The organism is Chitinophaga sp. 05T412, assembly GCF_056396465.1.
On sequence record NZ_JBFTLN010000020.1, the window covers coordinates 57,672 to 146,798 of the forward strand.

Here is an 89,127-nt window from a genome sequence, read left to right on the forward strand (position 1 = left end):
AAAAATAGAGAAAACCGTAGCGCCATAATTTCTTTCAGACCGATAATAGGAATAGTCCTGGAACTTACGGTGTTGTGTATGTTCTACGATCAGCCATCCTTCCGGATTCAGCAGCCCCTTTTCAAATACCAGCAATGGCAGCTGGTCCAGGGTTTCCATCATATAAGGCGGATCGGCAAAGATCAGGTCAAATTTCTCTGTACAATGTTCCAGGTACTTAAAAACGTCCATTTTTACCGTTTTCAGGGTGGTAATCCCCAAACCCTCGGCGGTTTTACTGATGAACGCCGCCATGGTAGGATCTTTTTCTACGACGGTCATATCTGTTGCACCCCTGGATGCCAGCTCATAGCTGATGCTTCCGGTACCCCCAAAAATATCCAGTGTTTTTAAAGATGGAATGTCGAGATTGTTCTCAATGATATTAAACAACCCTCCCTTTGCTAAATCTGTAGTAGGGCGGGTATGCGGCATTTTTGCAGGTGGTTGTATTTTTCGTCCTCCACTAGCTCCTCCGATTATACGCATAACGCTAACGCATATAAATTATGAAAATAATAACCCGGTATTTCCTGCATTTTAGTAATGTATTGGAAACCCGGTAATCTTTGTATCCATTCCAGGTGTGGAATGAATTTGTACATTTCCTGGTATACACCCGCATCTGTAGCTACAATTCCGCCCAGTTTTACCTTCACCAGTTGCTCATCCAGTCCCAGTTGACGCAATATATTCACTACGCCATATACTACATCCAACCCCGTCTGGTAGTCGGCCTCCTGTTGTATCAGCAGTTTCCCGCCGGCATATACTGTCACGGTGAAAGTATGTTGCTCTACCTCCACAAATGCAACGCCGTTGGCCGCATGAAAGTCGAAGTCCATTGGATAGGATTGCAGCAGGGCCGAATTAGCATGAATCACCAGGTCAGTAGAAAATTCTTTCCGTAAAAATCCCAACAGGTCTTTATCCACGCTGTATACATTGACCATAGGCAATTGCGGCAATAAATCAGACAAGATGGCTTCCTGCACTTTCTCCGGCATAGCCAGGTGCAGGTAATCCTTTTTCATGGAGGGCATATAGTACATATGCGGCACCAATACGCCGTTGCCGGTATTAAAGGCCAGTAAGATAGATTTGAATGCTGTAAACAGCAGTTTGTCGGTATCAAATACCTGTTCTATCATTTCCAGATCTGCCAGGGCCATTTTCCGGGGAGTAAAATGATAGGACTTTAAGGCCAGAAACTTCTTCGCCACCGGATCATATACGACATAACTAAACGTGCCGTTCCCTACCAGTACCAATAAATAACAGGCAGTGAGATCAGTTTCCAGCAGGGTTTCATCGTCTACTGTAAATGCAGGATGGATGTTGTAAGCCACGGGCATATGTTACCTTTCAAATGAATTACAATAATAACCATTTTAGTTAATTGGTGAGGGCGTTTTGTTGTTTTATATAAGGCAGATGATCAACATATAGCCATATCTTTGTTTTTATACCCACAATTCAGCAAAAGATTCATGCAACTGGAAGCTACTACGCGGCAGATCATAAAAATAGCAGGACCTATATGCCTGGCCCTTATTATCCCGCAGATCAATCATATTACCAATACCGCCTTCCTGGGACGCCTGGGAGAATTTGAGCTGGCAGCCAACGGTATTGCCGGTATTTATTACCTGGTGATGTATATGATAGCCTATGGACTCAACAACGGCATGCAGGTATTAATTGCCCGCCGGGCGGGACAAGGCCAGTATGCTGGTATCGGACAGCTCTTTTCCAACGGGCTGCAGGTGGGCATTTGCTTCTCCCTATTGGCTATTTTACTGACATTGCTGGCAGCTCCCTGGTTCTTTTCCAAAAGTTTGCATGACCACCATATATTTACGGCGGCAGTTTCGTTTATCCGTATCCGTATCTGGGGCCTACCTTTCCTGATGCTGCTGAGCATGGCCAATGCCTTTTATATAGGTAGTGGTCATTCCAAAGTACTGATTATCACTTCTCTGTTCCAGGAAATAATCAACATCTTCTTCGACTATACCCTCATTTTTGGTAAGCTGGGCTTTGTGGCCATGGGATTGAACGGCGCCGCCACGGCTTCTGTTATTGCAGAGGTAACGGGCTTTGAGGTTGCTTTTAGTATCTTATTCATCCGGCGGTACCACCTGGAATACAGCTTGTTCCGTTACCTGCGATTGAACTGGGAAGTGGTGAAAAATATCCTGAATGTATCCGCACCTTTGATTGTACAGTTTCTTTTCAGCATTGGCAGTTGGTTTGTTTTCTTCATTTTCATTGAGCACCTGGGAGAACGTCCGCTGGCGGTGTCTAATATGCTGCGCAGTATTTTTGGGTTGTTCGGCATATTTACCTGGGCGCTGGCAGCAGCCTGTAATACCATGGTAAGTAACATTATTGGTCAGGGGCGACCAGAGCTGGTATTCACGGTTATCCGGAAAATTGTGGTGCTCAGTTTGGCTTGTGCTGCCACGGTGTGTATCCTGATTAACCTCTTCCCTTATACGCTATTACATATTTACACGACCAATGCCGACCTGATTGCGGCGGCGATTCCTTCTATACGCATTATTACGCTGAGTACCATACTGATGGCGGTGGCTGCGGTGGTCATGAGTGGGGTGATCGGTACCGGCAATACCCGTATTAACCTGATGACAGAAATTGCTGCTGTTATCGGCTACCTGTTGTATTGTGATATTGTGATTGAAAGAATGCGCAGTGAGCTGCAATGGGCCTGGGGAGCAGACTTCATTTACTGGATCATCATCTTTGGCATTAGCTACTGGTATCTGCGTAGCGGCAAATGGAAAGGGAAAGAAATATAAATGGGCTGAAAGCATAAAGCCGAAAGCACAAAACTATTGTAGCGAATCACTAATAGCTGACAGCTATTGTAAATCGTCCAACATCTTTTTGCAATCCATTTTAGTGGCGGCATCGTCGTACACGATATTGCGGAGGGTGAGTGCCTTCTTCAGCACTTCGATGGCTTTATCCTGCTGATCATTTTCTTTGTAGGCGCGGGCCAGCTCGTAATAGTTGAGCAGAAAACCAGGGTCCAGCTGCCGGCATTTTTCATAATTGTTGATGGCATTTTGGAGAGAGCCGTCAGGTAAGCCACCAAACAGCATTTTAGCGGCGCCTCTTTCGAAGGCGTTGAGGTTGGCTACTTCAAAGTTCCATTTACCGAGCACATGATAGGCTTGTGCCAGGGAGGGGTTGAATTTAATAGCCAGTTCTGCATATTTTTTAACGTCTTTAGAGGCGGCTACTTTATCTTTTGCACCGGAGATGAGCGCCATACGTCCCATGGCAATGGCCATAGACAGGTTAGCGTCGGGGCTGTTGGGATTTACTTTCAGGGCCTGCTGTGCGTAGCTTTTGGCCATGTTAAAGTAATTGACTTTATCGTCTTTGCTTTTTTGTCGGTTGCCGATGCGGGAGCATAGCTGGCTGGCCTGATTCAGCGCATCCAGTTCTGTTGGTTGTATTTTCAGGATGTCCTTATCTTTCTCGAATGCTTCACTTTCCTTCATTTGTTTTTCCAGTTGTTTGGCTTCTTCAACCATTTCACTGACACTCTGCGCCTTTACCCATAAGGCTGCAGATAACAAAAAACAAACTGCCATGATCCGTTTTAACATAGGACAGGTTTTACAGCGTAAAAATTTTGTTGATTAACTAGTAGCTATAAATTTACGAAAATTACAAATGAGAAACATCACACATATACAAAAAAGGAGGCTTAGTAATCCTTCTCCAGTGAAACGAGGGAATTACGGATACTTGCGCCCATCGGTGGGTTCATCTTCCGGAGGGTCACAATACTGTGTTGAATAGCAGGATATCGTTGCTTTAATGCGCCAGACAGATCATACACCACTTCTTCCAGCAAGGGCTTTGGAATGACCATGACGGCAGCAGCTATTTCATAAATCCCCTGGTAGTTCACGGTTTCAGACAAATCATCGATGGCCACGGTGCCGGGTATACGAACAGCGACATCTAATACAAAGTGATTTCCAATAATGGCTTCTTCCGGGTATAAGCCGTGATAGGCGTAGAAAGTAGCCTGTTCAAGGGCAATAGTAAGCATAAGAGAGAGATTAGGAAACAGCTGTTAGCTGTTAGCTATCAGCATGAAGATCATGTTAATGGCTAACAGCTAATTGCTAAAAAGCTAACAGCTGATGACTATTATTGGTGGTGTTCTTTTGCTGATAAATATCTTTCTGCATCCAGTGCGGCCATACATCCGCTACCCGCAGCAGTTACTGCCTGACGGTATATTTTATCCTGTACATCACCGCAGGCAAATACGCCTTCTACAGTGGTACGGCTGGAGCCAGGTACTGTAACGATATAGTCTTGTTCATCCAGTTCCAGATAATCTTTGAAGATCCCTGAGTTAGGCTGGTGACCGATGGCTACGAAGAATGCGCTTACTGGCACTTCTTTCTTTTCCTGGGTTTTGTTATTGTAGATTCTGATACCTTCAACTTTCTTATCTCCCAGTACTTCATCTGTTTCTGAGTTCCAGTAAACGATGATATTGGAAGTTTTCAGTACGCGGTCCTGCATTACTTTGGAAGCGCGCATTTCACCGCGACGTACCAGCATATGCACAGTGCTGCACATTTTAGAAAGGTAGAGTGCTTCTTCAGCAGCGGTATCACCGGCGCCTACAATCGCTACTTCCTTACCACGGAAGAAGAATCCGTCACAAACGGCGCAGGCAGAAACGCCGCTACCATTCAAACGTTGTTCAGAAGGAATGCCCAGCCATTTGGCGGAAGCACCGGTAGCGATGATGATAGCATCAGCTGTGATTTCCTTCTCTTCATCGATGATCACTTTATAAGGTTGCTTGCTGAAATCCACGGATGTAGCCATACCGTAGCGGATATCAGCCCCCATGCGGGTAGCTTGTTTTTCAAAGTCCACCATCATTTCAGGCCCCTGAATACCTTCCGGATAACCAGGATAGTTTTCAACTTCAGTGGTGATGGTTAATTGTCCGCCAGGTTGAATACCCTGGTATAATACTGGTTTAAGGTTGGCTCTTGCGGCATAAATCGCAGCGGTATAACCGGCAGGTCCGGAACCGACKATCAGTAAATGCACATGCTCTTGTTGCTTGTTTTCCATACTTTTTGCTGTATAATTACTTGCTAATAATAATTGTTTTATAGGTTACTGCATAACCTCCCCAGTAGCCCAATGCACCAGGTATGTTGCCCAGTATTTTTGTAGGTGATGAGAAGGGATTACCGTTGCTGTTATATGCAAAGTCGAGTGTTCTCCAAAAATCCCAGGTTGCTTTGTCAATATTACAAAACTTCAAGGTTACGGTATCACCCGGGTAGAAGAATGCATATGTTGTCAGATCAAGCTTTTCGTTCTTATTCACCCCTGCGTCCACAGGAATTTCAAATGTTGTGCCGTTCACCAGCTGGTCATCTATGACAGAGGTAAGGCCTGGCAGAAACGGTCCTTTATTACGTCTGGTAAAGTACCGGCCATAATTGCCAAATTCGGGTGAATCCTTTATCCGCGCCCATAAGCGGCCCATGGCGCTATCGTTTTCCAGTACCACCAGGTTCCACCAAACAGAGTCCAGCTTCATGCCGCGGGAGGGGATGGTTGTCACTGATTCATATGCCTTATTGTCAGCCTGAATGCGTAGTGTGTAAGTCCCTGCCAACTTTCCGGTGAAGTTATTGGCGGATAACCGGTTATCTGGTTTGTATATAAAGAACTTTGTATTCCCGGAGTCTATCGCCTGTTCGTACAGGGTCATTATTTTGCTGCCATCTGAAACGGTGACCAATGCGTTATGAACAAAGGCATTCAGCAAAGTAGCCGGTGTCATTTTGGAAAAGAAATTCAGACTACGGGTAAGCACCACTTCGGGATATCTACCATTTTCGAATTTGCCTTCCACTACGAGCTGCGCTTCCTGCGCAGGCAGGTTTACGCTGATATCTTTTTCACAAGCGGAAAAGATAAGTACTGCCAGTATAAGGAAGAGCCCATAGCGCATAGCTGCAAAAATAAGGGGTGTCAACTAAATAAAAACACCGGCCATGTATTTACAAGGCCGGTGTTCTTATAGAATAAAGAGGATTAGTAGATTTATTCATCTGGTTATTTTGTTATTTAAGAAGATAAATATCAAAATGACCAACGAGTAAAAGAATTTATCCCAGGTAAGATTTCAATGCGCCACTATAGCGGGCTTTCTGCAGCCTTTTGATAGCACGTTCTTTAATCTGCCTGATTCTTTCTTTAGTCAGATCATATTTCTGACCGATTTGTTCGATTGTTGCGCCGTTTTCACCATCCAGACCAAAATAAGCATTCACAATTTCAGCCTCCCGTGGACTCAGGGATTTCAATACCCTGCGTATTTCTTCACGGAGAGAATCTCTCATAACATCGTCATCAGTAATATCTCCACCTTCCAGTAAGTCGCCCATAGCTACGTCTTCTGCCTCGTGCACAGGTGCATCCAATGACATGTGGCGGGTATTGCTCTGGAAGATATTGTTTATTTCTGATTCAGACATTTCCAGGATTTCTGCGAGTTCCTCGGTAGAAGGTTCACGCTCGTTTTCCTGCTCAAATGCCATATAAGCTTTGTTAGCTTTGTTATAGGTGCCAATTTTGTTTTGCGGCAGACGAACAAGACGTCCTTGTTCTGCTAACGCCTGCAGAATGGATTGGCGAATCCACCAAACTGCATAAGAAATGAATTTGAAACCTTTCGTTTCATCGAAACGTTGTGCCGCTTTGATCAAGCCAAGATTACCTTCATTAATAAGGTCACTGAGGCTGAGCCCCTGATGTTGATACTGCTTTGCAACAGAAACAACGAAACGTAAGTTTCCTGTAGTCAATCTTTCAAGAGCCTTTTGATCGCCCATTTTAATGCGCTGCGCCAAAACGGTCTCCTCCTCGGGTGTTAACAAAGGGATCTTCGAGATTTCCTGCAGGTACTTTTCTACCGCCTGCGAATCACGATTGGTGATCTGGGTGGCAATTTTAAGTTGCCTCATATGAAAAATTGTATTGGTTTATAAATAAAATAACAGCGAAAGAAATTTTTTGTTCGAATTTTTAAAATTATTAACTTACAAAGTTTCCCGCGCTTTTATTCGTTTGTTCAAAATAAAGTCTGCAAAGATCGTGCTAACCAATCACTCTACCAAATCCTTCTTATATTTGTCAGCCATATAACAAAGTACAGTTTTATAACGGAATTTTATAGTGCTTTAGTCCTCTAAAAGCGATGGTTTATACAAATTTTAACAATTGATAAAGAATCATATTTAAATTAACATCTTAACTAATTTAACCGTTAAGCCGTTGCAAATTTTTCAATAAAATGATTGACTTTAGAAGCGACACTTTTACACGTCCCGGCCCTGGCATGTTACAGGCCATGTTACAGGCGGAAACCGGTGATGACGTTTTCGGTGAAGACCCCAGCATCAATAAACTGGAAGCCATGATGGCAGCCTACTTTGGCAAAGAGGCAGCCTTGTACTGCCCTTCCGGCACAATGAGTAACCAAATTGCCATTAAAGTACATACGTTGCCGGGGGACGAAGTGGTTTGCAGCAATCTTGCACATGTATACATTTATGAAGGTGGCGGCATTGCTTTTAATTCCGGCGCACAGGTACATCCTATTATCGGCGACCGTGGCATGATCCGCGCCGCACAAGTAGAAGCAGCCATCAATCCTGACGATGTGCATAAAGCACGAACCAGCCTGGTTTGCCTGGAGAATACCTCTAACCGCGGCGGTGGTTGTTGCTACGACTGGGAAGAAATGGTGAAGATCGGAGAAGTTTGTAAACAACACAACCTTGCACTGCACCTGGATGGCGCTCGTCTCTTCAATGCACTCGTAGCCACTGGCCAGGACCCGAAAACATATGGCCAACTGTTCGATAGTATTTCCGTTTGCCTCAATAAAGGCATGGGATGCCCCATGGGCTCTGTTTTGATGGGCAGTGCGGCGTTTATCAAATCGGCCAGACGTATCCGCAAAAAGTTTGGCGGTGGACTCAGACAAGCCGGCTACATGGCAGCTACCGGCATTTACGCGATGGAAAATAATATCGCGCGACTGGCAGAAGATCACCAACACGCCAAGCAACTGGCACAGGCATTATTGGAGAAGTCTTTCGTAGGACACATGTTGCCCGTAGAAACCAACATCCTCATCTTTGAAGTAACAGGCGACTGGACACCTCAATTATTCGCTGATTATCTGAAGAAAGAAGGCATCCTGGTCATGGCCATCTCCCCAACACAAGTCAGAATTGTTACCCACCTGGATGTAACAGCAGACATGATAGCCACTACCTGCGATATTATTGCAGGGATGGCGTAAGTAGCAATTAGCTTTTTAGCTATTAGCAGTTAGCCACGAAAGGCCAGCTGCTAAAAGCTAAAAGCTGATCATCTAGTCTTTCAGGTTATAATACTTCGCCACTGCATTATAATCGCTCAAATCAACACCACTGCTGGCTCTCACTGCGGCAGTACCAGGAATAATCACATACTTGTAATCATACGAAGGGATGGTGATAGTTGACACGCTGGGAACCGTCTTTGTGGGAACTGCATCTGTTTGCACAATAAGATAATAAACCCTTAGTTTTCCGGCCTCGTAATTAAATTTAATGGAAGTAAGATATCCTAAATCATAGCCCCGGATATCGTAGGGTAAAGGAGACCAGGATGTATTGTCGCCGCCAAAAGTCCCCGGTGTTTTCAAATACACCAGTACTGTACCCGTATTAAACACATCCGCCGTTATTGCGGGCAAATTTTTCAGGGCCATCCTGGCTGAAATTCCCAATGAACTACCTGGCCCGGTTGATATACTCCAGAAGTCCTGCTTATAGTCGGTATTTACCAGTGAAAATGTACCAGATACCGCACCTGGTCCCTTGGGGCCTGTTGGGCCTGCCGGACCTTGAGCACCAGTTGCGCCAGCCGGGCCGGTGTCGCCTTTCTTTGAACAAGCTGACATCAGAAATAAGCTGGCAATCAACAATACAGTTAACAGTACATTAGGTGATGGGGATTTCCCGATAAAAGAGTTTCTCATAATACTTGGGTGTTAATTTATAGGACAAAATAAGCTGCCAGCCTGCAGTAAGCAGTTTAAAATCGTAGGCGGCCACAAATAATTATTATTCGGCATATTTCCGCGGATAATTGCATCGAACCGCAGTATGATTACTATTATTGTCCTTTAAATTTCCATCTCTCCCTAATCTCCGTTATTTTTGCAACCTTATATTATGAATAGCATGGAACTTTCGAAAAATTACCTGCCTGGAATGGTAGAGGAAAAATGGTACCAACAATGGATGGACAAAGGCTATTTCCGCTCTAAGCCGGATGGCCGTCAACCTTTTACTGTCGTCATCCCCCCGCCTAACGTCACCGGGGTCTTACACCTTGGCCATACCCTCAATGAAACCGTCCAGGACATCCTGGTGCGCCGCGCCCGTATGAGTGGGTTCAACGCCTGCTGGGTACCTGGTTCCGACCACGCTTCCATTGCTACTGAGGCCAAAGTGGTTAATATGCTCAAGCAGGAAAAAGGGATTGAAAAATCTCAGCTTACCCGCGAAGAGTTCCTGAAATATGCGTTTGAATGGAAAGATAAATACGGGGATATCATCTACCACCAGATAAAGAAACTCGGCTGCAGCTGCGACTGGGACCGGGTTACCTTTACCATGGATGATCATTACTATAAAGCAGTCATCAGCGTTTTCATTGATCTGTATAAAAAAGGCGTGATCTATCGCGGCGCCCGTATGATCAACTGGGACCCCAAAGCTAAAACAGCTTTGAGTGATGAGGAAGTAGAATACAAAGATCTGCAGGGTAAACTGTATCACGTTAAATACGCCATCACAGATGCCGCAGGTGCACCTACCGGCGAATTTATTACCATCGCGACCCAGCGTCCGGAAACCATCATGGGTGATACTGCCATCTGCGTAAATCCGGATGACGAACGGTATGCACACCTGAAAGGCCATTTCGCTACAGTACCACTGGTAAACCGCCGCGTACCCATTATTTTCGATACTTACGTAGATAAAGAATTTGGTACCGGAGCACTGAAAGTAACGCCTGCACACGATATCAATGACTATAACCTCGGTTTAAAACATAACCTGGAAATAGTAGATACCCTGAACGATGACGGTACACTGAGCGCCGCCGCTGTTGTATTTGTTGGAGAAGACCGCTTCGTAGCACGCAAAAAAGTAGTAGCTGCCCTCGCTGAAGAAGGCTTACTGATAAAAGAGCAGGAATATACTACCCGCCTCGGTTACAGTCAACGTAACCCTGACACCGTAGTAGAACCACGTATCTCTACACAGTGGTTTGTAAAAATGGCAGAAATGGCCAAACCCGCACTGGATGCGGTAGTAAACGGAGATGTAAAAATACATCCCGGCGACCGTTTCCTCGCTACCTACAAATACTGGATGGAGAATGTAAAGGACTGGTGTATTTCCCGTCAGCTTTGGTGGGGACAACAAATACCTGCCTGGTACGCACCAGACGGTACTTTTGAAGTAGCTGCCACTGCTGCAGAAGCGGTACAGCAATTCGCTGCCCGTAATATCACCATTACGGCCGCTGAACTGACACAGGATGAGGATTGCCTCGACACCTGGTTCAGCTCCTGGTTATGGCCAATGGAGGTATTCAATGGCATTTCCCAGCCAGACAACGAAGATATCAACTACTACTACCCTACTTCTGTACTGGTAACAGGACAAGATATCATTTTCTTCTGGGTAGCCCGTATGATCATGGCTGGCCAGGAATTCAAAGAAGTGAAGCCATTCAGCGATGTATACTTCACCGGTATGGTACGCGACAAACAAGGACGTAAAATGAGTAAGCAGCTGGGTAACTCACCTGACTTGCTGGAACTCATCCACTCCTTTGGCGCTGATGCGGTACGTTTTGGTATCATGATTTCTTCACCTGCCGGTAACGACTTACTCTACGATGATGCCAGCTGCGAACAGGGACGTGGCTTCTGCAATAAAATATGGAATGCCCTGAAGCTGACAAAAATGTGGGAACAACGCCAGGAAGATGATAGCGCTGCGGAAGCCGCAGTCAATCACTTCGCGGTGAAATGGTTTGAGAGCCGGCTGAATGAAGTACAGGCTGAAGTTGCCGCCTTGCACAAAGACTTCCGTCTCAGCGAAGGACTGAAAACAATCTACCTCCTTATTTGGGAAGATTTCTGTAATTGGTATCTCGAATGGGTGAAGCCTGGTTTCGAACAACCAATGGCAGCATCGGTATATCGTAAAACCATATACTTCTTTGAACAACTCATGCAGTTGTTACATCCATATATGCCGTTTATTACGGAAGAAATCTACCAGTTGCTGGTTACCCGCACAGGTGATGATTCCCTGATGATCAAACAATTCACTACACCAGATGCTCCTGCACATGCTACTCTGCTGGAAGGAACACTGGTTAAAGAAGTGATCACCGGCATCCGTGATGCACGCAATAAAAACCAGGTGAAGCCGAAAGAATCAGTAGTGCTGCACATAGAAACCAAACACGACAACACTTTCAAACAAATTGAAAGCATACTGTCGAAACAGGTGAATGCTTCGGCGATTCATTATGTACAGGAACCAGTGCCTGGCTGTATTACTGTAGTTATCGGGAAAGATAAATTCTACCTGGGTACAGAAACAGAACTGGATACCACCACACAGAAAACAACCTTACAGAAAGATCTGGAATACCTCAAAGGATTCCTCATATCTGTTGAGAAGAAGCTCTCCAATGAAGGATTTGTACAGAAAGCAAAACCAGAAGCAGTAGAAGCTGAGCGCAAGAAAAAAGCAGATGCTGAAGCTAAAATTTCGGTGATCGAGGAAAGTTTAAAATCCTTATAATTTTTATGATCGCCCGGTCGTTACTATACCGGGCGATTTTTTTATATCCCCGTACTATCATGCATAAACACCTGTTACTTAGTTTTCTTTTAGCCACGGCAACGTCACCAGTATGGGCGCAAGCACATAAAAAGCCAGCTACTGCTACCACTGCTGCACCTGCGGCCGTTACCAATAAACGCCCGCAAAAACTGCGTAGCACCTGGGGCGTTTACCTGAGTGACACGTTACCGAAAACGGAAGTAATGAAGTTGTTGGATTCTGCACTGGTTGTACGCGACGAAAAAAATATCAAATACCCCGTATTGTCATTTGCTTTTACTTATGAAAGGCATGAGCCTTACCTGAACGATACTACCGGTCAACCCGGCGTCTATAAAGACTTTACGGGCGATAACTTCAAAACAGCCTCCCTCTCTCCCTTATGGAGTAAAGGCCTGAAAGAAAACCTGCAAACCGGGGATATCCTCTACTTCGATGAAATTATCATCAAATATGCGGAAGGTAAACTCTACAAAGCTCCTTCTCTTAAAATCAATGTAAAATAGCTTAGTTATTAAATAGCTGTTGAATAGGGATAATGAAGTCCACGCGATTCTGCGCGTTGTCTACCGGGTCTCTGTCTAACAGGTGACTAAACCGTACCCCAAACGTAAAAGGTATCGCATTACCGATGCGGGTATCCAGGAATAACTCTGCTCCTGTAGACGCATAGCGGGTGTTGATCTCCAGATTTGTCTGTACAAAATTAGTCATACTGTAATCATAGAACAGATTAGCTCTGATCCGGCTGAAGTAAAGCAGCTGTGCAAAGCCCCAGTCGGGATATGCCAACGGCAGGTGGTAATTAGCGCCCAGCTTGTATATACGGGTATAGAAAGGCGTGTTATACCCTCTCGCATATACGAAATTATCGGAGAATGTATAATTGAAAGACTTGTCACGTTGCTGATAAGCAGCCTGCAATACCAGGTTATGATTCTGCCACAAACCGGGCAGATATTGATCGAAGCGCATATACAGCTGTTCTGCAAATAAACCGGTTACCGACGTATTGTACTGAACGGCGAGGTATTGCCCGAAATGAGTAAATATGTTCTGGGTACCTTTGAGACGTTGATTGCTGAATATAAGTGTGTTGCTGAGGAATTGGATATCATTGCCTTTGTACTTGCTATCCAGGTAGCGGTGGCGGATATTATAATTACTTCCCACTGCCAGACTGCGGTTATAAAGTCCTCTGGAAAGATTGAGCGGAATGCTGGCCCCGATATGTGCAGTAGCTTCATTCCAATATACCCGCTGCCGCGCCTGATTGAGACCATTACGGTTAATAGTATAATCCGCTCCTATGTTTAATACCGGCAACCAGCCACCAAAAGTAAAACCGGCGGCAAAATCCGAGTAGCCTTCATTACGGTTGTACGTATAGCCGACACTGGTAGATGTAGTACTCAATATGTTCTCTCCTATCAGAGAGATGCCGAACTCCGGATCATTGAAAGACGGTACCCAGCTATGGAAATTAAAGGGATGAGATAACTGTGGATATTTCTTTACCGGCAGGGAATCGTGCGACACTTTGTCGAGGATATTGCCACCTTCTTTAAAGTCGGGCTGTAGCCAGGCGCTGCGGCCATCTTCGGTAACAGGTACTTCTTTCCAGGAGCGTGCTCCCAATGCGGCATGATATAGTTTGTACCCTTTTATGGTAAATTCACTGAAAATCAGGCTATCCTTTTGCGGGTTCAGGGCCATGTGCATGGCGCTGTTACCTCTGTCTGTGACTTCGAATGTTTTCCTGTCTGCTAACGTAATAGCATATACGTTATTTACATCTTTGTGGCTATTGGTGAAATATACGGTGTCGCCACTTACCACGGGGATGCCAATAACATTGTAACTGAAAGGCGTGAGTATAGTGCTTTCCCCTGTGGCGAGCGATTGCTCTACCAGGGCCATTTCGCCTTTGTTATTGCGTACAGCACTGATCACAGCCTGATCGTTGGCTGTAAAACGGGGATAGGTATAGTACCAGTTATCCGGGTTCGGTAATTCTTTTTCTACGGCGCCGGTTTGGGTATTCAATAGTTGCAGATGGAATACCATTTGAGGTGTGGTGGCTACTGCTATTACCTGCTGACCATTTGCACTGATATCAGGGGAGAAGAATTTGCCTTTGGATGAAATCGTTTTCGTATGGCCGGTAGCGTTATCCCATATGCGGATCACGGAAAAATCCTTCCAGCTCCAGCGGGCATCAAAGCGGGCGGCAGCCCATACAATACGACCATTGCGGTAACTAAAGAAGTCGTCGTAAACGATGCCGGGTCTTACCAACAACTTTTCTTCGCCGGCAGCGTTCAGATGGTAAATACCTGGGACTTTGTTCCAGGCATCTTTGAGTACAATCCATTCTTTATCGCCTGCATTATAAACATATTTATAGTTGGTAACAGGGCGGGCCAGTGGCAGCATCGCAACCGCCGGCGTAGTGTCCGGGCGGGCGGCATAATTATTCCAAAGGGGCTGATATTCTGCTAACATGGCCTGATAAAAGCCGGTGATGTTTTTGCCGGTTTTCTTTTTCAGGCTATGTGACATAGGATAGAAAAGTCCGCGAAAACGTACGGCGTCGGTAGTAACGCCTTTCCAGAAGGCTTCTCCGTAGTGGTTACGTCCATAGGTGGCCATCAGGTATCCCAGCGGATAATGATCCGGTACGTAATCTATATAAGAGCCATTACGGATTTTCATATAGGCGTACTGTTTACCTGCCAGGGAAAGACCGCGGAAGCCATCGAAGAAACCGGGGAGCCTGCCTCTACCCTGTGGTGTTAGGGCCGTTTCCATTACCACCGCATCTCCTTCCCAAAACCAGTTGGGTACAGCAATATTGGTAATGGCGGCTTGTCCCAGCTGGCCGCCGAGAATAGAGAACACTTTAGAGAGTCCCTGCCGGAAGTTCATGTTTTGTAATACGTGCCGGTATTCATGCACCGAGAGTTGTTCTATCCAGTTGAGCGAGCCCAGGTCCAGTGAGTTGGGAGCAGGTGTCAGGTAAAATTCAGAGCGAAAGGGGCCTAATTGTACGTATCCGTTGGATTGCATCGTCTGGTTCTGCAATACAATATCTATTTTCCGTTCCAACGGACCTATGGACGTGCGGGTATAGCGATTCAGGTAATGCGTAATGTTAGATACCCGCTCGCCGGCGTTGGTCATTCCTTTGGGGAAAATGACTCTTATGGTATCCGTATTTATCTGTTGCCATTTCAGCGAAGGTGGATTGCCTCCAAATTGCTGTGCTGATAAAGAAAAGGAAAGGGTCAGTAAAGTAATGGCCAGGATAAAGCGCATAAATAATTACGAATTACAAATTACGAATGACGGATCTAGGCGAGTAGATACCATATAAACGAAAATATGCTTCTTTCTTTATATAATAGTATTTAATCGCTCAGATCCGTCATTCGTAATTTGTAATTCGTAATTCTATCTATTAGCACTCAGGCAGGCTGATAGGAATATTTACTGCCAGACCGCCATCGGATGTTTCCTTGTATTTTGAATTCATGTCCTGCGCTGTTTCCCACATAGTTTTCACCACCGCATCCAGTGACACTTTTGCCAGTTCCGGATTGCTTTGCAGCGCCAGTTGGGAAGCCGTAATGGCTTTGATAGCGCCCATGGTATTTCTTTCTATGCAGGGTATTTGTACCAATCCGCCGATAGGATCACAGGTAAGCCCCAGATGGTGTTCCATCGCTATTTCTGCTGCCATCAGTACCTGGCGTTGAGAACCGCCCAGGCACTCGGTCAGTGCTGCTGCCGCCATTGCGGAAGACACGCCTATTTCTGCCTGGCAACCGCCCATCGCTGCGGAGATGGTAGAACGTTTCTTAAAGATGCTACCTATTTCTGATGCAGTAAGCAGGAATTGCTGGATTTTTTCTTCCTGGAAGCCATCGCAGAAAGCAATGAAATACTGCAATACAGCAGGTATTACGCCTGCGGCGCCATTGGTAGGTGCGGTGACTACGCGGCCGAAGGAAGCGTTTTCTTCGTTAACGGCCAGGGCAAAGCAACTTACCCAGTCGAGCGTATAACTAAAATGCTCACCGCCTGCTCTGATGGCATCAATCCACGAGGCATAGTCGGTATAGGTACGTCCTTTCAGTAACTTTTTATTCAGTGCTACGGCACGGCGGCCTACTCTCAATCCACCGGGTAATTCGCCACTGGTGTGGCATCCACGAAAGGTGCATTCCTGCATAACGCGCCAGATATTGAGCAATCCCTGACGGGTAGCTTCTTCCGGACGCCAGGCCACTTCATTTTCCATGACCAGTTCAGAAATGCTGTAACCGGTTTTGATACACCACTGCAGCAGCTGGCGGGCGGTATCAATCGGGAAAGGCAGGTCTACCTGCTGTGCACTGCTGCCATCATCTCCTTCCTGTACCACAAAGCCGCCACCAATGGAATACCAGGTGGAAGCGATTTGTTCGCCATCGGCGAAAGAAACCAGGAAAGTGAGGGCATTGGGATGAAAAGGTAAAGACTCTTCGAAGAGGAAGTCGATATCCTGTACCGGATCAAAATCTATTTCATATTTACCTGCCAGCAACATTTTGCGGCTGCGGCGGATATCATCCATTTTAGGATTAATCTGGTTTACATCAAAAGTAACGGGATCATCTCCGCACAGGCCCAGCTGTACAGCGATATCTGTACCGTGGCCATGACCGGTTTTAGCGAGGGAGCCATATAATAAAACCTGTACTTTATTGATAGCTGGTAATTTACCTTCTGCTTCCAATGTTGCCAGAAAGCGCAGCGCCGCTCTCCAGGGGCCTAGTGTATGGGAACTGGATGGGCCAACGCCTATCTTGAAAATATCAAATACTGAAATACATTCGTGTGCCACTATTTTTTCGTTTATCTGTAAAATTAACGGAAAGCGGGCGAATAAAACAAAAAGCGGTACAGGCAGAGCCGGCACCGCTTTTTCTATTTACTGGTACAAATAATTATCTGTTGGTAAAATCCTTCAACTGAAGATCAAAAATCAATACCGTATTAGGAGGAACACGGGTATTTCCCATTGGACCATAAGCAAAAACAGATGGCAGGAGTAATCTGATAGCACCTCCTTTTCCTATTTTAGGCACTCCGTATTTAATGCCATCAAGCGCACCGTTAAGCCCAAGCGTAGCGTTATTACTGCTATCGTACCCGGTTTTATCCAGGAAGGAACAAACGTAGCTAACAGTTACAGTAGCCGCTGTATTGGCAGTATCTTTAGTATCTCCCCTGTTGATAATCTGGTAGAAGATACCAGCGGAATCATGTTTCAGGTTTGTAATATTGTTGGCTACAGCATAGGCAACAATTTTAGTAGAATCGATGGTGTACTGCGCCTGCCAATCATATGGAGGAGGGCCATCATTTTTCTTAGAACAGGCGACAAGGATTAATAGCAATAGTCCACCAAGCAAAAAAGCTTTCTTCATACAATTAGATTTCGGTTTTATTTTCGCGTTTATCTGTAAATATAATGGAAAGCGGGCGAATAAAACAAGCGATACTGGCTAAACCAGCACCGCTTTTTCTATTTATTTGTGCACCAATTATCTGTTGGTGAAATCTTTCAGTTTAACATTAAAAATTAACACCGTGTTAGGAGCAACACGACTACCGCTCCCATTGGGACCGTAACCATAAATAGATGGGAGGAATAAATTGATTTCACCCCCTTTGCCTATTTTGGGTATCCCAACTGTCCATCCTGTAATAACGTTGTTTAAGCCCACCTTATAATTCGAAGTACTGTCAAACACGCTTTTATCCAATCGTGTACCAATATAGTCTACAGTTACATAAGCAGCTGCATTAGCACTATCTTTTGTATCACCTCTCTTTACAATCTGATAAAATATCCCCGCCGAATCATGTTTCAGGTCTGTAATATTGTTAGCGGCAGCGTAGGCAACAATTTTTGTAGAGTCGATAGTATACTGCGCCTTCCAATCATAAGGAGGGGTATCATCTTTTTTTGAACAAGCGGCAAGCATCATTAGACATAATCCTCCGAACAGAAAAACTTTCTTCATACAATTACGGTTTCGGTTTTATTATAAATTAAAAGGTGACACGATGGGTAGCAAGTAATAACTTTTACCTGATATTTACTAATTCTACGTCTGAAATTAATACGGCATTGGCTGGGATAATGCCGGGAATGCCGGCGGAGCCATAAGCGAGGGCTGGTGGTATAAATAACCTGATTTTGCCTCCCTGGGAAATTTTTTGCAACCCTATTTGCCAGCCAGGAATATGATTTTTGAGTTCCCGACTGTCAAAGTCGGTAGGTCCAAATGAGGAGCCTACAACGTCCCCGTTAAGCAACCGGTTGGTATAAACGATGGTTGGAATGGAGGTTGCCTTTACAAAATGTATACTGTCGCCCATTTGCAGGACTCTATAGTAAAGCCCTGACACGTCCTTGGTGGCCGTTTCGTTGTGGGAAGTAAGGTAGTTCAGAATCACGCTCTCCATCTTCAGATCCTGGGGATTAGCCTGAGAGGGTCCGTCTTTTTGTTTCATGCAGGAGGAGGCTACTACCATCATCATGCATGCTATAAATAATTTTACTGCTGTGTTCATCCGCTTCTGTTTACGATCTGGTTGTTTAACGGATATCGGTCCCGAAAGTTACAATTATTCCATTGCTGGCATAAAAAAACTCCTGCAGATAGGCACCTGCAGGAGTTTGGGCTATTGTAATAATATAGATTAGTAATCCATACCCATACCGTGGCCGCCGCCCATTGCAGGAGCTGCAGACTTAGGTTCTGGTTTATCTGCGATTACACATTCAGTAGTCAACAGCATAGAAGCGATAGACGCTGCATTTTCCAGTGCGATACGGGTTACTTTAGTAGGATCGATTACACCTGCTGCCAGTAAGTTTTCGTATACTTCAGTGCGGGCGTTGAAACCGAAATCACCTTTACCTTCTTTCACTTTCTGTACTACGATAGAACCTTCGATACCAGCGTTAGCGGTGATCTGACGTAATGGTTCTTCGATCGCACGTTTAACGATAGTGATACCGGTTTGTTCGTCGTTGTTATCGCCTTTCAGTGTTTCCAGGGATTCGATAGCGCGGATGTAAGCCACACCACCACCAGGAACGATACCTTCTTCAACAGCAGCGCGGGTAGCGTGTAAAGCATCGTCTACGCGATCTTTCTTTTCTTTCATTTCTACTTCGGTAGCAGCACCTACGTAGAGAACAGCTACACCACCGCTTAATTTAGCCAGGCGTTCCTGTAATTTTTCACGATCGTAGTCAGAAGTAGTTACTTCGATCTGTGCTTTGATTTGACCGATACGGCCCTGGATAGCTTCTTTATCGCCTTTACCACCTACGATGGTAGTGTTATCTTTATCGATAGTGATAGATTCTGCTTTACCGAGGTAAGTCAGGTCAGCATTTTCCAGTTTGTATCCTTGTTCTTCGCTGATAACGATACCACCAGTCAGGGTAGCGATATCCTGCAGCATATCTTTTCTTCTGTCGCCGAAGCCAGGAGCTTTTACAGCAGCAACTTTCAGGGTACCACGCAGTTTGTTTACCACCAGGGTAGCCAGTGCTTCACCTTCCAGGTCTTCAGAAATGATAACCAGTGGTGCGCCTTGTTGAGCTACTTTTTCCAGGATGTGGAGGATATCCTTCATAGTGCTGATCTTTTTATCGTAGATCAGGATATAAGGGTTAGCCAGTTCAGCCTGCATTTTTTCGCTGTTGGTGATGAAGTAAGGAGACAGGTAACCGCGGTCAAACTGCATACCTTCTACTACTTCAACAGTAGTGTCAGTACCTTTTGCTTCTTCTACAGTGATAACGCCATCTTTGGTTACTTTCTGCATTGCTTCAGCAATCAGTTTACCAATTTCGCTATCGTTGTTAGCGGAGATAGATGCTACCTGTTCGATTTTCTGGTTGTCGTTACCAACTTTTTCGGACTGTTTTCTCAGGTTTTCAACAACTGCTTTCACAGCTTTGTCAACACCGCGTTTCAGATCCATTGGGTTAGCACCGGCAGCAACGTTTTTCAAGCCTTCGCCGATGATAGCCTGTGCCAGAACGGTTGCAGTGGTAGTACCATCACCTGCCAGATCAGCAGTTTTGGAAGCTACTTCTTTCACCATTTGCGCACCCATATTTTCGATTGCGTCTTCGAGTTCAATTTCTTTAGCAACGGTAACACCATCTTTAGTTACACCAGGAGCACCGAATTTCTTTTCGATTACTACGTTACGACCTTTAGGGCCCAGGGTTACTTTAACGGCATCCGCCAGGGTATCAACACCCTTCTTCATTTTGTTGCGGGCGTCTATATTGAAGAAAATTTGTTTTGCCATAATACTTTGTAGATTTTTCTATTAGGAATTAAAACATATCCGGAGGCCTATCTTAAACGATGGCCAGGATATCAGATTCACGCATGATTAAGTAATCTTCGCCTTCGATAGGGAGTTCCTGACCAGAGTATTTACCATACAGTACAGTATCACCTACTTTAACAGTAATGGGTTCATCTTTTTTACCAGGACCAGCAGCCACTACAGTGCCTCTAACTGGTTTTTCTTTTGCAGTATCCGGGATGATGATACCACCAGCTGTTTTCTCTTCTGCTGCTGCAGGTTTCACAATTACCCTGTCAGCTAAAGGTTTAATACTTAATTGTTTAGCCATAGTAGATTTTATTTAAAAAAGATGTTTATAATTTTGTTCCTTCCCGTCCACGAGAATTATGCCAAGGCGATTTTCGGGTCAAATTAGCAGGTTATGAAGGTATTGACTGGAATTCACACTGACAAATCATGACAGGCCACCCGAAAAAATGACAGATAGGGACGATATCCTACCGGGGATAATAAATCCGCCTCCATGGCTTTATCTCCCAAATTTCCTCAAATATGAATTTTTTTCTCTAGTTTTGCGCCCTTATACCAGTTCTTTTTTATACGATGATCAGTAGAAGAAACATCCGGGTAAAGGTGATGCAAACACTTTACGCCCTGGAAACGATGGATGAAAGCAGTATTAAGCCAGGTACGGCTACCAGACTTTTAAATGAAAAGCTGGACCAGACCTGTCAGATCTTTACCTACTTACTTAATTCAGTGGTACAGGTGGCACAATACGCAGAAATTGATGCGCAGGCCCGTGCCTCCAAACACTTACCCTCCGCCGAGGACCTGCAGGTGAATACCAAAATTGCAGGGAATGAATTTATTTACCAGATAATCAGCGACAAGGGCTTCCAGGTAAATCTGGAACAATGGAAAATGAAGCTGCAGACAGATGATGATCTGCTCAGAAAGCTTTATAACCAGCTGGTAGTTACAGATACCTACAAAGCTTATATAGCAGATAATACCCGTACAAAAGCCGGGGAAAAGGAAATACTGGAATTCATCTATAAAGAAATACTGGGGAAAAGTGAGCTGTTTCTACAGCATATGGAAGATACCTTCCTTCACTGGGGTGATGATGAGGAAATGATGACGATCCTGCTCAATAATTATTTCAACAAGCCGCATCTCTTCAACTTCCTGCAGCTGATCAGTAAAGAAAAGCTGGATTATGCAAAAGAACTGCTGCTGACAGTAATCGACAAAAAAGAATACTGCCTGGAGCTGATCAAACCCAAATTACAAAACTGGGATTCTGAACGTATTGCAGCGGTGGATATGTTACTGATGGAAATGGGCGTTTGCGAGTTCCTTTACTTCCCTACCATTCCGACTAAGGTTACCATTAACGAATATATTGATCTGGCCAAAGCTTACAGCACGCCACAGAGCGGACAGTTTATTAACGGGATACTGGATAACATCCTGAAAGACCTGGAAAAGGAGCAAATKGTTCAAAAACAGGACCGTCCCAAAAAGTAAGTGGGAAAAGTTATTTTTACTAAAAAATAGCAAAACCATGAAAAAGCTGTTCTGTTTATTCGCCTGTGGAAGCCTGCTGATTGCGGCTTGTAACAATAGTGCCAAAAAGAATACTGCCGCTACCGGCGCTACCGAAAGCGGACAAGTAAAAAATGATGCGCAATCCTCCGCACTGAATTTCGAAGAAAAGGTGCATAATTTTGGAGAAATTGTTGCCGGTGAAAAAGTAGAGTATTCTTTTAAATTCACTAATACAGGCACCAGTCCGCTCGTGATCGAAGATGCCATCTCCAGCTGTGGTTGCACCGTACCGGAATGGCCTAAAGAACCCATCAAACCCGGACAATCCGGTTATATGAAGGTTATTTTTGACAGTCATGGCAAATCCGGTTACACAGAGAAAGAGATTTCTGTTAAAATCAACAATAATGACGGTTATGTGATAGGACCTAAAATACAGTGTAATATCATTACCAAGTAGGACCGGCAAAACTATTAAATCAATTATAGATGAACATCCTGAACATTTTATTAATGGCGCCTCAGGCAGGTGGTCAAGGTGGTGGCAACTCCTACGTTTCCTTCCTGTTTTTCGGTGGTATGATCCTTGTCATGTGGCTTTTCATGATTCGCCCTCAAACTAAAAAAGCGAAACTGCAGAAACAATTTATCGATAACCTGAAAGAAGGCGACAAAATCGTTACCATCGCAGGTATTCACGGTAAAGTGAAGAAAATGAACGACGACAATACAGTTGTAATGGAAGTGAGTCCTGGTACCAGCTTCGTGATTGAACGTTCTGCCATCAGCATGGAATATACTTCAGCTAAACAACAGCAGAAACCGGCTGAAACCAAATAAGCTTAGAGATTACCTTTTTATACTACGGAGTTGCGGGCCCAGGCCTGTAACTCCGTAATTCATATGGGCCGGTTCGTATTTTTATTTAAATTGGGGGTATGTTAAAGATAGGAATCACCGGAGGCATTGGCTCTGGCAAAAGCACGGTTAGCAAAATATTTGAATTATTAGGCATCCCCGTATATTATGCGGATGACAGGGCAAAAGATATACTGGTACGTGATCCGGAACTGATGGCACAGGTGAAGCAACATTTTGGCCCTGAAACATACGACAACAATGGTCGCCTGAACCGGAAATATCTGGGAGATATTGTATTCAACAGCAAAGATAAACTGGCTATACTCAACTCTCTCGTACATCCTGCCACTATTCGGGATTCCGACCAATGGGCCAGTCAACAAACCACCCCCTATGTACTTAAAGAAGCCGCCCTGCTTTTTGAAACAGAATCTTTTCACCATCTGGATAAAGTCATCGCCGTTTTTGCGCCCCAGCCACTGCGGGTACACCGCGTTATGAAACGGGATCACATGACCCGCGATGAAGTGCTGGCGCGCATTTACAAACAAATTGATGAAACCATTAAAATGCGGTTGAGTGATTATGTAATACATAACGACGAACAGCATATGGTGATCCCACAAGTACTGGCACTACACCAGGAATTACTGGCACTGGCAGCATCCCATTAAGGTTACCTGGGGTATAGCGCTGCCGTACTCCCCTGCTGTTTTGCCTAACTTTGATAAAAATAAGGATAATGGACAAGGTGAATATTTCTCCGATACAACTCACCCCCGGTGCGGCGGAAGAAGTGAAGAAACTCCTGCAGGGCGCTACAGAAGCTCCCTATCTGCGGGTTGGCGTTAAAGGTGGCGGTTGTTMCGGCGTAGCTTATATGCTGGGATTTGACGCCATCATGGAAGATGATGACCTTTTTGAGGTAGATGGTATTCCGGTAATCATGAAAAAAGCCCACAGCATGTACCTGATGGGGATGGAAATAGATTATGAACCGGAAGCGAAAGGGTTCGTGTTCCGGGGGCGGGAAGCATAAAGCTGAAAGCAAAAAGCTATTGAGGCGGATGACCTTAGCGATTATTACTTCGCTTTGATCATCCGCCTCAATAGCTTTTTGCTTTCAGCTTTTAGCTTTCCCCTCAACAAAAAACCTCCTGGCAAGCCAGGAGGTTTTTTTATCAAACATCATTTCAGTTATCCTACTTATTTAGCAGCTGTTGCTTTCTGCGCAATCACTTCCACTGATTCTGATTCATTTGCCAGTTGGTTCTTTTTATCAAAGTCAACCAGTACCGGCGCTGCCACGAAGATGGAAGAGTAAGTACCAGTGATCACACCAATCAGCATAGCGAAAGCGAAACCACGGGTTACTTCACCACCGAAGATAAACAGGATCAGGATGGTCAGGAATACCGTGAGGGAGGTCATAATGGTACGGCTCAGCGTATCGTTAATCGCTTTATTGATAACGGTATCTCTGTCGCGGCCATGTTTACCGGTTCTGAAGTATTCACGGATACGGTCAAATACAATCACGGTATCGTTCATGGAGAACCCGATGACTGTCAGGATCGCCGCAATGAAGTGCTGGTCAATTTCCAGGGTGAATGGAACAAAAGATCTGCACCAGGAGAATACTGCCAGTGTTACCAATACGTCATGCAGCAAAGAGAAGATAGTACCGATAGAGTACTGCCATTTGCTGAATCGTAACAGGATATACAGGAAGATCACCACAATTGACAACACGGTGGCTTTTACCGCACCAGCACGTAAGTCGTCGGAGATAGTTGGTGATACTGTCTGTGAACCAACAATATAACGGGTAGCAAATGCTTCAGGTGTTACAGAACCATCATAGAACTGCTTCAGGCCCTGGTATAATTTATCTGCTACTTCTTTATCCACTGCGAGGCTCTGCTGCTCAATTTTGTAAGCAGTAGTGATATTCAGCTGGTTAGTGCTTCCGATAGTTTTAACGAATACTTCTGATTCAAATTCTTTCTTCAGAACATCTGCTACTTTCTCTCTGTTCATCGGATGCTCGAAGCGAACCGTATAGCTACGTCCACCGGAGAAATCGATACCGTGGTCGAAGCCATGGAAGAAGGAAGATACACCTGCTACCATTACAACAGCAGAGATGATATAAGCGTATTTACGTTTTCCTACGAAGTCGAAAGCAGCGTGTTTAAATACTTTACGGGAAATAGGAGTAAAGTATTCGAAGTGTCTCTTTCTCTTCATCCAGAAGTCTGTTACCATACGGGATACCAGGATACCACAGAACAGTGACAGGAACAAACCTATGATCTGAGTGGTAGCGAAGCCCAGTACAGGACCTAAACCGAAGTAGAACAGGATGAATGCTGTGAGGAGGGAGGTAACGTGACCATCCAATACAGGTGCATAAGAACGTTTGTAACCTTCTGATACGGCTTCTGCATAAGATTTACCATGGGTCAGTTCATCCTTGATTCTTTCGAAGATGATTACGTTGGTATCCACCGCCATACCGATGGTGAGTACCATACCCGCAATACCAGCCATTGTTAACGTAGCGCCCATAGATGCCAGGATACCGAAGGTAAACAGCAGGTTGAGTACCAGAGCAATGTTAGCTACCCAGCCGGCAGAGTTGTAATACACCAGCATGAGTACGAAGATGATACCGAAGGAGATCATGAAAGACTTGGCACCGGCAGCGATAGATTCCGCACCGAGGGTAGGTCCTACGATCTGTTCCTGTACGATTTGTGCAGGAGCCGGCATTTTACCGGATTTCAGGATGTTTGCAAGGTCACTGGCTTCTTCGATGGTAAAGCTACCACTGATAGAAGAACGGCCACCCGCAATTTCACCTTGTATAGATGGAGCGGAGTAAACGATATTATCGAGTACAATCGCTACATAGTTGAAAGTATTAGGATCTTTTGGATTGCTTGGCGCCAGTTCACCGGTCAGCTTTTTCCACTCATGGGCACCTACGTTGTCCATGGTCATGCTGATTTCCGGTTGGTTGTTCTGGTCCATATCCTGACGCGCATCTACGATTCTTTCGCCACCAACGCGTGGAGTAGGGTTCGCAGGGTTTACTTTCAGGAGGTAAACAGCCATCAGACCGTGTTTGTCTTCTTTATTTTCAGGACCGAAAGCGATCACACCATCTTTAGGTAATACCGCTTTTACAGCAGGCAGTTCCAGGTAACGGTTGAAAGTAGCGGTGTCCTTAGGGAAGATTCTTCCGATAGATGAACTTGGGAAGATAGTACCGGATTGAGGATCAGCGTTAGGAATGAATACCATGAACAGCGGATTTTGTTTCTGCTGTTCTTTGATTTGCAGTTCCTTGCTGGCATTTTTACCAGTATCGCTTTTAGAGATATACTGTTTCAGGCTGCCATCATTAGCGGTATCTGCTGGATTAGCGGCGGTGGCAGTAGCTGCTTTGGCAGTATCTACTGCAGCAGTAGCCGGTGCGGAAGATTTCAGAGAGTTTCTGATGGCTTCGTTCATCGGCATCAGTACGTTCTGGAAAAATTCAGGGCTGTTTTTGTAAACTTCTCTGAATTCCAGGTTAGCCGTTGCCTGCAGGTATTTGTGTACACGGGCAGCGTTATCAACGCCTGCCAGTTCCACGGAGATCAGACCTTTGTTTTCGTCCAGGCTGATGTTTGGTTGTGCCACCCCGAATTTATCAATACGTTTTTGCAGTACGATATAGGTATTTTTAATGGCAACACGTGATTCCTTGCGGATCATGTCCAGCACCTGCTGATTGGTAGAATTGAAGGTGATATCCTTTTGGTAGGCATTTGCAAAGATCGTTGCCAGTTTACCCTGTGGTGCTACTTCGGCGTATGCTTGACCGAACAAAGTAACAAAATCTGACTGGTTTGTCTTTTTGAGTTCATTTGCCCTTACCAGCGCTCTGTTAAACGCAGGGTCCTTGGATTGACCAGATAAAGCGCGAATTACATCTTCTACGCTTACTTCCAGTACAACGTTCATACCACCCACCAGGTCAAGACCAAGATTCAATTCTTTTTCTTTTGCTTTGGTGTAGGTGACATTCCATGGGAAACCTGCAATCTTGATGCTGCTGGTACTGTCCACGATCTCTTGTCTCCTCATTTTAATAAACCCTGCCAGTGTATCTGCGTAAAAACCGCGCAGTTCCTTTTCCTGGTTTGTTTCACCCGGATATTTTTTTTCAGGTGTAGGGTATTGTTTGGCCACATCGTCCTTGGCCTGCTGCTCTATCTTCTTCTCATAGTTCCGCACCAAAAACGTGAAGGACAATTGGTACAAAGAGATAAGGATCAGTGCGATGGCAAAAAATCTTACCAGTCCTTTAAGTTGCATACTGTTTGTTTCGGGTTTATAAAAAAAAATTTTAAGAGTTGCAAAGATAGAATTAAAATCGATATATTAAAGTCCTTGTTAAAAGACGCGCAGAATCAATCTGCGCCTGCTTTTGCAGGTTAGCTGGCATACTTTTTTGTAAATCTGCGATCCTGGATTCTGGTCTTTTTAATATTATTCCTTTGCTTTACAATCAATAACAACGACAAATATATGCAAACCCAACATTATCCGGCAACAGATAATTTTCTGGCAGCTTTGCTGAAAAGTCAAAAAAGCCGGTTAGGCGCGGTTTTCAGCGATCCTTCCACTTACCGATTACAGGTAATTTTCACCCGGATAGACCGGGATGAACGGCAAATGCCCCATTTTACAGATTATTTTTATGGCGTTCCGCCAGATACCTACTTCTACCCTGCTTCTACGGTAAAGTTACCGGCAGCGGCGCTGGCACTGGAAAAAATAAATGATTTACAGATCCCGGGCCTTCACCGGAATACGCCATTATTTACAGATCCGCTGCCTGACATTAATACCGGCGTTCGCCGCGATCGTTCGGCCGCCTCCGGGCTTCCTTCTGTAGCTCATTACATTAAAAAAATATTCCTGACAAGCGATAACGACGCGTTTAACCGGCTGTACGAGCTGATTGGCCAGGAGCCATTTAACCGCCGGCTGTGGGAAATGGGATATGGGCAGGCACAAATACGCCACCGGGTAGGGCTTCCCCTTTATGAAGCTGCGAATAAGCATACAAACGGGATTGTATTCCAGGAAGGCAATGTAGTATTATATCATCAGGCGGCGCAATGCAGCGGGCTACATTTCTCACCCAGGCAGGATTTTGCCGGACAAGCTTTCTACAATCACCTCGACAAGCTGGAAGCCCAGCCCATGAACTTTTCCCATCGCAACAAACTCCCCCTCACGCACTTACATGATATACTACGAAGTATAATTTTTCCAGAGGCTGTAACAAATCAGCAACGGTTCCGTTTAACAGAGGAAGATTATAGCTTTTTGTATCAACATATGTCACAATATCCGGAGGAGTCAACCGATCCAATATATGATCCGGAGCAATTTTACCAGGCATATACCAGATTTTTGCTTTTTGGGGGAGATAGTAATAGCCGGATACCCGACCATGTCAGGATATTCAATAAACCAGGATGGGCATACGGATTTCTGACAGATACCGCTTATATTGTGGACTTTGCCAACAACACAGAGTTCTTGTTATCCGCCAGCATCTTTGTGAATACAAGTGGGATACTGGGCGATGATCAATCCGCTTTTGAGAAAACAGGTAAACCCTTTCTCAGGGCATTAGGAGAAGTTATTTATGCAGAAGAGGTACAACGGGATAAAAAAATATTACCAGACCTGTCCCGCTTCAAACCAAAATAAAAAAACAACTGACAATAACACACAATTAAAAAACTGAGAGCAAAATGCTAACCAAGAACAATCGTGTATGGGCCGCGGTAGCCCTGCTGACTGCAGCAATCGGATTCACTTCCTGTCTGAAGAATGATAAAGTAACACCCAGCAGGCCTCAGGCACAGGTGCTGATCCTGAATGCCTCTACCAGTATGGTACCAGCCTCTTTTTATGTTGATGCGCAGAGAATAAGCAAAGATACTGCTAACATTGGTTATGGCTTCCTGGCTTATTACCCTGTTTATGGCGGCTCGCATACGTTTGAACTGAGGAAGAGAGGCGCCGACAGCGTAATTACTTCTTCCCGTACTTCTTACGACTCTACCGGATATTATACCTGGGTAGTATTGGGTAAAAGCCCGGTAAGCTCAGTAGCTGTTCAAAGCGATTTCACTTCCGCCAGCCAACAAAAAATCAACATCCGTTGTCTGAACCTGTCTACTGGCACAGGCGCGGGCGATTTGGTAGATTTCTATGTGGGTGACGAGAAAATAGAAAGCAACAAAATGTCTATGTCTATCAATGATGTAGCTATGGCGACCAGATTTACTCAGTATACCAACTTCACCAATAACACTAAAATTTCGGTAAAGAAAGCTGGCACTACCGAGGAACTGGCGGTTAATGCCAGTCTGACGCAGGTTGGCAAAGCGCTCAGTGTAGGCAACGTGTATACTATTTACTTTATGGGTACCAAAGGCAGCACGGGTGCTGATAAACCAATCGTGGATGTCATCCCGAGTCTTTTCTAAGCAGCAGATAAATTCTTAATGATAGAATACAGAAGGGGCCGTGATTACGGCCCCTTCTGCGTTGGTATGGCAGCCATACGGGATCTTTCCATGTATAATCTACTTTTTTTCTGTAGGTTTGTTCCGGTACAATGTTAAGATATGAATCAACTAGCAGAAAGGCTGTCACGGATTTCCGAGCCTCAAACAATTAAAATGGCTAAACTCGGCCGCGAGTTGAAAGCCCAGGGTATAGATATTGTAGACCTCAGCATCGGAGAACCGGATTTTGATACCCCGGAACATATCCGTGAAGCCGCCAAAAAGGCGATTGATGAAGGTTTTACACATTATACCCCGGTAGCTGGATATCCGGAGGTAAGAAAGGCAGTAGTACATAAACTGAAGAGAGATAACGGTCTTGACTATACGCCAGAACAAATTGTGGTATCAACCGGCGCCAAGCAATGCCTGGCCAATGCCGTACTGAGCATTGTAAATCCCGGTGATGAAGTGATCATCCCTACGCCTTATTGGGTCACCTATTCAGAACAGGTGAGCCTGTGTCAGGGTGAAGTAGTATTTGTTCCGTGCAGCATTGAGAATAACTATAAAATCACGGCGGCACAGCTGGAAGCGGCGATCACACCGAAAAGCAGGTTGTTCATGTTCTCCTCTCCCTGCAACCCTACCGGGTCTGTATATTCCAAAGAGGAACTGGCTTCGCTGGCAGCTGTATTCGCCAAACATCCACAAATCTTTATTATTTCCGACGAAATATATGAGTATATCAACTACGTTGGTAAACACGAAAGTATTGCGCAGTTTGGAGATCTGATCAATCGTACCATCATTATCAACGGCCTCAGCAAAGGATTTGCGATGACCGGCTGGCGCCTGGGCTATATGGCTGCTCCACTGGATATTGCCAAAGCCTGCGATAAAATTCAAAGTCAGTTTACTTCTGCCACCTGCTCTATCACCCAGCGGGCAGCTATCACCGCACTCAACGGTGATCTGACCACTGCCATAGAAATGGTAGCCGCCTTTAAAAAACGTCGTGCCTACATACATGAAGCCCTGAAAACTATTCCAGGTCTGAAAGTAAATGACCCGGAAGGCGCTTTCTATATGTTCCCGGATGTAAGTGCCTTCTTCAATAAATCATATGAAGGAATGCAGGTCAACAATGCAGATGACATGTGTATGTACCTGCTGCATAAAGCCAATGTATCTACCGTTACCGGTGTGGCGTTCCAGCAGCCCGACTGTATTCGTCTATCTTACGCCACCAGCATGGAAAACCTGGAGAAAGGCGTGGAAAGATTGAGAACCTGGCTGGCAAAATTGAGCTAAAAAAGAAGTTATATGAATAAAGAATTTATGGGAAGATGGTAGCTAATAATATGCTCCGCGTTTATCATCTCCCATAAATTCTTAATTCTTAACACTCAATTATATATAATATTATTATATATTTGTACGCATAACGTATAAAGATGGATGTGAATAAACTTTTGTATATAGCCATTGCCATTGGCGCCGTGGCGATTATATATCCGACCATAAAAGATCTCTTCAAAAAAAACAAGCCGGAAGATGCACCGGAAGGAGAAAAAAAAGCACCTGTCAACGCCGCCATACTTCCTTTACAGTTACAGGCTTATGAGCGGATGGCGTTGTATGTAGACCGTATTACCCCACAAAGCCTGATTGGCAGAATTTACCACCCGGGCCTATCGGCTGTGGATATGCAAATTGCCATGGTACAACAAATCAAAGCGGAATATGAGCACAATGTAACGCAACAGATTTATGTATCTACCGCTACCTGGGAAGCCGTAAAAACATTGAAGGAACAAACTATTTCCGTGATCAACCAGGTAGCTGTACAACTGCCTCCCGATGCGTCCGCACTGGAGTTGAACAAACAGATCCTGGAAGTTTTTCTGCAAGCCGGAGAATCTCCTGCGGAATTAGCGGCTCAGATTATCAATGCAGAAGCCAAGCGCATCATGCGGTAATTATCGCGCGTAGATCACTTCATTCAACAAATAACCTTTTCCATTAAACAGTATGTAAAGTGGTTTTCCCTGATACCAGGGAACGCCGGCTTTTTTGGCATGTACCTGTATATGCAGGTGCGGTTCTGTGCTAAAACCTGAATTACCAACACAGCCAAGGGGATCGCCTTGTTTTACATACTGTCCTTCCTTCACTACCACGCTACCTTTTTTGAGGTGGCCCATAAACACATAATAACCGGGCGTTTCCAGTAATACCTGGTTAGTATTCTTCGGCCCGCGGTCCATGTTGGGAGGAATATTATCCGGGTCATCGCTGTAAGCCCTTGCTACCAGGCCATCGCAAGGGGCATAGAGTGTATCGCCAAAAATAGTATAGTCGTGGAGGTTACGGGAAAAAATCTGGTTGGCACGTCCGCCATAGCTATTGAGCTGCACAATATCCATCGCATACACCGCGCCACGCAAACTAAAGTGGAACACATTGGTAGGCAATCCTTTGCCACCCTGCAACACATAAAATTTCCCGGATTTAAACGGCAACGATAAACGCACCGTATCTGGTTTACCGGTAGTGCCGGTAAAATAAAGAACACTGAGTAAAATAAATAAGGAAGACAACATCATATTGCTACGCCGCTTCCATAGCGGTGTAGGCTGGGCAGCATGATCATGCTTACGCAGCACATAAGCAGCGCAAACCGCCACCAGGAGGCCACCAAACACATATCCTGCATAGATGGATAAATATACCCAGGTGCCATATAAATAAAGAAATACAGCCAGGGACAACCCCAGCAACAAATAAGTGTAAGTAGCCCGCAGTGGCCTGCTACCGGCTTTCCATACCAGGTATAAACTATATAGCGCCAGCACGAGGGTAATGCCTAATAAACAATAAATGATCATAATTGCCTGCCAACTTTCACACAAATTATCAATATTTTTCTCAGCGGCGAAGTACCATAATAATTATGTAACATTGCAACGCTAGTTTTTGATACTATGGAAAAAACCATTCAAACCGATTCGGGCATTGTGATAGCGCCGGTATATAGCCAACCGTTAGCCATGGAAGAGCAACCCGGCAGCTTCCCCTACACCAGGGGCATACATGCCACCATGTACCGCGACAAGCTGTGGACCATGCGGCAATATGCCGGATTCAGCACGGCAGAAGAATCGAATAAACGTTATCATTACCTGCTCAGTCAGGGCGTAATGGGCCTGAGCGTTGCCTTTGACCTGCCTACGCAGATAGGCTATGATTCAGATCATCCGATGTCTGAAGGAGAAGTAGGGAAAGTAGGTGTAGCCATAGATTCACTGGAAGATATGGAGATATTGTTCAAAGGCATTTCACTGGAACAGATATCTACCTCCATGACCATCAATGCCACCGGCTTTATACTGCTGGCATTGTATATTGCCCTCGCCAAAAAACAGGGTGCCGATCTGAAGAAAATTTCCGGTACCATTCAAAATGATATCCTGAAAGAATATGCTGCCAGAGGCACTTTCATTTATCCACCGAAACCCTCTATGCGGGTAATCACGGATATTTTTGCGTATTGCAGCAAAGAGGTTCCGAAGTGGAATACCATCTCCATATCTGGTTATCATATCCGCGAAGCAGGCGCTAATGCCGTACAGGAACTCGCTTTTACACTTGCTAACGGTAAAGCCTATCTGAAAGCAGCGCAGGAAGTGGGACTGGATATCAACGTTTTTGCCAAACGATTATCTTTCTTCTTCAATGCACACAACCATCTCTTTGAAGAAGTAGCAAAATTCCGCGCTGCCAGGCGGATGTGGGCACATATCACCCAATCACTGGGGGCTACAGATCCCAAAGCGCAGATGCTGCGTTTTCATACACAAACGGGTGGTAGTACCCTTACCGCCCAGCAACCGCACAATAACATTGTACGCGTAGCCATACAAACACTGGCAGCTACCATGGGAGGCACCCAATCGCTCCACACCAACGGCTATGATGAAGCTTTATCATTGCCCACGGAAGAAGCGGCCCGCATTGCCCTCCGTACCCAGCAAATTGTTGGATATGAAAGCGGTGTAGCCGACACGGTAGATCCATTGGCTGGTTCCTTCTATGTAGAAGCGCTGACCAACGAAGTGGAAAGCAAAGCCTGGGAACTGATCAACAAAATTGACGCGATGGGCGGCGCCGTGAGTGCCATTGAACAAGGCTTTGTACAGGATGAAATAGCCCGCAGTGCCTACCGCTATCAGCAGGAGATCGAGAATAATGAAAAAGTGATCATCGGTGTTAATAAATTTACAGCGGCTGACCAAACAGCGCCGGAGGTGTTCCGTATTGATGATAGTATTCGCGTATTACAATCTGAAAGACTAACATCTCTCCGCGAACGCCGCAACAATGCAGCCGTACAACAGTCGCTGGCCCGCATCCGTGAAGCTGCCAACGGCAACGAAAACCTGATGCCATTGGTAGTAACGGCAGTTGAACATTTGGCCACACTGGGAGAAATAGCAGATGTACTGAGAGAAGTATGGGGAGAGTATAAATAATTATATAAGCGTATTCAACAAACAAATGAGTTTAATCTATCACAACACCTGTCCGCTTTGTGGATCATCACAAATCCAGGAAGCGCTAACTGCCAAAGACTTTACTGTATCCAAAGAAACATTTGATATCTTCCATTGCGGAGGCTGTGGTGGCCGGTTTACACAAAATGTACCAGATGGTGCATCTATTGGCCGTTATTACCAATCGCAGGAATATATTTCTCATTCAGAAACCAAGCAAGGCCTTATTAACCGTTTATACCACAGCGTCAGAAAAATTACGTTGCGTTCCAAACAAAACTGGGTGCGTAATGCGGCTGGTATGAAAACAGGCAACCTGCTGGACATCGGCAGTGGTACCGGCGCTTTCCTGCATTATATGCAAACAGGTGGGTGGACGGTTACCGGTCTGGAACCCGATGAAAATGCCCGCCACAATGCCAAAACAATTTATGATATAACCGCATTGCCCATAGAAGACCTGTATACTTTGCCGGCACAACAATATGACGCCATCACCATGTGGCATGTACTGGAACACGTACATGATCTGCATCGTTACCTGGATCATATCCGTACCCTGCTGAAACCCAACGGGGCCCTGCTGATCGCCGTTCCAAACTATACTTCTTCCGATGCCGCTTACTACAAAGAATACTGGGCGGCCTATGATGTACCCAGACACCTCTATCATTTTTCTCCAGGCGCAATGGAGAAATTACTCACACAACATCAGATTAAACTGGTAAAAAAACACCCTATGGTGTTTGATGGCTTCTATGTTAGCTTACTCAGTGAAAAATATAAAACCGGCAAGAGCCGCTTATTCCAGGGCTTTTTCCATGGCTTCCGCTCTTATAGAAAGGGATTAAAAGTGGTGGATCAATGTAGCTCGATTGTATACGAGTGCAGGATCTAACTGCATAGAGCATAAAGCATAAAGCCGAAAGCAAAAAGCTATTGAGGCGAATGACCATTGCGAATTTAATATACGCTTTGATCATTCGCCTCAATAGCTTTTTGCTTTCGGCTTTATGCTTTCTGCTCTATTGCAATTTCATCTCGTCTATCAAACGGGTACATCCTGCGTACTTATCCACTATAAACAGCACATAGCGAATATCTACCATGATGTTGCGGCAAATAGAAGGGTCGTAATTAATATCGCTCATGGTGCCTTCCCAGGTACGGTCGAAATTCAAACCGATCAAACGACCATAAGCATCCAGGGCAGGGCTGCCGGAGTTGCCGCCGGTAGTGTGATTGGAAGCAATAAAGCAAACCGGCATTCTTCCATTAACACCATAACGGCCGTAGTCTTTTTTCTTATACAACTCAATCAGTCGGGCCGGTACATCGAATTCATAATCGCCGGGAATATATTTCTCCATCACGCCATCGAGGTAAGTGTAGAAGTCGTAGTGAACAGCATCACGCGGATTATAACCGTCCACTTTCCCGTAAGTAACGCGAAGCGTACTGTTTGCGTCGGGGTAGAATGTTTTTTTGCTGCCCATCACGTCCATTTGCGCCTGCATATACGTGCGTTGGAGGTTGTTGATATTAGATTGGATATCTGCCAGCGGTTTACTTACATTGTCCACAAATCCTTTGCGCATAGCCATCATTAAACGGGTAGCGGGGTCTGTCCACATTTGCGCTACTACTGTATTGTAGGGTTGTTGCACAAAAGTTTTCAATTTTTCGGGAGATGTTAAACCGGAGAGTGCATACATTTTATCCGCTAATGCGCGGCTGTCTTTGTTATTCTCCTGCCAGATCTGTGTAAAATCACTGCCGGCATATTGCGCTGGTACCCCTTTGGCGTAGAGCGCTACCTGGCTGACGCAGATGTCGTGGTCTACTTTGGCGTTATAATTCTGGTAAAACGACTGCATAGACGCCAGGAATTGTTCCCGCATGGTTTCATACTGCCCCTCTCCTCTTTCATGTACATCATTCAGGAAGGTGATGAGGCGATCGCCGATGGTAAACAGTTCTACGTTTTTCACCAGTTCACTGTAGTAGTCGCGTGTTTGCGCATATGGTTGCATTTGCTGGTAGTATCCATTCAATGAATCGAGTACACCGCTGTATTTTTGCTTCCATACCGGGTTTGCATCCAGCAGCTGGCGATAAGTAGCTTCGTATTGCAGTTTTTTACCGATGCCGTTGGTTTGTTTTACACCTTGCATTTCTCCCATCCATTTTTTCCAATAGTTGGCAGTACCGGCATATTTGGCGGCATATTGAATTTTAATTTGCTCGTCTTTACGCATGTAGCCGTCCATGATTTTGAGGGCGGCATCTCTCATTTCCACTTTGGCGGCATCTACTACTTCCACGGTTTGCTTCACGGCTTCTGACGGGAGGTATTCGGTGGTGCGGCCAGGGAATCCCATTACCATGGTGAAATCGTTTTGCTTCACTCCTTTCAGGGAAATGGTGAGGGCGTATTTAGGCTTTAAAGGCACATTATCCTTCGAATAAGGGGCCGGGCGACCATCTTTACCGGCATAGATACGAAACATCGAAAAATCGCCTGTATGACGTGGCCATACCCAGTTATCCGTATCTGATCCAAACTTCCCGATAGCAGATGGTGGGGCTCCTACCAGTCGTACATCGCGGTAGGTTTCTGTTACGAACAGGAAATACTGGTTGCCTTCATAGAACGGTTTTATCATGGCATCCTGCCAGCTTTCCTTACGGGCGGCCAGTTTGATTTCGTTTAAACGCTTATCTATCACCGATTGGCGTTCTCTTTCGCTCATGCCGGGTTTTACATCCTGCAGGGCGGCTTTGGTAACGTCGTCAATGCGGACAATGAAGGTGGCAAAGAGGCCTGGATTAGGTAACTCTTCTACAGCAGATTTCGCCCAGAAACCATTTTCCAGGAAGTTATTCTGCAGGGAAGAGTGCTTTTGGATGGCATCATAACCGCAGTGGTGATTGGTGAGCAGTAACCCCTGCTCAGAGATGACTTCTGCCGTACAAAAACCGCCGAAGCTCACGATAGCGTCTTTCAAACTACCTTTATTGATACTGTAAATATCCGCGGCACTGATTTTCATGCCCATTCCTTTCATCTCTTTCTCATTAAGACCGGATAACAGCTGCGGCAGCCACATGCCTTCTGTAGCATAGGTTTGCTGCGCCAGTACAAGGAATACTAATACTAGCACCCGTTTTACGATTCGTTGCAACATATCTGATATTCTTTTTATAAAACAGGCAATTTACTATAATTCGGGGAGGCGGGAAAAGATAACCCGGTGTTTCCTGTGATTCATCGACATAAACGCCCTATTTACAGAGATCCCATTGCTTATCTGGGCGGATTGCCGCAATTTCATTTTCTATCTATCTGTCGCAAATGTTCCGGTTAAAATCTTCGGTAGTAATAGCACACATCACAGGGTGGCTGATATGCCTTAGTTTACCGCTACTATTTATTAGCGGGCAAACGGGCGACCATCCGGCACTTTCCATCTTATTTTCCACAGATTACCTTGTTTTCGGGGTAACATATGTAGCATTATTCTATTTTCATACTTACTTTCTCCTGCCCCGTTTGTACTTCCGCAGGCGTTATGTATTGTACTTTTGTTTTGTATCCTTATTGTTGTTGATGATCAACTATATGCGGCCCTTTGATCATTTATTTAGCCGGACACCGCATCCGGTAGCAGCCCACCGGTTACCGCTGCTGAAATTGGATACCGTCAGCGATTTCCTGTTTCTGCTCACCATCTCACTAAGTATTGCGCTGGCAATTACCCGGCGCCGGCGGCAAACCGAGCAACAGGCACTCTATGCGGAAACACGTAAAACCCAGGCCGAATTATCTTTTCTGAAAGCCCAGATCAATCCACACTTCCTGTTCAACACCCTTAACAATATTTACTCCCTCGCCATGACACGTAACGAAAATACGGCCATGAGCATTATGAAGCTGTCGAACATGCTCCGGTATGTTACAGAAGATACGCGGCATGACTATGTACTGTTGGAAAATGAAATTGATTGTTTGCGTGATTATATAGATCTGCAAAAACTACGGCTAACCACCAAAACGCAGGTAAACTTTTCTGTTACCGGCAGTCCTGGTATAAAGTGTATTGCACCACTGGTATTGCTTCCTTTTCTGGAAAATGCCTTCAAATATGGGGTCAGCAATCATGAACCCTCAGAAATAAATATTCAGCTGGCTACTTCTGAAAATCATATCCATTTTTTCTGCAGCAATAAGTTATTCAGGATGGTATCGGATAATAGCCAGACTGGTATTGGCATTACCAACACCCGGCAAAGACTGGATCATTTGTATCCGGATAAATATGAATTGCAAATCAGTGAAGACAATGGGGCGTACGCGATTACACTACAACTACAGGCATAACTGATGGCTTATATCAAACAGTATTTCCGGCCTGAAATTTTTTGATAACAGTATTTATTTCGGGAGAGAGATCCCGCTCTGGTACTGCTCCAGCATCAAAAAATTCCAGGAACCGGAAATACCTTAACAGATTAGCTCTTACAACGATTAATGATACAGGTAATTGAGTGCAATAATATCATTGGCGTTGAAGGTGCGGTTACCGCCGTTAGAGCAGGCCAGCATCCAGGAGTTTGCATCCGGGCCGGAAGGGGTGCCAGGGATGTATACAGCGCCTACGCCGCCATCGCCTTCGTTTACAGCACTACCACCACAGCTGTAGGAACGATCCATATAGTCGGTATGACGCATACCGATACAGTGACCAATTTCATGCTGGATAACAGAGCCTACATACAGTACGTTAGGATTGGAACCATAAGCATACTGGTTAGTGTTCATCTTAATAGTACCGAAAGGATTACCGGCGCTGGTAGGGAAACCGGAAGATCCCAGCGTAATGTAGCCACCGCTTGGGCCCTGGTTAAATCCTTTAATGGTGATGTCAGGAGTACCGCTGGTAATACGCTGGAAAGTAAAACGCAGTCCTAACCTGTTGTAGCGGGCAATAGCAGTATCTGCGCCGGCGATAAATGCAGCACCGAGACTGGTTACTTTTACTTTGATGACGCGTGGTAAGGCGGTCACCAGTAAATTAGTACGGTATTGTTCTGTTTTTGCCACCCTGAGCACAGGGCTTACCACCTTCGTTTTCAGCTGGTCTGCAGTCAACAGGATATCGCCTTCAACGAGGTAACCATCTTCTGTTTTTACTACATTGTCTGTACTGAAACCGTTGTCTTTAATCTGGGCTAACACTTCGGCTGATACCGGATCAGGTTTTACTTCTTCTTTTTGTGCGCCATTTTTTTGGCAGGAGGCGAACAGGAAAGTGGCTGCCACGCAGCAAAGAACAGGAATTGTTTGTTTTCTCATAGATCCAAATTTTGGTTTGTTTTTTGGGTTTTGGTTTAGAAAAAAGATATCCAGGTTGCCTGTTTTAGTGAACAGGCAATTATACGTCACCGAAATACCGGCCATGCTCACCAGGCATACCATGTTATTACGCGTGCAGATTACACACATGGATAATGCCCGGCTAATTGCTGCTGGTGCAATCTTTCCGGTTTATTAATAACTACAACATGCCTGCAATGATTTGTGGTACGGCAACAGGAACATTTATTAATAAGTGCATTTCATACACTTATTAAAATGCTCAGCCTATTGCCACAAATGCAATTGCTTCGCTTTGTTTATAATCCCAAAAAACCACGGTGAAGTGTGCTCTCGTTTTTGGATAATTACAACAGCTAAGATGCCTGTAATGACACAGCATCTGCTTTTCAATGGATTGGCGATGATTCAGTAATACCGGCTACTTCCGGCTACAAGGATTTGCTTTACAGATTAACTAACTTGTGAAATKGTTTTCCAGATCGTTGTTTAGATTTGTTCAGATTTTGTCGAAAATTTGCTCTTAGGATTTCCCTTTTTCAATATTACAACTTTCGTTTTATTTAAAAAAAATATTTTGTTTTTTATCCGGCTAAAATTGCGTTGACAACCTAAATATAGTAGCTTTAAGCAACAACATATAGCCCTACATCACCGAACTATTGTTACAACGCCGCATGAAAAGTAATCCGCTGAAAATATGGTCCCTGTTAACTTTGCTGCTATGTTACTGTTATAGTACCGCTGCACAACAAAAAATTTCAACCGATAGCATGCTGCAACGATATGCAGCTGACACGTTTTCCCGTTCACATCCCGGTCCGCCTTACCTGGTTAAATTCAAAAAAGCGCCTGCGTCGGGGGTACTGCTACAATATGGACTAATACAAGCTATCAGCCGATATCATTATATTCTGCAAACGCCTCCAACAGACAGTAGTCTCCGATATTGCTACAGCGCCAATTCCAACTATAAAGCCAGCACCCCGTTGCTGATACAACTGGAACATACTCCGGATGCCGATAGTATCCTTACACAGGTGTCTTATACTCCGCATACTACATTGGCATACGCCGTTGTACGTACCCGTTCGGATCGTTTTTCTACCGCAGTGGTAACCGTTCAAAAGCAGCAATGGCAAGCGTTTATCAGTCAACCGGCGGTGTTGTTTGCCGACCGTATTCGTCGCCCCAGGCCGGAAATAATTATCAACACCAGCAATCTGACACTCAACGGTGTACTTATTACGCAACAACAATTTCCCTTGGTACAAGGAAAACGTATAGTCGTTTCCGTTAAAGAAGATCGTTTTGACACTACGGATATTGATTTGAAAGGGCGGTATCTTCCTTCTGCCTATACTTCTGCATTAAGCAGTTCCCATGCCACTATCATGGCTACGCTCATTGGAGGCGCAGCCAATAGCGGGCAAAACGGAAAAGGTGTGGCGCCACAGGTGAAGCTGAGTTCCGCAGATTACAACAGTAGCCTATTGCCGGATGATGATAAGTATTACCAACAATCCGGTATCACCATACAAAATCATTCGTATGGTACCGGCATAGAAAATTATTATGGAGCAGAAGCAGCTGCTTATGATCAACAGATTTACGAAGCAGATACCCTTGTGCATGTATATTCTTCCGGCAATATCGGTAACACCACGCCTGCCGACGGGCGGTATCAGGGTATTGCCAGCTATGCTAATTTGTCCGGCAATTTTAAACAGGCTAAAAATGTGATCGTAACAGGTGGTACAGACGGCGCAGGCATCATCATGCCCTTAAGTTCCAGAGGACCGGCCTATGATGGCCGTATTAAACCTGATATCACCGCATATGGTGAAGACGGCACGTCCGGCGCTGCCGCCCTTACTTCCGGTGCAACTGCCCTGTTACAGGATGCCTGGCTACAACAACACAACAGCCCCATGTCTTCCGCACTGGTAAAAGCAATCCTGATCAATAGTGCCAAACGCCCTTCAGGAATAACGCCATCTTATACAGATGGTTTTGGTCGTTTTCATATATTGGCCGCCATGCAAACCTTGCAGGAAAACAGGCTACTGACAGGATCTGTCAGCAATGGTACGCCTGCCATCTTCTCTATCAACGTTCCGGCAGGCATACAGCAGGTAAAAATAACTTTGTGTTGGAATGATCCACCAGCATCGGTAAACGCCGCTAAAGCGCTTGTAAATGACCTGGATCTGGTAGCCACTACGACGAACAATAGCTGGTTGCCATGGGTGCTTTCCTCCTACCCGGCCGCAGATTCCCTAAATGCCCCGGCTAAACGCGGCCGCGACAGCCTCAATAACACCGAGCAAATCACCATTGATCATCCGGCAGCGGGACCATTACAACTACGTGTAAAAGGCAGCTCCCTGGCTACGGCCAGCCAGTCGTTTTACCTGGTTTATGAATTTATGCCATTGCAGAGCTTTCAGTGGCAAAACCCCGCACCGGAAAACATCCTCGGCGCGGCACAAAATATACCACTGCAATGGGAAACTACGTATAGTGGTAACGGTGATATTTCGTACAGCACCGATAGCGGCCATACCTGGCTCCCCATTGTGCAAAATGTGCCGGTGGCCTCCGGCATTTACAACTGGATCACACCTAACATCCTCGAAAAAGCATGGTTTAAACTCACCTTGCCGGATACCGCGTTTATCAGCGCGCCCTGCTATATTTCGCCACAACTGACGATACATACCGGCTTTAACTGCACCGATACGGTATTGCTTTACTGGAACGGACAACCTGGTGCTGCTGCCTATCAGTTATATACGATGGGAAATACTACGCTTATTCCGTATAGCCAAACCCGTGATACGTTTCTCTTTGTACCGAAATCCACGGTGGCTTCCCTGTACTTTGCGGTAAGTCCCGTAGCAGCTGCCGGCTGGACCGGCCTGCGCAGCTATGCCACCAATTACACACTACAGGGAGTAGGTTGCTATGTGCGAAACCTGCTGGCCGATAAAACCACTGACAACAAAGTATTGCTTTCCCTTACCCTCGGAAGTACCTGGCATCTTAAAACCCTTTACTGGGAGCGATCTTCCTCCAAAGGATGGATAGCACTGGATTCTACGGCTATTGGGGAAGCCATGAATTTTAACTGGCTGGATCAGTCCCCCTCAGAGGGCGTAGTACATTACCGCGTACGTTTGCTCACTACAGATGGCCAAAATATATATTCAGATATTGCTTCCGTGAATATCTTTCTAAACAATAAAATACTCCTTTTCCCTAACCCTGTTAGTTCGCAGTTATACATCTTAGCTGAACAGGCCCGCAGCCGGAAACTGGTGATTACTGATATGAGTGGCCGTATTATGATGCAACGTAATCTGGAAGATAGCCAGGAAGTTATTCCTGTACAACAGCTGCCCAATGGTGTTTTCAATTGCAGTATTTATGTGGATGGGAAACGGGTGTATACCAGACAATTTGTGAAACAGGGGCGGTAGAGCATAACGCAGAAAGCATAAAGCAAAAAGCTATTGTAGCGAATGATTAAAGCGGATACTCGCTCTTTTCATTCGCTACAATAGCTTTTTGCTTTATGCTTTCTGCTTTATGCTTTTATAGATGTATTGCTTCGCCGTAAGCTACTTCTATGGCGTCTTTTACAGATTCGCTCATAGTTGGGTGTGGATGGATAGCATCCAGTACTTCCTGGTAAGTAGTTTCCAGTTTACGCGCTACTACTGTTTCTGCGATCAGTTCAGTAACGTTCGCACCAATCATGTGGGAACCTAACCATTCGCCGTATTTAGCATCGAAGATCACTTTAACGAAACCTTCAGTAGCACCAGCTGCAGAAGCTTTACCAGAAGCAGAGAATGGGAATTTACCCACTTTCACTTCGTAACCGGCTTCTTTTGCTGCTTTCTCGGTATAGCCTACAGATGCAATTTCAGGTGCGCAATAAGTACAACCTGGAATGTTCATGTAGTCGATAGTAGCAGGTTTGTGGGCGTATTTCTTTTCGTTGTAGCCGATAGCTTCTACGCAAACGATCGCTTCTTTGGAAGCAACGTGTGCCAGGGCCTGACCAGGAACCATGTCGCCGATAGCGTAGATACCCGGAACATTGGTTTGGTAGTATTTATCTACCAGTACACGGCCTTTATCGGTTTTAATACCCATACCTTCCAGACCGATATTTTCGATATTAGCGGCGATACCCACGGCGCTAAGTACAACATCTGCTTCGAGGGTAATTTCACCGGTTTGTGTTTTCACTTTCGCTTTCACACCGTTACCAGTAGCTTCCACAGCTTCAACAGAAGCGTTGGTCATGATATCGATACCTTTCTTTTTGTATATTTTTTCCAGTTCTTTGGAGATATCCTCATCTTCAACTGGTACTATGCGTGGGAGGAATTCAACGATGGTTACTTTGGTACCCAGGGTTGCGTAGAAGTAGGCAAATTCAACGCCGATAGCGCCAGAACCTACTACAATCATGGATTTAGGTTGCTTAGGCAATACCATTGCTTCGCGGTAACCAATTACATTTTTACCATCTATCTTCAAGTTAGGCAGTTCACGTGCACGTGCACCTGTAGCCAGGATGATGTGTTTAGCTTCATGTACTGCAGTTTTACCGTCTTTATCGGTTACTTCTACCTGGCCTTTGGCTTTTACTTTACCATTGCCCATGATCACATCGATCTTATTTTTCTTCATCAGGAACTGAACGCCCCTGCTCATTTTATCAGCAACACCGCGGCTACGTTTGATCACCGCTTCAAAATCAACCTGTGCATCAGCTACGGTAATACCATAGTCTTTCGAATGCTGCGTATATTCAAGAACCTGTGCAGTTTTTAATAAAGCTTTGGTTGGAATACAGCCCCAGTTTAAACAGATACCACCCAGGCTCTCTCTTTCCACGATTGCAGTTTTAAATCCCAGCTGAGAAGCACGAATAGCAGCCACATATCCGCCGGGCCCACTACCAATTACGATTACGTCGTATGCCATATTGTTTAATTTTAAATTGAACTCGCCAAAGGTAGCTAATTAAGCTAAAAGCACAAAGCAGAAAGCAAAAAGCCATCGGAGCAAATGACCAGCGCGAATATCCGCTTTAATCATCCGCTCCGATGGCTTTTTGCTTTATGCTTTCCCCTTTATGCTTATCGAAGATCTACCACTTCAACGCCGGGATATTTCTTAGCGTCAAATGTAAAAGTAGCATCGGTCAGGTTGGTATTTGGTGTAAAGTTGGTGATCTCGTAGGTGTAGTGGTTACCATTTTTCTCAAAAACCTTCATTTTTGCGATACTCTGGCTTTTCTTATCTACGGACACAATTACCTTAAATATATTCTTGGATTTATCAGTAGGTGTTAACTCTACATTCTGGTATACTTTACCTTTTTCGTTGGTTTCAGGTTCCAGTTTGTACAGATAATCTTTATCGTAGAAATTAGTGAACAGTTTGGCAGGTGTCATAGAGCCACTGCTTTGATCTACGTTATTGATCGTTACTTCGTTTACATCTTTGGCGTAGGTCCAGGAAGTTTTATTATCGCTGATAATTTCCTGACCTGGCAGCGTTACTTTATATTTTGCACCTTTCAGGTATACGGTTCCTTTTTTGGAATCAGATACACTGTTGTTAGCGCCTTCTACTTTCAATATAAAATTAGCTACTACTGTTTTTAATGACTTGAATTTATTACTTACACCATCCAGAACAACTTTTGCCTTGGGGTCAGAGGCGCCTTTGGATTGTGCCATGCCGCTGAAAATGATACCACTCAACAACATTCCTGTTAATACAAGTTTCTTCATCGTATTTTTTTTTAGTTTGTGCTCTCCCAGCAAAAACAAATGCCATGCCGGTATAGCGGGTTGGTCTTTTACAGGCAGCAAAATTCAGCATATTTCCTGAAAAAGGATAATTATTTCGAAGGACCTTAACATATTATAACAAATTATTAAGGATTTCCTGTAACTCACTTTCTGTTCTCACCAGTACTTCCCGCGCTTTGCTACCCATATTGGGCCCTACAATATTAGCAGCTTCCAGCTGATCCATCAATCGCCCTGCCCGGTTGTACCCCAGCTTCATCCGGCGTTGTAACAAAGAGGTAGAACCTTGCTGCGTGGTAACAATCACCTGGGCGGCTTCTTCAAACAGCGGGTCCCTGTCGGCAATACTGAGTTCCTTGCCATCCGGATCTTTGTCGTCCACATATTCCGGCAGCAGGAAGGCATCGGGATAGCCTTTCTGGTTACCAATAAACTCGGCCACACTTTCCACTTCGGGTGTATCCACAAAAGCACATTGCAAACGTACCAGTTCTCCATTAAAGGAAACCAGCATATCCCCCTGACCAATGAGCTGTTCCGCCCCACCAATATCCAGGATGGTACGGGAATCTATTTTGGAAGATACCTTAAAGGCCACACGGGCCGGGAAGTTAGCTTTAATAGTACCAGTAATAATGTTTACAGACGGACGTTGCGTGGCAATGATCAGGTGAATACCCACGGCACGGGCCAGCTGGGCTAAACGGGCAATCGGCATTTCCACCTCTTTACCGGCAGTCATGATCAGATCTGCAAACTCATCTACCACCAGCACAATGAAAGGCAGGTAACGATGGCCTTTCAACGGATTCAGGCGACGCTGGGTAAATTTGCCATTGTACTCACGGATATTACGGGTACCGGCTTCTTTCAGCAGGTCGTAGCGCAGGTCCATTTCAATACACAGCGCATTCAGGGTATGAATTACTTTTTTGGTGTCGGTGATAATCGCATCATCCTCACCCGGCAACTTAGCCAGGAAGTGCTTCTCAATGAGCTTGTAGAGCGATAGTTCCACTTTTTTCGGATCTACCAGTACAAACTTCAACTGGGATGGATGTTTTTTGTACAACAGCGATACTAGCAAAGTGTTGATACCAACAGATTTACCCTGACCGGTAGCACCCGCCATGAGCAGGTGTGGCATTTTGGCCAGATCGGCAATGAAGTTTTCGTTGTCGATTTTTTTACCAATGGCAATAGGCAAGTCCATGGTGCTGGTCTGKAATTTCTCCGAAGCCAGCATATTTTTCAGCGACACAATTGTTTTTTTCACATTGGGCACCTCTATACCGATGGTGCCTTTACCCGGGATAGGCGCAATGATACGGATACCCAGCGCTGACAAACTCAGGGCAATATCATCTTCCAGGTTTTTAATACGGGAGATACGAACGCCGGCAGCCGGCACAATTTCGTACAGTGTCACAGTGGGTCCTACGGTGGCACTTATCTTCTGTATGGAGATATCATAGTTTTTCAGGGTATCAATGATCTGGTTTTTATTCTTTTCCAGCTCAGAGGTATCCTGTACGATTACTTTATCAGCATTATGATTTTCCAGCAGGTCCAGTGTCGGGAATTTATAGTCGCGCAGATCCAGCGAAGGATCATAGGGATCTACCGGCTCCACGGGCCTGGATGGCTGAATTTCTTCTATCTCGTCTTCTTCATCCTTGTAGGTCTCTTTAATTTCAAACGCTACTTCCTGCGGACCATTTTTCTTTTTATTAGGAGCAGGCGTTTGTTCTACTGTTTCTTCTATATACAACAATGGCCCCGGATCTTCTTCTTCCTCCTCTTCATCTTCCAGTGGTGGCAGTTCATATTGTTCCTCCGGTTCCGATGTTAGCACAGGGGCTACTGGCGGCATGTATGGCGCATGGGAAGGAATAACAGTAATATCTTCTCTTTCTACCAGCTGCATCGGTGGCAGATCTTCTTCATTTTCTTCCTCTTCTTCATGCGGCGGAATCACCATCACGCCTCCATCTCCTTTCAGCCCATTTTTACGCGGGTCTTCCTTTACCGGTGGTGTGGCAGTGGCGACAGCGTTAGCGGCAGCAGCTGTTGCGGCGGGCACGGGTGCAGGAGGAGCTGCGGCGGGTATGGGTTTAGGTGCTTTTATTTTTTTCTCCGGCCATTTAAATTCAAAATTGAATTTCCAGATCAGCCAGGAGAAGCCCACTACCAGTAGTAAGAGGGCGGTACCTGTTTTACCCACAAAGCCGGAAGTCCATTTATTCAGGGCATCGCCCAGGGCGCCGCCCCAGGGGAAGTCGTTTCCACCGGCCACAAAAGCCATGGACATACTGATAAAGAGCAGTCCAAACAAAATATATTTCACGTTGCGCCAGATGCGGAACACACGGCGTCCTACGATGAAGTTAATACCGATGATAAAAAAGAAATAGCAAAACAGGTAAGCGGCAATACCTACGCCGTAGAAAAAGAAGTTGTGGGATACATAAGCACCCAGGCGACCGAGCAGGTTATCTACTTTTACATCTCCGAAGAAAAGCTCCCGGGTAGTGTAATGGAATATTTTATCCTGGTCATCTTCCCAGGTAAAAAGATAGGAAGTGAAGGCAATAAAACAGTACACAGACAGCAAAAGAAAGAACACACCCATTACTTTATGGGTCCGCTCATCTTTCACCAGTTCTTTTACTTTTACCTCGGGCTCCTTGTCTTTCGTCAACACATCAGGGTTCGGTGTGGGGCCTTTCGGTTTCTTGCTTTCCGGTTTTTCGGTTTTCAGTTTATTCCTGGACATAATTAGCTTTTAGCTGCCAGCTGCCAACTTTAGTGGATAGCGCGGCTACTACTAACAGATGACAGCTATATAACTTTCAATTTTGGGACTTCCTGGCGAATTATGGCAACTGTAAAATCCAGTGTGCAATAAATTCGGGTACCAGGGGATCAATGGTTTGCTCCAGCTCTCCGTATTCGGTTGCTGTACAAGTTTTGCAACGTTGGAACAAATGGTTCAATCCATCAAACTTACGGATTGTTACCTGCATATTTCCATTTTCGGTTAATGCACGTTCAATAGCATTCAGATTTGTAGTGGCATCCACCTGTATATCTTTCGTTCCATTAATGCCCATAAACGGACATTTCACCTGTTTAAGGTACGTTAATGGATTGTATTTCAAAATTGATAATGCTTCGGGGCTGAGATCGGCGTTATTCACCATCTCTTCCTCCGTCATTTCTTTTTTCACAGTTTCATCAGAGCTACGGTACAATTCCCTGATGATGGCCGCTGCTTTGGGCCGGGTTTGGGCAATATTGCTATCGGCGGCCAGCAGGTCCCAGTATGGTTTCATTCGTTGGCGATCGGCCACAATAAAACTATCGGATTTCCCTGCCATACTTTGTTTGATGGCCATTTGCTGATCTATCAGTTGCCGGCCGGTTACCCCCACGCCGGCCATGGATATTACAAAAGCCACGCCCGGATTGTTTGCTGCCACAATCTGTGCCACAATACCGCCTTCGCTATGTCCCAACAGGCCCACGTTCACGGGATCTACATCTTTCCGCTTTTTCAGATAGGCGCTGGCGGTACTTACATCATGCGCAAAATCATAGATAGTGGCATCGTAATAGTTACCGGTAGATTTTCCGGTGCCGCGGTCATCAAACCGCAGTGAGGCAATCCCGTTTCGCGCGAAATAGTCGGCCAGTACCAGGAAGAGCTTATGCCCCGCCATTTCCTCATCTCTGTTCTGTGGTCCTGACCCGCTGATCATCACTACCACCGGATATCTGCCTGCGGCAGCGGGGCGGGTAAAGGTACCTGCCAGTGATACAGAATCTTTGATATTATTAAACCGAACCTCTTCTGTGTAATATGAATACGGTGGTTTAGGCTCCTGTGGCCGTTTGTACAGGTCGGCGCTGGTAATTTCCTTCCGTCCAAGGTTTACATCGTTTTCATCGCCGCCGAAGCTGGAAATGCCTTTGAACTGTTTGGTAGCCTGATCCCATACACCGGTGTAGGAAAAATGGACCTCATCTATGCGAAGCAGCAGCGTATCTTTCCGGTATACAACTGTTTCCAGGTCAAACTTTTCGTCTTCTGCCAGGTCTGGTAGCTCCATGTAGCCTTTGTAGCCACCGGCGCCATCTTTTTCCAACTGTACTATCATGCGATATTTATCGCCGTAGTAACGTTTGAAAGTACCATACCATTTGCCGGCAATGCCCTCATTATCCTGAGCCATCGCCATTGAACCTGTCAGCACTCCCAGCAACAACACCCAAAAACCTTTGTACATATATGCGTTCGTCTTTATGCTTTTATTTTTAAAACACCGAGCAGCAGACTTACCCATCCTGCTATAAAGAATACACCACCAATGGGTGTAATGATACCGAGTTGTCTCAATCCTACGTCACCTGTCATTTTGAGCAAGGTCATCGCGTAAAGCGAACCGGAAAATAAAATGATACCGATAATAAAGCATCTGCCAGCCCATTCCAGCTGTGCGCCGGGAATCTGTGCGAAGAGAATGCCGGTAGCTATTAACGCAAAAACGTGATAGAACTGATAGGTAACGCCTGTCTGAAAAGTAGATACGGATTCCGGTGGCACCAGTTCTTTCAGCTTATGTGCACCAAATGCACCTAAGATAACTGCCAATGCGCCCAAAACCGCCGCCCAAACTAAAAAACTCTTATGCATACTAGAAATTTTGCGTAAAGGTATCCAATGAAATATTATCTGATGAAATTATATGCCTGGATTGCTGGTAGAAAGGCAACCGCTCTGCCATTTTCTTTTCTACAAATCCGATCAGGTCCTCATCCTCCAGATCAGCGATCAGCGGACGTTTGGATTTTTTACGTTGCAGTCTTTCTGCCATAGCCTCCACAGAAGGATTAATCCAAACGGTGGTACCATGTTCATTCATGAAATCCATATTCTCCTGGAAGCAGGGCGTACCACCACCACAGGAGATCAGGAAGTTTTCCTGTTCCGATAATTCCCGGAGCAGTTTACTTTCCTTATCACGGAAATAGTCTTCTCCTTTGGTAGCAAAGATGTCAGCAATTGCCATTTCTTCTGCTTCTACAATCACTTCGTCCAGGTCATAGTAGGGAAGATGCAGGTGATCCGCCAGTTGTTTACCCCAATAGGATTTTCCGGCACCCATAAAACCGAGTAAGTATATCTTCATAAATAACGCAACAGTGCTTAATAAATTCTTTCCTCACGCAGGATGAGTCCATGCCAGGCATAGGCCATTTTCCATAATATATTGCAAATATAACCGGGTATTTCTATCCTGTTTGTTAAAATCGGCGGTAATAAAACCTGCCTGTTGATAAACAAAGGGATGCAGTTTCATATTCTCCTTAAAATCAACGCTTCCCAGTCCATACCATTTAAACATGGCTTCTTTGGCGCTCCAGCAAATGGTTTTATGGGTCAGTTCATGCGCCGGGTCTATAAACGACCTTTCGGCTGGCGACAGAAACTTATGCGATACCAGTTCTATTTTTTGCTTCACCTCTTCAATATCTATGCCTACTGCGGCCTTGGTGCTTACAATAGCCGCTGCGTAGTCGCCGCAATGAGAGATAGAAAAATGGTAGCTATCACATACCAGCACGGGTTTACGGCTGTTGGTGACAGTGATCTGTTCGATAGGGAATGCGGGAAAAAGCGTCACCAGCAGGTATCTGCCCGCAAAGTGCTGCAAGCGCTTGTGCGGATGATGAATCGACGGGCTGATATTTACCTTCTCCCGGAAAAAATCTTCCTTCTCTGTTATCTTCCATACACCCAGCTTCGTTTCCGGATCAATTTGTATCGTTCGTATTAATGGCATATCTTGCCAAATTAAAGCAAAAAAGCAGAAAAAACAGTTTTTGGCAGCACGTGTTTAACGAAATGCTAACAGCTGAAAACCAAAAAGCTATTAAAACTAAACGAACCTAAGCATGATTCTGTCAGACAAACGGATATTGGAGGAAATTGAAAAAGGCACTATCGTCATCGCTCCCTATGACCGGAAATTCCTGGGTACCAATTCTTATGACGTGCACCTGGGCAAGTACCTGGCTACCTACAAAGACCGTGTGTTAGATGCGCGCAAACACAATCAAATTGAGCATTTTGAAATACCGGAAGAAGGATATGTGTTGCAACCTGGTACGCTGTACCTCGGTGTAACAGAAGAATACACCGAAACGCATGCCCATGTGCCCTTCCTGGAAGGTAAGTCGAGCACCGGCCGTTTAGGGATCGATATTCATGCTACCGCTGGTAAAGGAGATGTAGGCTTCTGCAACACCTGGACCCTGGAAATTTCCTGCGCACAACCCGTACGTATATACGCCGGCATGCCTATCGGGCAGCTGATCTACTTTGTAGTAGAGGGAGAGGTAGAAACTTTGTACAATAAAAAAGGCAACGCTAAATATAATGGCCGCACTATCAAGCCCGTTGAGAGCATGATGTGGAAAAATGAATTTTAATACAGCTGAAGGCATAAAGCCGAAAGCAAAAAGCTATTATAGCGAATGATCATTGCGGAATTTAATCCTACGCTTTAATCATTCACTATAATAGCTTTTTGCTTTCGGCTTTATGCTTTTAGCTTCAAAACATGCGCTTCTGCCAACGTAGGCACTTCCAGCTTGTCCATGAGGCGTTGCATGACTGCCAGTGGCACTACTTCTTCCCGTTGACGGTTTTGTTGTAACAATCTTTCTGCGGGTACTTCCACATATACAATGGTTACCGCTGCCTCATAAGTAGTAAAAAGACTGATCAGCTGTTCCCTCATTTGCCGGGTGATATTGGTGGCATTCCAGACGAAGGGTTGTTGCCGGCGTAAGTAAACCCTGGCCTGCTCTTTGGCCGCCTGAATCACCACCCCGTTACCACTTTTATCCGTTGGGCTGATTTTCATTTCCCTTCGGATATTATCGAGAGATATCACCGGCCACTGCCTATAATGTTGCTGCACATAGGTATCCTTCCCTGCCCCTGGCAGGCCGCTCATCATCACCACTTCCGTTTGCGGCTGTTGAAACGGCACATAGTCCGGCGGCGAATCTGTTTTCCGGAGATAATACATACGCGCTTCCGGTGTAGCAAAAGCACGTGGCTGGCCCCAGCACTCATTTTCCCGGCACAGCTCTTCAAAGCAATCCAACCGGTACAGTAAATCGGCCTGGTCGGAACAAATCCGGCCCAGGGCATCCGCACGGGCCAATAAGGCCAGCAACCGGGTATCTACCTCCAGACTGGCGATAATAGCCGCCCGCTGCGGGTCCGGTTTATCGAATACCCATAGCGGTAAGCCATGATACCTTACCAATTTGGCAATTTGTTCCCGTATGGTAAAAGGCGCCGGCACTTCCCGGTAAAGGATTTGCCTTGCCCGCCCCTCTCCTTTCCGCGCATGACCAGCGGATGTAATACGACCATCCGGTTCAATCACGGTGGTACTGTATTTCTCTACATCATGCAGCAAAGCGGCAGCCCATAGCAGCTCCTGGTCTGCTGCCGGTAATTGTTGGTATTCTGGTAGCTGCTCCAGCGCTACCAATACCATTTGTGTATGAATGGCTACATTTCCTTCCGCATGATGACGGGCATCCTGTGGCACCTGCTGCATAACGCGTACCCACTCAAAGGCCTGCTCCAGCGCTGCCCACGATTTATTTTTACTGAGCTGCCACATAACTACCTCCTTCATTATTTAACCTGGCACGGCGCCAATGTCGGGTCCAGTGCTGGTCTGTTTTCACATGTCCTTTGCGGACATACTTAAACACATTGTTTGCAAAATCGCTGACCGCATAGCCTGCGGCATTACGGGATACAATTCCCTCGATGGTAGCGGGCTGGCCGGTATGTATATCATACGGATCGAAAGTGCCTCTGCTGTTTACAAGCGCCAACGTATCCTGTTCAAATTCACTACGTGTAGCCGGCGGCGTTATCCGCTTAATTTCCGGCACTACCGGCAGCTCCAGCATAGCGGCATAGAAATGGGTTTCCTCCCAACTCAGCCACCGCGCTCCTTCCCGGATACCAAATACATAGAAATGATGATCCAGGTTTCTATATTCAATAGAATGCACAGCGTATAAATTTTCGAGGAAAATTTCCAGATCGCCTAAATCATTCTTTATACTTTGCCAATAGCGGCGGATGCTTTCTGACCAGGCCGATGTAGTAGGCGCAGCATGTGAGCGCGCAAATACACCGTAGCGGGAAAGACAATTATTTTCACCGTCCAGTTTTTCCGTATGAATCAGCACAGGAATCTGTTGCAGCTGCTGCCAGTATTCATATTGAATACGGTCATCGCTGGTAGTTCCCGGCGAAAACGGATAATGCCAGGTACGGCCATATTTCTGAGAAATTGCCATGTTATGGGGTTTAAATTAAACAATAAAATCACAGGCCGGTTCCGGAAAGGAACGGCGAAAGGAATGTTGTTAATATGCCTGTGAGATTACATGGCGCAAGTGTTAATCGTTTTAATTAATAAGCCGCAAAAATAAGAAAATAATTTAATAGTATATTACGCAGGCTTTTTGAAAACAACACCAATCTAACACCATGAGAAAATTCCTCCTTTGTGCCACCGCACTGGCAGCTATGGCTGCCTGTAACAACAGTGGCAGCAGCAAGCATAGCAACGGGTCCGACAGTACGCTGAACAATGCTTTCAGTCAGTATGAAGCACATTTTATTGACGCCCTGTGGAAAGTAAATCCCGACTGGGCCACCAGCGTAGGGTATCATGCCTATGACAGCGTATTACGGATACCAGATAGCACCGAAACACAGGTGCGACTGGCCTTCGCGAAACAACAACTGGATTCGCTCCAATCATTTGATCTTAAAGCATTAAGTGATGCCAACCAAATTGATTACCAGCTGATACAGAATTACCTGCAATCAGTACAATGGGCCATCAATGAGCAGAAAAGCAATGAATGGGACCCATCTTCCTTTAACGTCAGTAATACCTTTGCCTTTATCTTAAATGAAAACTACGCACCACTGGAAACCAGGTTACGTAGCTTTGGCAGCAGATTACAAGCGGTACCTGCTTATTATGAGGCAGCCAAAAAACAAATCAACAACCCTGTTCCTGAACTCACTTCGCTGGCCATAGATCAGAACAATGGCGGCTTATCTGTTTTTGAAAAAGACTTTGTTGATTCATTGAAGAAAACTACCATTCCGGCAGCAGAACAAACTGCCCTGGTAGCAAATGCTAAAGCGGCGGCCAAAGCCATCCGCGATTATGCAGACTGGCTAAAGGCGTTGAAACCTGCCAACCCACGTAGTTTCCGGCTTGGTAAAGCTTTGTACGACAAAAAATTTGGTTTCGATATACAATCCTCTTTTACTGCGGCACAAATCTATGATTCAGCAGTTGCCCGTAAAGCATTTATCCATGGAGAGATGATAAAAATCAGCCAGCAGCTGTGGCCCAAATATTTTGGCAATGCGCCGATGCCTGCGGATTCTCTCGCGTTGGTAGGCAGGATGATAGACACACTTTCCGTGCAGCACGTGAAGCCGGAAGAATTCCAATCGGCCATTGAAAAACAGCTCCCTACACTCATTGCTTTTATCAAAGAAAAAGATCTCTTATACATTGATCCATCCAAACCGCTGGTGGTACGTAAAGAGCCAGCCTACATGGCGGGTGTAGCCGGCGCTTCTATCAGTGCGCCTGGTCCTTACGACAAGGGCGGTAATACCTACTACAACGTGGGCAGCCTGGAAGGATGGCCAAAAGATAAAGCGGAAAGTTTTCTCCGTGAATACAATCAGTATATCCTGCAAATACTGGATATCCATGAAGCTATTCCAGGCCATTACACCCAACTGGTATACGCCAATCAATCTCCCAGCCTGATTAAATCGCTCATGAGCAATGGCGCCATGATTGAAGGATGGGCGGTATATACCGAACAAATGATGCTCGAAAACGGCTACGGCAATAATGCTCCCGAAATGTGGCTGATGTGGTACAAATGGAACCTGCGCGCCGTATGCAATACCATCCTGGATTACAGCGTACATGTGAAAGATATGAGTCAGGAAGCGGCCATTCATTTACTGACAAAAGAAGCCTTCCAGCAAGCGGCAGAAGCAGCAGGAAAATGGAAAAGAGTAAGTGTTACCAGTGTACAGTTAACGAGCTATTTCACCGGCTACAAAGAAATTATTGATCTGCGGGAAGCTTACAAAAAGCAGCAGGGCAAGGATTACAGCCTGAAAGCATTTAATGAGAAGTTCCTGAGTTATGGCAGTGCACCGGTAAAAGATATCCGGTTACTGATGTTGAAATAAGATTCATTTTTTACCATAAAAAAAATGCAGTGGTTTCCCCACTGCATTTTTTTTAGTAGCTGTTCATCACTCAGGTATCACAGCTCACCTCATCCCATGGCTGATTTCTATAGTTAATCAACCAGTTCAACGCATAATGTCTTTCATATACGGTACCTGGATGCACTGGCGCCTCCTCTCCTTTCAAACGGGCATCTACACAGGCCCAGTTGGCGCGGTAATATAAGTCATTGGCATCCAGAATTTCTCCGGTAGTGCGCAATGAAGCAGCCCCTGTCAGAAACGCAGCGGGATCGCTGTCCAGGCCCCGGAAAGGAAACTCATCTTCCGGTACCATGTCCAGATTGCAGAGTGTATCCATTTCTCCCAGGGAAGGCACTTTATTCAATGCCCAAAGGAGCACCCAGATACCTTCACACTTCCATGTTTCTTTTGTTTTCTGATCCTCCTGAGGATTTGCCAGAAAAGCTTTTTCTGCAGGAGTGGTTTTATCCCAGAGTTGGTGTTGTTGTAAATAGTTGATGACGGTGTCACCTGTCAGGTAGTCGAATGCCACTGTATTTACGGCAGCGAGCACGGCTACACGCTCCGCTACATCCCTGGCAGTACGAAGTGTTACCTGCGTTTCATCGGTAATCACTGGCAGATTCGGCGTTGTTTTCACATGCAGTTGTTTCAACTGGGCAATGCTCTGTTGTTTTCGGGCAGTAGCTGCGTCGGAAGGAGCCTCCTGGTTATCGAAGTAAACCGCGTTAATGTTGACAGCAAGATTGGTGGCCGTTGAATGTCCGTTTACATCGAGTAGCAAAGCGCCTGTTTTATCCCAGAAGCCTTGTACATCTGTATCGAAAATGAAATTCTTTTCACAAAAGAAGAAACCGTCCAGTTCCTGTGCCAGGTCCATCACGGCGGCTCTGAAGTCCCCATTAAAAGCCGGTTCTGCCAAAAAGATTACTTCTGTATTGATGGTGGCAACTTTGGCTAACAACAATTCCTGTAGTTTGGAATTTTCTGCGGGCAGTTGCTGTACAAAACCATGCATGCCTAACAGGTTAATGGTCACCGGGTCGTCGTTTCTTACCAGCTGATAGCCTGGAATAGCCCGTTGACGATACCGGATGGTGAGGGTGTTTCCTTTACGCAGTAATTTCTTTCCGGAAGTAATGGTTAACTGTTCCCAGTGTTGTTCCGGGCCTGTTACTTTTACTGCCTTTTCACCAAAATGCGCCCGGATGCGGGTCAGCACTTTATCCATGTCTATCTCATGCGTATAAAGCGTACAATTTTCCATGCTGTTTTTTTCGAGGGGCCAAAGGTAACCTAAAGTAGCCAAATATGGTATCGGATTTGCCTGACGCTGGTGTATCGGTAGCAATTCTATTCACTATAAACCAGGAAGTGATGAAAAGAAAAACCTTGCCAGCCCTGGCTGTCTGCGCATTACTGCTGGCAGCCGGTTGTTTACCTCCCAGACCACCCAGACCGCCAAGACCACCAAGGCCTCACCATCATAGTAGTATTATTATTTACCCTTCTTCTTCCCGTCTGCACGATGTTGCAGCATATGCAGGATTTTATTCAGTTTAGCGGGATCATTTACATAAGGGGAGAGGTCGAACAGTTCTACTTTTCTAAATGCGATAGGATGACTTTCACTTTGCAGGGAAATAGATCCTTCGCTTAATAAACGTCCATCCTTCAACAGGCTGGGATCAGCGTGGGATACCGAGCCACCACCTACCTGTGGCTTGTTGTATACAATAACGGTATCGCGGTCTACGATATGTTTAATCACTGAATCGCGCAGTACAAGTGCTTCTGCATGTACCCATACATCGCCCTGATAAGTTTTGGAGGTAGAGCTGATACAGTGGTCGGTGATGAGTTTACCATTCATGACTACGTTGGTACCGGGCGTACAGAGGTTAGATGTAGAGCGTGGGTCTTTGCCATTTCCACCTAACAGCTGATCTTCCAGTGAAATTGGAAAGTCCTGGTCTTTTTTCATGCTGGCAGCAGTTTGTCCATGGAGCATGATACCGCTGTTACGATACGCCCATCCGGGACCACCTTTCACCTGGTCGCCTGTAAATTTATATTCTACCACGATGAGGTAGGCAGAGAAGTTCTTTTTATAGAAAATGTGACCGTATTGTCCATTGAAATCGTCGTATTGATCGTAGGAAACTTTCATCATGCCGCTATCCACGCGGAATGTATTACCGTAGTTATCGTTCAGATCGTGGCCGGTTATTTTTACATCCCATCCGGTGAGGTCTTTTCCGTTAAAGAGTTTAAGCCACTTATTAGGGGCTATTTCTTTTTGCGCGGAACTGTGTAATCCGGCCAGTAATAGTAACGCGGTCAGTGTTTTTTTCATATATTCTTTGATTTGACGGGTTAAGATAGCTGATCGTGAAGAGATATCCAAGTGAGATCCGGAGCACCCGAATAAAGTGTGTAAGAAAATACGCACCGTGCCGGATCTGCCACACGAACGAACGTACGAAGCGCTTATCTATCTCACTAAATATCAAATAGTTAAATACATTTACACAAAAGTGCAGGGTTTTCGCTGTTAGTTCCCCAAACTGTATATATGAATTCCTTCACTCAAGCACAACCTAAGGCAGGCTCCTTATACGAAAGTTCGAACATCATTAATGTAACACCTGAAGGCAGGATTGTATCTATTTTCAGCGGTGCATGGCTGGTTGGCAATGCCATTAGCAAAGTAGATAAAAGCCCTGTGGCCAGTCTTCTAAAGCTCTTAGGCGCCGGCTATTTACTCTACCGGGGCATTAGCGGTAATGACCTTATTAATGGATTTTTTGGTAAAAGAAAACCAGACCGGCATACTGCTGCTGTTAATATTCGCACGGCTATCAGTATTGATAATCCACGAGAAGAAGTGTATTACTTCTGGCGACAACTAAGCAATCTGCCGGTGTTTATGAGGCATCTGCAGTCTGTAGAGGAAACTGATCCGTTTCATTCACATTGGATAGTAAAGGGTCCTGGAGGAATTGGTACGCTGGAATGGGATGCAGAAATAGTGAAAGAAGTACCTGGTGAAATTATTGGCTGGCGTTCCCTGCCGGGATCATCTATTGCCACCGCGGGCAGAATCACTTTCCGCGAAACCTTTAATGGGGGTACTGAAATAGATGTGATGATTACTTACCGCCCGCCCGCTGGTTATGTAGGCTCCGGGCTGGCGTGGCTATTGAATCCTGCCTTCGAAAATATGATTGTTAAAGATGTAAGACGCTTTAAGAATTATATGGAGACAGGAGAAATAGCGGGATAGCGGAAAGCATAACGCTGAAAGCTGAAAGCAAAAAGCTATTGAAGCGAATGATCGAAGAGGAGTAATATCCGCCATGGTCATTCGCTTCAATAGCTTTTTGCTTTCGGCTTTATGCTTTATGCATTACGATAGTGCTTCTCTTTTAAACCTGTTATATGTTCCCTGACTTTTGTTAATCAGTTTCAATACACGCTCGCGAACATCATCCTGTAAACCGCTGATTTCATGTTCAAATACTTCTTTCAGCTCAGATAAATCTTCTCCGTTTTTCTTTACAAGACCATTAATTTTATGGCGCCAGTCATCCGCTTTGTGTTTGATTTTTTTGCGGGTTCTGTCGCCGCTGTCTGGTGCTGTCAATAATCCGATTACTAACCCGGTAGTTAACCCGGCTATAGCGCCAGCTAAAAATTTCGTGGTAGACATAGTTATTGGATTTTTATGGTTTAACAAATGATTGCGGTGCGTAGTTCATTCACACTTGAAACTAAAATTTTCAAATATCAGGCCAGCAAAGCCATAAGCTGTCATAAAGAAATGTTATTAAAATAAAGAGAAGGAAAAACCACCTGCTATTAAAGAAGTCAAAAGATAAGTTTCAATAACGTAAAACATCGAAGGAGACGCTATCCAGGACAACATCAGAGTTGACATTGCCCCGGCAGGTGGATAAGATAAGCGTATTAGATAATGGAATTTATAAAAGTCAAACGGAGCAGTAAAATAATTACATTCTCGTATTTTTCAAACTATATTGAAAGAAATGAAATAATAAATTTTATTAAAAAGTAAATCCCCTCTGAAAGTCAGTTCCAGAGGGGATTTAGTTATAGCGTCAATTGCATTACATAATTAATATATATTATGAAATTGCGATCATTTTATTAAAACCATCATGTGGCGTTTGGTAAACGTGTACGACTATTTTGCATCCAGCATACCGGACACCAACCGGTTGAAGTCTGCCTGGAACTGTTCGTAATGTTCGCCGGTACCCGGACCGGAAAAACCGGTATGTACTTCCTGTACATTTCCTTTCTTATCAATAAAGATGGTGGTAGGGAAACCTTTGATACCTGTGAGCTGTGGTAACGTTTTCGCTCCCTTATCCGGATCACCCGGTGTTACGCCGGTGATGAGTACCGGATAGTTGACGTTGAAGCGTTTGAGAAACCCCTCCAGGCTTTTCTTTGATTTCTCAAAGTCGGTGGTACGTTCGTAAGCCAGTCCTATTACTTCTACGCCACGGCGTTTGTTCTTTTCATACCACTTGCTCAGGAAGCCGGTTTCGTCCATACAATTCGGACACCATGATCCCATGAGGGTGATGATCACTACTTTATTTTTAAAGCGGTTATCCTTAATGCTTACTTTATTGCCATTCAGATCCGGGAAGCTAAAGTCCAGTTGTTGCTGGCCTGGCTTCATGGTGGCGATGGTTCTTTCATCCGGTAAAGTAGCGGTATCGTTTTTTACTGCGGACCAGTTTTCGAGGCCATCGCCAATACCAGCATAGAAGCGTCCATTCGTGATACTATCTTTCCCTACGCGGGCGGTAAAGAGGTACGCATGCGAGCCATCGAAAGTAGAGAGGCGAAGGGTGTCTCCATCTACCACGCCGTCCAGGAAGCGATAGTCGCCGGTAGTAGTGAGGAAGGTACCGTGCACGATATTACCTGACTGCTTAAACTCTCCGATGGCGGTAGAGGGCGTTTTATCTTTATCTTTTGCAGAGACGAATTGTGTTACCCAGCGACCGGAAACATTGGCGGTTGCGGGCGTATTCACTTTAAAGCGTTCTGCGTTTCCTGCAACAGCCGTAAAAGGAATGCTCACATCTTTATCTGCCAGGTGTCTGATCCACTGGCCTTCCAGGCTCTTATTGGTGATTAAACGGGCTTTGAATTCAGAGTCAAAGAAGGGCATTTTAATAAATACGGAGTCGCCTTTTACGGTGACTTCATCCACCAGCAATCTATCAGTGGCATTGATGACATAGAGGGTAGGTTTACCATCGGCATTTTTTACGTCGAAATTGAAAACGATGTCGGCGCCATCGTTGCGGTGAAGTTTTGCCTGCCATACACCATCGGCCAGATATTTCATAGCGTTGCCATTATTGCAGGCGGCTAATCCAATACCAGTAAGGCAATAGAGCCATAGTTTTTTCATAATACTACTTTTGTGAATAGTTCCTTTCTCCAAACAGCAGGCTGCCGATACGTACCATCGTACTTCCCTCCTGCAGGGCGATGGGATAGTCGGCACTCATGCCAATGGACAGTTCTTTAAAGTACGTTTCGTTGTTAAAATAAGTGGTTTTAACAGATCCGAATAACTGGTGGAGCTGGTGGAACTCTTTACGGATCTGAGCTTCGTTGGTGGTGTTGGTGGCCATGCCCATCATACCGGCAATACGAACCGAAGCAAATGCGGCCGGGTCAGCGGCGTATGCCTGGAGCAGTTGCTGTAACTCCTGCTCATCTAACCCAAACTTGGTTTCTTCAGCTGCAATATGTACCTGTAGCAGGCAATGAATGATCCGCTGATGTTTAGCGGCCTGTTTGTTGATTTCCTGCAATAGCTTTAAACTATCTACTGCGTGGATGGTATGTACAAACGGCGCTATAAATTTCACTTTATTGGATTGCAGGTGACCAATAAAATGCCATGTTATATCTGCCGGTAAAACAGCCTGTTTTTCGACTAACTCCTGTACATAATTTTCTCCGAAGATCCTTTGCCCTGCTTCATAAAATGCTGCGACGTCTTCGACTGGTTTGGTTTTGGAAACGGCTACCAGTTGTGCATGGAAAGGCTGCAATTCGGAAATAATCTGTTGGTATGCTGCTATGTTAATTGCCATCGGACAAAGATAGGGCTGATTTTTGTAAAGCGGAAGGCAGAAAGCAGAAAGCAAAAAGCTATTGTAGCGAGTGAACACTGCGGATATAATTCGCTTTAATCACTCGCTACAATAGCTTTTTGTTTTATGCTTTTTGCTTTATGCTATCCCAGGATAGACCGGCTGATCACGATACGCTGTACTTCAGACGTACCTTCATATATCTGGGTAATTTTAGCATCGCGCATGAGGCGTTCTACGTGATATTCTTTTACATAGCCATATCCACCATGTACCTGCACTGCTTCCGTGGTAACCCACATGGCTGTTTCAGAAGAAAATACCTTTGCCATAGAGCTGCTGAGGGTATAGTCCAGGTGTTGATCTTTTTCCCAGGCGGCTTTGAGGCATAATAAGCGGGAAGCTTCAATGCGGGTAGCCATATCTGCCAGTTTGAACTGGATGGCCTGGTGTTGGGATATTTCTTTACCGAATGCTTTTCTTTCTTTGGAGTATTTCAGTGCCAGTTCATAAGCGCCGCCGGCGATGCCTAATGCCTGGGAAGCAATACCGATACGGCCGCCGGCCAGTGTTTTCATGGCAAACTTAAACCCGAAGCCATCTTCCCCGATCCTGTTTTCCTTAGGTACTACTACGTCCTGGAACATCACGCTGTGGGTATCGCTACCGCGGATACCGAGTTTATTTTCCTTGGCGCCGATAGTTACTCCGGGCATATTCTTTTCTACGATCAGGGCGTTGATGCCTTTACTGCCTTTTTCAGGATGGGTTTGGGCAATTACCAGGTATACGCTGGCGGAATTACCATTGGTAATCCAGTTTTTGGTACCATTCAGCAGGTAATGATCTCCTTTATCTTCAGCAATAGTACGCTGAGAAGTGGCGTCAGAACCAGCTTCCGGCTCACTCAGCATAAAAGCCCCTATTATTTGTCCGGATGCAAGCGGCACCAGGTATTTTTGCTTTTGTTCTTCTGTACCGAAGGTTTCGAGGCCCCAGCATACCAATGAATTATTTACACTCATGACCACGGAAGCGGATGCATCTATCTTGGAAATTTCTTCCATAGCCAGTACATAAGAAATGGCGTCCAGGCCTGCTCCCCCGTACTTAGGGTCCACCATCATACCTAAAAAGCCCAGTTCTCCGAGTTTCTTAATCTGTTCGGCAGGAAATTTCTGGTGTTCATCTCTTTCTATTACACCTGGCAGCAGCTCGTTGATAGCGAAATCACGCGCTGCCTTTTGTATCATCAGATGCTCTTCCGTCAATTGAAAATCCATGGTTATATTTTTATAATGTAATCCCCTCAAATTATTGAGAAATCAGGAGGTAAAAAAATGGGTAGGATAAAATTCAACATTGTCAACCAGAATTGGGAAAATATTGAACAAATCGCTACAATAACGCTACTGTATTGGATTTGGTTCAGGTAATATATACCAATTTTTCACCATTATAGGGTTGGCTGCTTTGGGCGTTCAGGTAAAATCCTGTAGCTTGCCTATAATGATCTCTTTATGAAGAATATCAAAATAATAGAAGTTAAATCAGAAATCGGAGCCGGAACCCGGGGCGCCAGTTTAGGCGTAGACGCTATTAAAATAGCCGCACTGGACTTCATGAGCAACTTTTTTGTGCACTTCCCCACCGAAGCAATTGAAACGGAAAATAAGCTGTTATTTGAACCTATTGAATCGCCTTATGCCAAAAGAATCAAGGGGACTTTCAATATGTATGAGCGTATCAGCAAAAGTGTAGCAGAAACCGTAAAAGCCAACTGGTTCCCGGTATTACTTTCCGGCGACCACAGTACTGCTGGTGCTACCATTGCCGGACTGAAGATGGCGCATCCCAAAGCGAAGCTGGGGGTGATCTGGATAGATGCACATGCGGATCTGCACACGCCTTACACCACGCCTTCCGGCAATATGCATGGTATGCCACTGGCTACCGCCATTGCGGAAGACAACATGGACTGCAAAGTGCATGATATTGATGAGAATACGGCGAGGATGTGGAATGCGTTGAAAAACATCGGTAAAATAGCCCCCAAGGTGTTACCGGAAGATATCGTATTCATTTCCCTGCGGGATTTTGAGAAAGAAGAAGACTATCTGATCAAGCAATATGGCATGAAGGTGATTACCACCAGTGAGGTACGTCGTAAGGGACCGGAGAATATTTCCCGATCGGTATTCCGTTATCTGAGTGATTGCGAATACATCTATGTTTCCTTTGATGTGGACAGTCTGGATGCGTCTATTTCCAAGGGTACCGGCACGCCGGTGAGTAATGGTCTCAGGGAAAGAGAAGCAGAAGATCTGATTGCCAAATTCATGCAGCACCGGAAAATCTGCTGCTTTGAAATCACAGAAGTAAATCCTACGCTGGATCGTGAGAACCTGATGGCAGAAATTGCATTTAATATTCTGCAGCGGAGTGTGAACGTGTTGATGATGAACTAACGGATTTTGAAATACGCCATGAGCCAGGTGGTTACTTCGCTATAGCTGCGGATACCTTTTTCCTGCTGATTGGCTTTCAGGTATTTATCGTACAGGATGGCAGAGTATTCATCTACTTTGCCGGTATAGGGTTCATAGAAGTCGATGATGGCTTTATGATCTGCCTTTACGCCGGGTACTGCCCTGCTCCAGATACTTTTTGCGAGGGTGGTATCCCGTTGCCCCAGTTGTCTTACGCTATACATAAACATATCAAAATTGGCAGCATAACGGAAATGGCTATCCGGAATGCTGGTAGCGGCCAGGTATCCTACAAAGTTGGCTTCTTCTTCGGGAGCATATCCCAGCTGGTGTGCAATTTCATGGCAGGTAATATAAGGTTGCAGCACGGCCGGCGTGGTGGTATTTACCTGTGCTTCATTGGTGAAGGGGTTGAGGTAGCCGGTAATGCCGATGTAATTGAGCCAGTGACCGTACAGGGTGCGTTTAACGCTGGGATGTCGGTAACGCAGGGCGGGCCAGGTTTTGGCGGCGGCTTCGTAAGCGGTGACGGCTTTCGCGAAAATGGATTGGCCGGTAGTATCTGCCGTCATCGCGTGGAGGGTATCGCCGGTATTGGCTTTATCCTGGTTAACGAGGTGCAGCAGGGTGTCTGACAGCTGGTATAGTTGCTGTGTGTTGTAATGGCCGGTTACCAGGCCGGTATCGGTGGTGAGGGAGTTGCGCTGGTAGTTATATCCCCACAGCACCAGGAAGGCGAGGTACACGGCTAACAGGAAATGTATACCCCGTAGTAATTGTAAACCAACCTGTTCCCAACGGAAGCGAATGACTTTATAACATAGTTTTAACAAATAAAATATTCCTCCAATAATCCAGGCGGTATATATTACATCTCCAATGCTAAATGGTACTATACCTGTTACTTGTCTGAACGCCACACTACTCCAATTATACCACCTATGGAAGTAGAAATCGCTGAAGCGGTTACTCCAGGCGAAAAATCCTTTTAACAACAGTATAGCCGTAAGTGTTAGTACAATACGGACAATTTTCTTTTTAATCAGGGCTTTTGTCTCCATATAATGTGGCAGAACATGATAGATGAAATTCTACAAAAACAATTAAGTGCGGCGCTTTCCGAACAATTGAAGGTAAAAGTACATATAAATGATGCAAAAAGCGTTCATGGGGGCGATATTAACGAATCTTTTCGTATAGCCACCAACGAGGGATATTTCTTCGTGAAGCTGAATGATGCAAAGCGTTATCCCGATATGTTTGCACAGGAATATGCAGGGTTGCTGGAGTTGCAGGGGGCGAAAGCCTTACCTGTACCAAAGCCACTGGCTTATGGTTCCGTGAATGGGCGTGCTTACCTGTTGCAGGAGTTTTTGACGAAGGGGCAGGCAGTGGGCGATTTCTGGGAAGATTTTGCTGTATCGCTGGCGAAGCAGCATCGGATTACCAGGCCACATTTTGGCTACCCGGGGTCCAATTATCTGGGAACATTAAAGCAATATAACACCCCTTATAGCAGCTGGTCTGTATTTTATGCGTTCAACCGGTTGTTGCCGTTGATCCGGATGGCGTACGACCAGCAGATAGTCGATAAGCAGATGGTGCAGCAGGTGGAGTCGTTGTGTAAGCAGTTGCCGCAGTTATTTCCGGCAGAAGCGCCGGCGTTGTTGCATGGGGATTTGTGGTCAGGGAATTTCATGGTGGGAGCCAACGGGAAGGCATGTGTGTTTGATCCGGCGGTGTATTATGGTCATAGGGAGATGGATCTGGYGATGACGCGTCTTTTCGGCGGTTTTGACACCCGTTTCTATTATGCTTATCAGGCAGCCTACCCATTGTTGCCGGGGTGGCAACAACGGATAGGGATTTGCCAGTTATATCCGTTGATGGTGCATATGATTTTATTTGGAGGGAATTACTACAACAGCATCCGGGAGATTCTAGAGGCCTACTGATTCTTCGCCGCGCGTATCAATAAATTCGCGCATTTTGCCATATTCTTCTTCTACGAGCGGATAAAATTTGTTCACTTCTTCCTGAATTTCGTTAAAAAGGAGGGCAATATCTCCGCTGTGTAATTCTTCATTAATGCGGAGGTAATTTTCCAGTTCCTGCATTTTGGCGCTGATCCAGGTCAGGCCTACCATCGCAAAGTTAGGTTTGAGTTTGTGTACCTGGAATTTCATTTTCTCCCATTCGTGTTGATCTACCATTACACTCAGTTTGGCGACTTCATCGCGGATGGTTCTGATAAAAATTTCAAACAGGTCAGCGGCATAGGAAATATTACTCTCATAGAGATCTGTGAGGTACTTTACATCCAAATCGTTGTTGAACTCGAATCCACTTAAGTTCTGCACTTCTTCCATTATTAGTTCTGTTTCGTCTTCGTTGAGATATTTATTAAAAATCTGTAATAGCTGATCCGGCGTGTAGGGTTTAGTGAGTATGTCTGTTATTCCTGCTGCCCGTGCCATGGTGGCCGTTCCTTCCATGGCAACTGCTGTAGTGGCGATTACTGGTGTAGCCACATTGGGTTGTTCTTCATCTGCTCTGATTTTCTGTGCCAGTTCCAGTCCGTTCATGCCGGGAATACGGATATCCATGAGGATAAGGTCGTATTGCCGGGATTCGAGAAAATAGGTTGCATCAGGCCCGTTAGTGGCGAGCTGATAGTTGATTTTATATTTTTCCAGGAGGCTCATCATGTAGCGGAGGTTCATCGGGTTATCTTCCACTACGAGTACCCTGGCGGCTTCAAAGGAGCGTTGCAGTAATTTCCTGCTTAGTTTGCCGGTGGCGGCAGTAAGCAGTCTGCGACTATCCATGAAGGGAACATTAAAGCTAAAGCAGGTCGTAAATCCGGGGACGTCTTCCACGCCGATACTGCCGCCCTGGAATTCCACCAACTGTTTAGCGATCGCCAATCCGAGACCGGTGCCGCCGTACATTTCACGGATATCCCCTTCTGCTTGTTTATAATTCCGGAAGATGAGTTCCAGTTTATCTTTCCGTATGCCTATACCGGTATCGCATACCCGGAAGCGTATCCAGAGTTTGTTATCCTGCCAGCTTTCCTGGGTGGCTTTGATAGCAATGGCGCCTTCGCTGGTAAATTTCTCTGCATTTCCTAACAAATTGATTAATATTTGGTTCAATAGCACATCGTCGCCAATCAGCCAGGTATTGAGGCTGGCATCCAGTTCAGCAGTTATTTTTACGGGGCGTCGTCCCAGTTTTAGTTCAAAGGTATGCCGGAGTGATTGAATCAGTTCGCGGAGGTTGAATTCGCGTTGATTTGTTTGAATTTCCCCGGCTTCTATGCGGGAAATATCGAGAATATCGCTGACAATGCCCAGCAGTATGCCGGAAGAGTGTTTCAGGATATTGACATATTCTTTTTGTTGGGCGTCCAGGTTGGTTTCTTCGAGCAGGTGCGCCATTCCGATAATGGCATTGAGCGGTGTACGGATTTCGTGGCTCATGCTGGCAAGGAACTCCTTTTGCGCATGCGTGGCTTTCTCCGCCTGTTGGCGGGCTTCTTCCAGTTCCCGCTGTAGTTTTTTCTGATCGGTGATATCCATGTGGATACCTGCACCGCCGGTGATCTGGCCATTGCGATCGTAGATATTAGCGGAGCTGGCGAGAATCCATCGTTGGGAGCCATCTTTCAGCTTGATTTCCATATCATATACCAACGGCACATTTTCCTCAAGGCGTTTTCTGCGGAGGGCCCGCGCAAAGGCACGGTTGCCTTCCGGCACAAATACATCGGTGATATTGCGGCCAATCAGTTCTTCTTCCTGGTAGCCGGAGAGACGGCAAAAGCTTTCATATACGCGGGTAATATTGCCTTTTACGTCTGTTTCGCACATGGCGGCGTTGAGGTTATTGAGTATTACCCGGAATTTCTCTTCATTGCGTCTTATTTCTTCGAGTCCGTTGTGGCGGCGGGTAATATCGATGGCTTGCCAGATGCTGCCACTGAAATTGTCGCCATTAAAAACGGGGAGATAGGTGATTTCCCAGATTTGTCCGTTGATGAAGGGTACTTCCCAGCCGAACCAGGGCTTTTTTTCCCGGCGGAGGGACTTCATTTTCTCTTCCAGTGGCAGGGTATCGGCTACCATTGGTTTAAAGAATTGAATCAGCGCGGTGTAAGAGAGGTTGACGGGGCTTTGGCCGCCCATATATGCTGAAAAGATATCATTTACCCAAATGCAACGGTGTTTTTCATTGGTCACCAAAATGCCGGCGTTGGTACTGTTGAGCCAGGCAGTTATGGGCAAGGAAAAGAGGTCCGGGGCGCCATTTAATGGCATGCCGGTACTACCAGTAGCAGTTATTTTCTTACTGTTTCTTCCTGTGGCCTTCATCATTCCGGGTGAAATGGGGAATACGGGTTTTCAATTAAAATAGGATGAATTGTGAAAAACAGGCATAAGATTAAGCTCAATTTATGTACCTTTGCGCCTCACGCCTGGATGCTCACACGTCAATATGGCTGATATTTTATGATATAAATATATATATAAATAAGATATCGTTAGTGAACAAATTTATGAAATTTTTGCAATTGCAAATATTTAATTACCTTTGCATCCCTCTAAAAGTGAGGATATTGATATGAAACCACTCCGCGAATTTGATATTGCCTTTGTAGGACTAAATCCAGGGGTGCATTCATTTCAGTATGCAATCGGAGATAGTTTCTTTGATAACTTTGAAGAGCCGAAGGATTTCAGCAACTGTGTGGCGAGTATAAATCTCACCCTGGATAAAAAGAGTAACTTCTTTTTGCTGAAATTCGAGATAGGCGGCAAAGTAACGGTTACATGTGACCGTTGTGGAGAGCCCTTCGAGATGCAGTTATGGGATGATTTCAATCAGATTGTAAAACTGGTTGACAATCCGGAAGAGCTGGCAAGTACCGAAGAAGATCCGGATGTATCGTATATATTAAAGACCGAAAGCCATTTAAACGTGGCGGACTATATTTACGAATTCATTCATTTGAGCATTCCAATGCAGCGTATACATCCCGACAATGCCGATGGCAAAAGCGGGTGTAATCCGAAAGTACTTGAAATGTTGGATCAAATGAACCAGCAGGCAAAAGAAAACGATAACCCAATCTGGAAAGGATTGGATAAATTTAAGGACAATTAAAAATTAAATAAAATGCCAAATCCTAAACGCAGACATTCTCAGCAAAGATCAGCAAAGAGAAGAACGCATTATAAGGCGGTAGCGGATACTTTAAGCACAGACAGCGCAACCGGTGAAGTGCACCTGAGACACCGTGCTCATTGGGTGGAAAACAAACTGTACTACAGAGGAAAAGTAGTGTTGGAAAAACAGAGCGCTGCTAAATAATTATTTTACTATTTTTACCCGAAGCTAACAAGACAAACTTGAGTTACATGAGAATCGGGCTTGATATGATGGGTGGCGACTTCGCCCCCACAGAAGCAGTAAAAGGAGTAAAATTATATTTAGACGCTGTTGCATCTGATGTGCATCTGGTTTTGATAGGGGACGAGCAACAGTTAGCTCCTTTATTAGCAGAAGCACAGCTGGACCAATCAAAATATTCAGTTGTTCATTCATCCCAGGTAATTGGGATGGATGAACACCCTACTAAGGCGCTGAAAGAGAAGCCACAATCATCCATCTCTATCGGTTTTCATTTACTGAAAAATGAAAAAATAGATGCTTTCATCAGTGCTGGTAACACCGGCGCCATGATGGTGGGCACCTATTATTCCATTAAAGCCATAGAGGGAGTGCAACGTCCTACTATATCTACTCTCGTACCCCGTGAAAACGGTTCGTACGGCCTCTTGCTTGATGTAGGTATCAATGCCGACTGCAAACCTGAAAACCTCGCGCAATTTGCCCTTCTGGGTTCTCTCTATTCAAAGCATATCCTGCAGGTAAACAACCCTAAGATCGGCTTACTGAATATCGGTGAAGAAGAAGGAAAAGGCAACCTCCTTGCGCAAGCTACTTATCCGCTGTTAAAAGAAAACAAACAAATCAATTTCATCGGCAACATTGAAGGTAGAGATATCCTCTCCGAAAAAGCAGATGTCATCGTTTGTGAAGGTTTTACTGGTAACATCGTACTTAAGATGGCTGAATCATTCCATGAAATCGCGTTAAGACGCAATATTCATGATGACTACATGAATAAATTTGATTCTGAATCATACGGCGGTACTCCCGTTTTAGGCGTTTCCAAACCAGTGATTATTGGTCACGGTATTTCCAAAGGAACCGCATTTAAAAACATGATACAGCTGGCACAACAAATGATTGATAGCAAACTGCTGGAGAAAATTAAGGAAAGTTTTGTAGCAAAAGATGCCCAGTAATTAAGGCTAAAAAGTATTTAAAAAACCGCGCTGGTAATCCCAGGGCGGTTTTTTTTTGAGCAGAAAGCATAAAGCTGAAAGCAAAAAGCTATTGTAGCAAATGGATCAAAGCGAATGTAATATTCGCACTGGTCATTCGCTACAATAGCTTTTTGCTTTCAGCTTTATGCTTTCGGCTCTACTTCATATCCAATGGTAATTTCACATAGAACGTAGTACCCTCATTCAGCTTGGTTTCAAACCATATCTCTCCCCTCGCCTGCTCGGCAATATTCTTACACATTGCCAGGCCAAGGCCCGTACCAGAGGACTTGGTGGTGAAGTTCGGCACAAATATGCGCGACTGCACTTCCGTAGAAATACCTTCTCCATTATCTGCCACACTGATAATTACGTTATGATCTGCTGTAGCCCATAATTTCACCATAATCTGCCCTTTCCGGTCGTCAGGAATAGCCTGAATAGCATTGAGCAACAGGTTGGTAAAGAGGCGGTTCATCTGGGTTTTATCGGCAAATACAAAGTAATCCTGCTCCGGTTCTACGTAGGTAACTTCACAATCTTCATGACCCTGATACAGCGACGTTAACGAATGCAATACCTCGTTGATCAACACCTCTTCATTATTAGGTTCACCAATGCGGGCAAAGGCGGAGAAGTCGGACGCAATATTCGATAAGTGTTCTATTTGCTCCACCAGCGTACCTGCTACGTTGCGCGATAACTCCTTCACATTCGGCGAATCACTGGCAATAGCACGCTGCAGGTATTGTATGCTCAACTTCATCGGCGTCAGCGGATTCTTGATTTCATGGGCTACCTGCCGCGCCATTTCACGCCAGGCTCCTTCCCGCTCACTCTTTGCCAATCGTACCGCACTCACTTCCAGCTTGCGCACCATCTTATTGTATTCTTTTACCAGCGCACCAATTTCATCATCTTTATCCCATTCAATTTCATCGTTACGCTGTCCGAGGTTTACGTGGCGCAGCTTTTCTGTTACCAGTGAGAACGAACGGGTAATAGAGTTGGTGATCAGCAGGGCCACCATCCCGGCAATGAGAAAAATGAAGGCGTTGAAATTAATCAATGCTACCAGGAAGCTGGATATCTGCTCATTCAGTTCTGTTTGCGTAGCAAAATAAGGCACGTTCAGGTAGGCAATGACTTCATGCGTATCATGATTGCGCAATGGCGTATAACCCGACAGGAAAGGCATCTCACCGATGTATTCCGTATGCATAAACTGGATTTGCTCCATGCGGAATAGCCGGTAATAAGCCTGTGGGTCCATTTTTACGGAGATGAGGCCTTTGTCCGTCATCATGGGCTGCGTGGTGAGTTGCAGATTTCCGTCACGGTCGTATACATTGATATCCAGCGCCCGTTCGTTGGCGATATCACTCAAGGAAGTAGAGAGCTTTTTCATCAGCTCAGAATCATAGATATCCCCTACCTGGTCCAGGTCGCGCTGATTCTCGAATACCTTCTCCACATCTTTGGCTACTTCTCTCATTGTTTTACTCAATCGCTCGCGGTTCTGTTCCTCTGACCGATAGATGAAGAACTTGATCGTGGTGATGGCCAGGATGAGGAAGGAGAAGATTACTACAAAGATAATGGTACCATGTACCTTTTTACGGATACTCACGTTGATGAGCGTACGTAAATTGCTGATCCGCATCCTTGCTTTAATGAGCAGATCAAACACCTTGTACACCACTACAATGAGCAGGAACAGGCAGAACATATACGCAAAGAGTGTGATAAATTCCACAAACATCCTGTTCTCCTTTACCACTACTACTACTTTGTCTGGTGTGGCGCGATATAATAATTCAGAATAGCCTTTAATAGATTTCACGGATACATCCGACAGTGGCAGATCGTGCGGATACAGGCGGATGGGGAATGGAAAATCGTTGTTGTTGGTAACGAGTATCCCCTTATCATATACTGCATAGGAATAGGTGCCGGCGTACTCGCGGCCAGGATCGGCCATGTCGCCTTCTACCAGCAGTTCCGGGTAAAGCCGGTCGCTGCTGACKGGCTTGGGCACCAGGGTATACACCAGCCATCCACTGACGTCACCGGTGGCTTTATGAAATTCCTTCTTGGCAATATAGGTGTAATCGTTAAAGCTGCGTTCATAGTAATAAAGGTCGTTTCCCGGCACCAGCGATGGCGTGGATTCCGAGAACATCAGCTTATTGAAAGTGGGCAGGCTCATAGTATCTGAGCCAAACAGTGAAGCGCCGCTTTCATCGTATGCGTAGATACTTACGCGGAAGCGACTCAGGTATCCCTGGAAATATTTGTCGAGCAGGAGGCTATCGAACCGCGCCTTGCTTTGCTCCCTTCCCACGCTGTCCTGGAAAAAATACTGAATAGCTTCATCGTGCTCAATCTTCTTCCCAATATCATTCAACAACATTTCCAGGTACGGGTCTTTTTGTCTGGACAGATCTTCTGCCAGCTTTTGGCGGGCCAGTACTTCTTTGTGGTTATTATAGTGTACCAGTGCGCCRGAGGTGGTGATGGTGAGCAGAAAGAGCCAGAACAGGAATGGTACGGTGGCCATGCTGCTTTCAAACCGATCTGCCAGGAAATCGAGTAATACGATATAGGCCAGCAGCCACACCACCATGGAAATGGAGAATGGTAATTCCGGGTTATGTACCCGTACCAGCAACCAGATGATGCCTACCGCACCGAGCCAGATGTATTTGGTACGATACTGGAAATTGGTGAGTTCATTCAGCAGGTAGTTAATAATCTGGGAGAAGAATAAAAAGCTGAACGAAATGAAGCCCAGGACCACAAAGCCGATGACACTGTATTCCGTAATGCTGAAGGAATTGGTGACATCGAAAGATATCTTTGAATCTATTACCAGACTTTGGATCAGATCTGCCAGGAATTGTTCTACCACGTATAGAATAAGGCTGGCGATGATGATGACCACACTCTGGGCCCATCGCTTTTTAAGTACGGGCGGATTAATGGTTTTCACGTGTTCCCGGAAGAAGAGGATCATCCAGAAAGTGAGCAGCACGTTGATCAGCAGATCTCCCAGCGAATAAAAGATTTCATCTTTTGCATAGATGCGGGGATCAAAAATATTCAGTTCCTTCAGGTTAAACGGAAACGGGTATACGTAACTGAGTACACGAAGTCCTAGTACTACCAACAGCAGAAACAGGAAGCCATACAGCGGATTGGTTGTTTTGGCGAGTAGTGTGGCAAAGAGATTCAGGAATATCAGTACACAGAGGCAGCCCAGCACACGCAGCAAAACGCTCAGGTTATTGGGTGGATGCACGTGCATGCCACTGTTGTAATCGAGGAAGAACAACGTTTCTCCATCGCCGTTATTCACTGCGAAGGTGGTATGCTCCGGCAGCATGAGGCTGGGTTGTTCCCGCAGAATACTGTATTCTTCGCCCAGTTCTTCTTTATGATAGAAGTGATTAACGAGGTAATTGTTTTTGATGGCGTATTCCAGTCGAACGGGGATTACGCCAACCAGGTATTGTCCATGGCCGGGGGGAGATACCACTTTGCGGGTAACTACCTCATAGTACCCGTTTTTCAGCTTCATGAACCGGGAGCCATTGGTGAGTGTTGTTTGCAGTTCTTCCGGTTGTACCTGGCTGGTATTCCAGAAAGTGAGCCAGATACCGCTGCTGCTGGAATCGTATGCAAAGAGGTAATATTCCAGGCTGGTGAGGTGGTCGAGTGTTTGTTCGTTATAGTTGCGCAGGAAGAGGGAGGCGGAGAGGCTGGTATCTTTGGTCAGCTTTGTGAATTCCTTTTCCCGTTGCTGGATACTTTTTTCCATACTGCGTTTCACGCCCTGTGGCGAGGAGTAGTAGGACCAGTAGTTACTGAACAGGAAGGCGAAGGTAAACAACCAGGCCGCGATGATCAGGAGATAGCCATGCCGCAGGAAAAAAAGCCGTATTTCTTTAGTATCGATCAATGCGAGTGGGTATGAAATTTACAATTGCTCTGTGGTTTTCACCTGATTCCAGAGTGTATCCATTTCCGTTAAAGTCATATCATTGAGTGTGCGACCCTGTTGTAATGCCAGGACTTCCATAGCCTGGAAGCGGCGTTGGAATTTTTTATTGGTACGTTCCAATGCATTTTCCGCATCTATATCCAGGAACCGGGAGTAGTTGACGAGGGAGAACATCACATCGCCGAATTCATCTTCCATGGCATCTTTATTCCCGTTATTAACAGCTTCTTCCAGCTCATTGACTTCTTCCTTTACCTTTTCCCATACCTGGCTGGTATTATCCCATTCGAAGCCGGTTTGTTTGGCTTTTTCCTGGAGGCGCATGGCTTTAACGAGAGCGGGGAGTGAAACGGGTACGCCGCTGAGGACGGACTTCTTCCCTTCTTTCAATTTGAGTTTTTCCCAGTTTTGTTTTACCTGGTCTTCTGTTTCGGCTTTCACATCGCCATAAATATGAGGGTGACGGTGGATGAGTTTATCGCACACGCCATTGATGACATCATTAATATCAAATTTTTGTTGTTCTGCGCCTATTTTGGCGTAAAACACGATATGCAGGAGGATATCGCCCAGTTCTTCCTTAATTGATTTCCAGTCTTCGTCGGTAATGGCATCTGCCAGCTCATAGGTTTCCTCTATGGTGAGCTGCCGAAGCGTTTGGATGGTTTGCTTGCGGTCCCAGGGGCATTTTTCCCTTAAATCGTCCATGATCTGCAGGAGGCGATCAAATGTGGCTGTCTTTTCCATATTTTGTAAAAATAGGGATCATTTTTAAGCTTTTAGCCATTAGCTTTTAGCTTTTAGCAAATGCCGCGAAGAGTGTTTGCTGTGCGCTACTAAAGCTAAAAGCTAACGGCTAAAAGCTAAAAGCTGGTTGGGGAATTCTTTTTCTTGGTAAAAAGCCCATTTTAGTTACATTTGCGAGCTATAAAATGGTAGTGATTTCATGGTTTTGAGACAACGGAATTTTATTGCAGCAGTGCATTTTTACTGCGAAAATATCTTTCTAAAAATCTTGTAATCAAAAGATCCCAAAAATGTACTGATTTATGAATCCGAAACACATTGCGCTTATTTCATCGGAGTTGGGTATTTCCGGCAAGCAGGCAGAAAATACTATGGCCCTTTTATCTGAAGGCTCTACCGTACCCTTTATCAGCCGTTATCGTAAGGAGGTAACAGGTAGTCTGGATGAGGTGCAGATAGGCCGTATTGAAGACTTGCAGAAGCGCTACAAGGAAGTAGATGATCGCCGCGAATTTATTATCAAAACGATCACCGAGCAGGAAAAAATGACGCCTGAGTTGCTGGAGAAATTAGAGCAAACCTGGGTGTTAGCGGAGCTGGAAGACATTTATCTTCCCTACAAACCTAAGCGCAAAACGCGTGCTACTGTGGCTATTGAGAAAGGTCTGGAGCCATTGGCCAAACTGTTGTTTGAGCAGCAGGATGGAGATGTTAACACAGCGGAAACATTTATCAATGAGCAGGTAGCTACATCTGACGAAGCCCTGAAAGGCGCGCGGGATATCATTGCCGAGTGGATCAATGAAAATGCCGAATGCCGTGATAAACTGCGTAAATTATTTGCCAACACCGGCAAGCTGACTTCTAAAGTAGTAGAAGGCAAAGAAGCGGAAGGCGATAAATATAAAGACTATTTCGAGTTTTCAGAAGACCTGCGGGAGATGCCATCTCACCGTGTGCTGGCGATATTACGTGCAGAACACGAAGGTATTTTGTTCAGCTCAATTGCGCCTGTAGAAGAGGATGCGAATACCCTGATCAATAAACAATTTGTAACGGGTAAAGGTAAAGCAGCAGAACAGGTGACCAAAGCGGCGGCAGATGCGTACAAACGTTTACTGCGTCCATCTCTGGAAAATGAATTCAGGGCGGTAGCGAAAGAAAAGGCAGATGGTGAAGCCATCGAGGTATTTGCTGAAAACCTGCGTCAATTGCTGCTGGCAGCGCCACTGGGGCCTAAAGGCGTTATTGCCATTGATCCGGGTTACAGAACCGGTTGTAAAATAGTAGCGCTGGATAACCAGGGTAACATGCTGGACAACGACGTAATTTACCCGCTGGAAAAGAACTACAAAAGAGATGATGCCGAAGCCTTACTGAAGAAGTGGGCGGTAAAATATGAAACCGAGGCCATTGCGGTAGGTAATGGTACTGCAGGCCGTGAAACAGAGGAGTTTGTGAAGAAGATTGATTTTGGCAAAAAAATCAATGTATTCATGGTGAATGAAAGTGGCGCCTCTGTATATTCTGCATCGGAAGTAGCGCGGGAAGAGTTCCCTGACTTCGACGTAACAGTTCGTGGTGCAGTGTCTATTGGTCGCCGTTTGATTGACCCACTGGCTGAACTGGTGAAAATAGATCCAAAAGCTATTGGCGTAGGTCAGTATCAGCATGATGTGAGTCAGTCGTCACTGAAGCAAAGTCTGGACCGTGTGGTGGTAAGTTGTGTGAACAATGTAGGTGTGAATCTGAATACTGCTTCTAAACATCTGCTGGCGTACATTTCCGGTCTGGGTCCTTCCCTGGCGGAAAACATCGTGAAGTATCGTAAAGAAAACGGTGCATTCAGCAACCGTATGCAGTTGAAGAAAGTACATCGTTTGGGCGATAAAGCATTTGAGCAGTGCGCGGGCTTCTTACGTATTGAGAATGGCGATAACCCATTGGATAATTCGGCGGTGCATCCTGAGCGCTATGACCTGATCAAGGAAATGGCACAGAAGCAACACAGCACTATAGAGGATCTGATAGCAAAAGAAGAAGTGCGCAAGCAGATCAATGCAAAAGATTATGTGAGTGCAGAAGTAGGTTTGCTGACTTTGGAAGATATCTTAAAAGAGCTGGCCAAACCTAGCCGTGATCCTCGCGACGAGATCTCGATCTTTGAATATGCAGAAGGTATTCACAAAATGGAAGATGTAAAACCAGGTATGGTATTACCAGGCGTAGTAACGAATATTACTGCATTTGGCGCCTTCGTGGATATCGGTGTAAAACAGGATGGACTGGTGCATATCTCCCATCTTTCCAATAAATTTATCAGCAATCCTAATGAAGCTGTAAAGCTGAACCAGAAGGTACAGGTAACGGTATTGGAAATAGATGTGGCCCGTAAGCGTATTTCTTTGTCTATGAAAGATAATGAGAAAGGTGGTGGCAACAAACCTTCACAGGGTGGAGAGCGCAGGTCAGAGCCGCGTAAAGAGGTGCGTGGCAATAATAAGCCTGCAGCGAAAGAAGCGCCACTGAATGATTTCCAGGCTAAACTGGCGGCGTTGAAGAATAAGTTTGATAATTAGCAGAAAGCGAAAAGCATAAAGCAAAAAGCTATTGTAATGAATGAAAAGAGCGAGTGTTAATCCGCTTTAATTATTCGCTACAATAGCTTTTTGCTTTATGCTTTTCGCTTTATGCTATCTCTCATATTTCTGCATCCATTGCAGGAATTTTTCCGGGTAATCGGTATCTCCTTTTTCGCTGAAGAGCATGAGGCTTCTGTTGATGGTGAAGCCGAGGTAGATAATATCCCGATCCAGGTCTACCGCAATAACAGCTTCATCATAGCCGGATTTACCGGGCATATAGCCTTCATTAAAGAGAATTTTATTTTCCACTTCCACGGGTGGTGTTACTTTAAACCGTTCAAAGAAAGATTTTCTGGCTTTACCGATGAGGGTATTAAAGCGGCTTTTTAGTGGTTCGTTGTCGAAGAGGCCATTTTCCATGGCATATTTGCCGTCGAAGCGGAGGAAGCTGTTCCAGGAAGCTACGAGGTCTGTTTGAATGGTATCATCACCGGCGATCATCGTATCCGTGTGAGGTAAATTAGTTTGGTCTGCCAACTCCACTGACCTGATTTGCCGGGCCGGGCCATTACAGGCGGCTGCAAAGAAGGTAAAAGACAACAGTGACGCTACAGGAATCCGTTTCGCACTCATGGTTAAATTTTTGATTTTTGATAGTAACGGGGGCTCACAGAAGCCGGCGGGTACCACTTTCCCGGCAGCTACAGTAATATCTCAGTGGAAGGTTAACAAGTCAAATAATAAAAAAGTTTAATGGTTTTCAATAAAAATGGGCGTTACTTTCCTTTAAATACAGGTGGTCTTTTTTCCATAAAAGCCTGCATGCCTTCCTTCTGATCTTCGGATGCAAAGAGAAGATAAAAATTCTTACGTTCAAAATGTAATCCTTCTTCGAGGGAGGTATCGAATGTTTTGAGGACTGCCTCTTTGGCCATTTTAAGGGCGATAGGGCTCATGGCAGCGGTTTCGCTGGCGAGCTTCACGGCTTCCTTTAAAAACAGTTCTACAGGTACTACCCGATTAATTAAGCCAGCTTGCAAGGCTTCTTGTGCAGTGATAAAGCGACCGGTAAGTACCATTTCCATGGCCAGGGCCTTTCCTACTGCACGGGTAAGGCGTTGGGTGCCGCCGGCGCCGGGCATTACGCCGAGTTTGATTTCGGGTTGTCCGAAGCGGGCGGTTTCGCTGGCTACAATCATGTCGCACAGCATCATGAGTTCACAGCCACCACCGAGGGCAAAGCCGCTCACAGCCGCAATGATAGGTTTCTTTATTTTTTTGATGGCATCCCAGGTACTGAACTGGTCGACATTATACATATCGATGGCCGTTTTATCGGCCATCTGCTTAATATCTGCGCCTGCAGCGAAAGCTTTTTCGTTGCCACTGAGGACAATCACCCTCACCTGTTCATCTGCATCCAGCATTTTCAGTGCATCTCTCAGTTCTCCCATGAGTTGCAGGTTCAATGCATTCAGTTCTTTAGGACGGTTTAATTGGATGTGGGCTACAAAAGGCGCCACTTGCTGGTGTATGATAATGTATTCCGGGTTCATCTTTAAAGTTAAAGAAATATGCTAAAAATAAGGAACAGGAAGCTTAAAAATACCAATACTGCTACTGCGAAATAAGCAACCAACAGCCCGATGGCTTTCCAAAACGACTTCATAAAGCTTTGGCCATAGTTGTTCATCAATGCACGTATCAGGTATAGGAAAATCAGCCAGCTAGCAATCGTCATAAACAAATCACTGTGGAAGATAGCTTTCCATATAAATCCAAACAATAGTACAATAAAAGCAAAGGAATGCAGATGAATGGCGAAGATGCCATGATCAGCGTAGAGCCATCTTTTCCGGTCATACATCCACCTCATCAACAAGGCAAACAGTGGCAGTAACAGGAACATTAACTTAGGTAGGTTGTGCTTGAACATTTCCACGATAACTTCCTGAACGTTGTCTGCATGTTTATATTTATGACGGATTTCTGCTATGCGCCGGAAGAAAAGTCGTGATGAGCCATGTAAACGTTCACTTTCCGGCAAGGCAGCCTGGGCGGAGTCGAATGATTTCACGGACGGATAGTCGACGAAATCTTTCGCAAACTTCCGTATTTTCTTTGCTCTCCCGGAGGTATCGTCTGCAAAAGCCTGGTCCAGGCCTTCATCAACGGTTAATACTCTCACGCTGTCTTTAGTCCACCTACCAGTCAGTGGCTTCACCTCTTCCGTTTCTGTTTCCGGCTCTTCGCCCTCACTGTGTTTGCCCTGAAGGGCGAAAACACCAAAGAAGAAGACAAAAGAAATAAACACATATAATTTGATCGGATTCACATAACGCACTCTCCTGCCGGCCATATACTCCCTGGAAAGGAATCCTGGCCTGAAAAACAGGTATTTAAGCGTCATCAGCAGCTGGGAGTCGTAATGGAAAATGTCTGCTACAAAGTGTTTAAAAAGGTGGCCGAAGGTTTCGTGCGGGACGGTATTTTCCTGTCCGCAGTGGGTACAAAAACGTTCGGGTACTTCTGTGCCACAGTTAAGACAGTGTTTATCCTCTCGTAAAGGTTGTGTTTTCAAGTGATTTAGACGGTTGTTGTGCTAAAAAAGGATACAAGATAAAGAAGAAATTACGAATTATCTTCCAGAACTATACGGTTAAAAAATTTTAATATGATTTTTGCGTTTTACCTTTGTCACAATTAAAAATCAGCGATTTTTACGTTCATGAAGAAAACGATTCTACTGGCACTAGGGATGCTGGCATTTGCTGGCAGGGGGTTTTGTCAATATTACTTCCAGGATATCTACAACACACAACAGACTATTGCCACCATGGCATTGCTGAAAGGCAACAAGGTGAGGACCCAGAAGGTGCAAACCCTGGATGCCAACCTGGAAATGGACCCGGACTTCCGTTGTGAACGTAGTTTGAGTCCTACTTATCACCAGATGCGGGCACAAACCCAGTCCAGTTCTACGGGCTATTCTGCGATGACGTCTTCTTTCTCTCCCAAAGGGCAGCTCACCAAAACGGTAGACAGTTCTTCCGCCAGCGTGACCACCACTTTGTACCGGTATAACAACGAGGGACTGCTGCAATATATCAGCAGCACCTCTATTGCATTGCAAAGCAAAATGCGTTTTGATGAAACGCGGAGCTATAGCTATGACGCCGCCGGCCGACTGCAGCAAATGATACAGAAGAAGGGAAACGGCAGTGATTCTACCGTAATTGCGTTTAAAACGGATAGTCTTGGTCACATAACAGAGGAGTTTGATCAACGTCAGCGTAAACGTACTTACTATAACTACGACAAATCCGGGCATCTGACAGATGTGTATCGTTATCAGCCGGCGAAGAAACGGATGTTGCCGGACTACATTTTTGAGTACAATGCACAGGGGCAGGTGATAAAGATGACTACCGTTAACGCACAAACGTCGTCTTATACTATTTGGGCGTATGAGTATCAGCCGAATGGATTACCTTTGAAGGAAACCTGTTATGGTAAAGGGAAAGAGCTATTGGGGATGGTGAAATACAGCTATGATCTGAATCCGTAAAACAGTTGATAAAAAAAGAGATTTATAAAATATTTTAATTCAGGCAGAAAAAAATTTTGCAACTTCAAAAAGAATCCTATCTTTGCAATCCCAACGAAAAAAGCTGATAGCTAAAAACGTTGTAAAGTTCTTCATTTCAAGCGAAAGTAGCTCATTTGGTAGAGCACGACCTTGCCAAGGTCGGGGTGGCCGGTTCGAGCCCGGTCTTTCGCTCAGTGTAAAATTCCCTACACACCCTGGTGGTGGAATTGGTAGACACGCGGGACTTAAAATCCCGTTTGCAGCAATGCAAGTGTGGGTTCGACTCCCATCTGGGGTACATAAAACCGTTGCAACTATTTGAAAGACAATAGCTTAGCAACGGTTTTTTTATGCCCAAATTTTCGAGTTCGCTTCCCTGTTTTTTACACATTATTTTCATTTTTAGCCACTTACGCGTTCAACTCCCATCTGGCTCAAATCCTCTGCCAGCCGAAATAAACTAAGAAAGAATAAATTTTGCCCTACAAATGAATAGCAATACTCTTTTCTGTCTTCTTCTTTAATCTGCGAGAAGTCCGTCCAATCAGCTTTTACAGTGTCTTCAATTTTTTTATCACAGCAATGACATTCGTGGCTAATGGCTAATTCATCGTTTAGCCCTTCCAGTGATACTGTCATATCGAAGCCACAGTCCGAGCATTTTTGCGCAGGCATATCATAACGTCTTCCATCAGCATCCACTAGCACTCTGGGCAAATGACCCTTTAAACATTCAAAAACAAATAAAATTGGATGATCTTCCATATCGAAGAAATAGGTGCAGAAGCGCAAGGGTAAGCCACAGACGTCACATGTGATATGCTTTGGTATCGGGAACTTGTCAATCAGCAAATCCTTCATTTCATCACTGTCCATCATTTCCTGTACTACCAGGTGCTTAATATTCGTCCTTTGAATTGCAATCGTTTTGTACAGATCAAATTCAAGATCACTGTTATTAGATTCACCAGATATCCCTTGCAACAAGGTAATCGTATGGCTATCATAACAGTCAAGATAGCTGCTATCTGCCTTCCGAAGTTTTGCCTTTGTTTTCATCTTTAGATTGTTTTAAAGTGAGAAGATCATAAAACAAATCCTTCCTATAGTTGAAAGCCAAAGCTGGATCAATGGCCGAAGTAAGAAATAGTTTACCGTCAAACTCAAGTCCCTCCGGAAAAATCAATTTCATTAGTTTAAATTTTTCCGCCTCTCTGTATGTCATAAACAACTCATTCAAATGCATCAACATCTCTCCTGCCCTATTGAGCATATCCAGCACCGGAAATTGCTCTTTCATCAGGATATTCACCACTGCCTCCCAATATGCCTTATGCAGGCTGCAATCGGCATACGCGCGATTGTACATGCTGGTCGAAATCACGCCATTTAAAAGAGCAATTTGTAGATAGTTAATTTTTTGATTTATTGCCTTTATCTGATCAACGCAGTTCTTTATCTCTGTGCTGTGGTGCTTCCTGTATTCCTGTAACCAGATTACAGCTTTATCCCTAACCTGGTCAAAATCCGTTGGTGTGAAAGAAAGCTGCTTCAGAATTTTATCAAACATCAGATGTAATGTTTCCCCCGGGAAATTATAGGAGCGCTCCTTTCCACAGAAATAATACAGATATTTTCGGCGACCACGGCCACCAGAATAGCTCCCAGAGATCGCAGCACCACAAGGACATCTTAACATACCACGTAAAGGAATAACCTGCTTAGGTTTACTAGCAATTGGCTTATGTCTTCTCTTCAATAAATCCTGAACTGTATTAAACAGAGATAACGATATAATTGGTTGATGTAGCCCTTTCACAAGTCTTTCCGGTTGACTGGCACTCTTTGCAATCCTAATAAAGCCCGCATACAAAGAATTACCCAGGACATGCTGGATACTATTATTACCTGTTCGATTAAATCCCTGACTCCTGGCCTCCTCGAAGATCAAGGAAGATGGAACGCCAGCTATATACTGCTGAAAAATAAACCTGATTATTTCGGCTTCCTTAGGCACAATTTCCAGTACTGGTAATCCCGCCCTATCTTTTTTGTTCCTATAGCCAAACGGAGCGTGATGCGTAAACCGCCCTGATTCTTTAGCCTGCAGCATGGCCTGGGCTGTACGGCTTCGAATAAGGTTTAGCTCATGGTTCGCAATAAGCAGTTTTATTCCACGCATCAGGAAACTACTTGGCGAAGAACTATCCTGTGATATTGGCTCGCTCACCGTCACCACACGGATTTTATACTTTTGATATAATTCGTCAATCTTCTGTAATGCCTTGATAAGTTCCCTACTAAAGCGGTCCAACTCTACGACAACCAAGTATTGGACCAGATCCTTATGTTTTTGGAGAAACTCTTCTAAAGCCCTCCAGTTGGGGCGATCAAAGGTGTCACTGCTCTCACCATCGTCGCGAAAGAATGCAATAAGGGTAAGATTGTTTTGTTCACAGTAGCGTTTTATGGCTTGTTCTTGAAATGTGAGGGAATAACTGGATTGGTCTTTGATACTGATGCGGGCGTAGCCGATAGATATAAACGAACTAAGCTGTCTCATAAAAAAGGATTAAGTTAAGGAAAATGCACTCACAGATAATATATTATATATAAATAATTATTACATTAATTATATTAATTGAACTTAGATATCATGCTTCTTGGAAGAAAATAATTATATTGGGTTCAATATGGTTCTGAATTGCCTAAATTCAAATAATAACCAGATGTAAAATTATCAACTGTACATACACCCTGACTTATTAAAGATTCCCCACCCAATGTTTATAACTAACTACGGCAGTTTTAACGGCTCCTCATGGGAGAACATGTTTCAAGTCATTTTGAAAAAAAAATATATGGCAGCTGGCTACCAAAGAGTGATGGCGTCACCAGGTGATTTTGGGATTGAAGGATATACTAAAAATGGGCATACTTTTCAATGTTATTGCCCAGACACAAATGAAGAAAACAAGAAACTTTACGAAAGACAAAGGGATAAGATTACTACTGATGTTAATAAGCTTAAGACTAACAAGAAGGAATTAAATGAAATATTAGGCGGTGCAATAATAAAACACTGGACCTTGATAACACCTCGTATTGGTCATCGAGATCTAATAGTTCATTGCAATAGCAAGCGGGATCTCGTAAAATCCTGGAAGCTTCCATTTATCGACAACAGCTCATTTCAGATTTTAGTTCACGAATGTGAAGATTATTCTATTGAAATAGGCGAGTACTTTGAACAGGCAAGAAAAAAATTTTCAATTTTGCCCAATTCTGAAGACACAACGACTGAAAAACTTGTGCAATGGAGAGATACTAAAATAGATTTGGTAAATAACGCGATAGAAAAAAATGAGATAAGAATAAAATCACTTGGAAAAGATTATAACATTTCCCAAAGGACTAATGCCCTAACGAATGAAACAGTAAAATATTACCTAAACGGAGAGTCGATTTTACGAATATGGCAAGGTTCACAGCCAGACAATCATCAAAGATTTATTGAGCTATTAGCTAGTGTAGAAGAGGAACTTAAAGAAAAATGTCTCTTAACTACTGTAGTACCCAATGAGTTTGTTAAGGAAATTCAAGCATACGTTGAAGAAAAAATTCGATATTCATTTTCCTATCTAGATGAGTCTACGATAATAAGACTTAAAAACTACTGTATTTCTTTTTGGATTATTACATGTCCACTATACTTCGAAGAAAATGTTTATGAAAAATGAATTATTTAAAGGTTGCTTCAGAGCGCGTAACCTGCCAATTAATGCAGACTACAGGCCGATGTACAAAGTTGGCATAATCATATTAATACTCAATATTGCCTGTCGAGGTGGTAAATCGTCGCTTAATAAGCTTCACTTCCTTGTTTGGAGTCTGAAGTCACGGAGAAACATGGCATTTATCAGATTAGCCTTAATTCGACAAGATTTTAGCAAGATAATAACCTGGGGAGTTGAACCTGCACTAAACAAAGCACTAAATATAGCTGTAGGCGAAAACTTAATAACACTTCAAGAGGACAAGTACAAATTAACTGAAAAAGGAATGGACTTAAGTAACAAAATCAAAAAAGATTTAGAAATTTTTATCGAAGAGAAGTCATTTTTAAATTATATTGGAAAACAGAAAATAACTGAGGAATATATTATCCAACTATCAGAACCCCGCCCATACTAAAATGATACGTATCGATGCTATCAAAATAACAATTCACACGGATAATGGTCCATTTGGAAGAACATTACAGCTATCAAAGGGCCTTAATATAATTAGAGCGAATAACACTTCTGGAAAAAGTTCACTTTTCGGGGCTATTTTGTATGGCCTAGGATTTGAAGAGCTGCTTGGTGGCAGGAATGATAAAGCTTTGCAATCCGTTTTCAAATCTGTTGTCAAAGAGATATCTTCAGAAGGCAAAGAACGTACCAGTCAAGTCATACAATCAGAAATTTATCTTCAAGTTTCAAATGGCAAAGACACAATTACAACAAGACGATTTGTTGTAAATGATAAGATTAAACCTCAGGCTGTAGAAGTATTCTTTGGAGACTTAGTAACGAACCCCAATGGAAATTTTGAACGGCAACCTATGTATCTCCATGATAAGGGCTCCGCTTCAAACGAATCAATTGGATTCCACAAGTTTCTCGAGGGATTCATTGGAGCAAACCTTCCAGAAATAGTCAATCAAGAAGGTAAGAGAGTGAAATTATTCCTACCACTTATTTCTTCTGCACATTTTATTGAGCAAAAAGCTGGATGGTCCGATTTTTACGCGAATTTACCTTTTTACGGCATTAGAGATGCAAGCGCTAAGGTTTTTGAATACATACTTAATTTCGATGTCTTTGAAATAGCTGCAAAAAGGCAAGAAGTTCAAAATCAGTTACGAGATATAAATGATCAATGGACCAATTTAACAAGCCAAATTAGCTCTGTGGCGAAGAAAGGTGGTGGTGAAATTATCGGACTACCGTTAATGCCAGAAATTCTGACTACAGAACTTAAACCATTCTTAAGATTTACCAGGGGCGACCAATCTTTAACCCAATCTCAGTTACTTTCTCAGCTAAAAGAGGAACTTGAAAAAACGATTTTGGATCTACATATTCCTATAAATGGAAATTTATCTAAAACTGAGGAACAGCTTGAAAAACTTAAAATATCAAATGAAAAGTATGAAATACTTTATGAAGCTCTTAGCGCTGAAGTCAGCCAAGATCGGGAACGTTTAAGGCAATATACTTCTCAGCTAGACAACGTTAAAGAAGATTTACGAAAAAATAAAGATGCAGAAAAACTCCAAAAAATTGGCCTCGCTGACAATATTGCTACAACACGTGGAATTTGCCCAACGTGCAATCAGAGCATTAATGATACTCTACTAAATGACCACATACATATTCTCCCAATGAGAATAGATGAAAATATAAAATACTTACAAGCTCAACATAAAATGATTGAGGCGTTTATCCACAATCTCAAACATGAGATTATTTCAAAGGATATTAAGATTTCATCCCTTGATGAGGCTATAAAAGAACAACGCTCCCGTATTCGGTCTCTAAAGAAAACCCTTATAAGTGATGACAGGCTTCCGTCAGAAGATCTTATCTCAAGAAAAGTAATATTAGAACGGGAACTATCCTTCTTATATCGATTGAGGGAAGAATTTGAAATGCATTTATCAACCCTATTCGAAATAATCGATAGATTCAAAAAGGCAAAATCCCAAAGTCTGAGTATATCGGATTCTTACCTATCTCCTGCCGATATAGATAAACTTTTAAAGTTTGAACTCTATTTCAAACAACTATTACAAAAGTTTGGATTTACATCAAAACCAATTAATTCTATTAAAATTTCGCAAGAAAAATACCTTCCAGTATACGAAATCATCTTACCTAACGGAATAAAAAAACAAGTAGATATTAGGTTTGAATCCTCAGCAAGTGATTTCATTAGAGCTCAATGGGCATATTATACAGCATTAATGAATACATCAATAAAAAGTAATGGTAATCATTTTTTGACCTTAATTTTTGACGAACCCCAGCAACAATCAGCTTCAACTAACAATTTCAAGATATTCTTAAGCGAATTAGAATCCTATCGAAATGAACAAGCAATAGTTCTCGCTTCATTTCAGAACTCAGAAGATGATTTTAAAGAAGCAACCCGTGAACTGGAATATACAAAAATCACWGACCTTTCAGAGGCAAACCAATTATTTGTACAACGCTTGGATAATTAATCAACTATCAATATAATATTAAAAGTTTCAATTTTGTCGCGCAGGCGAATACACGGTTTAAGAATCAGAAATTTTTAGCTTCAAAATTTTAATAAACTACTCAAAAGAATATTCTTCATGAGCATCTTTAGGAGCATTCTTGACCCAATATTAGATACATTGAGAGATGAAGTAATGCACAAGCTATATGATGAAAGCATCAAAATAATTAAAGAAGAAGAAAGAAAACAAAATCTAATCTGGGAAAAAAAATTACTAACTCTTCATAACGACCTAAAGGGTTGGATTGAAAATGATATTCCAATTCCAAATTATATTAAAAAAGAATACCCTTTTAATATTGCAGACTACTGTGTACAAGCTAATAAGCCTCATTGGGTTAAGGAGCTTCTACCTGCTTACTACAAGCAACTGAAGGTCATAAAAAAACGGGATAGAACAGAAAGGTTCATTAACGGCATTTTTATTTTGATCAAAATTGCAATAATCACGATTTGTATATCCTTTATATTGCTTTTACTATATTCAATAATTTTTGGTAAGCCACATTTTATGGGAGGCTAGCCTAATAGCAAGCCCAATTGATCTTGTACTCAAATAAAGTAAAATGTATATTCCGGTGATGCTGACCATGTATTCCGGGGCATGTTGACCACCCTTTTAAGAGACTAAAAAAGAAAGAACTTTTTGTGGATTTTCAAAGATACACGTTKAGCAATTAAGAGAACCTTATTTTTTCTTTCTCAAAGACTCCCCTTTGAGTTCTAATCGGTGACTATTGGCTGTCATTCTGTCCATTATTGCATCAGCTAAAGTAGGTTCATCAATATATTCATACCAACTTGATACAGGTAACTGTGAGGTCACAATAAGTGATTTTTTAGCGTACCTGTCTTCCATAATCTGCAGGAGTGCAAGCTTAGATATTTTATTAAGATTCTGTAGTCCAAAATCGTCCAGCACAATAAGTGGGATCTTTTCCAGCTGGTTTAAGAACTTCAGGTAGCTTCCTTCTGTCTTCGCCATTATAATCCCTTCTATGAGCCGGTTCATGTTAAAATAGCGGGTTTTAATACCTGATAAACAGGCTTGATATGCCAATGCACAGGCTACATAGCTTTTACCGCAGCCAGTAGACCCGGTGTCGGCTCCCCCAAATTTCGGCCGCAAGAATTAGAGTTATAAATTAAATGATTTATTAACTTTAATCTAGCAATATGAAAAGAAAGAATTTTACAGAAAGTCAGATAGTTACTRCTCTTAAAAGACAGGAAGGTGGCATATCTGTTA

At 44.5% G+C, this 89,127-nt stretch carries 75 protein-coding genes and 2 tRNA genes (1 of these 77 cut by a window edge); 33 read left to right on the top strand and 44 right to left on the bottom strand.

Translation table 11 applies throughout. The features are described 5' to 3' along the window. Both AC1DFM_RS31425 and AC1DFM_RS31430 read right to left on the bottom strand, forming a co-directional pair. A protein-coding gene (locus AC1DFM_RS31425; protein WP_477080743.1) for an RsmD family RNA methyltransferase crosses the window boundary here: on the bottom strand, window positions 1-528 show its 5' portion. It extends 27 nt beyond the left edge of the window; the window shows 528 of its 555 coding nt (coding positions 1-528); it begins with the start codon at window positions 526-528; the stop codon falls past the left edge of the window. Then, a complete protein-coding gene (locus tag AC1DFM_RS31430) occupies window positions 519-1,394 on the bottom strand; it encodes a DUF3822 family protein (protein WP_477080744.1) in 876 nt (291 codons plus the stop codon). Before AC1DFM_RS31430 ends, AC1DFM_RS31425 begins: the two co-directional genes overlap by 10 nt. Window positions 1,395-1,529: 135 nt before the next feature. Between AC1DFM_RS31430 and AC1DFM_RS31435 the strand changes: the two genes are divergently transcribed. Next, the gene (locus AC1DFM_RS31435) at window positions 1,530-2,861 is read left to right on the top strand and encodes an MATE family efflux transporter (protein ID WP_477080745.1); all 1,332 of its coding nucleotides are present in this window, start codon (window positions 1,530-1,532) and stop codon (window positions 2,859-2,861) included. 63 nt (window positions 2,862-2,924) lie between these two features. On the opposite strand, the gene AC1DFM_RS31440 is transcribed toward AC1DFM_RS31435, so the two are convergent. The 5 genes from AC1DFM_RS31440 to AC1DFM_RS31460 form a co-directional block, all read right to left on the bottom strand. Then, window positions 2,925-3,680 (bottom strand): tetratricopeptide repeat protein, encoded by a 756-nt coding sequence (locus tag AC1DFM_RS31440; protein WP_477080746.1) that lies wholly within the window; start codon window positions 3,678-3,680, stop codon window positions 2,925-2,927. Window positions 3,681-3,781: 101 nt separating this feature from the next. Continuing rightward, complete coding sequence (locus tag AC1DFM_RS31445; RefSeq protein ID WP_477080747.1) at window positions 3,782-4,132, bottom strand: dihydroneopterin aldolase; 351 nt, start codon at window positions 4,130-4,132, stop codon at window positions 3,782-3,784. Window positions 4,133-4,233: 101 nt separating this feature from the next. After that, window positions 4,234-5,184, bottom strand: a complete 951-nt coding sequence (gene trxB, locus AC1DFM_RS31450; RefSeq protein WP_477080748.1) for a thioredoxin-disulfide reductase — start codon at window positions 5,182-5,184, stop codon at window positions 4,234-4,236. A gap of 16 nt (window positions 5,185-5,200) precedes the next feature. Beyond that, window positions 5,201-6,079 carry a DUF4249 domain-containing protein gene (locus tag AC1DFM_RS31455; protein ID WP_477080749.1) on the bottom strand — a complete coding sequence of 293 codons (879 nt, stop codon included), beginning with the start codon at window positions 6,077-6,079 and terminating at the stop codon, window positions 5,201-5,203. 157 nt (window positions 6,080-6,236) lie between these two features. Beyond that, window positions 6,237-7,094 carry a sigma-70 family RNA polymerase sigma factor gene (locus tag AC1DFM_RS31460; RefSeq protein WP_012793808.1) on the bottom strand — a complete coding sequence of 286 codons (858 nt, stop codon included), beginning with the start codon at window positions 7,092-7,094 and terminating at the stop codon, window positions 6,237-6,239. A gap of 329 nt (window positions 7,095-7,423) precedes the next feature. Between AC1DFM_RS31460 and AC1DFM_RS31465 the strand changes: the two genes are divergently transcribed. Then, window positions 7,424-8,440, top strand: a complete 1,017-nt coding sequence (locus tag AC1DFM_RS31465; RefSeq protein WP_477080750.1) for a threonine aldolase family protein — start codon at window positions 7,424-7,426, stop codon at window positions 8,438-8,440. Window positions 8,441-8,512: 72 nt separating this feature from the next. On the opposite strand, the gene AC1DFM_RS31470 is transcribed toward AC1DFM_RS31465, so the two are convergent. Then, window positions 8,513-9,163, bottom strand: coding sequence for a collagen-like triple helix repeat-containing protein (locus AC1DFM_RS31470; RefSeq protein ID WP_477080751.1), 651 nt, complete (start codon window positions 9,161-9,163; stop codon window positions 8,513-8,515). Window positions 9,164-9,368: 205 nt separating this feature from the next. On the opposite strand from AC1DFM_RS31470, the gene AC1DFM_RS31475 reads away from it, so the two are divergent. After that, window positions 9,369-12,020, top strand: a complete 2,652-nt coding sequence (locus tag AC1DFM_RS31475; protein ID WP_477080752.1) for a valine--tRNA ligase — start codon at window positions 9,369-9,371, stop codon at window positions 12,018-12,020. Window positions 12,021-12,079: 59 nt separating this feature from the next. Then, entirely contained in the window at window positions 12,080-12,568 is a 489-nt protein-coding gene (locus AC1DFM_RS31480) for a hypothetical protein (protein ID WP_477080753.1), read from the top strand. Window position 12,569: 1 nt separating this feature from the next. Here AC1DFM_RS31480 and AC1DFM_RS31485 read toward each other — a convergent pair whose 3' ends face one another. From AC1DFM_RS31485 to AC1DFM_RS31515, 7 genes are all read right to left on the bottom strand, one after another. Further along, window positions 12,570-15,380, bottom strand: coding sequence for a BamA/TamA family outer membrane protein (locus AC1DFM_RS31485; RefSeq protein ID WP_477080754.1), 2,811 nt, complete (start codon window positions 15,378-15,380; stop codon window positions 12,570-12,572). Between the two features lie 142 nt (window positions 15,381-15,522). After that, the gene (locus tag AC1DFM_RS31490; protein ID WP_477080755.1) at window positions 15,523-16,950 is read right to left on the bottom strand and encodes an L-serine ammonia-lyase; all 1,428 of its coding nucleotides are present in this window, start codon (window positions 16,948-16,950) and stop codon (window positions 15,523-15,525) included. A gap of 103 nt (window positions 16,951-17,053) precedes the next feature. Beyond that, window positions 17,054-17,536, bottom strand: a complete 483-nt coding sequence (locus AC1DFM_RS31495; protein WP_477080756.1) for an FKBP-type peptidyl-prolyl cis-trans isomerase — start codon at window positions 17,534-17,536, stop codon at window positions 17,054-17,056. 117 nt (window positions 17,537-17,653) lie between these two features. Beyond that, window positions 17,654-18,136, bottom strand: coding sequence for an FKBP-type peptidyl-prolyl cis-trans isomerase (locus AC1DFM_RS31500; protein WP_477080757.1), 483 nt, complete (start codon window positions 18,134-18,136; stop codon window positions 17,654-17,656). A gap of 64 nt (window positions 18,137-18,200) precedes the next feature. Then, window positions 18,201-18,689 (bottom strand): FKBP-type peptidyl-prolyl cis-trans isomerase, encoded by a 489-nt coding sequence (locus AC1DFM_RS31505; protein WP_477080758.1) that lies wholly within the window; start codon window positions 18,687-18,689, stop codon window positions 18,201-18,203. Between the two features lie 129 nt (window positions 18,690-18,818). Beyond that, window positions 18,819-20,453: a chaperonin GroEL gene (gene groL, locus AC1DFM_RS31510; protein WP_477080759.1), complete on the bottom strand. Its 1,635-nt coding sequence runs from the start codon at window positions 20,451-20,453 to the stop codon at window positions 18,819-18,821. Window positions 20,454-20,505: 52 nt separating this feature from the next. Beyond that, complete coding sequence (locus AC1DFM_RS31515; RefSeq protein ID WP_079473337.1) at window positions 20,506-20,787, bottom strand: co-chaperone GroES; 282 nt, start codon at window positions 20,785-20,787, stop codon at window positions 20,506-20,508. A 275-nt stretch (window positions 20,788-21,062) separates the two neighbouring features. On the opposite strand from AC1DFM_RS31515, the gene nusB reads away from it, so the two are divergent. The 5 genes from nusB (at window position 21,063) to AC1DFM_RS31540 (ending at window position 23,913) form a co-directional block, all read left to right on the top strand. Beyond that, window positions 21,063-21,992: a transcription antitermination factor NusB gene (gene nusB, locus AC1DFM_RS31520; protein WP_477080760.1), complete on the top strand. Its 930-nt coding sequence runs from the start codon at window positions 21,063-21,065 to the stop codon at window positions 21,990-21,992. Between the two features lie 37 nt (window positions 21,993-22,029). Further along, the gene (locus AC1DFM_RS31525) at window positions 22,030-22,473 is read left to right on the top strand and encodes a DUF1573 domain-containing protein (RefSeq protein WP_477080761.1); all 444 of its coding nucleotides are present in this window, start codon (window positions 22,030-22,032) and stop codon (window positions 22,471-22,473) included. Window positions 22,474-22,502: 29 nt separating this feature from the next. After that, window positions 22,503-22,853 (top strand): preprotein translocase subunit YajC, encoded by a 351-nt coding sequence (yajC, locus tag AC1DFM_RS31530; RefSeq protein WP_477080762.1) that lies wholly within the window; start codon window positions 22,503-22,505, stop codon window positions 22,851-22,853. 98 nt (window positions 22,854-22,951) lie between these two features. Next, on the top strand, window positions 22,952-23,548 hold the full coding sequence (coaE, locus tag AC1DFM_RS31535; RefSeq protein WP_477080763.1) for a dephospho-CoA kinase: 597 nt from the start codon (window positions 22,952-22,954) through the stop codon (window positions 23,546-23,548). A 68-nt stretch (window positions 23,549-23,616) separates the two neighbouring features. Continuing rightward, window positions 23,617-23,913 carry a HesB/IscA family protein gene (locus AC1DFM_RS31540; RefSeq protein ID WP_477080764.1) on the top strand — a complete coding sequence of 99 codons (297 nt, stop codon included), beginning with the start codon at window positions 23,617-23,619 and terminating at the stop codon, window positions 23,911-23,913. 167 nt (window positions 23,914-24,080) lie between these two features. On the opposite strand, the gene secDF is transcribed toward AC1DFM_RS31540, so the two are convergent. Beyond that, window positions 24,081-27,242 (bottom strand): protein translocase subunit SecDF, encoded by a 3,162-nt coding sequence (gene secDF / locus AC1DFM_RS31545; protein ID WP_477080765.1) that lies wholly within the window; start codon window positions 27,240-27,242, stop codon window positions 24,081-24,083. A gap of 213 nt (window positions 27,243-27,455) precedes the next feature. Here secDF and AC1DFM_RS31550 point away from each other — a divergent pair, with 213 nt between their 5' ends. From AC1DFM_RS31550 to AC1DFM_RS31565, 4 genes are all read left to right on the top strand, one after another. Beyond that, complete coding sequence (locus AC1DFM_RS31550) at window positions 27,456-28,652, top strand: serine hydrolase (RefSeq protein WP_477080766.1); 1,197 nt, start codon at window positions 27,456-27,458, stop codon at window positions 28,650-28,652. 44 nt (window positions 28,653-28,696) lie between these two features. Next, window positions 28,697-29,437, top strand: coding sequence for a DUF4397 domain-containing protein (locus AC1DFM_RS31555; RefSeq protein WP_477080767.1), 741 nt, complete (start codon window positions 28,697-28,699; stop codon window positions 29,435-29,437). Window positions 29,438-29,632: 195 nt separating this feature from the next. Then, window positions 29,633-30,772: a pyridoxal phosphate-dependent aminotransferase gene (locus tag AC1DFM_RS31560; protein WP_477080768.1), complete on the top strand. Its 1,140-nt coding sequence runs from the start codon at window positions 29,633-29,635 to the stop codon at window positions 30,770-30,772. A gap of 149 nt (window positions 30,773-30,921) precedes the next feature. Next, complete coding sequence (locus AC1DFM_RS31565) at window positions 30,922-31,440, top strand: DUF7935 family protein (RefSeq protein ID WP_477080769.1); 519 nt, start codon at window positions 30,922-30,924, stop codon at window positions 31,438-31,440. Here AC1DFM_RS31565 and AC1DFM_RS31570 read toward each other — a convergent pair whose 3' ends face one another. After that, complete coding sequence (locus AC1DFM_RS31570) at window positions 31,441-32,349, bottom strand: M23 family metallopeptidase (RefSeq protein WP_477080770.1); 909 nt, start codon at window positions 32,347-32,349, stop codon at window positions 31,441-31,443. A 96-nt stretch (window positions 32,350-32,445) separates the two neighbouring features. Here AC1DFM_RS31570 and AC1DFM_RS31575 point away from each other — a divergent pair, with 96 nt between their 5' ends. Continuing rightward, window positions 32,446-33,993, top strand: a complete 1,548-nt coding sequence (locus AC1DFM_RS31575; protein WP_477080771.1) for an acyl-CoA mutase large subunit family protein — start codon at window positions 32,446-32,448, stop codon at window positions 33,991-33,993. Between the two features lie 25 nt (window positions 33,994-34,018). Beyond that, window positions 34,019-34,912 (top strand): class I SAM-dependent methyltransferase, encoded by an 894-nt coding sequence (locus AC1DFM_RS31580; RefSeq protein ID WP_477080772.1) that lies wholly within the window; start codon window positions 34,019-34,021, stop codon window positions 34,910-34,912. Between the two features lie 127 nt (window positions 34,913-35,039). Here the strand turns inward: AC1DFM_RS31580 and AC1DFM_RS31585 are convergent, their stop codons facing one another. Then, complete coding sequence (locus AC1DFM_RS31585) at window positions 35,040-37,202, bottom strand: S46 family peptidase (RefSeq protein ID WP_477080773.1); 2,163 nt, start codon at window positions 37,200-37,202, stop codon at window positions 35,040-35,042. A gap of 167 nt (window positions 37,203-37,369) precedes the next feature. Between AC1DFM_RS31585 and AC1DFM_RS31590 the strand changes: the two genes are divergently transcribed. Then, on the top strand, window positions 37,370-38,395 hold the full coding sequence (locus AC1DFM_RS31590) for a sensor histidine kinase (protein WP_477080774.1): 1,026 nt from the start codon (window positions 37,370-37,372) through the stop codon (window positions 38,393-38,395). Window positions 38,396-38,542: 147 nt separating this feature from the next. Here AC1DFM_RS31590 and AC1DFM_RS31595 read toward each other — a convergent pair whose 3' ends face one another. Then, window positions 38,543-39,370 (bottom strand): M57 family metalloprotease, encoded by an 828-nt coding sequence (locus tag AC1DFM_RS31595; protein ID WP_477080775.1) that lies wholly within the window; start codon window positions 39,368-39,370, stop codon window positions 38,543-38,545. A 794-nt stretch (window positions 39,371-40,164) separates the two neighbouring features. Here AC1DFM_RS31595 and AC1DFM_RS31600 point away from each other — a divergent pair. After that, window positions 40,165-42,873, top strand: coding sequence for a S8 family serine peptidase (locus tag AC1DFM_RS31600; protein WP_477080776.1), 2,709 nt, complete (start codon window positions 40,165-40,167; stop codon window positions 42,871-42,873). Window positions 42,874-42,988: 115 nt separating this feature from the next. Here AC1DFM_RS31600 and lpdA read toward each other — a convergent pair whose 3' ends face one another. From lpdA to AC1DFM_RS31635, 7 genes are all read right to left on the bottom strand, one after another. Then, on the bottom strand, window positions 42,989-44,395 hold the full coding sequence (gene lpdA, locus AC1DFM_RS31605; RefSeq protein ID WP_477080777.1) for a dihydrolipoyl dehydrogenase: 1,407 nt from the start codon (window positions 44,393-44,395) through the stop codon (window positions 42,989-42,991). A 155-nt stretch (window positions 44,396-44,550) separates the two neighbouring features. Then, a complete protein-coding gene (gene lolA1 / locus AC1DFM_RS31610; protein ID WP_477080778.1) occupies window positions 44,551-45,210 on the bottom strand; it encodes an outer membrane lipoprotein periplasmic chaperone LolA1 in 660 nt (219 codons plus the stop codon). 133 nt (window positions 45,211-45,343) lie between these two features. Then, window positions 45,344-48,007 carry an FtsK/SpoIIIE family DNA translocase gene (locus tag AC1DFM_RS31615; protein WP_477080779.1) on the bottom strand — a complete coding sequence of 888 codons (2,664 nt, stop codon included), beginning with the start codon at window positions 48,005-48,007 and terminating at the stop codon, window positions 45,344-45,346. A 100-nt stretch (window positions 48,008-48,107) separates the two neighbouring features. Then, complete coding sequence (locus tag AC1DFM_RS31620; RefSeq protein ID WP_477080780.1) at window positions 48,108-49,520, bottom strand: alpha/beta hydrolase family protein; 1,413 nt, start codon at window positions 49,518-49,520, stop codon at window positions 48,108-48,110. 14 nt (window positions 49,521-49,534) lie between these two features. Continuing rightward, entirely contained in the window at window positions 49,535-49,927 is a 393-nt protein-coding gene (locus tag AC1DFM_RS31625) for a DUF423 domain-containing protein (RefSeq protein ID WP_477080781.1), read from the bottom strand. A gap of 1 nt (window position 49,928) precedes the next feature. After that, window positions 49,929-50,423, bottom strand: a complete 495-nt coding sequence (locus tag AC1DFM_RS31630; protein WP_477080782.1) for a shikimate kinase — start codon at window positions 50,421-50,423, stop codon at window positions 49,929-49,931. A gap of 33 nt (window positions 50,424-50,456) precedes the next feature. Further along, window positions 50,457-51,077, bottom strand: coding sequence for a 4'-phosphopantetheinyl transferase family protein (locus AC1DFM_RS31635; protein ID WP_477080783.1), 621 nt, complete (start codon window positions 51,075-51,077; stop codon window positions 50,457-50,459). A gap of 112 nt (window positions 51,078-51,189) precedes the next feature. On the opposite strand from AC1DFM_RS31635, the gene dcd reads away from it, so the two are divergent. Further along, on the top strand, window positions 51,190-51,726 hold the full coding sequence (gene dcd / locus AC1DFM_RS31640; protein ID WP_477080784.1) for a dCTP deaminase: 537 nt from the start codon (window positions 51,190-51,192) through the stop codon (window positions 51,724-51,726). Between the two features lie 110 nt (window positions 51,727-51,836). Here dcd and AC1DFM_RS31645 read toward each other — a convergent pair whose 3' ends face one another. Together AC1DFM_RS31645 and AC1DFM_RS31650 are read right to left on the bottom strand one after the other, a co-directional pair. Continuing rightward, complete coding sequence (locus tag AC1DFM_RS31645) at window positions 51,837-52,955, bottom strand: AAA family ATPase (protein ID WP_477080785.1); 1,119 nt, start codon at window positions 52,953-52,955, stop codon at window positions 51,837-51,839. Continuing rightward, a complete protein-coding gene (locus AC1DFM_RS31650; protein ID WP_477080786.1) occupies window positions 52,924-53,634 on the bottom strand; it encodes an RNA ligase family protein in 711 nt (236 codons plus the stop codon). The genes AC1DFM_RS31645 and AC1DFM_RS31650 overlap by 32 nt, the downstream gene beginning before the upstream one ends. 193 nt (window positions 53,635-53,827) lie before the next feature. Between AC1DFM_RS31650 and AC1DFM_RS31655 the strand changes: the two genes are divergently transcribed. Next, window positions 53,828-55,579 carry a DUF885 domain-containing protein gene (locus AC1DFM_RS31655; RefSeq protein ID WP_477080787.1) on the top strand — a complete coding sequence of 584 codons (1,752 nt, stop codon included), beginning with the start codon at window positions 53,828-53,830 and terminating at the stop codon, window positions 55,577-55,579. A gap of 70 nt (window positions 55,580-55,649) precedes the next feature. On the opposite strand, the gene AC1DFM_RS31660 is transcribed toward AC1DFM_RS31655, so the two are convergent. Both AC1DFM_RS31660 and AC1DFM_RS31665 read right to left on the bottom strand, forming a co-directional pair. Further along, window positions 55,650-56,870: a DUF4272 domain-containing protein gene (locus AC1DFM_RS31660; RefSeq protein ID WP_477080788.1), complete on the bottom strand. Its 1,221-nt coding sequence runs from the start codon at window positions 56,868-56,870 to the stop codon at window positions 55,650-55,652. A gap of 231 nt (window positions 56,871-57,101) precedes the next feature. After that, window positions 57,102-57,959 carry a 3-keto-disaccharide hydrolase gene (locus tag AC1DFM_RS31665; protein WP_477080789.1) on the bottom strand — a complete coding sequence of 286 codons (858 nt, stop codon included), beginning with the start codon at window positions 57,957-57,959 and terminating at the stop codon, window positions 57,102-57,104. Between the two features lie 219 nt (window positions 57,960-58,178). Here AC1DFM_RS31665 and AC1DFM_RS31670 point away from each other — a divergent pair, with 219 nt between their 5' ends. Beyond that, a complete protein-coding gene (locus tag AC1DFM_RS31670) occupies window positions 58,179-58,889 on the top strand; it encodes an SRPBCC family protein (protein WP_477080790.1) in 711 nt (236 codons plus the stop codon). A gap of 123 nt (window positions 58,890-59,012) precedes the next feature. Here the strand turns inward: AC1DFM_RS31670 and AC1DFM_RS31675 are convergent, their stop codons facing one another. The 4 genes from AC1DFM_RS31675 to AC1DFM_RS31690 all read right to left on the bottom strand — a co-directional run bounded on the left by AC1DFM_RS31675 (window position 59,013) and on the right by AC1DFM_RS31690 (window position 63,038). Next, window positions 59,013-59,315, bottom strand: a complete 303-nt coding sequence (locus AC1DFM_RS31675; protein WP_477080791.1) for a YtxH domain-containing protein — start codon at window positions 59,313-59,315, stop codon at window positions 59,013-59,015. A 495-nt stretch (window positions 59,316-59,810) separates the two neighbouring features. Continuing rightward, window positions 59,811-61,061 carry a TlpA disulfide reductase family protein gene (locus AC1DFM_RS31680; RefSeq protein WP_477080792.1) on the bottom strand — a complete coding sequence of 417 codons (1,251 nt, stop codon included), beginning with the start codon at window positions 61,059-61,061 and terminating at the stop codon, window positions 59,811-59,813. Window positions 61,062-61,065: 4 nt separating this feature from the next. Beyond that, window positions 61,066-61,755, bottom strand: a complete 690-nt coding sequence (locus tag AC1DFM_RS31685) for a YggS family pyridoxal phosphate-dependent enzyme (RefSeq protein WP_477080793.1) — start codon at window positions 61,753-61,755, stop codon at window positions 61,066-61,068. 143 nt (window positions 61,756-61,898) lie between these two features. Beyond that, entirely contained in the window at window positions 61,899-63,038 is a 1,140-nt protein-coding gene (locus AC1DFM_RS31690) for an acyl-CoA dehydrogenase (RefSeq protein WP_477080794.1), read from the bottom strand. Between the two features lie 237 nt (window positions 63,039-63,275). On the opposite strand from AC1DFM_RS31690, the gene AC1DFM_RS31695 reads away from it, so the two are divergent. After that, entirely contained in the window at window positions 63,276-64,223 is a 948-nt protein-coding gene (locus AC1DFM_RS31695; RefSeq protein ID WP_291918394.1) for an arginase, read from the top strand. Here AC1DFM_RS31695 and AC1DFM_RS31700 read toward each other — a convergent pair. Beyond that, window positions 64,220-65,305, bottom strand: coding sequence for a DUF3810 domain-containing protein (locus tag AC1DFM_RS31700; RefSeq protein WP_477080795.1), 1,086 nt, complete (start codon window positions 65,303-65,305; stop codon window positions 64,220-64,222). The two genes, AC1DFM_RS31695 and AC1DFM_RS31700, sit on opposite strands and share 4 nt — an antisense overlap. Before the next feature lie 15 nt (window positions 65,306-65,320). On the opposite strand from AC1DFM_RS31700, the gene AC1DFM_RS31705 reads away from it, so the two are divergent. Next, window positions 65,321-66,199 (top strand): fructosamine kinase family protein, encoded by an 879-nt coding sequence (locus AC1DFM_RS31705; RefSeq protein WP_477080796.1) that lies wholly within the window; start codon window positions 65,321-65,323, stop codon window positions 66,197-66,199. On the opposite strand, the gene AC1DFM_RS31710 is transcribed toward AC1DFM_RS31705, so the two are convergent. Further along, entirely contained in the window at window positions 66,185-68,623 is a 2,439-nt protein-coding gene (locus tag AC1DFM_RS31710; RefSeq protein ID WP_477080797.1) for a PAS domain S-box protein, read from the bottom strand. The two genes, AC1DFM_RS31705 and AC1DFM_RS31710, sit on opposite strands and share 15 nt — an antisense overlap. A gap of 247 nt (window positions 68,624-68,870) precedes the next feature. Between AC1DFM_RS31710 and AC1DFM_RS31715 the strand changes: the two genes are divergently transcribed. Genes AC1DFM_RS31715 through plsX form a run of 3 tightly spaced genes read left to right on the top strand, consistent with a single transcriptional unit; the run spans window position 68,871 to window position 70,621 of the window. Next, a complete protein-coding gene (locus tag AC1DFM_RS31715; RefSeq protein WP_477080798.1) occupies window positions 68,871-69,413 on the top strand; it encodes a YceD family protein in 543 nt (180 codons plus the stop codon). Between the two features lie 12 nt (window positions 69,414-69,425). Continuing rightward, the gene (gene rpmF / locus AC1DFM_RS31720; protein ID WP_079473289.1) at window positions 69,426-69,620 is read left to right on the top strand and encodes a 50S ribosomal protein L32; all 195 of its coding nucleotides are present in this window, start codon (window positions 69,426-69,428) and stop codon (window positions 69,618-69,620) included. A gap of 47 nt (window positions 69,621-69,667) precedes the next feature. Next, the gene (gene plsX / locus AC1DFM_RS31725; RefSeq protein WP_477080799.1) at window positions 69,668-70,621 is read left to right on the top strand and encodes a phosphate acyltransferase PlsX; all 954 of its coding nucleotides are present in this window, start codon (window positions 69,668-69,670) and stop codon (window positions 70,619-70,621) included. 178 nt (window positions 70,622-70,799) lie between these two features. Here plsX and AC1DFM_RS31730 read toward each other — a convergent pair whose 3' ends face one another. After that, window positions 70,800-74,603, bottom strand: a complete 3,804-nt coding sequence (locus AC1DFM_RS31730; RefSeq protein WP_477080800.1) for a sensor histidine kinase — start codon at window positions 74,601-74,603, stop codon at window positions 70,800-70,802. Between the two features lie 18 nt (window positions 74,604-74,621). Further along, window positions 74,622-75,392 carry a nucleoside triphosphate pyrophosphohydrolase gene (gene mazG / locus AC1DFM_RS31735; RefSeq protein WP_477080801.1) on the bottom strand — a complete coding sequence of 257 codons (771 nt, stop codon included), beginning with the start codon at window positions 75,390-75,392 and terminating at the stop codon, window positions 74,622-74,624. A gap of 302 nt (window positions 75,393-75,694) precedes the next feature. Here mazG and AC1DFM_RS31740 point away from each other — a divergent pair, with 302 nt between their 5' ends. Then, on the top strand, window positions 75,695-77,971 hold the full coding sequence (locus AC1DFM_RS31740; RefSeq protein WP_477080802.1) for a Tex family protein: 2,277 nt from the start codon (window positions 75,695-75,697) through the stop codon (window positions 77,969-77,971). Between the two features lie 114 nt (window positions 77,972-78,085). Here AC1DFM_RS31740 and AC1DFM_RS31745 read toward each other — a convergent pair whose 3' ends face one another. The 3 genes from AC1DFM_RS31745 to AC1DFM_RS31755 all read right to left on the bottom strand — a co-directional run bounded on the left by AC1DFM_RS31745 (window position 78,086) and on the right by AC1DFM_RS31755 (window position 80,558). Beyond that, entirely contained in the window at window positions 78,086-78,610 is a 525-nt protein-coding gene (locus AC1DFM_RS31745; protein WP_477080803.1) for a hypothetical protein, read from the bottom strand. Window positions 78,611-78,753: 143 nt separating this feature from the next. Then, complete coding sequence (locus AC1DFM_RS31750; protein WP_477080804.1) at window positions 78,754-79,533, bottom strand: enoyl-CoA hydratase-related protein; 780 nt, start codon at window positions 79,531-79,533, stop codon at window positions 78,754-78,756. Between the two features lie 8 nt (window positions 79,534-79,541). Continuing rightward, on the bottom strand, window positions 79,542-80,558 hold the full coding sequence (locus AC1DFM_RS31755) for a DUF3667 domain-containing protein (protein WP_477080805.1): 1,017 nt from the start codon (window positions 80,556-80,558) through the stop codon (window positions 79,542-79,544). A gap of 147 nt (window positions 80,559-80,705) precedes the next feature. On the opposite strand from AC1DFM_RS31755, the gene AC1DFM_RS31760 reads away from it, so the two are divergent. The 3 genes from AC1DFM_RS31760 (at window position 80,706) to AC1DFM_RS31770 (ending at window position 81,864) form a co-directional block, all read left to right on the top strand. After that, a complete protein-coding gene (locus tag AC1DFM_RS31760; RefSeq protein ID WP_477080806.1) occupies window positions 80,706-81,545 on the top strand; it encodes an RHS repeat domain-containing protein in 840 nt (279 codons plus the stop codon). Window positions 81,546-81,685: 140 nt separating this feature from the next. Then, a tRNA-Gly gene (locus AC1DFM_RS31765) sits at window positions 81,686-81,758 on the top strand. A 20-nt stretch (window positions 81,759-81,778) separates the two neighbouring features. After that, window positions 81,779-81,864, top strand: a tRNA-Leu gene (locus tag AC1DFM_RS31770). Between the two features lie 104 nt (window positions 81,865-81,968). Here AC1DFM_RS31770 and AC1DFM_RS31775 read toward each other — a convergent pair. Both AC1DFM_RS31775 and AC1DFM_RS31780 read right to left on the bottom strand, forming a co-directional pair. Further along, window positions 81,969-82,625 (bottom strand): hypothetical protein, encoded by a 657-nt coding sequence (locus tag AC1DFM_RS31775; RefSeq protein ID WP_477080807.1) that lies wholly within the window; start codon window positions 82,623-82,625, stop codon window positions 81,969-81,971. Then, the gene (locus tag AC1DFM_RS31780) at window positions 82,591-84,129 is read right to left on the bottom strand and encodes a recombinase family protein (RefSeq protein ID WP_477080808.1); all 1,539 of its coding nucleotides are present in this window, start codon (window positions 84,127-84,129) and stop codon (window positions 82,591-82,593) included. The genes AC1DFM_RS31775 and AC1DFM_RS31780 overlap by 35 nt, the downstream gene beginning before the upstream one ends. 298 nt (window positions 84,130-84,427) lie before the next feature. Here AC1DFM_RS31780 and AC1DFM_RS31785 point away from each other — a divergent pair, with 298 nt between their 5' ends. The 4 genes from AC1DFM_RS31785 to AC1DFM_RS31800 all read left to right on the top strand — a co-directional run bounded on the left by AC1DFM_RS31785 (window position 84,428) and on the right by AC1DFM_RS31800 (window position 88,401). Further along, window positions 84,428-85,306 (top strand): hypothetical protein, encoded by an 879-nt coding sequence (locus AC1DFM_RS31785; RefSeq protein WP_477080809.1) that lies wholly within the window; start codon window positions 84,428-84,430, stop codon window positions 85,304-85,306. Further along, complete coding sequence (locus AC1DFM_RS31790; protein ID WP_477080810.1) at window positions 85,296-85,760, top strand: hypothetical protein; 465 nt, start codon at window positions 85,296-85,298, stop codon at window positions 85,758-85,760. Before AC1DFM_RS31785 ends, AC1DFM_RS31790 begins: the two co-directional genes overlap by 11 nt. 1 nt (window position 85,761) lies before the next feature. Next, complete coding sequence (locus AC1DFM_RS31795; RefSeq protein ID WP_477080811.1) at window positions 85,762-87,837, top strand: AAA family ATPase; 2,076 nt, start codon at window positions 85,762-85,764, stop codon at window positions 87,835-87,837. A gap of 117 nt (window positions 87,838-87,954) precedes the next feature. Further along, on the top strand, window positions 87,955-88,401 hold the full coding sequence (locus AC1DFM_RS31800) for a hypothetical protein (RefSeq protein WP_477080812.1): 447 nt from the start codon (window positions 87,955-87,957) through the stop codon (window positions 88,399-88,401). A 165-nt stretch (window positions 88,402-88,566) separates the two neighbouring features. Here AC1DFM_RS31800 and AC1DFM_RS31805 read toward each other — a convergent pair whose 3' ends face one another. Beyond that, complete coding sequence (locus tag AC1DFM_RS31805) at window positions 88,567-89,007, bottom strand: ATP-binding protein (RefSeq protein ID WP_477080813.1); 441 nt, start codon at window positions 89,005-89,007, stop codon at window positions 88,567-88,569. Window positions 89,008-89,127 lie beyond the last annotated feature (120 nt).

Bases quoted from the DNA above. Each gene is read 5' to 3' on its own strand.
- AC1DFM_RS31430 (WP_477080744.1), bottom strand. From the start codon at position 1,394: ATGCCCGTGGCTTACAACATCCATCCTGCATTTACAGTAGACGATGAA.
- AC1DFM_RS31435 (WP_477080745.1), top strand. From the start codon at position 1,530: ATGCAACTGGAAGCTACTACGCGGCAGATCATAAAAATAGCAGGACCT.
- AC1DFM_RS31440 (WP_477080746.1), bottom strand. From the start codon at position 3,680: ATGTTAAAACGGATCATGGCAGTTTGTTTTTTGTTATCTGCAGCCTTA.
- AC1DFM_RS31445 (WP_477080747.1), bottom strand. From the start codon at position 4,132: ATGCTTACTATTGCCCTTGAACAGGCTACTTTCTACGCCTATCACGGC.
- AC1DFM_RS31455 (WP_477080749.1), bottom strand. From the start codon at position 6,079: ATGCGCTATGGGCTCTTCCTTATACTGGCAGTACTTATCTTTTCCGCT.
- AC1DFM_RS31460 (WP_012793808.1), bottom strand. From the start codon at position 7,094: ATGAGGCAACTTAAAATTGCCACCCAGATCACCAATCGTGATTCGCAG.
- AC1DFM_RS31465 (WP_477080750.1), top strand. From the start codon at position 7,424: ATGATTGACTTTAGAAGCGACACTTTTACACGTCCCGGCCCTGGCATG.
- AC1DFM_RS31470 (WP_477080751.1), bottom strand. From the start codon at position 9,163: ATGAGAAACTCTTTTATCGGGAAATCCCCATCACCTAATGTACTGTTA.
- AC1DFM_RS31475 (WP_477080752.1), top strand. From the start codon at position 9,369: ATGGAACTTTCGAAAAATTACCTGCCTGGAATGGTAGAGGAAAAATGG.
- AC1DFM_RS31480 (WP_477080753.1), top strand. From the start codon at position 12,080: ATGCATAAACACCTGTTACTTAGTTTTCTTTTAGCCACGGCAACGTCA.
- AC1DFM_RS31485 (WP_477080754.1), bottom strand. From the start codon at position 15,380: ATGCGCTTTATCCTGGCCATTACTTTACTGACCCTTTCCTTTTCTTTA.
- AC1DFM_RS31495 (WP_477080756.1), bottom strand. From the start codon at position 17,536: ATGAAGAAAGCTTTTTTGCTTGGTGGACTATTGCTATTAATCCTTGTC.
- AC1DFM_RS31500 (WP_477080757.1), bottom strand. From the start codon at position 18,136: ATGAAGAAAGTTTTTCTGTTCGGAGGATTATGTCTAATGATGCTTGCC.
- AC1DFM_RS31505 (WP_477080758.1), bottom strand. From the start codon at position 18,689: ATGAACACAGCAGTAAAATTATTTATAGCATGCATGATGATGGTAGTA.
- groL (WP_477080759.1), bottom strand. From the start codon at position 20,453: ATGGCAAAACAAATTTTCTTCAATATAGACGCCCGCAACAAAATGAAG.
- AC1DFM_RS31515 (WP_079473337.1), bottom strand. From the start codon at position 20,787: ATGGCTAAACAATTAAGTATTAAACCTTTAGCTGACAGGGTAATTGTG.
- AC1DFM_RS31525 (WP_477080761.1), top strand. From the start codon at position 22,030: ATGAAAAAGCTGTTCTGTTTATTCGCCTGTGGAAGCCTGCTGATTGCG.
- yajC (WP_477080762.1), top strand. From the start codon at position 22,503: ATGAACATCCTGAACATTTTATTAATGGCGCCTCAGGCAGGTGGTCAA.
- coaE (WP_477080763.1), top strand. From the start codon at position 22,952: ATGTTAAAGATAGGAATCACCGGAGGCATTGGCTCTGGCAAAAGCACG.
- secDF (WP_477080765.1), bottom strand. From the start codon at position 27,242: ATGCAACTTAAAGGACTGGTAAGATTTTTTGCCATCGCACTGATCCTT.
- AC1DFM_RS31550 (WP_477080766.1), top strand. From the start codon at position 27,456: ATGCAAACCCAACATTATCCGGCAACAGATAATTTTCTGGCAGCTTTG.
- AC1DFM_RS31555 (WP_477080767.1), top strand. From the start codon at position 28,697: ATGCTAACCAAGAACAATCGTGTATGGGCCGCGGTAGCCCTGCTGACT.
- AC1DFM_RS31560 (WP_477080768.1), top strand. From the start codon at position 29,633: ATGGCTAAACTCGGCCGCGAGTTGAAAGCCCAGGGTATAGATATTGTA.
- AC1DFM_RS31570 (WP_477080770.1), bottom strand. From the start codon at position 32,349: ATGATCATTTATTGTTTATTAGGCATTACCCTCGTGCTGGCGCTATAT.
- AC1DFM_RS31575 (WP_477080771.1), top strand. From the start codon at position 32,446: ATGGAAAAAACCATTCAAACCGATTCGGGCATTGTGATAGCGCCGGTA.
- AC1DFM_RS31580 (WP_477080772.1), top strand. From the start codon at position 34,019: ATGAGTTTAATCTATCACAACACCTGTCCGCTTTGTGGATCATCACAA.
- AC1DFM_RS31585 (WP_477080773.1), bottom strand. From the start codon at position 37,202: ATGTTGCAACGAATCGTAAAACGGGTGCTAGTATTAGTATTCCTTGTA.
- AC1DFM_RS31590 (WP_477080774.1), top strand. From the start codon at position 37,370: ATGTTCCGGTTAAAATCTTCGGTAGTAATAGCACACATCACAGGGTGG.
- AC1DFM_RS31595 (WP_477080775.1), bottom strand. From the start codon at position 39,370: ATGAGAAAACAAACAATTCCTGTTCTTTGCTGCGTGGCAGCCACTTTC.
- AC1DFM_RS31600 (WP_477080776.1), top strand. From the start codon at position 40,165: ATGCTGCAACGATATGCAGCTGACACGTTTTCCCGTTCACATCCCGGT.
- lpdA (WP_477080777.1), bottom strand. From the start codon at position 44,395: ATGGCATACGACGTAATCGTAATTGGTAGTGGGCCCGGCGGATATGTG.
- lolA1 (WP_477080778.1), bottom strand. From the start codon at position 45,210: ATGAAGAAACTTGTATTAACAGGAATGTTGTTGAGTGGTATCATTTTC.
- AC1DFM_RS31620 (WP_477080780.1), bottom strand. From the start codon at position 49,520: ATGTACAAAGGTTTTTGGGTGTTGTTGCTGGGAGTGCTGACAGGTTCA.
- AC1DFM_RS31625 (WP_477080781.1), bottom strand. From the start codon at position 49,927: ATGCATAAGAGTTTTTTAGTTTGGGCGGCGGTTTTGGGCGCATTGGCA.
- AC1DFM_RS31630 (WP_477080782.1), bottom strand. From the start codon at position 50,423: ATGAAGATATACTTACTCGGTTTTATGGGTGCCGGAAAATCCTATTGG.
- AC1DFM_RS31635 (WP_477080783.1), bottom strand. From the start codon at position 51,077: ATGCCATTAATACGAACGATACAAATTGATCCGGAAACGAAGCTGGGT.
- dcd (WP_477080784.1), top strand. From the start codon at position 51,190: ATGATTCTGTCAGACAAACGGATATTGGAGGAAATTGAAAAAGGCACT.
- AC1DFM_RS31645 (WP_477080785.1), bottom strand. From the start codon at position 52,955: ATGAAGGAGGTAGTTATGTGGCAGCTCAGTAAAAATAAATCGTGGGCA.
- AC1DFM_RS31650 (WP_477080786.1), bottom strand. From the start codon at position 53,634: ATGGCAATTTCTCAGAAATATGGCCGTACCTGGCATTATCCGTTTTCG.
- AC1DFM_RS31655 (WP_477080787.1), top strand. From the start codon at position 53,828: ATGAGAAAATTCCTCCTTTGTGCCACCGCACTGGCAGCTATGGCTGCC.
- AC1DFM_RS31660 (WP_477080788.1), bottom strand. From the start codon at position 56,870: ATGGAAAATTGTACGCTTTATACGCATGAGATAGACATGGATAAAGTG.
- AC1DFM_RS31665 (WP_477080789.1), bottom strand. From the start codon at position 57,959: ATGAAAAAAACACTGACCGCGTTACTATTACTGGCCGGATTACACAGT.
- AC1DFM_RS31670 (WP_477080790.1), top strand. From the start codon at position 58,179: ATGAATTCCTTCACTCAAGCACAACCTAAGGCAGGCTCCTTATACGAA.
- AC1DFM_RS31675 (WP_477080791.1), bottom strand. From the start codon at position 59,315: ATGTCTACCACGAAATTTTTAGCTGGCGCTATAGCCGGGTTAACTACC.
- AC1DFM_RS31680 (WP_477080792.1), bottom strand. From the start codon at position 61,061: ATGAAAAAACTATGGCTCTATTGCCTTACTGGTATTGGATTAGCCGCC.
- AC1DFM_RS31685 (WP_477080793.1), bottom strand. From the start codon at position 61,755: ATGGCAATTAACATAGCAGCATACCAACAGATTATTTCCGAATTGCAG.
- AC1DFM_RS31690 (WP_477080794.1), bottom strand. From the start codon at position 63,038: ATGGATTTTCAATTGACGGAAGAGCATCTGATGATACAAAAGGCAGCG.
- AC1DFM_RS31695 (WP_291918394.1), top strand. From the start codon at position 63,276: ATGAAGAATATCAAAATAATAGAAGTTAAATCAGAAATCGGAGCCGGA.
- AC1DFM_RS31700 (WP_477080795.1), bottom strand. From the start codon at position 65,305: ATGGAGACAAAAGCCCTGATTAAAAAGAAAATTGTCCGTATTGTACTA.
- AC1DFM_RS31710 (WP_477080797.1), bottom strand. From the start codon at position 68,623: ATGATGAAGGCCACAGGAAGAAACAGTAAGAAAATAACTGCTACTGGT.
- AC1DFM_RS31715 (WP_477080798.1), top strand. From the start codon at position 68,871: ATGAAACCACTCCGCGAATTTGATATTGCCTTTGTAGGACTAAATCCA.
- rpmF (WP_079473289.1), top strand. From the start codon at position 69,426: ATGCCAAATCCTAAACGCAGACATTCTCAGCAAAGATCAGCAAAGAGA.
- plsX (WP_477080799.1), top strand. From the start codon at position 69,668: ATGAGAATCGGGCTTGATATGATGGGTGGCGACTTCGCCCCCACAGAA.
- mazG (WP_477080801.1), bottom strand. From the start codon at position 75,392: ATGGAAAAGACAGCCACATTTGATCGCCTCCTGCAGATCATGGACGAT.
- AC1DFM_RS31740 (WP_477080802.1), top strand. From the start codon at position 75,695: ATGAATCCGAAACACATTGCGCTTATTTCATCGGAGTTGGGTATTTCC.
- AC1DFM_RS31745 (WP_477080803.1), bottom strand. From the start codon at position 78,610: ATGAGTGCGAAACGGATTCCTGTAGCGTCACTGTTGTCTTTTACCTTC.
- AC1DFM_RS31750 (WP_477080804.1), bottom strand. From the start codon at position 79,533: ATGAACCCGGAATACATTATCATACACCAGCAAGTGGCGCCTTTTGTA.
- AC1DFM_RS31760 (WP_477080806.1), top strand. From the start codon at position 80,706: ATGAAGAAAACGATTCTACTGGCACTAGGGATGCTGGCATTTGCTGGC.
- AC1DFM_RS31775 (WP_477080807.1), bottom strand. From the start codon at position 82,625: ATGAAAACAAAGGCAAAACTTCGGAAGGCAGATAGCAGCTATCTTGAC.
- AC1DFM_RS31780 (WP_477080808.1), bottom strand. From the start codon at position 84,129: ATGAGACAGCTTAGTTCGTTTATATCTATCGGCTACGCCCGCATCAGT.
- AC1DFM_RS31785 (WP_477080809.1), top strand. From the start codon at position 84,428: ATGGCAGCTGGCTACCAAAGAGTGATGGCGTCACCAGGTGATTTTGGG.
- AC1DFM_RS31790 (WP_477080810.1), top strand. From the start codon at position 85,296: ATGAAAAATGAATTATTTAAAGGTTGCTTCAGAGCGCGTAACCTGCCA.
- AC1DFM_RS31800 (WP_477080812.1), top strand. From the start codon at position 87,955: ATGAGCATCTTTAGGAGCATTCTTGACCCAATATTAGATACATTGAGA.